Here is a 115,343-nt window from a genome sequence, read left to right on the forward strand (position 1 = left end):
GGCCGTCCCCTCGCTCACCCGCTATCCGGATGTCGCCGCGCTCGCCGCGGCCCTTGACGACGGCGCACCGGTGCCACCGGTCGTCCTGACCAGCTCACCGGAGTCCGACGGCGGGGACGGCGACGCGGTGGTGGCGCGGGTCCTGGCGACGGCACAGGAATGGCTGGCCGAGCCGCGGCTCGACGGGGCCCGGCTGGTGATCGTCACCCGCGAGGCCGCCGCCGTGGACGAGGAGACGGACGTCGACCCGATAGCGGCGGCCGTCTGGGGTCTGATCCGCAGCGCCCAATCGGAGAACCCCGGCCGCTTCACGCTGCTCGACCTCGCCGGACGCGACGCCGGCACGGCACCCGACATCGCGGGAGTGGTGCGCGCGGCCCTCGACGCCGACGAATGGCAGGTGGCGGTGCGCGACGGGAAACCGTTCGTACCGAGGCTGACGGCCGTGGAGGCGACGGCCGGTATCGCCCTGCCCGTCGGCGCGCCCGCCTGGCAGCTGGTCGTGGCGGAGGACGGCGCGGGCACGGTGGACAGCCTGGTGCCCGAGGGCAGTCCGCACGTGCTGGAGCCGTTGGCGCCGGGTCAGGTGCGGATCGCCGTGCGTGCCGCGGGCGTCAACTTCCGCGATGTGATGGTGACCCTCGGCGTCGTGCCCGACCGGCGGGGCCTGGGCGGCGAGGGCGCGGGCGAGGTGCTGGAGGTGGCTGCGGATGTGACGTCGGTGGCCGTCGGCGACCGTGTCATGGGCCTGTTCGAGGGCGCCTTCGGCCCCATCGCCGTCGCCGACGCCCGCGCCCTGGTGCCGATCCCGCCCAGCTGGACCGACCAACAGGGCGCCGCCGTACCCATCGCGTTCCTCACCGCCTGGTACGGGCTGGCGGACCTGGCCGGACTCTCGCCGGGCGAGTCGGTCCTCATCCACGCCGCCACCGGCGGCGTGGGCACGGCGGCCGTGCAGATCGCCCGCCACCTGGGCGCCGAGGTCTACGCCACCGCGAGCCCCGCCAAACACCACGTACTGGAGGCCATGGGCATCGACGAGACCCACCGCGCCTCCTCCCGCGACCTGGACTTCGAGCACGCCTTCCCGAAGGTCGACGTGGTCCTCAACAGCCTGGCAGGCGAGTTCACCGACGCGTCTCTGCGGCTGCTGGGCGACGGCGGCCGGTTCCTGGAGATGGGCAAGACCGACATCCGCGACCCGGATGAGATCGCCGCGACGCACCCCGGCGTCCGCTACCGCGCCTACGACCTCGTCTCCGACGCCGGTTTCGACCGCGTCGCGGAGATGCTGCGTACGCTCGCCGACCTCTTCACCCAGGGGACCCTGACCCCGCCCCCGGTGCAGGCATGGCCACTCGCCAGGGCCCGCCAGGCGCTGCGCCACATGAGCCAGGCCAAACACACCGGCAAACTCGTCCTGGACATCCCCCGCACCCTCGACCCCCACGGCACCGTCCTGATCACCGGCGGCACCGGCACCCTCGGCGCCCTCATCGCCGAACACCTCGTCACCACCCACCACATCACCCACCTCCACCTCCTCAGCCGACGCGGCCCCCAAGCACCCGGCGCCCAACAACTCACCGACAAACTCACCGAACTCGGCGCCACCGTCCACATCACCGCCACCGACACCACCGACCCCCACGCCCTGCGGCAGATCATCGACACCATCGACCCCGCCCACCCCCTCACCGGCGTCATCCACACCGCGGGCATCGTCGAGGACGCCGTCCTCACCTCCCAGACCCCCGACACCCTCCGCCGCGTCTGGGCCGCCAAGGCCACGAGCGCCGCCAACCTCCACCGGGCCACCGAGCACCTCCCCCTCGCCATGTTCGTCGTCTTCTCCTCCGCCGCGGGCACCCTGGGCTCCCCCGGGCAGGCCAACTACGCCGCCGCCAACGCCTACTGCGACGCCCTCGCCACCCGGCGGCGCCACGCCGGTCTCACCGGCGTGTCCATCGCCTGGGGCCTGTGGGCCGCCACCAGTGGGATGACCGGCGGGCTCAGCGAGGCGGACCACGCCAGGATGAGCCGTTCCGGGATGGTGCCGTTGTCCTCGGAGCATGCCCTGGCGCTGTTCGACGCGGCGCGCGGACACGGTGCGGCGCAGCTGCTCGCCGCCCGGCTCGACGCGGCCGCGCTGTCCGCCCAGCCCGCCGAGGCGCTGCCGCCGCTGGTCCGCTCGCTCGCGGGCACCCGCGCCCGGGCCGTCCGACGGAGTGCGGTGGCGCCGGTGGCCGATCTGTCCGGCCGGCTGGCGTCGATGGGCCCCGCCGAGCAGCGGGCGCTCCTGCTGGACCTCGTCAGGGTCCACGCGGCCACCGTGCTGGGGCACACGGACCACGACGCGGTGTCGATGGACACGCCCTTCAAGGATCTCGGGTTCGACTCGCTGACGGCGGTCGAGCTGCGCAACCGGCTCACCATGGTGACGGGGCTGCGGCTGTCCGCGGCGTCGGTGTTCCGCCACCCGACGCCGTCCGCCATGGCCGAGCACCTGCTGGGCGAGCTGCGCCCGGCGGGGGACGGCGCGGCGGCGCCCGTACTGCGGGAGCTGGAGCGGCTCGAGGCGGCGGTGGGCGAGGTGCGGCCGGAGGGCGAGACCGGTGCCCAGCTCGTCAAGCGGTTGCAGAACCTGCTGTGGCGGCTGGGTGACGGTGCCGAGGCGGTCGATCACACCGTCGACGGCGAGGCGTTGGAGTCGGCGTCGGACGACGAGATGTTCGCGCTCATCGACCAGCAACTGGGCTCGTCCTGACGGGGAGTGACGGAGGAATCATGTCCACCACCGAAGACAAGCTGCGCCAGTACCTCAAGCGCGTCACCCTCGACCTCGGCCAGGCCAGACAGCGCCTGCGCGAAGTGGAAGAACGCCACCGGGAACCCATCGCCATCATCGCCATGGCCTGCCGTTACCCGGGCGGGGTCACCTCTCCGGAGGGCCTGTGGGACGTCGTAGCCTCGGGCGCCGACGCCCTCGGCCCCTTTCCCGCCAACCGCGGCTGGGACCTCGACCACCTCTTCCACCCCGACCCGGACCACCCCGGCACCAGCTATGTCCAGGAGGGCGGCTTCCTCCACGACGCCGACGAATTCGACGCCTCCTTCTTCAACATCAGCCCTCGTGAAGCCCTCGCCATGGACCCCCAGCAGCGGCTTCTCCTGGAGGTCGCCTGGGAACTCCTCGAACGCGCCCGCATCGACCCCACCACCCTCAAGGGCACGCCCACCGGCGTCTACGCGGGGGTGTCGAGCCAGGACTACCTGTCGCGGATACCGCGGATTCCCGAGGGCTTCGAGGGCTACACCGCCACGGGAGGGCTCACGAGCGTGGTGTCCGGCCGAGTGGCGTACGCGCTGGGTCTTGAGGGTCCGGCGGTCACGCTGGACACGGCATGCTCGTCGTCGCTGGTGGCCACGCATCTGGCGGTCCGGGCACTGCGCCAGGGCGAGTGCACCCTGGCGCTGGCCGGCGGCGTGACGGTGTTCACCGCGGCCACGGCGTTTGTGGAGTTCTCCAAGCAGCGGGGGTTCGCGCCGGACGCCCGCTGCAAGGCGTTCGCCGCGGCGGCCGACGGCACGGGCTTCTCCGAAGGCGCGGGCCTGGTCCTGCTGGAACGGCTCTCCGACGCCCGCCGCAACGGACACCACGTGCTGGCCGTCATCCGGGGCTCGGCCGTCAACCAGGACGGCGCCAGCAACGGGCTGGCCGCGCCCAACGATGCCGCGCAGGAACGCGTCATCCGGCAGGCGCTGGCCGATGCCCGGCTCCCCGCCGACCAGGTGGACGCGGTCGAGGCGCACGGCACGGGCACCACCCTCGGCGACCCGATCGAGGCCGAGGCGCTGCTGGCCACCTACGGACAGGAACGGCCGGAGGACCGCCCGCTGTGGCTGGGGTCAGTGAAGTCGAACATCGGACACACCCAGGCCGCCGCCGGGATCGCGGGCGTCATCAAGATGGTCATGGCCCTCCGCCACGGCACCCTGCCCGCCACCCTCCACGTCGACGAGCCCACCTCACACGTGGACTGGAGCAGCGGCGCCGTACGTCTGCTCACCGAGCCCGTCGACTGGCCGACCGCCGAACGCCCCCGTGGCGCGGGCGTCTCGGCGTTCGGCATCTCCGGCACCAACGCCCACGTCATCCTCGAAGAGGCCCCACCCTCGGAACCCGACACTCACGCGGACGAGCCGGGCGTGCTGGGCGGTGTCGCGCCCTGGGTGCTCTCGGCCCGTACCCACGAGGCCCTGGCCGAGCAGGCGCGCCGGCTGACCCGGACCATCACCGACAACCCCGGCGTCTCGCCCACCGAGGTGGCCTGGTCCCTGGCCACCACGCGCGCGACCTTCGATCGCCGTGCCGTCGTCACCGGCACCGATCCCGCCGAACTGCTCGCCGCGCTCGACGCCCTGGCCGACGGTGGCGAACACCCGCACCTCACCCGCGGCACCGCCCTCGACCCCCAACAGGGCCCGGTGTTCGTCTTTCCCGGCCAGGGCTCCCAATGGGCCGGCATGGCCGTCGGCCTCCTGGACTCCTCCCCCGCCTTCGCCAGCAGGATCGCCGCCTGCGAACAAGCCCTCGCGCCCTACGTCGACTGGTCACTCACCGCCGTGCTGCGCGGCACGGACACCACCACCGACCCCCAGCGCGTCGATGTCATCCAGCCCACCCTCTGGGCCATGATGGTCTCCCTGGCCGGTATGTGGCAGGACTTCGGTGTCACTCCGGCCGCCGTCATCGGCCACTCCCAGGGTGAGATCGCGGCCGCCTGCGTGGCCGGAGCCCTCACGCTCGACGACGCCGCCAAAGTCGTGGCCCTCCGCAGCCAGGCCCTCCGCGCCCTCGCCGGACACGGCGCCATGGCCTCCCTCACCCTCACCGCCGACGACACCGCACACATCCTGGCCGACCTGGGCGAGACTGCCGAGGGCGTCGCGATCGCCGCCCACAACGGCCCCCGCTCCACCGTCATCTCCGGACCCCCCGACCAGATCGCCACCGTCCTGACCGCCGCCGAGACCCAGGGCGCCCGAACCCGCACCATCGACGTCGACTACGCCTCCCACAGCCCCCACGTCGACCGCATCCGCGACACCATCCTCGACCAACTCGCCGACCTCACCCCCACCACACCCACCATCCCCTTCTACTCCACCGTCACCACCGAGCGCCTCACCACCACCCCACTCGACGCGGACTACTGGTTCACCAACCTCCGCCACCCCGTCCGCTTCACCGACACCCTCACCACCCTCCTGGACCGCGGACACCGCCACTTCATCGAAGCCAGCCCCCACCCCGTCCTCACCCCCGGCATCCAGGACACCATCGACGACGCCGACATCCCCGCCACCACCATCCCCACCCTCCGCCGCGACCACGGCACCCCCCACGACCTCGCCGACGCCCTCGCCCACGCCCACACCACCGGCCTCACCGTCAACTGGCGACCCTGGTACCCGGCCACCAAACCCACCACCACCGACCTGCCCACCTACCCCTTCCAACGCGAGCGTTTCTGGCTGCCGGACGAGCTGGCGGATGCGCCGCCGCCGGAGGCGGACGAGGAGGAGGTCCGGTTCTGGGGCGCGGTCGACGGGCTGGATCTCCCTGCTCTGTCCGAGACGCTGGGCCTCGGTGAGGAGGACGGGCGGCGCTCGTCGCTCGGTGCGGTGCTGCCGACGCTGTCGCGCTGGCACCGGGAACGCCACGAGCGGACGACCGTGAACTCCTGGCGCTACCGGATCGGCTGGCGCCCCCTGCCCGGCCCCGGCCCCGCGGCCGTGGCGGGTTCGTGGCTGCTGGTGGTGGGGCCGGAAGGCGCCGGGGCATGGGCCGACGCCTGTGAGCGGGCCCTCACAGCGGGCGGCGGCGAGGTGCGGCGGCTGGTGACGGACGGGCGGGCCGATCCGGCCGAGCTGGCCGCTTCGCTGCGGGCGCTGTGCGCCGCGGGCCCGTCCCCGGCCGGGGTGCTGTCCCTCCTGCCGCTCGACGAACGCCCGCACGAGACGTTCCCCGCGGTGATCGGCGGCGTGACGGGCACCCTCGTCCTGCTGCGAGCCCTGCTGGAGGCGGAGCTCGACGCACCCCTGTGGTGCGCCACGCAAGGCGCGGTGGCCGTCGCCGACGACGAACGCCCGCAGGCCCCGGCGCAGGCCCAGGTATGGGGGCTCGGCCGGGTGGCCGCGCTGGAGCATCCGACGGCGTGGGGCGGGCTGGTGGACCTGCCCGACTCAGTCGAGGACCTCGCCCCCGGCCTCCTGTGCGCCACGCTGGCGGGGCGGGACGGCGAGGACCAGGTGGCGCTGCGGCCGGCCGGGGCCTTCGCGCGCCGGCTGCTGCCCGCGCCGCTGGACGCGGAGGCGCCGACGCGTGAGTGGACGCCGCGGGAGGGCGTCCTGGTCACCGGCGGCGTCGCCGGGGCCGCCGCCCATGTGGCCCGGTGGCTGGCCACGGGCGGCACGAAGCGCATCGTGCTGCTGGCGCCGGGCGGCCAGGCCGCGCCCGGTGGCGCGGAGCTGGTGGCCGAGCTGGCGGAGCTGGGCGCGGAGGCGACGGTGGTGGACGGTGTGCCGTCCGAGCCGTCGGGCCGGCACGAACTGGCGGACCGGCTCGCGGCCTCGGGGCTGCGGGTCCGCACGATCATCCACACCGGGGCGCCGGGTGACCGGACACCGCTGGCCGAACTCACCCCGGACCGGCTGGCCGAGTCCTTGTCGGCCGCCGTGGGCGGCGCCGATCGGCTCCCGGAGCTGTGCGGCCTGGAGCCCGACGATCCCGTGGTGGTCTTCTCGTCCGTCGTCGCGGTCTGGGGGGCCGGCGAGCACGGCGCCCGGGCCGCGGCCGACGCATACCTGGACGCGGTGGCGCGGCAGCGCGAGGCGGCCGGTGGGCCCGTCGTCCGGGTGGCGTGGGGCGTGTGGGACGACATGGCGGAGCGGGCGGCGGTCGAACGCTCCGGGCGCCATGGCCTCCCGGCCCTCGACCCCGCGCTGGCGCTGACCGCGCTGCGGCGGACGCTCGATCAGGCCGGCCACGACGAGGCCCACGCGGTGTTCGCGGACGTGGACTGGGAGCGCTTCGCCCCGCTGTTCACCCTGGGGCGGGCCAGCCGCCTCTTCGACGAGATCCCGGCGGCCCGGCGGGCGGGCCGGGCGGCGCCGGGCTCCCCCGAGTCCGACGACTCCGGGAGCCTGACGGCCCTGCGGGACCGCCTCGCGGCCCAGAAGCCCGAGGCGCGCACCGGCACGCTGCTGGCGCTGGTCCGCGCCCACGCGGCGAGCGCGCTGCGCTACTCGGCGGCGGAGCTGGTCGAACCGGACCAGCCCTTCAACGAGTTGGGGTTCGACTCCCTCACGGCCGTCGAGTTCCGTAACCGGCTCCGGGACGCCACCGGCCTGACCCTGTCGCCCACGCTGGTCTTCGACTACCCGACGCCGACCGCGCTGGCGGGCCATCTGGTGTCGCGGGTGCTGCCGGCCGAGCCGGCGGAGGTACCGGCCGCGGCGCATCTCGACGGGATCGAGGCGGCGCTCGCGGCGCTGGCCGCGGACGACCCGCGGCGTTCCGGGCTGACGCACCGGCTACAGGTGCTGCTGTGGCGTTACACGGACGGGGAGAGCGCGTCCGAACCTGGCGAGGAGACGGGCGGGGACGACCTGGAAACGGCTTCCGCTGATGAGGTGTTCGCCCTTATCGACCGGGAATTCGGGGAGTCCTGACCACGGCACCCGGAAGTGTTAGCCCGCCATTAGACACGGGAGACAGACTTCGTACCGCGTGATGTGACCATCGCCGATGGAGTAGGAGGGCGGGATGGCGAAGGGTTTTCAGGCCAGCCGACAGTGGGAGCGCATCAACGAGCTCTGGGTCACTGAGGACGCGGCCGCCGACTTGACCGGATTCAAGTCGGACCGACGGAATTTCAATATCGCTCTTTGGGACCCGACGGCCAACGGGGTCAGGTATCTGAGGGCCCTCGTCTACGAGCTGGCCACACGGCTGAGTGACGACGAATGGTCGAAAATCGAGAATGTCCACAACCGTGACGTGGGAGATCCGGTCACGGTTCGCTACGAGGGCAAGAGCATCTGCCTGGACTATCTCCAGGCGGCGCTCGAACTCGGATTCATCGAGAGGGAACTGGCCCTGGACGGCGCCCGCGTGCTGGAGATCGGCGCGGGATACGGCCGTACCTGCCACGCGATGCTCTCCAACTACGACCTCGACTCCTACACCATTGTCGATCTGAAGAACACCCTCTCCCTGAGCAGGGCGTATCTTCGCGAGGTCCTGGACGACAAGCAGTTCGCCAAGATGAGGTTCATCCAGGTCGAGGACGAGGACATCGACGCCGCCCTGGGGTCGGACCGCTTCGAGCTGTGCGTCAATGTGCACTCCTTCACGGAGATGACCCCCGACACCGTGCAGGCCTATCTGCGTCTGATCGACGACAGGTGCGAGGCGTTCTTCGTCAAGAATCCGGTCGGGAAGTTCCGGGACAAGGCAATGGACGGCCATCAGAAGGGCGAGGAGGCCGTGCGGCTGGCCATGGAGACCGGGCCGCTGCGGCAGGTGCTCGACATCCACGACAGCGAGGCCGTGGACGCGGCCGTGCCCGCCTTCATCGAGGCCTATCGGCCCGGTGCGGGATGGGCGTGTACCGCCGACGCGCGGGGCGTTCCCTGGAGCTACTTCCGGCAGGCGGTCTTCAGGAAAACAAGCAGCAGAAAAGCGGCATGACGACGCCGGTCCTGGTCCTGGGCGGGTCCGGGTATCTGGGACGGCACATCTGCTCGGCGTTCGGCGCCGCGGGCGCGCGGGTGGTGCGGGTCTCCCGCAGCGGCGTGGACGGCGGCGTGGACGACGACGGCTGCCGCTCGGTGCGTCTCGACCTGACCGAGGCCGAGCCGGCCGAGCTGGCCAGGCTCTGCGCCGACACCCGGGCGCGGGTCCTGGTGAACGCCTCGGGCGCGGTGTGGGGCGGTGGCGAACGGCGGATGGCCGAGGCCAACACCGAACTGGTCGGCCGGCTGGCCGGGGCCGTCGCCGGGCTGCCCGACCGGCCGCGTCTGATCCATCTGGGCAGCGCCTACGAGTACGGCCCGGCCGACCCGGGCACGTCGATCGGCGAGGACTGGCCGACCGCCCCGACCACCGTGTACGGCCGCACCAAGCTGCGCGGGTCGCAGGCGGTGCTGCGGGCCGCCGCCGAGCTGGGGGTGGACGGGATCGTGCTGCGGGTCGGCGTGGCCTGCGGCCCGGGCGCCCCGGGCAACAGCCTCGCCGGGGTGGTGGCCGCGCACCTGGCGGCCGGGCGCGACGAGTTGCGGCTCGCGCCCCTGCACGACCACCGCGACCTGGTGGACGTCCGGGACGTGGCCGACGCGGTGGTCGCGGCGGCCCTGGCACCGTCCCACGCGGTGGCCGGCCGCGTCGTGAACATCGGCAGCGGCCGGGCGGTGCCGGTGCGTGCGCTGGTCGACCTGATGATCTCCCTCAGCGGGCTGCCGGTGCGCGTCGTCGAGGACCCGGCCCTGCACCGGACACGTTCGGACGCGGCCTGGCAACGACTGGACATCGGCCGGGCGCGCCGCCTGCTGGGCTGGTCGCCGCGGCGAGCCCTGCGGGAGTCGGTGCGCGATCTGCTCGCGGCCGCCGGCGTGCCGCCGCCCGCGCCGGTGCGGGCGGCGACGGCCTGCGGACCCCCGAACAGCCATGGGAAGGACAGCAGATGAGCGAACGGGTCGCGCGCATCCTCGACGAGGTGCGCAAGTATCACCAGGACAGCCAGGAGGGGCGGGGCTTCATCCCCGGGGTCACCGAGATCTGGCCCTCGGGCGCGGTGCTGGACGAGGACGACCGGGTCGCGCTGGTGGAGGCCGCGCTGGAGATGCGGATCGCCGCGGGCAAGGCCTCGCGGAAGTTCGAGTCGGCCTTCGCGCGCCGGATGAAGCGGCGCAAGGCGCATCTGACGAACTCCGGGTCGTCCGCGAATCTCCTGGCGCTCTCGGCGCTGACCTCCCATCTGCTGGGCGACCGCCGGCTGCGCCCGGGCGACGAGGTCATCACGGTGGCGGCGTCCTTCCCGACCACCGTCAACCCGATCCTCCAGAACGGCATGGTCCCGGTCTATGTGGACGTCGAGCTGGGGACGTACAACGCCACGGCCGAGCGGGTGGCGGAGGCGATCGGCCCGCGCACCCGGGCGATCATGATGGCGCACACGCTGGGCAACCCCTTCGAGGCCACCGAGATGGCGCGGCTCGCGCAGGACCACGACCTGGTGCTGATCGAGGACACCTGCGACGCCGTGGGGTCCACCTACGACGGGCGGCTGGCGGGGACGTTCGGCGATCTGACGACCGTCAGCTTCTATCCCGCGCACCATCTGACCACGGGAGAGGGCGGTTGCGTGCTGACCTCGAACCTGGTGCTGGCGCGGATCGTGGAGTCGCTCCGGGACTGGGGCCGGGACTGCTGGTGCGAGCCGGGCGAGAGCGACACCTGCCGCAAGCGGTTCGGCTACCAGATGGGCACGCTGCCGGCCGGCTACGACCACAAGTACATCTTCTCCCACATCGGCTACAACCTGAAGTCGACCGACCTCCAGGCGGCGCTGGGGCTGACCCAGCTCGACAAGCTCGACGCGTTCTGCTCGGCCCGGCGGCGCAACTGGCGGCGGCTGCGCGAGGGTCTTGACGGGCTGCCGTGGCTGATCCTGCCGGAGGCGACGCCGCGCTCCGATCCGAGCTGGTTCGGTTTCGTCCTGACCGTCGACCCGCGGGCCCCGTTCAGCCGCGCCCAGCTCGTCGACTTCCTGGAGTCCCGCAAGATCGGCACCCGCCGGCTGTTCGCCGGGAATCTGACGCGCCATCCCGCGCACGCCGAGGCGCCGCACCGGGTGTGCGGCGAGCTGGCCAACAGCGACATCATCACCGACCACACGTTCTGGGTCGGGGTCTATCCGGGGCTGACCGACGAGATGATCGACTATGTCGTGGCCTCCGTCGCCGAGTTCGTCGGAGCCCACCGCTGAGCGTCGCCACCGCACACCGATGACCGCGCGGGGTCCGCGCGGTCATCGGTGTGTCGGTTGAGGTCAGCGGTGTGTCGGCTGGGCGGAGCGCTTGAGCGGCTCCCACCACGTGCGGTGCTGCCGGTACCAGGCGACCGTCTCGGCCAGCCCGGCCACGAAGTCGTGGCGCGGGCGGTAGCCGAGCTCGTTCCTTGCCTTGTCGTCGTCGACCGCGTAGCGCCGGTCGTGCCCCTTGCGGTCCGCGACGTGGCGTACGCGGCTCCAGTCGGCTCCGCAGGCGTCCAGCAGGCGCCCGGTCAGCTCCCGGTTGGTCAGCGCGGTGCCACCGCCGATGTTGTAGATCTCGCCGGGACGCCCCTTCGTACGCACCAGTTCCACCCCGCCACAGTGGTCTTCCACATGCAGCCAGTCGCGCACGTTCAGCCCGTCGCCGTACAGCGGCACGTCCTCGCCGTCGAGCAGATGGGTGATGAACAGCGGGATGATCTTCTCGGGGAACTGATGGGGGCCGTAGTTGTTGCTGCACCGGGTGATGCGCACATCAAGGCCGTGGGTGCGGTGGTAGGCGAGGGCGATCAGGTCGGAGGCGGCCTTGGACGCGGCGTAGGGAGAGTTGGGGTCCAGGGGCGCGGTCTCGGGGCTGGTGCCGGTCTCGACCGAGCCGTAGACCTCGTCGGTGGACACATGGACGAAGCGCTCCACCCGGTGGCGCAGGGCGGCCTGAAGCAGCGTGTGGGTGCCCTCGACGTTGGTGCGTACGAACGGGTCGGCGCCGTCGATGGAGCGGTCCACATGCGATTCGGCGGCGAAGTGGACCACCTGGCCGGCCCGTGCCATCAGCGTGTCGACCAGATCGGCGTCGCAGATGTCGCCGTGGACGAACGTCAGCCGGGGATCGGCGAGTTCGAGGTTGCTCAGCGTCCCGGCGTAGGTGAGCTTGTCCAGCACGGTGACGCTGGACACGTCGGGGTCCGGCTCCGCGCCGCCCCGCGCGAGGAGACCGCGCACATAGGTGGAGCCGATGAACCCCGCGGCCCCGGTGACGAGGAGGTTCACAGCTCCTCCAGGAAACGCGCGGGCGGCAGCCCCTGCCGGTATGCGAGCGCACGGTCCATGACGTACTGGCCGTAGGGCGATGTGCTCATCCTGGCGCCGAGCGCGTGGCACTCGTCGGCCCCGATGAATCCCATGTACATGGCGATCTCCTCGACGCAGCCGAGCCGTGTGCCCTGACGGTGCTGAAGGTCGCGTACGAAGCGCCCGGCGTCCAGGAGGGTCTCGTGCGAGCCGGTGTCCAGCCAGGTGACGCCCCTGCCGAGCCACACCAGGTCGGCCAGGCCGTCCTCCAGATAGGCGCGCAGGACGTCCGTGATCTCCAGCTCGCCCCGGGCCGAGGGCACCAGGCGCTTGGCGACGTCGACGACGCCGCCGTCGAAGAAGTACAGGCCGGGGATGGCCAGGTTCGACCGGGGCCGCTCCGGCTTCTCCTCGATGGACACCAGCCGGCCCCGGTCGTCGACCTCGGCGACGCCGAAGTGGCGGGGGTCGGCGACCTCGTGCCCGAACATCACACACCCGCGCAGCCGCTCCGCGCTGCGGCGGAGCAGCGTGGGCAGTTTCGCGCCGTGGAAGAGGTTGTCGCCCAGAATCAGCGCGCAGTCCTCACCGCGAATGTGGTCCGCGCCGACCCGGAAGGCGTCGGCGATCCCCCTCGGTTTCTCCTGGGAGGCATAGCTGATGCTCAGTCCCAGATGCTCACCGTCTCCGAGGAGTTCCTGGAACAGCGGCATTTCGGTGGGGCGGGTGATGACGAGGATCTCCCGGATGTCCGCGAACATGAGAACGGACAGCGGATAGTAGATCATGGGCTTGTCGTAAACGGGAACCAACTGCTTCGACCCCACCAGGGTAAGAGGGTGCAGCCGTGTCCCATTTCCTCCCGCGAGAACAATACCCTTCATCATGGAATCCTGACGACGCCGACATATCACCACCTCATTGTGGTTCCGTCATATCCTCACTCACCTGCCTAAAGTTCGGCTAACAGCGGACCGTAAGATCCGCCTAAGGGGCGGCGATAGCATATTGGGATCAGGCGAGCGAGATCGGTTGCCCACGGCGACTGGTGAGGAGAGACGGTAGCCATGCGCGTCCTGTTCGTCACATTCCCCTGGAAAACCCACCTCTATCTCACCGTGCCCATGGCCTGGGCGCTGCGCACCGCCGGCCATGACGTCCATGTCGCGAGCAGCCCCGAATTCACCGACATCATCACCGGAACAGGGCTGACGGCGGTAGCCGCGGGATCGGGTCCGTCCCTCCAGGAAAAAGGGGACTTGATCATCCAGCGGGCAGCGCGGAGCGGCATGGTGCTGCCCAAGGTCGACTACGCCCGCGAGGAGCAGCTCACCTGGGAGAACCTGAAGGCGTTCCACACCGTCTTCGCCATGATCATGGAGGCCGCGAACGACTCGATGGTCGACGACCTGGTGGCGTACTGCCGCTCGTGGAAGCCCGATCTGGTGGTCTGGGAATCGATGAGCTACGCCGGTTCGGTCGCCGCCGCCGCGGCGGGAGTGCCGCATGCGCGGATGCACCTCGCCATCGATGTGGGAACGCCTTTGCGCCAGCGCTTTCTGACGGTGCGGGCGCAACAGCCGCCGGGGGACCGCGAGGACCCGGTGGAAGAATGGATGAGCAAGTGGGCGTCGAAATACGGCTTTGATGCCTCGGAAGAACTGCTGACCGGCCAGTTCACGATCGATCAGATGCCGGACTCGATAAGGTCGGAAAGCGATGTGCGGAACGTTTCCGTTCGCTACGTCCCGCACAACGGCCCCTCCGTCATACCGAACTGGATTCACGAGAAGCCGCCGGCGCCGCGCGTCCTTGCCACCTTCGGAGTGAGCATGTGGAGCGTGGCCGGGAGCCAGCCCGTTCCCGTCGGCCAGATCCAGGAGATGCTGGACTCGGTGGCCGACCTGGACATCGAGCTGATGCTGACGCTCTCCGAAAGTATTCAGCGGAAACTCAAGCGGGTGCCCGAGAACACGAGAATCGTCAATTTCGTGCCCCTGCACGCCGTGATCTCCTCATGTTCCGCTGTGATGCACCACGGTGGGGTCCCGGCGTTCTGCGGCGCACTGGCGCACGGAGTCCCGCAGCTCATGGTCAGCCTCACCGCTCAGGACGCCCAGATACGGGGCCAACGTCTTGAGGAGGCCCGGGCCGGGCTGTGGATTCCGCCCCAGGACATGACCGGGCCGAGGATCCGGGAGGACCTGGTCCGGCTGCTGGAGGACCCGTCGTTCCGGTCCGGGGCCGAGCAGCTCCGTCAGGAGATGGCGGCTCAGCCGTCCCCCAATGACGTGGTCCCCGAGCTGGAGAAGCTGGCGGCCGAGTACGGCTCCCGCTGAGGCCCTGGGCCCAAAGCCTCGGGAGGGGTTCGTCAGTCCGCTGACGAACCCCTCCCTTCTTCCGCGCCCCGCTCAGGACTTCCCGAACTCCTGGGTGATCAGGTCGAAGATCTCTTCCGCCGTCGCCGTCTCCAGGTCGTCGTGGGTCCCGGTGGCGCGGCCCGGGTCGGCCCACTTGTCGGCCAGCAGCCGCAGCCGTGCGGCGACCCGGGAGCGGGCGGCCTCGTCCACGGCGTCCGGTGCGTGGGCGACGTCCCAGCCGTCGAGTTCCGACATGACCCGCTGTTCGCCCGAGGCCCCGTCGGTGACGAGCAGGCCGTGCAGATGGCGGGCGAGTTCGTCGGCCGACGGGTAGTCGAACAGCACGGTCGTGGGCAGGTGCAGCGCGGTGCTGGCGTTGAGCCGGTCGCGCAGCTGGACGGCGTTGAGCGAGTCGAAGCCCAGCTCCTGGAAGGGCTTGGTGGGCGGGACGTCGTCCGCGGCGGCGTGGCCGAGGACACCGGCGGCATGTGCCTGTACGTGCCGCACCAGGATGTGGTGCTGCTCGGCCGGCGCGCTGCCGGCGAGCTTCCGCTTGAGCTGGTCCGTCTCCTCGGCCGCCGGTCGCGGTTCCTCCGTGCGCGCCTCGGCGGCCTCGGGGAGATCGCCCAGCAGCGGGCTGGGGCGCAGCGCGGTGAAACTCTCCAGGAAGCGCCGCCAGTCGACGGCGGCGACCACGACACTGGTCTCCCTGCCTCCGGCCACCTGCTCCAGGGCGGCGACGGCCAGCCGGGGGTCGAGGGGGTGGAGGCCGCGGCGGCGGAAGTAGTCGACGTCGTCGGACGCGGTGGCCATGCCCACCTCGCCCCAGAGCCCCCAGGCCACCGAGGTGGCGGGCAGGCCGAGTCCGCGGCGGTGGTCGGCGAGCGCGTCCAGGTAGGCGTTGGCGGCGGCGTAGCCGCTCTGCCCCCCGCTGCCCCAGGCCGCGGAGACCGAGGAGAACAGGATGAACGCGGAGAGGTCCAGGTCCTGGGTCAGTTCGTGGAGGTGCCGGGCCGCGAGCGCCTTCGGTTCGAGCAGCCGGTTCAGGTGTCCGGTGTCCGCGTCGGCGACGGCGTCGTGCTCGCTGACGCCCGCGGCGTGGATGACGGTGGACAGCGGGTGCTCGGCGGGGATCGCGTCCAGGACGGCGCGCAGGGCTTCGCGGTCGGCCGCGTCGCATGCGGCCAGGGTCACCGTGGCGCCCAGGCCGCTGAGTTCGGCGGCGAGTTCCCCGGCGCCGGGCGCGTCGGGGCCGCGGCGGCTGATGAGGACCAGGTGGGCGGCCCCGTGTTCGGCCGCCCAGCGGGCCAGCAGTGCGCCGATGCCACCGGTGCCGCCGGTGATCAGCACGGTGCCCCGGGGCCGCCAGTCCGGGCCGGGCCCGGCGTGCCCGGTGGTGCTGTGGACGAGGCGGCGCGCCAGCACCCCGGTGGTGCGGATCGCCGCCTGGTCCTCGGGCTCGGCGCCCGCCGGCGCGCCGGCCAGCACGGCCGCCAGCCGGGCCGGGGTCCGCTGGTCGAGGTCGACCGGCAGGTCCACCAGGCCACCCCAGCGCTGGGAGTGTTCGAGCGCGGCGACCCGGCCCAGGCCCCAGCTCTGCGCCTGGAGGGGATGGGGCAGTGGGTCGTCCTGCCCGGTCGACACCGCCCCCTGGGTGAGGCACCACAGCGGCGCGGTGATGTCCGAGTCACCGAGCGCCTGGAGGGCGGTCAGGGTGGCGGCGAGCCCGGCGGGCACGGCCGGATGATCGGGGTGCGGGGCTTCGTCGAGGGCCAGCAGGCTGAGCACGCCGGCGGGGGCGGTCGACGGCGTGGCTTCGGAGCGCAGGGCGGTGAGGCGTTCGGCGAGCGCCTGACGGCTGGTGGCGGTATCGACGGGACAGGTGGTGGCGTCGGCGCCGTGTTCGGTCAGGGCCTGGAGCGCCGTCCGTACGGCCGGGTGGTTCTCGTGGCCGGCGGGGACGAGCAGCAGCCAGGTGCCGCTCAGCGCCGGCGCGTCGGGCTCGGGCAGCCGCGTCCACCGGATCCGGTGGAGCCACGACGCCAGGGTGGCGCGCTCGCGGTGGCGGCGGCGCCAGGCGGACAGCACGGGCAGGGCCGGCCGCAGCGCCTCGATGTCTTCGGCTTCGCCGTCGGGCTCCAGCACCTGCGCGAGAGTCTCGACGTCGTGGTCCTCGATGGCTTCCCACAGCTCGGCCTCGGCCGGATCCTGCACGCCGTGGCCACCGGTCGGACGGGCCGGGGCCAGCCAGTAGCGGTCGCGCTGGAAGGAGTAGGTGGGCAGGTCGACGGTGGGCGGCGGGGCCGGGTGGGTGAACCAGGGGCTCCAGTCGACGGGGGTGTGGGTGTGGAGCCGGGCCAGGGCTTGGGCCAGGGCCTGGGTGTCGGGCTGGGTGCGGGTGAGCGTCGGGATCAGCAGCGGCGCGGTGGCCCCAGGGGCGTCCCGCAGGGTGTCGAGGGTGTCCTGGGCGGGAGGGATGAGGACAGGGTCGGGGCCGATTTCGAGGTAGACGGCGGTCTGCGGGGCGGCGTGGGCGACGGCGGGGTGGAAGTGGACGGGCTGGCGGATGTGGCGCACCCAGTAGTCGGGGGTGGCGATGTCCTCGCCGGCCGGCTGCCCGGTCAGATTGCTGATCAGGGGGATGAGCGGTGGGTGGAAGGCCAGGTCGGCGATGGCGTCGCGGAAGCCGTCGAGGGCCGGTTCCATGAGGGAGGAGTGGAAGGCGTGGCTGACGGTGAGCGCCTTGGCCTTCCGGCCGCGCTTCTTCCAGGCCGCGCCGACCTCGGCCACCAGCTGCGCCGGCCCCGAGATGACCGTGCTGGTGGGGGCGTTGAGGGCGGCGATGCCGACCTGGCCGTCGTAGCCGGCGAGGGCTTCGGCGGCCTCCTCGGCGGTGGCTTCCAGGGCGGTCATGGCGCCGCCGGGCGGCAGGGCGCCGAGCGCGGTCGCGCGGGCGGCGACCAGACGGCAGGCGTCCTCCAGGGAGAACACTCCGGCCACGTGTGCGGCGGCGATCTCGCCGATGGAGTGGCCGAGCACGGCGTCGGGCCGCACACCGCAGTCGTGCAGCAGCCGTGCCAGCGCCACCTGCACCGCGAACAGCCCGGTCTGCGTATAGGTGGTGTGGTGGACGAGGCCGGCGGTTTCCTCGTCGGTGGCGAGGACGATGTCGCGCAGCGGATGGTCCAGGTGCGGATCGAGCAGCGCGCACACCTCGTCGAAGGCGGCGGCGAACACCGGGAAACGCTCGTACAGTCCGGCCCCCATACCCGGCCGCTGGCTTCCCTGCCCGGAGAAGAGGAACACCCGCCACCCGGGGGCGGGCGCCGCGGCGGTGGTCCGTATCAGGGCCGGATGGTCCTCCCCGGCCGCCAGCGCGGCCAGGCCCGCCCGCAGGGTGTCGGCGTCCCGGCCCGTGATCACCGCCCGGTCGGCGAGCGTCGCGCGCGTGGTGGCCAGCGACCAGCCGACCGCCTCCGGCTCGCCGCCGACGACGGCCGTCGCGTCGAGCAGCCGCCGGGCCTGGCCGCGCAGCGCCTTCGCGCCGCGTGCCGACACCACCCACGGCGTGACCCGGCCCTCGGGCCGATCGGCGGCCTCGCCGGGCTCGCCGGGCTCGCCGGGGTCCCCGGGGGGAGGTTCGGGCGCCTCCTCCAGGATCAGGTGCGCGTTGGTCCCCGAGAATCCGAAGGAGGACACGCCGGCCCTCCGGGGCCGCGCGTCACGCGGCCACGCGACGGCCTCCCGCAGCAGGCTCAGCGCGCCGTCGCCCCAGTCCACATGGGGGTTGGGCGCACCGATGTGCAGGGAGCGCGGAAGCAGTTCGTGGCGCAGCGCCATGACCATCTTGATCACGCCCGCGGCACCGGCGGCCATCTGGGTGTGGCCGATGTTGGACTTGATCGACCCCAGCCGCAGCGGCCGCCCCTCCGGCCGGTCGTGCCCATAGGTGGCCAGCAGCGCCTGGGCCTCGATGGGGTCGCCGAGGCTGGTGCCCGTCCCGTGCGCCTCGACCGCGTCCACATCCGCCGCCGCGAGGCGGGCGTTGGCCAGCGCCTGCTGGATGACGCGCTGCTGCGACGGGCCGTTCGGCGCCGTCAGACCGTTGCTGGCGCCGTCCTCGTTGACGGCGGTGCCGCGGACGACCGCCAGCACCCGGTGCCCGTTGCGGCGGGCGTCCGACAGGCGCTCCAGCAGGACGACCCCGGCCCCCTCCGCGAGGGTCATGCCGTCGGCGTCCGCCGAGAAGGGCTTCGAGCGCCCGTCCGGCGCCACGGCGCGCATCTCGCTGAAGCCGACCAGCGGTGCCGGTGAGGACATCACGCACACCCCGCCGGCCAGCGCCAGCGTCACCTCCCCCTGCCGAAGCGCCTGGCACGCCAGGTGGATCGCGACCAGGGACGAGGAACATGCCGTGTCCAGCGTGACCGCGGCGCCTTCCAGACCGAGGGTGTACGCGACCCGACCGGCCACCACGCTCGGCGAGTTGCCGGTCGTCAGATGGGCCGCCGAGCCCTCGGGCACCTGGAGGGAGTTGAGGAAGTAGTCGAGGCCGTCGCAGCCGAGGTAGGTACCGGTGGCGCTGGACTGCAAGGTGTGCGGGTCGATGCGGGCGTGCTCGATGGCCTCCCAGGCCACCTCCAGCGCCAGCCGCTGCTGCGGGGCCATCGTGACCGCCTCGCGCGGACCGATCCCGAAGAATCCGGCGTCGAACCGGTCGGCGCCGTAGAGAAATCCGCCCCCGCGCACATAGCTGGTGCCCGGGTGGTCGGGGTCGGGATCGTAGAGCGCTTCGAGATCCCAGCCGCGGTCGGTGGGCAGGCCCCCGATGCCCTCGCGGCCGGCCGCGACCAGGTCCCACAGGTCGTCGGGGGAGCTCACCCCGCCGGGGAACCGGCAGCCGATGCCGATGATCGCGACGGGCTCGTGCTGGGCGTACTCGACGTCCTTGAGCCGGCGCTGGGCCTCGCGCAGGTCGGCCGTCACGCGCTTGAGGTAGCCGAGGAGCTTCGTCTCGTCATTCGCCATGTCAGGGCCTTTCCGATGCCGGCTTGTCCACGGCGGCCGCCAGGTCGAGCAGGTCGCCGGCCACCCGCGCGGGGTGATCCGCGTGCACGTTGTGGTCGGCGCCCACGTACCAGCGGGGGTCCGCCTGCGGGAGGGCCGCCTCGACCTCCGCCACCCACTTCCGCGCCAGGTCGCTCAGCATGGGGACCTGCACGGGCAGGGTGCTGCACAGCATCACGGGCACCGTGATGGCGGGATACCAGCGGGCGGGCGGGTCCTCCCACATGCTCTCCAGGATCGACAGCAGCTTCTCCAGCGGCAGCCGCGGGACGAGCAGCCCGTCCGGCCCTTCGGCCAGGTCGGCGAGGGTCGCCTCGACGGCGGCAGCTGACCAGGTCGGGTGGAGGCCGCGCAGGGCTTCCCGCAGGGTCTGGGCGGTCATCCCGGAAACCTGGGAGTGTGCCCGCCCGACCATCTCCACGACCTTCTCCCGGGCGGGGCCGCCCTGAAAGGTGTCCACCATGCTGATCCAGCCGCCGTCCACCAGCGCGAGACCGGCGGCCACCTCGGGGTGTTCGGCCACAAGCCGCACCGCGAGGTTCCCGCCCCAGGAGTGACCGGCGAGCAGCGCCCCGGTCAGCCGCAGCTCGCGGCAGACGGCGACCAGATCCGCCGTGGCGGTCGCGTTGTCGTATCCGTGTTCCGGCAGGTCGGAGTCACCATGCCCGCGCATGTCGAGCGCGTAGACGGGATGGCCGGCGGCCACCAGCCGGTCGGCTACGTCGTCCCACATCCGGGCGTTGGACCTCAGCCCGTGGAGCAGCAGAAACGGCCGGCCGTCGCCGCCCGGCCGGTGCCGCACCCGCAACGTCACTCCGTGGTCCACGGCAACGGACAGCTTCATGGCGGAAATCCCATGCCTCCTGGAGAAAGGACAAGACGGGTGCCCTGACGAGCGCCAGATCTAGGGGTGTCCGGCGGATCTTGACGCCTGCGGCGGGCCCTCCCCCTCCCCGCCCCTTCCCGCAGTGTCGATGTGCGGCTCCGCCGCGTGGCAGGGGCTTTGCCCCTGGACCCCGAGGTCTGGGGCGGAGCCCCCCACGCGACGGAGTCGCACATCGACGGGGCCGGGAAGGGGCGGGGAGGGGAACAGCACCGATACGCCGCTCCGCCGCGTGGCCGCCGGACGCCCCTAGGTCGCGTCCGCTTCGTAGGTCTCCGACAGGAACTTGCCGAGCAGGGTGGGCGTGGGGTGCTCGACGATCGCGACGAGGGGGGCTTCGAGCCCGGTGTCGTTCATCAGGGCCTTGGACAGCTGGAGGGCCCGCAGCGAGGTCAGGCCGTTCTCCACGAAGTTGCTCTCCTCGTCAAGTTCCGGAGCTTCGAGGATCTCGGCGGCGTGGCGGAGCACCAGCCCGCGCAGGAGCTGCTCGCGCTCCTCCGGCGTCGCGGTCGCGAGCCGCTCGGCCAGTCGGCTGTCGCCGGTCGGCTCTTCGATGGGTTCCATGGCTGTACCTCTCTCGATGTGGGGCCTGCGGGGTGGGTTATCCGAGCACGCCGTTCGCGGCGTTGCCGGGCGGCTTGAGCCCCACCATCTCCAGCTCGTCCGGGTGGAACGGCGGTTCGACGAGCTCCGGGTACTTGGTGTCGGTCCGCAGCAGCGACAGGAAGTGGGAGTCCCCCAGGGCCTTCTGCGGCGTGTTCAGGCTGAGCACGCTGGTGGCGACCTCGCTGACCTTCGGCGAGCGGATCGACCGGTCGGCGACGTAGTCGGAGAACCTCAGCCGCTCGGGGGTGTCCGGGTCGGTCAGGCGCGGGTCGTCGGTGCGGATGCGGCAGTTGACGTACTGGATGTCCTTGAGCCCGGCCATGATCCACGGGTCGTCGACCACCTCGCTCAGCGCCCGTTGGACCCGCTGGGTGCCGCCCTCGCCGAAGGCGTCGCCCGCCAGCTGCGTGTCCAGGGCCTCGGCGGCGCGCGCGGCCGTGCTCATGCCGTGGCCGTAGACGGGGTTGAACGCCGCCAGCGAGTCGCCGATGACCAGCAGGCCCTGCGGCCACTGCGCCATGCGCTCGGGGTAGAGGCGCTGGTTGGCTCCCGAGTGCGAGGGGAAGATCGGGCTGATGGGCTCGGCCACGCCGATGAGGTCGCTGACGATCGGGTGCCGCAGCATCTTGGCGAAGCCCGTGAACTCGTCCTCGTGGGTGGGCAGCGGGGCGCCACGCGTGCTGGTGAGGGTGACCAGCCAGCGGCCGCCCTCCTGGGGGTAGACCACGCCGAAGCGGCCGGGGCTGCGGGTGCGGTGGTCGGCGGCGACCATGACCGCGGGGAAGGTGCCGCTCACGCCTTCGGGTGCCTTGAACATGCGGGTCGCGTAGCCGACGCCGGCGTCGACCACGTCCTGCTCGACGGCCGACAGGCCGAGCCCCGCCAGCCAGCGGCCCAGGCGCGAGGCCCGCCCGGTGGCGTCCACCACCAGGTCCGCCTCCAGCGGCCGGGGCTCGCCGCCGGCCACGTCACGCACCAGCACTCCGGAGACCTTGGAGCGGTCTCCGACCAGGCCGACGACCTCGGTGCCCTGCTTCACCTCGATGCGGCCACTTGAGAGGATCGCGTCACGCACCACCCAGTCGAGCAGGGGACGCGTGCACATCATGGCGTAGGTGGTGGCCGGGAAGCGGTACTGCCAGCCCGAGGCGGTCAGGGTCACCAGGTCGCGGTTCCAGCCGATCTGGCGGGCGCCGGCCGCCAGCAGCCGTTCGATGGTGCCCGGCAGCAGGTTCTCGACGATGCCCGCGCCGCTGGACCAGAGTATGTGGACGTGGCGGGCCTGTGGTTGACCCTTGCGGTGGAGGGGTCCGTCGGGGAGGAGGTCACGCTCCACCACGGTCACGGATTCCAGATGGCGGGCCAGCACATGGGCGGTCAGCATGCCGGCCCATCCGCCGCCCAGGACGACGGCACGTGTCGGTGTGGTCATGGCGCGGAAGTCCCTCCGAAACGGGCTCGCCTGATGTGGCATTCGTCTTTCGCCTCGGACACCGTCACGAGGGTGTCCCAAGCGGCTTAAGTGCGTCTTGCCGTTTCCGGCCGCTCCTCGGCGCCGGGCATCGGGCGCCGGTCAGCGGTCGGTGTCCGTGTCCGTGTCCGGCCCCATGTCCCCGAAGGTGGTGTCCGTGATCCCCCAGAAGCCCTGGATGTGCACGCCCAGGCCGTCCTTGTTCAGTTCACAGACGGTGATCATGCGCATGCGCATCTTCTCCGGCACAAAGATCCGGGCGTCCCCCCGGATCACCACGAACCGTCCGTCCATCGAGGACACGGGCCGTCCCAGGATCTCGTTCACCTTGCCCGCCGAGCCGTGGGCCACGTGCTTGGCCAGGGCTTCCTTGCCGCACAGCTTCATGCGCCCCACCGGGTCCTCGAAGACGACATCGTCCGAGAACAGGGCGACGGTCCCGGACACATCACCCGACTCCAGCCGCCGGGCGTAGGTGTACGGCAGCTGCCGCAGAGCCGCCTCGTCGGGGGTGATGGACTCGGGACCGCGGAAGGACTCCGCCGCGCCGTCGGCCGATGTCTCGATGTCGGGCCGGCCCCAGAACGCCCGCATGTCCTCGATCAGGCCGGACTCGCCGACGCGGAGCAGCAGCGCGTAGTGGCAGCGCAGTCCGGTCGGCTCCGCGGCCTGCGGCGCGGGCAGCCAGCCGCGGTCGGCGTACACCGGGCCGCGCGGCCGGTAGTCCATGACCGCGGTGATCCGGGACAGCACATGCGCGCCGTCCTGCCCGACCACCGTATCCTCGACGGTCTCGGCGACGTTCCCGGCCACCGCGCTCTCGAAGTGCGCGCGCAGCGCCTCGTGTCCGGCCCGGCCGCCGGCCCCCACGGGGTCCTCGAACGTGGCGTCCTTCGCGTACAGCTCCAGGAGCGCGTCGACATCGCCCGCACTCAGGCGCCGGCTGTGTTCGCGTGCGATCGACTTGCGGTTGCGCTCGTTGATCACCGTGTTCTCCCTGCTTCCCCGCATCGCTGAGACCAACGGAGCGGTGATTTCGGAACGGGAATGGCAAGGGCTCATGCTCGCCGAGCGCTCTTAAGCGGACCTACCGAACCGGCCCGCGCCCCGCCTCGGGTCCCGCCCCGGGTCCCGCCCCGGTGACAGGACTGCTTAAGCGGGATGGGCGATCATCACCCGCAGGGATGGCCGACGACGGAAGGCCCGAAGATGACACCAGCAGGTGACGCCGAGACGCCCGGTGAGCCGGACCGCTGCCCGTTCGCCATCAACGCGGCCGAGCTGACCGCCGATCCATACGGCGGCTTCGGGCGGATCAGGGAGGAGACGCCGGTCGCCCTGGCGCGCGTGGCGGACGGCCGGAACGCGTGGGTGATCACCCGCTACGAGGACGTGGTCTCCGTGCTCACCGACGAGCGCTTCGTCAGCAACTCGCGGTCGATTCCGGGATGTACGACGGATCACCACGCCGAGTCGCTGCGCTGGCTGGGGTTGTCCAAGGACCTGGTTCCCCATCTCGCCGAGGCCATCACACAGCTCGATCCGCCGCATCACACGCGGCTGCGCACGCTCGTCGCGCGGGCGTTCTCGGCGCGGCGGGTAGCCGACTTGAAGCCGCGGATACGGGCGTTGACGGACGAGCTGGTCGACGGGCTGCCGGGCCGCGCCGTGGACGGCACGGTCGACCTGATGGAGCACTTCGCCCACCGTCTGCCCATCGCGGTCATCTGCGAGCTGATCGGCGTGCCGGCCGAGGACAGGGCGATGTGGCGCGAGTGGAGCCACGGTTACACCGACGCCCTCTCGCTGAGCCGCGTGCTCTCGGAGTCGACCGCCTACCTCCGCTCGCTGGTCGAGCGGCGCGGCGCCGAGCCGGCCGACGACCTGATCACCGCGCTCATTCAGGCGCGGAGCGAGGACAGCGGGCGGCTGTCGGACACGGAACTGGTCACCATGCTGTTCCACCTGGTGGTCGCCGGGCACGAGACGACCGCCGGTCTCATCGGCAACGGCGTCCTCGCGCTGCTGACCCACCCCGACCAGCGGGCGCTGCTGCGGAGCCGGCCGGAGCTGCTGCCCGGAGCCGTGCAGGAACTGCTGCGCCGGTGCAGTCCGATCGTCTTCGGCAAGCCGCGGTACGCCACGGAGGACGTCGTGGTCGCGGGCGCGCCGATCGGCAAGGGCGAGGTCGTCCTGCCCGTGCAGGGCGCCGCCAACCACGATCCGCGGCGCTTCCCCGACCCCGAGCGGCTGGACATCACCCGCTGCTCCGGCGGTGGGGGCGCGCAGCACGTCGCCTATTCACGCGGACCGCACTACTGCCTGGGAGCCATGCTGGCCAACCAGGAGGCGGAGCTGGCGCTGGAGACGCTCTTCGGCCGCTTCCCGGAGCTGACCCTGGCCGTGCCGGAGAAGGAGCTGACGTGGCGCCCCGTTCCGGGCACTCGCCAGCTCGGCCGGCTGCCGGTGAAGCTGGGCGCCGAAGCCTGAGAGCCGCCCGGAGCGGGGTGAGGGGCCGTACCGGTCGGTGCGGCCGCTCACCCCGCTCCGGGCGGTCTCACCGCGCCCCGTTGACCCGGCTCAGGTCGAACGCCGCGCGCCAGTAGCGTGCGCGCCGGAAGGCGTACGTGGGCAGGTCGACCCGGCGGGCGTCGGCGCCCGCGAACACCGCCTGCCAGTCCACGGCGGTGCCGTGGGCGTGCACATGGGCGAGGGCGGCGGCCGCGGCGGCCACCTCCCACGCTCCGGGCCGCAGCGCGGCCACCGCGGGCAGCCCCTCGCCGTCGAGGAGTTCGGCCACCTCATGGCCGCCCAGTTCGAGATAGGCCGTGCCCTCCCGGGCCAGGGTGCGGGCCGCGGCGGCGAAGTCCCGCGGGGTGTCCGCCGGGTGAGGCGAGCCGGTCAGCGCCGCGCACGCCTCGGGCAGTGTCAGCCGCCCGCCGAGGTGGTCGGCGGCCGGCCCGCCGACGCCGTGGCCTCGTACGACGCCGGGCCGTACCCCCCACGACTCGACCAGCCGGAACAGCGCCACCTGGATCGCGAAGTCCCTGGCCGGGCCGGTGAGCATCGCGTCACGGGCCTCGGCTCCCACCGGGGCGTCCAGCTCCGCACACACCGCGTCGAACGCGTCGGCGAACGCCGGGAAGGCGTCGTACAGCTGCTTGCCGGTGCCGGGCGCGAGGGCGTGGCCGGTGAGCAGGACGACGAGCCGGTGGCGGCGTCCGGCCGAGCCCTGGACGACGCGGGGCGAGCCCCTTCCCCCGGCCAGCGCCCGCAGGCCGTCCAGCAGCTCCTGGCGGCTCTCGCCGACGACCACACCGCGGTGTGTCAGCGCGGCCCGGGACGTCGCGAGCGACAGGCCGACGTCGGCCGGCCGGAGTTCGGGCCGCCGGTCGAGGTGGGCCAGCAGCCGGGTCGCCTGCCCGCGCAGCGCGTCGGGGTCGCAGCCGGAGACCGGCCAGAGCACCACACCGGCGGCCGCCGTCCCGCGTCCCGCCTCCGGCAGCGGGGGCGGGGGATCGTCCGGAGGTGGTGCCTGTTCCAGGATCACGTGTGCGTCCGTGCCGCCGAATCCGAACGCGGACACCCCGGCCCGCCGCGGCCGGTCCGTCGCGGGCCAGGGGGTGGCCTCGGTGAGCAGCCGGATCCGGCCCTCTTCCCAGGAGATGTGCGGTGACGGCACCTCGGTGTGCAGGGTGCGCGGCAGCACGCCATGGCGCATGGCCTGGACCATTTTGATCACCCCGGCCACACCGCTGGCCCCCTGCGTGTGCCCGAGGTTGGACTTCACCGACCCCAGCGGCAACGGCCGGTCGGCGGGGCGGCCCTCGCCGTAGACGGACGCCAGCGCCCGCGCCTCGACCGCGTCGCTGAGCAGGCCGCCGGTGCCCTGGCCCTCGACCGCGTCGACCTCGTGCGGCTCGAGCTCCGAGTCGGCCAGCGCCTGCCTGATCAGCCTTCGCTGGGCGGGGCCGTTGGAGGCGCTCGCGCCGTTGGTGGCGCCCTCCTGGCCGATCGCGCTGCCACGGACGACGGCGAGCACCGGGTGGCCGTGCGCGCGGGCGGCGGAGAGCCGCTCCAGGAGCACCACGCCCGCCCCCTCGGCGAACGCGATCCCGTCGGCCCCGTCGGCGAACGAGCGGCAGCGGGCCGCGACGGGCAGCCCTATCCCCCGGCCGCTGCCGATGAACGCATCGGGGCTGGACATCACGGTGACACCGCCGGCCAGGGCCATGGAACACTCGCCGCCGCGCAGCGCCCGGCAGGCCAGGTGCAGCGCCACCAGGGAACCGGAGCAGGCGGTGTCGAGGGTGGCCGTGGGCCCTTCGAGGCCGAAGACGGAGGCGATACGGCCGGAGAGCACGGCGCTCGAACCGCCGGAGGCGAGGTGGCCGAGCAGCTCGTCGGGGACGTCCTTCAGGTGGGGGGTGTAGTCCTGTCCGGTGGTGCCCACGAAGACGCCGTAGCGCCGGCCGCCGGCCGACCGCGGGTCGATCCCGGCCCGTTCGAACACCTCCCACGCGAGCTCCAGCAGCAGCCGCTGCTGGGGGTCCATCACCGACGCCTCGTCCGGCGAGATCCCGAAGGGCCCGGGGTCGAACTCGGCGGCGCCGCCGAGGAATCCCCCCTCCGCGACCGCGCTGCGCACCGCCGGGTGGGCGTCGGGACCGCACAGGCCGTCCAGGTCCCAGCCCCGGTCGCGCGGGAAGGCGCTGATCGCGTCCCGCTCCTCCGTCAGCAGGGTCCACAGGTCGTCCGGGGACTCGACGCCACCGGGATAGCGGCAGGCCATCCCGATGATCGCGACGGGTTCCCGGGCTGCCGCGCGCAGTCGGTCGTTCTCCTTGCGCAGCCGCTCGGCCTCCCGCAGCGAGGCGCGCAGGGCCTCGACGATCTTGTCGTTGGCCACCGTCATGACATTCCTCCGAGGGGACGGCACACGTCAGGAATCGCCGTTGCGCAGGGCCATGTCCACCAGTTCTTCCAGCTCCATCGAGGCGAAATCGGCGCTGTCCGCACTGTCTGCGCTTTCGGTGGTGTCCGCGCTGTCGGTGGTGTCGGCTTCCTCGCCCAGTCGCAGCAGCGCGTCGAGCAGGCCGGACTCCTCCAGCCGCCGCAGCGGGACGGCGGCCAGCACCTCGCGCACCCGGCTCTCACGCGGGTCCGGAGGCGGGCTCCCGGCCGGGTCGGTGGGTGCGCTCCCGGCCGGGTCGGCGGGCGCGGCGATCCGCTCGCGCAGGTGCTGGGCGAGGGCCAGTGGGTGGGCGAAGTCGAAGATGAGCGTGGCGGGCAGGCGCAGGCCGGTCGCGGCCGAGAGCCGGTTGCGCAGTTCGACCGCGGTCAGCGAGTCGAAGCCCAGCTCCTTGAACGTGCGGTCGTGGGCGATCTCGTCGGCCGAGCCGTGGCCGAGGACGGCCGCCATGTGCGCGCACACCGCCTCCAGGACGCAGTCCTCGCGTTCCGCCTCCGGCAGTGCGGCGACGCGCTCCGCCAGCGACGGGCCGCCGGTGCCCGCCGCCCCGCTGTCGGCCACGCGCCGCGCCCTGGTGCGGCCGGCGGCCGGGCGGCTCCCGGAGGCCGCCGTGGCCTGCCGGATCGGAACCAGCAGCGCGTCACCCGCGGCGTACGACCGGTCGAACAGCGCCAGGGCCTGCTCGGTGGGCAGCGGGTCCATGCCGGCCTGGCGGATGCGTTCCAGGTCCCCGTCGTCCAGCCGGCCGGTGAGCCGGCTGGTCTCCTCCCACATGCCCCAGGCCAGGGACTGACCGGGCAGGCCGTGGGCCCGGCGGTGGTGGGCCAGGGCGTCCAGGAAGGCGCTCGCGGCGGCGTAGTTGGCCTGCGAGGGGTTGCCGTTCACCCCGACGATGGAGGAGAACATGACGAACATCGCCAGATCGGCGTCCTTGGTGAGCTCGTGCAGGTGCGCCGCTCCGTCGGCCTTCGGCCGCAGGACCCGGGCCAGCCGCTCGGGGGTCAGCGAGTCGACCATGCCGTCGTCGAGGACTCCGGCGCAGTGCACCACACCGGTCAGCGGGTGTGCGTCGGGCACGCCGGCCAGCAGCCCGGCGACGGCGTCGCGGTCGCCGATGTCGCAGACCTCGATGGTCACGGTGGCGCCCAGCGCGGTGAGCTCCTCGCGCAGTTCGGCGGCGCCGGGCGCCTGCGGCCCCTGGCGGCCGGTCAGCAGCAGGTGGCGTACCCCGTGTCGGGTGACCAGATGGCGGGCGATCAGGCCGCCCAGGGTGCCGGTGCCACCGGTGACCAGGACCGTGCCGTCCGGTGAGAGGGGCCGTGGCAGGGTCAGCACGATCTTCCCGATGTGTGCGGCCCGGCTCATCAGGCGGAACGCGTCGCGCGCCCGGCGGATGTCGAAGACGCGCACCGGCGGGTGGGTCAGCTCGTCGCGTGCGAACCGGGCGAGGACCTCGGTCAGGATCCGGCCGAGTCCTTCCTCTCCCGGCGCCCCGAGGTCGAGGACGCGGTAGCGGGCGCCGCGGTGCGTTTCGGCAAGCTGCTCGGGGTCGCGGACGTCGGTCAGGCCCAGCTCCACGAACCGGCCGCCGTCGGCCAGCAGGCGCAGCGAGGCGTCGGTGAACTCGCCGGCCAGGCTGTTGAGGACCACGTCGACCTTCGGGAAGGCGTTCTCGAAGTCCAGGTCGCGGGAGGAGGCGCGGTGGGCGGCGTCGATGCCCATGGCCTCCAGGACGTGGTGCTTGGCGGGGCTGGCCGTGGCGTACACCTCGGCGCCCAGGTGGCGGGCGATCTGCACGGCGGCCATGCCCACGCCGCCCGCCGCCGCGTGGACGAGGACCGACTCGCCCGCCTTCAGACCGGCCAGGTCCACCAGCCCGTGCCAGGCGGTCAGGAACGCGATGGGCACGGCCGCCGCCTGCTCGTCGGTCCAGCCGGGCGGGACGGGCACGGCGGAGCGGGCGTCCGCCAGGGCGGTCGAGCCGAACGCCCCCTGGAACATGCCCATCACGCGATCGCCGACGGCCACCGACGTCACGTCCGGGGCCACCTCGACCACCACGCCCGCGCCCTCGCTGCCCCGGATCACCGCGTCGCCCGGGTACATCCCGAGCGCGATCAGCACGTCCCGGAAGTTGACGCCCGCGGCGCGGACCCGGACCCGGATCCGGCCCGGGGCGAGCGGCGGGGGCTCCTCCGCCGCCACCAGGGCCAGGTTGTCCAGGGTGGCGGGGCCGGTGATGTCCAGCCGCCAGTGGGGGTCCTCCGGCAGGGGCAGGGCGGCGCCGGACGCCGCGGGGACCAGGGCGGAGACCCGTACCGTCCCGTTCCGGACGACGATCCGCTGCTCGCCCGCGGCGACCGCCGGGGCGAGGGCCCCGGGCAGCGTGGGTCCGTCCAGGTCCACCAGGACCAGCCGGTCCGGGTGTTCGGACTGCGCGGACCGGATCAGCCCCCACACCGGGGCGTGCGCGAGGTCGGTCACGTCCTCGCCGTCGGAGGCGGCGACCGCGCCCCGGGTGACCACCACCAGCCGGGAGTCGGCGAACCGCTCGTCGGCCAGCCACCGCTGCACGGAGTGCAGCACCTCGCCCAGCCGGTGGCGCACCGCGCCGGGGAGGTCGGTGTCGTCCGGCCGCGGCTCGCAGGGCAGCAGTGTCACCGGTGGGACGCGCAGGCCGCCGTCCACCGCGGCGGCGAGCGCGTCCAGGTCGTCGTAGCGGGGCGCTCCGTAGCAGGTGGGTGTGGTGCCGGTGGCGACGGCGGCCCAGCCGTCGATGGCGCCGCCCGCCGGGGCACCGGTCAGGGGGGTGTACGTCACGCGGAAGAGCGCGTCGCCGATGTCCTCGCCGCGGCCCTGGAGTTGCTCGGGGGTGAACGGCCGGGTCACCAGGGCGTCGATCGAGATCACCGGGCGGCCCGAGGCGTCGGTGGCGTGGACGGACATGCCGTCGTCGCCGACGGGCGCGAGCCTGACGCGCAGCAGCTCGGCGCCGGTGGCGGCCAGGGACACTCCGTTCCAGGCGAACGGCAGCGCCATCCGGCCCTGGCCACCGCGTACTTCGGGCAACCCACTGGCCTGGAGCGCGCCGTCAAGCAGCGCGGGGTGGACACCGAACGCGGCGGCCTGCCCGCGCTGCTCCTCCGGGAGGACGACCTCGGCGAAGACCTCCGTCCCGCGGCGGTACACGGCGCGCAGGCAGCGGAAGGCGGGGCCGTAGCGGTAGCCGGCCACGGCCAGCTGGTCGTAACACCCGTCCACGGGCACGGGCTCGGTGCCTTCCGGCGGCCACTGGGCGAGGTCGTACGGCTCGGCGTCCGGGCCGGGCGCCAGGGTGCCGGTGGCGTGGCGCAGCCATGGCGAGCCGGACTCGTCGGCCGGGCGTGCGTACACGTTCAGGGTGCGGCGGCCTTCACCGTCGGGGCGGCCCACCACGAGCTGAAGGTGGGTGCCGCCCTGGTCGGGCAGGACCAGCGGGCTCGCCAGCACCAGCTCCTCGAGCCAGTCGCAGCCCACCTCGTCACCGGCCCTGACGGCCAGCTCCACGAACAGGGCGCCGGGCACGAGCACCGCGCCGGCCACCGCGTGGTCGGCCAGCCACGGATGGGTGTCCAGGCCGAGCCGGCCGGTCAGCACCACCTCGTCGCCTTCGGCGAGGACGGTGACGGCCCCCAGCAGCGGATGGCCGGCCGCGGCGAGGCCGAGCCGGTCGGGGTCACCGGCTCCGCCGTCGGTGGCGTCCAGCCAGTAGCGCCGCCGCTGGAAGGCGTAGGTGGGCAGGTCGGCGGGGCCGGTGCCGGCCGGGAACACCCGGCCCCAGTCCGCCTCGACGCCATGGACATGGGCCTGGGCCAGCGCGAGGAGGAAGCGGTCCCAGCCGCCCTCGTCCCGGCGCAGGGTGCCGAGGGCCGTGGCGTTGACGCCCGCCTCGTCCACGGTCTCCTGCGCGCCCATGACGAGGACCGGGTGCGGGCTGCACTCGATGAACACGCTGTGTCCGTCGTCGAGGAGCGCCCGGGTGGCCTCTTCGAACCTCACCTGCTGACGGAGGTTGGTGAACCAGTACGCGGCGTCCATGGCGGTGCCGTCGATGCGCTGCCCGGTGACGGTCGAGTACAGCGGGACGGAGCCCGGCTTGGGCGCGATGCCCGCGAGGTCCTCGGCCAGCCGGTCGCGCAGCGCGTCGACGTGGGCGCAGTGCGACGCGTAGTCCACGGGGACGCGCCGGGCGCGCACCCCGTCGGCTTCACAGGTCTCCAGCAGCTCCTCCAGGGCGTCGGCGTCTCCCGAGACCACGGTCGAGGAGGGGCCGTTGACGGCGGCCACGCTCAGCCGACCGTCCCAGCGCTCCAGGTGTTTCCCGACCTGCTGGACGGGGAGCGCCACCGAGGCCATGCCGCCGCGGCCGGACAGCTCGGGCAGCGCCTGGGAGCGCAGCGCCACGACGCGGGCCGCGTCCTCGACGGACAGCACGCCGGCGACGCAGGCCGCCGCGATCTCGCCCTGGGAGTGGCCCACCACGGCCGCGGGCTCCACGCCGTAGGACCGCCACAGCTCGGCCAGCGCCACCATCACCACCCACAGCACGGGCTGGACCACGTCCACCCGCTCCAGGGAGGGGGCTCCCGGCTCGCCTCTGAGCACCGACTCCACGGTGTACTCGGTGTGCCGCTCCACGGCCTGCGCGCAGCGACGGAAGTGTTCGGCGAACACCGGGGAGGCGTCGGTCAGGTCGAGGGCCATGCCGGCCCACTGTGAACCCTGGCCGGGGAAGACGAACACCGTCTCGCCGGGGCTGGGCGCACCCGTGACCACATGGCCGGCGGGGACCCCGTCGGCCAGGGAGGCCAGCCCGGCCAGCAGGGCGTCGCGGTCGGCGGCGACCACGGCGGCCCGGTGCGACTGGGCGGCGCGCGAACCGGCCAGGGCGAGCCCGACACGGGTCGGGCCGGCTTCCGGCCGCTCGGTGAGGAAGTCGCGCAGCCGGGCGGCCTGGGCGCGCAGCGCCGCCTCGCCGCGCCCGGACACCAGCCACGGGACCACCGGCAGCTCGGTGGCGGGGGCGGGCTCCGCCGCGTTGGAGGCCTCGGGGGCTTCTTCGAGGATGACATGCGCGTTGGTGCCGCTCATGCCGAAGGAGGAGACCCCGGCCCGGCGCGGGCCGCCGGTCCCGGGCCACGGCCGCGCCTCGGTCAGCACCTTCACGGTGCCCTCGGACCAGTCCACCTGATGGGTGGGTTCGTCCACGTGCAGGGTGCTCGGCAGGACGCCGTGCCGCAGCGCCTGCACCATCTTGATCACCCCGGCCATGCCGGCGGCGGCCTGGGTGTGCCCGATGTTGGACTTGACCGAGCCGAGCCACAGCGGGACGCCTTCGCCGCGCCTTCTGCCGTACGCGGCGATCAGCGCCTGTGCCTCGATGGGGTCGCCCAGCGAGGTGCCGGTGCCGTGCGCCTCCACCACGTCGATGTCCCGGGCGGACAGCTGGGCGTCGGCCAGCGCGGCGCGGATGACGCGTTCCTGGGCGGGGCCGTGGGGCGCGGTCAGGCCGTTGGATGCGCCGTCCTGGTTGATCGCGGAGCCGCGGATCACGGCGAGCACCGGGTGTCCGAGGCGCTGGGCGTCCGCCAGCCGCTCCACCAGCAGGACGCCCACGCCCTCGCCGGGCCCGAAGCCGTCGGCCGCCGCCGCGAACGCCTTGCACCGGCCGTCGGCGGCCAGCCCGTTCAACTTGCTGAACTCCAGGAAGGTGCCGGGTGTTGCCATCACACACACCCCGCCGGCCAGCGCCAGCGAGCTCTCGCCCTTGCGCAGCGACTGCACCGCCAGATGCAGGGCCACCCCGGACGACGAGCAGGCGGTGTCCACCGTGAAGGAGGGGCCCTCGAAGCCGAAGGTGTAGGAGATGCGGCCCGACATCGAGCTCGCGGCCAGCCCGGTGGCCATGTACCCGGCGACGTCCTGCGGCGCGCCGGCGCCGGTGCCGGCGTAGTAGATGGTGGATCCGCCGATGAAGACGCCGGTCTTTGTGGCGCGCAGGGAGGTCACGTCGATACGGGCGCGCTCGATGGCTTCCCAGGCGGTCTCCAGCAGCAGGCGCTGCTGCGGGTCCATCGCGAGCGCCTCGCGCGGCGAGATGTCGAAGAAGTCGGCGTCGAAGTCTGCCATGCCGCGGACGAATCCGCCCTCGCGCACATAGCTGGTGCCCGTCTCGCCCGAGTCGTTGAACATGCCAGGGTCCCAGCCCCGGTCGTCCGGCATGGCGGAGACCGCGTCACGGCCCGCGGACACCAGCTCCCACAGGGCCTCCGGAGTGTCCGCTCCACCAGGGAACCGGCAGGCCATGCCGACGATCGCGATCGGCTGGCGGTCCCGGGCCTCCACCTCGCGGAGGCGCTGCTGAGTGTCATGCAGATCGGTCGCCACTCGTTTGAGGTAGTCGACGAGCTGTTCCTGGTTCGCCATGGCGGTCCTCTTTCAGGCCCTTCCCAGGTGGGAGTCGATGAATTGCAGGACTTCGTCGGCCGAGGCGTCCTGGAGCCGCTCCGCGACGCCGTTGCTCTCCGCCGCGGGTTTCTGGCGGCACCGTGTCAGCAGCGCCTCGAGCCGGGCTGTCACGGTGTCCCGTTCCGTGTCGTCCGCGAGCAGGTCGACGTGTTCCTCCAGCCGGTCCAGTTCCTGAACAAGGGCCTCCGCCCCGCTCAGCCCCTCGGAGACGAGCTGTTCGCGCAGGTGCTCGGCGAGCAGCGCCGGGGTGGGGATGTCGAAGACGAGAGTGGAGGGCAGCTTGGTGTCGGTGGCCTGGCTGAGCCGGTTGCGCAGCTCGACGGCGGTCAGCGAATCGAAGCCGATCTCCTTGAAGGGCCGCGCCGGGTCGACGGCGAGGACGTCGCCGAGCCCGAGCACCGCCGCCACGTTGCGGCGCACCAGTTCCAGCAGGGTGCGGCCCTGCTCGGCGGCGGACATGCCCGCCAGGCGCTCCGCCATCGGCTGGGCGTCCCCGGCCGCGTACTGCGCCGCCGCGGTGGCGCGCCGGACGGGTGCCGCCCGCACCAGGCCGCTGAGGACGCGGGGCAGGACCTGGGCGCCGGCGAGGTCCCGCAGTACCTCCGGGTCGAGGCGGGCGGGCATCAGCAGGCTCTCGGGCCGGCGCCCGGCCGCGTCGAACAGGGCGAGACCCTGGTCGGAGGAGAGCGCGCGCACACCGGAGCGCTCCATGCGGGCGATGTCGCGCTCGCCCAGGGTGCCGGTGATGCCGCTGCTCTGCTCCCAGTGGCCCCAGGCCAGCGACTGACCGGGCAGCCCGGCGGCCCGGCGGTCCTGGGCGAGGGCGTCGAGGAAGGCGTTCGACGCCGCGTAGTTGCCCTGGCCCGCGGCGCCCCCCGGGCCGCCCGTCGAGGAGAACATCACGAACGCCGCGAGATCGTCTTCACGGATCAGCTGGTGCAGGTTGACCGCCGCGTCCACCTTGGGCCGCAGCACGGTGTGCAGTTGCTCGGGCGTGAGGGAGGGGACGGTGCCGTCGTCCACCACACCGGCGGCGTGGATCACGCCGGTCAGCGGGTGCTCGGCGGGGATGTCCGCGAGCAGCGCCGCCAGCGCGTCGCGGTCGGCGGCATCGCAGGCGGCGATGGTCACCTCCGCCCCCAGAGCGGACAGTTCCTCGCGCAGCGCGTCCGCGCCGGGCGCCTCGGCACCCCGCCGGCCGGTCACCAGGAGGTGGCGAACGCCGTGGGTGGTGACCAGGTGGCGGGCGAGCATGCCGCCGATCGTGCCGGTGCCGCCGACGATCAGCACGGTGCCCTCGGGGTCGAGGGGCGCCGGGAGTGTGAGCACGGCCTTGCCGGTGTGCCGGGCCCGGCTCAGATACCGGAACGCGTCGGGGGCGAGGCGCAGATCCCAGGTCCGTAGGGGCAGATGACGCAGCACGCCCCGCTCCATGAGGCCCACGACCTCGGTGAGGAGCGCGCGGACCCGTCGCGGATCGGCCCCCGTGAACACCCGGTAGCCGATGCCCGGGTGGGCGGCGCCTGGTTCGTGGAGCTGTGCGGCATCGCGGACCTCGGTCCGGCCCGGCTCCACGAACCGGCCGCCGTCGCGCAGCAGGCGCAGCGAGGCGTCCCTGAACTCCTGGGCGAGGGAGTTCAGCACCACGTCCACGCCCCGGCCGCCGGTGGCGGCGCGCACCCGGTCCTCGAAGTCGAGGGTCCGGGAGGAGGCCAGGTGGTCGTCGTCCAGGCCGAGGGCGCGCAGGGCGTCCCACTCGCTCTCATCGGCGGTGGCATAGACCTCGGCGCCGAGATGCCGGGCCAGTTGCACGGCGGCCATGCCGACGCCACCGGCGGCCCCGTGGACGAGCACCACGTCGCCCTCACGGACCTCGGCGGGCTCGGCGAGGCAGCAGTAGGCGGTGAGGAACGCCAGGGGCACGGCGGCGGCCCGGGCGTAGGACCAGCCGGCGGGGACGGGTACGAGGCTCCCCTGGTCGGCGACGGCCAGCGGGCCGAACGCACGAGGGAAGACGCCCATCACACGGTCGCCGGGGGCGAGTCCGATGACACCGGGCCCCGTCTCGACGACGACCCCGGCCCCCTCACCGCCCATGGGCTGCTGGTCGGGAAGCGGGTCCGGGCCCGCGACGACGTCGTGGGGGTTGAGGCCCGCGGCCCGCACAGCGATGCGGACCTGGCCCTCCCCCAGCGGCCCGGCCGCCTCGGGGTGCGGCACCAGGGCCAACTGGTCCGGAGCGACGGGAGTGCCGGGAGTGCCGGGACAGGCTGTGTCGAGGCGCCAGCCGGGCACGTCCGGCGGGGTGAGGGCGGTGTCCTTGCCGATACGGGCCAGGCGCGGGACGACCAGACGGCCGCGGCGCACCGCCACCTGGGGCTCGCCCGCCCCGAGCGCCACGGCGAGGGCGCGGGGCAGCAGGCCGGCCGCGTCCTGGTCGCCGTCCTCCAGGTCCACCAGCACGAGCCGGTCGTAGCTCTCGATCTGCGCCGAGCGCACCAGGCCCCACAGCGGTGCGTGCACCAGGTCGGCGACGCGCTCGTCGCCGCTGGTCGACTGGGCGCCGTGGGTCACCAGCGCCAGCCGGGAGTCGCCGAACCGCTCGTCCCCGAGCCAGCGTTGGACGACGCCGAGCAGCCGTTCGGTCTCGTCGTGGACCGCGTCGGCGAGTCCGGGGTCGGCTTCGGTTCCGCCACCGGCGAGCGGGGCGCAGTCCAGTACCACCAGGTCGGCCAGGGGTGTCCCGTCGTCGACGGACCGCGCCAGCTCCGCGAGGTCCCGGGTGGTGCGGACGGTGTGTCCTGCGCGTTCCAGTGCGTCCTCGATGCCGAGGCCGCCGGCACCCACCACGTCCCACGTACGGCCGGCGAACACCCCGGGCTCGGGCTCGTACTCGGTGGAGACCCACTCGACGCGGTACAGCGAGTCGAGCTCGGCACCGCCGCGGCGCAACTGCCGGATGGAGACCGGGCGGGAGACCACCGCCTCGGCGGACGCGACCGGGCGGCCCGAGGGGTCCGCAACGCTCAGGGCCACCCCGTCGCCGCCTGGAACCATCCGGACCCGCAGCGCGGCGGCGCCGGTGGCGTACAGCGACACTCCGGTCCAGGTGAACGGCAGCAGCAGCTGCCCGTCGAGCGCACCGCCCTTCCCGATGCCGCCGGCCTGGAGCGCTGCGTCCAGCAGGGCGGGGTGCAGACCGAACCGCCCCGCGTCGCCGCGCAGTTCCTCGGCGAGCGCGGCCTCGGCGAACACCTCGTCACCGCGGCGCCAGGCCGCCTTCAGGCCGCGGAACGCCGGGCCGTAGCCGTAGCCCGCCTCGGCCAGGCCCGCGTAGAGACCGTCCAGCGGCACCGGCTCGGCACCGGTCGGCGGCCACTGGGCGAAGTCGAAGTCGTCCGGCCGGGCGCCTGTGGTGAGGGTGCCGCTCGCGTGCCGGGTCCAGGGCCGGTCGGCGGCGTCGTCGCCCTCGGCGCGCGCGTGGACGGTGAAGGCTCGACCGCCGTCCTGGCCTGGCGCGGAGACGACGAGCTGGAGCTGGAGCGCCCCCTCTTCGGGGAGGATCAGGGGGGTTTCCAGGACCAGTTCCTCGACGCGGTCGCAGCCTGCCTCGTCCCCCGCGCGCACGGCGAGGTCGACGAACGCCGTGCCGGGCAGGAACACCGAACCGGCCACGGCGTGGTCGGCCACCCAGGGGTGTCCGGCGGTGGAGATCCGGCCCGTCAGCACGATCTCCTCGCTCTCGGCGACCCGCACGGCGGCGCCGAGCAGCGGGTGGTCGGCGGAGGTCAGGCCGAGGCTGTGGGGATCGCCCTGGCCGCCGATGGTGGCGGGGTCGATCCAGTAGTGCTGGTGTCGGAAGGGGTAGGTGGGCAGGTCGAGGACGGGTGGCGCGGCTGCGGTCACGCCGTACCAGGTCTTCCAGTCCACGGGCAGCCCGGCGGCGAAGGCCTGGGCCAGGGCCCGGGCCAGCTGCGCCGGGCCACCCTGGTCACGCTGGAGAGTGGGCACCGTGGCCACGGGAAGGTCCAGCGTCTGGGCGGTCTCCTGGATGCCCACGCTCAGCACCGGATGCGGACCGGCCTCCACCAGCACCCGGTATCCGTCGGCCAGCACCGCCTCCACCGCGGTGCCGAACCGGACCTGACGGCGCAGGTTCTCCACCCAGTACGCCGCGTCCAGCACCGTGCTCTCCACCCGGCCACCGGTCACCGTCGAATAGAACGCCACCCCGGTGCCGGCGGGCTTGACGTCTCCCAGCGACGCCACCAGCTCCTCGGCGATCTCGTCGACCTGCGGGCCGTGCGAGGCGTAGTCCACATCGACCAGCCGCGCCCGCCCACCGGCCGACTCCACCGCCGCCACCACCTCGGCCACCGCCCCGGGCGGACCCGAGATCACCGTGGACCCGGGCCCGTTCACCGCCGCCACGACCACACCCTCACGCCCGCCGATCGCCTCCTCGGCCTCCTCCGCGCCCACCGCGAGCGAGGCCATCGCACCCCGGCCCGACAACACCCGCAACGCCTGCGAGCGCACAGCGACAACCCGCGCCCCGTCCTCCAGCGACAGCGCCCCGGCCACCACGGCCGCCGCGATCTCGCCCTGCGAATGCCCCACCACCGCCGCGGGCGCCACGCCATGGGAGCGCCACACCTCCGCCAGCGAGACCATCACCGCCCACAACGCGGGCTGCACCACGTCCACCCGGTCGATGTCCGCCGTCTCGTCGACGCCCCGCAGCACCGCCGTGAGCGACCAGTCCACGAAGGGCGACAGCGCGGCCTCGCACTCGGCGATCCGCGCCGCGAACACCGGCGAGGCGTCGAGCAGTTGCACGCCCATCCCCCGCCACTGACCGCCCTGGCCCGGGAACACCAGCACCGGACCGGCGCCCCCGGCCACCGGCTCGGCGGTCACCACACCGCCGGACGGCTCGCCCTCGGCCAGCGCCGTCAACCCGGCCAGCAGCTCCTTCCGGTCCTGGCCGACGACCACCGCGCGGTGTTCCAGCGTGGCTCGGCCGGCCACCAGCGACCAGCCGACCTCCGCCTCATCGGCGGCGGTCCGCTCGGCGAACTCCGCCAGCCGCGCGGCCTGGGCCCGCAGCCCCGCCGCCGACCGTCCCGAGACCACCCACGGCACCACACCACCGACCGGCACCGCGCCGGACTCGGTCGGAACCTCCGGCTCCTTGGGAGCCTCTTCCACGATCACGTGCGCGTTCGTCCCGGAGATACCGAACGCCGACACGCCCGCCTGCCGGGGGCGCTCCACCTCCGGCCAGGCCGTCGCCTCCCTGAGCAGTTCGACCGCCCCGCCGCCCCAGTCCACATGCGGTGTCGCCTCGTCCACGTGCAGCGTCTTGGGCACCACCCCGTGCCGCATCGCCATGACCATCTTGATGATGCCCGCCACTCCGGCAGCCGCCTGGGTGTGACCGATGTTGGACTTGACCGACCCCAGCAGCAACGGCCGCTCGGCCGCCCGCCCCTGACCGTAGGTGGCCAGCAACGCCTGCGCCTCGATCGGATCGCCAAGCGTGGTGCCCGTCCCATGCGCCTCGACGACATCCACGTCCGCCGTCGACAACCCCGCGTTCGCGAGCGCCTGCCGGATCACCCGCTGCTGCGACGGGCCGTTCGGCGCCGTCAGGCCGTTACTCGCACCGTCCTGGTTGATCGCCGAACCCCGCACCACCCCCCACACCTTGTGGCCGTTCCGCCGCGCGTCCGACAGCCGCTCCAGCAGCAACAGCCCGACACCCTCGCCCCACCCCGTACCATCCGCCGCCGCCGCGAACGACTTGCACCGCCCGTCCGCCGCCAACCCCCGCTGCCGCGAAAACTCCACAAACGCACCCGGCGTCGCCATCACCGTCACACCGCCCGCCAACGCCAGCGAACACTCACCGCCGCGCAACCCCTGCACCGCCGAGTGCAGCGCCACCAACGACGACGAACACCCCGTGTCCACCGTCACCGCCGGCCCCTCGAGCCCCAGCACATAGGACACCCGCCCCGACAGCACACAGCCGAGGTTGCCCGTGCCGGTGTAGCCCTCCATGTCCATGCTGGAGATCCCGATGATCGACAGATAGTCGAAGAGGGTCGCGCCGACATAGACACCAGTGTCGCTGCCGCGCAGCGAGCCGTGGTCGATCCCGGCGCGCTCGAACGTCTCCCAGGCGGTCTCCAGCAACAGCCGCTGCTGAGGGTCCATCCCCACCGCCTCACGCGGCGAGATCCCGAAGAACTCCGCGTCGAAACCCCCCGCGTCGTGGAGGAATCCCCCCTCGCGCACATAGCTGGTGCCGGGGCGGTCCGGGTCCAGGTCGTACAGCGTGTCGAGACGCCAGCCTCGGTCGGCCGGGAAGGGCGACATCGCGTCCCGGCCCGTGGCCACGAGGTCCCAGAGCTGTTCGGGGCTGCTCACCCCGCCCGGGAACCGGCAGGCCATACCGACGATCGCGATCGGCTCGTCCGATTCCCCGACCGGCGTGACCGTGCCGGTCACGGCCGTCTGGAGGCCGGAGATTTCCGCGAGGACGTAACGGGCCAGGTCGTCCGCGGTGGGGTAGTCGAAGATCAGTGTGGTGGGCAGCGGCATCCCGGCGCTGGCGCTGAGCCGGTTGCGCAGCTCGACAGCGGTCAGCGAGTCAAAGCCCATCTCGAAGAACGGCTTGGTCGCGGAGATCGCGTCCGGGCCCGAGTGGCCCAGCACCCCGGCCGCCAGGGCGCGGATGTGCTGCGTGAGCATCTGGTGCCGCTGCTCCGCGACGGCCGCGGCCAGTTGCTTGCGCAGCGGGCTGTCCTCGGACGGCGTCTCCTTCTCCAGCAGTTCGACGGCCTGGGGAATCTCGGCGAGCAGCCTGCTGACGCGCTGCCCGGCGAACGCCGCGGCGAAGCGCCGCCAGTCGAAGTCGGCCACCGTCAACGCCGTCTCGCCGCGGCCCAGGGCATCGCCCAGTACCCGCAGCGCCAACTCGGGAGCCATGGCGGTCAGCCCCCGCTCGCGGAAGAAGGCCGCCACCGCGTCGCCGGCGGTCATGCCGACCTCGCCCCACGGGCCCCATGCCACCGACAGACCCGGCAGGCCCTCGGCGCGGCGGCGTTCGGCCAGCGCGTCCAGGTACGCGTTGGCCGCCGCGTACGCACCCTGCTGCCCGCTGCCCCAACTGGCCGCGCCGGAGGAGAACAGCACAAAGGCCGACACGTCCATGTCGCGCGTCAGCTCATCGAGCCATCGCGCACCCCCCGCCTTCGCCGCCGCCACCTGCGCCACCCGGTCCGGGTCCAGGTCGCTGACCGGGGTGTAGTCGCCGACCCCCGCGGCGTGGAAGACCCCACGGAGCGGATGCTCTTCCGGCGCCCGCGCCAGCAGCGCGGCCACCTCGTCGCGGTCCGCGACATCGCAGGCCACCACGTCCACCGAGGCGCCCAGCGCCTCCAGCTCCGCCGTCAGCGCCTCGGTCCCCGGCGCGGCGGAGCCCCGGCGGCCTGCCAGGATCACATGGCGCGCGCCCCGCTCCACGACCCACCGGGCGACCCGGCCGCCCACCCCGCCCGTCCCGCCGGTCACCACAACGGAGCCGTCGATGCGCCACTCCGCACCCGGCGCACCCGCCGACGCCGCACGCAGGCGACGCCCCAGCACGCCCTCCGCACGCAGCGCGACCTGGTCCTCCGCGCCCTCGGCCACCACCGCGGCCAGCCGGCCCGCCGTGCCCTCCTCCGCCACCGCCGGAAGATCGATCAGGCCGCCCCACCGCTTCGGATACTCCAGCGCCACCACGCGGCCCAGACCCCACACCTGGGCCTGCACCGGGCTTACGGCGCCGTCCCCGGCGGCGGACACACCGCCGCGCGTCACACACCACAGGCGCCCGCCGAAGTCCACCTCGTCCAGCGCCTGCACCAGGGCGAGCGTCCCGGCCAGTCCCATCGGCAGATGCGGGTGCTCCGGGTGTACGGCCTCGTCGAGGCTCAAGGCGCTGATCACACCGGCGATCTCGGGCCGGCCCTCCAGTTGCCGCAGCCGCTCGGCGAGGGGGCCGCGCGCCTGGTCCCCCGGGGCCAGCGGGAGGAGCACGCACTCCGCCCCATGGCCTTCGAGCGCCTGGGTGACCGTCTCGACCGCGGCGTCCCCGGCCCACTTCTCGGGGACGACCAGCAACCATGTGCCGCTCAGCCGGGGAGCCGCGTCCAGGCCGGTGACGGCGGACCAGGCGGTCCGGTAGTGCCATGCGTCGATCCGGGCCTGATCCCGGGTACGCCGACGCCACTCCGCCAGCACCGGCAGCGCGGGAGCCAGCACGTGTCGCGCGGCGTCCTCCCCCACGCGCAGCGATGCCTCGAGCCCGGCGAGATCGCCGCTCTCAACGGCGCTCCAGAAGCGCTCGTCCTCTGCGGAGCCCTTTCCCTCGGCCCCCGCCCAGGTACCCGGCTTCAGCCAGTAGTGCTGGTGTTGGAAGCGGTAGGTGGGCAGGTCGAGGACGGGTGGCGCGGCTGCGGTCACGCCGTACCAGGTCTTCCAGTCCACGGGCAGCCCGGCTGCGAAGGCCTGGGCCAGGGCCCGGGCCAGCTGCGCCGGGCCGCCCTGGTCACGCTGGAGGGTGGGCACCGTGGCCACCGCGATATCGCATGCCTGGGCGGTCTCCTGGATGCCCACGCTCAGTACCGGATGCGGGCCGGCCTCCACCAGCACCCGGTACCCCTCGCCCAGGACCGCCTCCACCGCGGTGCCGAACCGGACCTGACGGCGCAGGTTCTCCACCCAGTACGCCGCGTCCAGCGCCGTGGTCTCCACCCGGCCACCGGTCACCGTCGAGTAGAACGCCGTGGCCGTTTCCACCGGAGTAATCTCCCCCAGCAGCGCCACGAGATCCTCGGCGATCTCGTCGACCTGCGGGCCGTGCGAGGCGTAATCGACATCGATGAGCCGCGCCCGCCCACCGGCCGACTCCACCGCCGCCACCACCTCGGCCACCGGCTGGGGCGGACCCGAGATCACGGTCGACCCCGGCCCGTTCACCGCCGCCACGACCACACCCTCACGCCCGCCGATCGCCTCCTCGGCCTCCCCCGCACCCACCGCGAGCGAAGCCATCGCGCCCCGCCCCGACAACACCCGCAACGCCTGCGAACGCACCGCCACGACACGCGCCCCGGCCTCCAGCGACAGCGCCCCGGCCACCACGGCCGCCGCGATCTCGCCCTGCGAATGCCCCACCACCGCCGCAGGCACCACACCATGGGAGCGCCACACCTCAGCCAACGAGACCATCACCGCCCACAACGCCGGCTGCACCACATCCACCCGCGACGCGTCCACCCCGCCCTCGCCCCGCAGCACCGCCGTCAGCGACCAGTCCACAAACGGCGACAGCGCCGCCTCGCACTCCGCGATCCGCGCCGCGAACACCGGGGAGAAGTCCAGCAACTCCACCCCCATCCCCCGCCACTGACCGCCCTGGCCCGGGAACACCAGCACCGGCCCGGCACCCCCGGCCACCGGCTCCGCGGTCACCACACCACCGAACGGCGCCCCCACGGCCAGCGCCCTCAGACCGGCCAGCAACTCCTCCCGGTCGTCGCTGACGACCACCGCCCGGTGGTCGAGCATCGCCCGGCCCGCCGCCAGCGACCAGCCCACCTCGGGCGGGTCGGCGAAGGTCTGCTCGGCGAACTCCGCCAACCGCTCCGCCTGGGCCCGCAGCGCCGCCGCCGACCGCCCCGAGACCACCCACGGCACCACGCCACCGGGGACCGTCGGCTCGGTGGTCGCCACGTCCGCCGCCGGTGCTGTGGCCTCTTCCAGAATCACATGGGCGTTGGTGCCGGAGATGCCGAACGACGAGACAGCCGCCCGCCGGGGGCGCTCCGCGTCCGGCCAGGCCGTCGCCTCCCTGAGCAGTTCGACCGCTCCGCCGCTCCAGTCCACATGCGGCGTCGGCTCGTCCACGTGCAGGGTCTTGGGCAACAGCCCGTGCCGCATCGCCATGACCATCTTGATGATGCCCGCCACTCCGGCGGCCGCCTGGGTGTGACCGATGTTGGACTTGACCGACCCCAGCAGCAACGGCCGCTCGGCCGCCCGCCCCTGACCGTAGGTGGCCAGCAACGCCTGCGCCTCGATCGGATCGCCAAGCGTGGTGCCCGTCCCATGCGCCTCGACCGCGTCCACATCGGCGGGCGACAGCCGCGCGTTCGCGAGCGCCTGCCGGATCACCCGCTGCTGCGACGGACCGTTCGGCGCCGTCAGCCCATTGCTGGCACCGTCCTGGTTGATCGCCGAGCCCCGCACCACCCCCCACACCTTGTGGCCGTTGCGCCGCGCGTCCGACAGCCGCTCCAGCAGCAACAGCCCGACACCCTCGCCCCACCCCGTACCATCCGCCGCCGCCGCGAACGACTTGCACCGCCCGTCCGCCGCCAACCCCCGCTGCCGCGAAAACTCCACAAACGCACCCGGCGTCGCCATCACCGTCACGCCACCCGCCAGCGCCAGCGAGCACTCGCCACCGCGCAGCGCCTGCACGGCGGAATGCAGCGCCACCAATGACGACGAACACCCCGTGTCCACCGTCACCGCCGGCCCCTCGAGCCCCAACTCATAGGACACCCGCCCGGACAGGACACAGGCGAGGTTTCCGGTGGCGGCGTATCCCTCCACGTCATTGGCGGCCATGGCGGTGAGCACCATGTAGTCCTGTGAGGTCACCCCGGCGTAGACGCCCGTGCTGCTGCCCGCGAGGCCGTGCGGGTCGATGCCGGCGTGTTCGAAGGTCTCCCAGGCGACCTCCAGCAACACGCGCTGCTGGGGGTCCATCACCACCGCTTCACGCGGCGATATCCCGAAGAATTCGGCGTCAAAGCCTCCGGCGCCGCGCAGAAAGGTGCCCTGGCGCGCATAACTCGTCCCCGGCCGGTCCGGGTCGGGATCGAACAGGTTCTCCAGATCCCAGCCGCGGTCCTCCGGGAAATCGACCAGCCCTTCGCCTCCGGCCGCCACCAGATTCCACAAGTCGTCCGGGTTCTCAACCCCGCCGGGAAACCGGCAGGCCATTCCGACGATCGCGATCGGCTCGGGTTCGGCGGACTCCGCTTCGCGCAGACGCTGCCGAGTGTCACGCAGTTCTGCCGTCACCCACTTGAGGTGGTCGAGAAGCTTCGCCTCGTCCTTCGCCATCGCTGGCGCCTCCTCTCTTTTAGCGTCAGAACGTGCAGTTCAGACCTTTGAAGCCCTCGACGAAGCTGGAATCCAGGCGGATGGGCTCGCCCTCCGAGCGGATGTCCGGGAGTGAGGCCAGGAGTTCTCGGTACATGGCGATGATCTCGATCCGGGCGAGATGGGCGCCGAGACAGAAGTGCGGCCCCACCGCGCCGAATGACAGATGCGGATTGGGGTCCCGGGTGATGTCGAAGCGGTACGGATCCTCGAAGACGTGTCCGTCGTGGTTCGCGGACCAGTAGAGGAGGAAAACCTGGTCGCCCTTGCGGAACCGATGGCCGTTCATCTCGATGTCGCCGGTGGCGGTCCGGCGCATCCAGTTGATGGGGGTACCCACCCGGAGGATCTCCTCGACGGCGCCCTTCGCATGGCGTTCGAAGTCCGACAGCAGAAGTTGCCGCTGGTCCGGGTGGGCGGTGAGCAGCACCAGGGCCTGGGCGATGGAGTTGCGGGTGGTCTCCATGCCGGCGTTGACGAGGAGGATGAAGAAGGAGACCAGTTCCTGGCGGGTGAGTTGTTCTCCGTCGTCCTGTACCTGGACCAGCTTGGTGATGACATCGTTGCTGGGGCGGGCGAGCCGGTCCTCGCGGAGCCGTCCGATGTAGTCCCCGAGGTCCCGCAGGGCGCCCAGCACGGCGGCCGCCGCGTCCTCGGGGCTGGCCGCGACCTCGGGGTCGAGCCCGCCCATGATGATGTTCGTCCGCTCGAAGAGGAATTCGTAGTCCTCACTGGGAATGCCCATCATGGTGCTGAGCACGGCGATGGGCATCTCCGCCGCCGGGCGGACGAAGTCGCCGGGCCCGCGCTCGATGAGCTCGTCCACGATCCGCCGGGCCACCTGACGGGCAATGGCATCGAACCTGGGCGCCATGTTGCGGCCGAACGACCGCGCCACGATGCGCCGTAACCTGGCGTGCTCCGGATTGTCCATGGTGATCATGGAGCCGTAGAACTCTTCCATCTCCGGCGTCAGCATCGTGGTGGCGCCCTCGGACGAAAAGTCCTGAGGGCGCCGGCTCACCTCGGCGATGTCCGCGTGTTTCGCCAGCGCGTAATAGCCGGATGCCATCGGCCCCCAGGGCAGCCGCGGCGACACCAATTCGGGGTGCGGCAGCCCACGCAGCCTCTCGAACACCGCCGCACGCTCATCGAGCGGCCGGGCCCAGAAGGACGGATCGAGGAAGTCGGGAGACGCGGCTGCGGTGGATGAAGTGGACGTGGCTTCCGAAGGAGACACGGTGCCTCGATTCAAGCGTGGACAGGTACGAAAACCGGTCCGCGCAAGTCTCACAAGGGCGTCTTAAGAGTTCCTAACACCGTGAAGCCGGTGGTGGCCTGGGGGGACGATGTTTGACGCGGGTGGAACGGGGTGTCAACCTCGGGGCGTGCAGGTGACGATTCGGGACGTCGCGAAGGCGTCGGGGGTGTCCCCGTCCACCGTGTCGCGGGCCCTGACGCCCGGCGGGACGGTGAGCCCCGTGACGCGCGAGCGGGTCCGGGCCGCCGCCGACCGGCTCGGCTATCAGCCCAACCAGGCCGCGCGCGGGCTGATCACCGGGCGCACGGGCCACCTGGGCGTGATCGTCCCGGATCTGCTGAACCCCTTCTTCGCGGACATCTGCAAGGGGGTGCAGGCGCGGGCCCGGGGGCTCGGCCACACGGTGTTCTTGAGCGACGCCGAGCGGGACGAGGGCCTGGAGCTGGACGCGATCCGCACCCTGGCCCCGCAGGTGGACGGGATCGTGCTGTGTTCCCCGCATCTGAGCGGCGAGGAGTTGGGGTCGCTGGGCGAGCTCACCGACAAGCCGATCGTGCTGCTGCACCGAAAGGAGCCGGGGTTCGGATGCGTCACGGCCGACCTGGTGGAGGGGATCACCGACGCGCTGACCCATCTGCACGCGCTGGGCCACCGCAGGATCGCCTATGTCGGAGGGCCGCGCAGCTCGTGGGCCGCGCGGGAGCGGGCGGCCGGGGTGGCGGCGGTGGCCGCGTCAGGGTTGGTGGAGATCGTGCAGGTGGGGAGTGTGGCGCCGCACTTCGACGGCGGGGTCACCGGGGCCGCCGATGTGGTGCTGGCCAGCGGGGCGAGCGCGGTGCTGGCGTTCGACGACATCGTCGCGTTCGGTCTGATGAGCAGGTTCGCGGTGCGGGGGGTGCGGGTGCCGGACGAGATGAGCGTGGTGGGCTGCGACGACATCGCCCTGGCCGGGATGGCGGCGCCGCCGCTGACCACGGTCTCGGTGCCCAAGGCGCACGGCGCGCGGGCCGCCGTCGATCTGCTGTTCCGCATGCTGGCCACCCCCGCCGCCGAGGGCGAGCAGCCCCCGCAGCGGGTGTTGCCGACGCATCTGGTGGTACGGGGCTCCACGGCCGCCCTCGAACGGCGGTAGCGGGCGCCATGGATCCACTGGCCGGCCTGCTGGACGGGCCGAGAGCCCGGGGGGCGTTTCTGCTCCGTATGGTCATGGAACCGCCCTGGTCCGTGCGGATCGAGGACCGGGCCCCGCTGTGTGTGATGACCGTGGCGCGCGGCGAGGCATGGGTGGTCCCGGAGGGTGGCGACCCGGAAAAAGGGGTGCGGCTGGTTCCGGGGGACGTCGCGATCGTGCGCGGCCCCGACCCGTACACGGTGGCCGATGATCCGGCCACCAGGCCGCAGGCCTGGATCCTGCCCGGCGAGGTGTGCCGCACCGCCGAGGGCGAGGATCTGGCCGAGCGGATGGCGCTGGGGGTGCGCACCTGGGGCAACAGCGAGCACGGCTCGGCGACGATGCTGGTCGGTACGTACCGGATGGACGGGGAGATCAGCCGGCGGCTGCTGGACGCGCTGCCGCCGCTGCTGGTGCTGCCGGGCGAGGAGTGCGGCTCACCGTTGCTGTCGTGGCTGGGCGAGGAGATCGTCAAGGACGAGGCGGGCCAGACGGCCGTGCTGGACCGGCTGCTCGACCTGGTGCTGATCTCCGTGCTGCGGGCGTGGTTCGCCCGGCCGGAGGCGCGGGCCCCGGCCTGGTATCGGGCGCTGGGCGACCCGGTGGTGGGCCGCGCCCTGCGGCTGCTCCAGAACCATCCGGCCCATCCGTGGACGGTGGCCCTGCTGGCCGAGCGGACCGGGGTCTCCCGGGCGGCGCTGGCCCGGCGCTTCACCGAGCTGGTCGGCGAGCCGCCCATGGCGTATCTGACCGGCTGGCGGCTGGCGCTGGCCGCCGACCTGCTGCGGGAGCCGGACGCGACCCTCGGGGCGGTGGCCCGGCGGGTCGGCTACGGCAGCCCGTACGCGCTCAGCTCGGCCTTCAAGCGGGTGCGCGGGGTCAGCCCGCAGGAGCACCGCTCCGCGGCCAGCGCAGGGTGACGGCGGGGCCGCGGGCGCAGCCGTCGGGCCCGCAGCTGACGGAGCGTTCGTACAGCAGCGCCAGCCGGCGGGCGGTGCGGACGATGTCATAGCGCTCGACGGCGGCGGGCACCGGGAACCGTACGGGGCCGGCGGCGGCGGATTCGCGCAGGGCGCCGGCCAGGGCGGCGGCGCCGGGGCCGATGCGGTGGGCGCCGGGGGCGGCGCCGGGCGGCAGTTCGTCGAGGGCGGGGCAGACGGTGTAGAGCACCGGCAGCCCGGCCGCGAGGGCCTCCACGGCGGCGATGCCGAACGCCTCCTCCGCGGACGGCGCGACGAAGACGTCCATGGCGGCCAGCAGCCCGGGGATGTCGGCGGGCCGGTCCCCCGTCCCGGCCACCGCCCCGTCGCGCTCGCCGAGCAGCCGGACCCGGTCGGCCACCCCGAGCCAGGCGGCCAGGTCGTGCAGCGCGGTGCGCTCGGGACCGTCGCCGACCAGCAGCAGCCGGGCCTCGGGCACCTCGGCGACGGCCCGCAGCGCCACGTCGAAGCGCTTGGCCGCCACCAGCCGGCCCACCCCGCCGACGACGAAGGCATGTGCGGGGATGCCGAGGCGGGCGCGGGCGGCGGCGCGGGCGGCCGGGGTGTAGTGGAAGTGGCGGGCGTCCAGGCCGTTGGGCACCAGGTGGATGCGGTGGTTGGCGACGCCCCAGGCGCGGAGCCGGTCGGCGACGGCGGCCGAGACGGCGACGGTCGCCGAGCCCAGGCGCTCGGCGGCGAGGTAGCGGGCGCGGGTGCCGACGGTGTGCGGGCGGCCGTCGATGTGGCGGTCGCCCAGGCTGTGTTCGGTGGCGATCACGGCGCCGACGCCCGCCAGCCGGGCGGCGATCCGGCCGTATACGCAGGCCCGGTGGAGATGGGTGTGGACCAGGTCGTAGCCGCCGCCGCGGATGAACCGCGCCAGCCGGGCCGGGGCCATCGGGTCGCGGCCGCGCAGGGGCAGGTGGGTGACGGGCACCCCGTCCGCCCGGATGCCGTGGCCGGCGGCCCCGGGGGCGGACAGGGTGAGGACGTCACAGCGGGCGGGCAGGTGGCGCAGCAGCAGCCGCAGTTGCTGCTCGGCGCCACCAGCGCCGAGGCGCGAGATGATGTGCAGCACTCTCATCGGGCGACCGGGCCCCATCTTTCCTATCGCGCCCGCCCCATGGCGCGGGCTTCCTCACACATGCCGAACCCGGCAGCCGAAACGCGCGGCCGAAACGCAGCCCGGATCGCGCGGTCGAAACATGCACGCCGAATCGCATCCGACCATGACAGACGTCGGGATGTAAATCACGTAAGACGCGCGGCTATAGGCCGTCGGAGTGGCGGTCCGCCCAATACGACGGGCAGCGCCGGGAAGCGACGGGGAGCACCGGGGCGCGCCAAGGCGCGCCGAAAATCCGATTTGCACAGTCATTCCCCATGGGATTGTTACCTTCTCATCTCGCGCGATGACCTGACGAATGTAAGCCGTCCGGGTCATCGCCGCGCGATATTTTGTCCCAGGCGACCCGCGGGAGTGCCCAGATGTCTGCACCAACGCCCGTCAGAGACGCTTCCGAGCCGGGTGCCACGCCCCGCGCCGCGCCGCGCCCCGCACGGCCCGCGCACCATGGGACGACCTCCCGCCGCCGGGGCCCCGCGGCGGCGTACGAGTACAAGCGGTACAGCCAACTGGCGGGCCCGCTGACCCAGCCGCCGCCCGGCCGCCCGTACCGGGTGCGCTGCCGCAGCCTGCTGGCGCAGGAGCCGCACCGCGTCCGCGCGGCGCTGCTGCTGTGCGCGGCGCCGGTGTGTTCGGGGCTGCTGCTGCTGTGGCTGCTCCAGCCGCAGCACTGGGTGCACCGCGACTATGTGGCGGCCTGGGAGACGGCGGCGGACACCACGATGCTGCTCTCGATCGCGCTGATCGAGGCGTTCCGCCTGTTCACCGTGGTCTCCAACGCGCACGCCACGCTGGTGGCCCGGGACCCGGTGCCGGTGACCGCCGAGCCGGGGACCCGGGTGGCGTTTCTGACCAGCTTCGTGCCCGGCAAGGAGCCGATCGAGATGGTCCGGGCGACGCTGGAGGGGGCGATGCGGGTCAGGCACGCCGGGTGGCTCGACGTATGGCTGCTGGACGAGGGGAACGACGACGAGGTCAAGGAGCTGTGCGCGCGGCTCGGCGTCCGGCATTTCTCCCGCAAGGGTGTCGAGAAGTGGAATCAGCCGAAGGGGCCCTTTCGTGCGAAGACCAAGCACGGGAATTACAACGCCTGGCTGGACGCCCATGGCGACGACTATGAATTCATGGCCTGCGTGGACACCGATCACGTTCCGCTGCCCAACTTCCTCGAGCGGATGATGGGTTACTTCCGCGACCCGGATATCGCCTTTGTGGTCGGCCCGCAGGTGTACGGCAATTACGACACGGCGGTCACCAAAGCGGCCGAGAGCCAGCAGTTCCTGTTCCACGCGCTGATCCAGCGGGCGGGAAACGCGTATGGCGGCCCCATGTTCGTCGGGACCAACAACGCGGTGCGCATCGCCGCGCTGCGGAGCATCGGCGGGCTGTACGACTCGATCACCGAGGACATGGCCACCGGCTTCGAGCTGCACCGCCGCCGCAACCCGGTCACCAGGAAGAAGTGGCGCTCGGTCTACACCCCGGACGTGCTGGCCGTCGGGGAGGGCCCGAGCACCTGGACGGACTTCTTCACCCAGCAGCTGCGCTGGAGCCGGGGCACCTACGAGACGGTGCTCAAGCAGTTCTGGAAGGCGCCGTTCACACTGTCGCCGGGGAAGCTGCTCAACTACTCGCTGATGATCGCGTACTACCCGATGACCGCGCTCAACTGGATGCTGTCGGCGCTGTCCTGCGCGCTGTTCCTGGTGCTGGGCGCCTCCGGGATCCACATCCCGGCGGAGATGTGGATGATGCTCTACAGCGACGCCGCGGCGCTCCAGATCGGGCTGTACGTGTGGAACCGGCGGCACAACGTCTCCCCTCACGAGCCGGAGGGCTCCGGCGGGGTGGCGGGGATGCTGCTGTCCGCGCTGTCCGCCCCGATCTACGCCAAGTCGCTGTGCGACGCGCTGCTGCGGCGCAGAAGCCGGTTCGTGGTCACGCCGAAGGGCGACTCCTCCAGCGCCGACCAGCTGTCCACCTTCCGTATCCATCTGGTGTGGGCCGCGGTGTTCGGCGGCTCGCTGGTCGCCTCGCTGTTCCTGGGGCACACCCACGCGGCGATGCGCACCTGGGCGCTGCTGGCGGTGGGGCTGTGCCTGGCGCCGATGGCCATCTGGGTGGGCGGGCTGTTGCTGGCGCGGCGCACCCGGCGCACCGCCGCGGCGGTGCCGACGGCCCGCGCCGAGGCGCCCGCGGAGGCGCGCGCCGAGGCCCACGCCGGGGCGGGCTGACGGCCCGTGCCCTCATCCGCGCCCGTCTGCCGTCACCCGCTCCCGCCCGCCGTCACCTGTGGCGCGCCTTGGCGTTGCGGGCCAGGTCGAGGGCGTACTCCGTCCACCAACGGCCGGCCGGGGGGCCGCCGTTGCAGGTCCCGTCGGACTCGCCGGGACGCTTGATCCACAGATAGGCGTCGATGGAGGGGTCGCCGGTGCGGGTGCTCGGGGGCTCGCCCAGCGCCCGGCCCGGGGGGTTGCACCAGTTCTCCTCGCCGCCGACGACGCGATGGCGGGTGCCCGCGCCGGTGCCGGGATGTCCCGCGCTTCCGCCGCCGCCCTTGGCGTCGTCCCGCGCGCCGCCCTTGGCGTCGTCGGCCCCGCCCTCCCCGCCGCGGGTGAGCGGGCCGTTGCCGTTGCGGCTGGTGTCGATGATGAAGTGGGCGCCGCCGAGCTGGGTCGACAGCCGGTGGCCGTAGGCGCGGGTCACCCGCGTCGGCTGGAAGTTGGAGACGTTCAGCGAGAAGCCGTCCGCCTGCTCGATGCCGCTCTCCCAGAGCGGCTCCACCAGCCGCTGGGTGTTCCGGATCCACCCCGGGTTCCCCGCGTCGAGATAGACCTGGGTGCCGGGCGGCGCGGAGAGCATGGCGACGGCGTCGCGCAGCAGGGCCAGCCGCGGGCCCCGCAGCCGCTCGGGGACACAGCCGTCGACCACCTGGGCCACCGCGTCGGGCTCCAATACGACAATCGCCTTTCGATCGCCGATTCCGGAGACGATTTCCCGGATCCAGTCAAGGTATTCCCTGTCGTTCCTCGCCCCTCCCGCGGAGTAATGCCCGCAGTCCCGGTACGGAATGTGATAAGCGACCAGCACCGGCGTACGGTGTTCCCGCGCGGCGGATTCGGTGACGAGCCTGACCCGGTCGCGCGGATTCGGGCCGAGCCATTCGGCCAGCGGCTCGTCGGCGATCCGCCGCATGAGCCGCGCGTCCGCGTACCGGCCGGCGCGCCGCTGGTCACGGGCGTGCCGGGCCGCCGGGTTGTCCGGGTTCACCCACAGCCCGCCCCGCCGTTCCGGCGCGCCGGGCGAGCCGAGACATCCGGTCAGCGCGAGCAGCGCGACGACGCATCCCGCGGTCGGTGCCCCGTATCGTGCGATGGCTTTTCTGAGACCTTTCACGGCCATGCGGGCATTCCTGTTCCCCGGCTTTTCCCGGCCTCGGAATTGACGGTGTGTGTCGCATCATGGCATCGGGGCGGGGCGACGGCTTTCAATTCACGCTTGTGTCCTCGCGGCCCTCGCGGTCCCGGCGGTCCTCCCGGTCCTCGCCGGTGCGCCACAGCGGGTGCTCGCGGGCCGCCCAGGCCCGGTCGACCGTGCCGGTGCGCATCCCGCGCCGGGCCTCCGGGTCGGCGAGCGCCATGGCGATGTGCCCGAGCAGCACGACGCCGACGGCCAGCGCCAGCCAGTCGTGGACGAAGGTGGCGCTGATGCGCCACACCAGCGGGGCCAGACCGGTGAACCACATCAGCAGCCCCGTGCCCGCCATCACCAGCACGGCGCCGCTGAGATAGGCGGCGTACAGCTTCTGCCCGGCGTTGAACTTCCCCGCCGGGCGCGCCCCGTCGCTCCAGTCGCGCCGCAGCACCGAGCGCAGCCAGCGGCGGTCGTGCGGGCCGAAGCGGTTGAGGCGGGAGAGGTCGGCGCGGAAGGCGCGGGAGGCCAGGCCCAGCAGGGTGGGGACCGGGGTCAGGATGCCGGTCCACTCGTGCACCGTGACCACCAGGACCCGGCGGCCGACGAGTTCGGCGAGCTGGGGCAGATACAGGCAGGCCGCGCTCACCACGCAGGCGCCCAGGAGGGCGGCGGTGGTGCGGTGGATCCAGCGCTCGGCCGGGGTGAAGCGGGCCACGCGGGTGCGGGGCCGGGAGCGTGCGGCGCGGGGGGCGGGGGCGGCGCCGCCGGGGCGGGCGTCAGGTGGTGGGGGCATCGTCGCGTCCGTTCGACTTGCCGACCCACGCGTCCACGTCGTAGCCGCGGTGCTCCCAGTAGCCCGGCTGTACGTCGCGGGTGACCTCGATGCCGGAGAGCCATTTCGCCGACTTGTAGAAGTACATGGGGGCGACGTACAGCCGCACCGGGCCGCCGTGGGAGTGGCCCAGCGGCTCGTCCCGCATCCGCAGCGCGACCAGGACGTCGTCCCGGCGGGCCTGTTCGAGGGTGAGGCTCTCGCTGTACGCCCCGTCGAAGCAGGTGAACCGGACGGCCCCGGCGCCCGGGCGGACCCCGGCGGCGTCGAGCAGCGTGGCCAGGCGCACGCCCTCGAAGGAGGTGTGCGGCACGCGCCAGCCGGTGACGCACTGGACGTCGTGGACGATGCGGTGCTGGGGCAGCGCGCGGAGGTCGGCGAGCCGGTAGCCGGCGGGCTTGTCCACGAGCCCGCCGACGGTCAGCCGGTAGCTGTCGGCGTCCTTGTGGGGGACGGAGGAGGTCACCGAGTAGTACCGGAACCCGCCGCCGTTGGGCAGCAGCCCGGTCACCCCGGTGGGGTCGTTGTCGGCCGCCGCGGCCAGGAAGGTCTCCAGGCGGGCCTGGAGCCAGGGGGCGGCGGCCATGCCGCCCGCGCCCAGGGCGAGCATGCCGAGGATGACGCGGCGGCCGACGGGGGCGCCGCGACCGATGGTGTCCGGGTCGGTGGTGTCCGGATCGGCGGCGGGGGGCTCCGCGGCGCCGGGGTTGCGGTCCATGCCATTGATGAGAGCACCCCGGGGGCGACCGGCGCCAGCTTCCGTCGAAGAAGCCCTACGCGGCTCCCCCGCCCCTACCCCACCGCCTTCGCGGCTGCGCGGCCCGCCGTACGGCCGGAGAAGAGACAGCCGCCGAGGAACGTGCCCTCCAGGGAGCGGTAGCCGTGGACGCCGCCGCCGCCGAACCCGGCCGCCTCGCCCGCCGCGTACACGCCGGGCAGCGGCTCCCCGCCCTCGGTCAGCACCCGCGCGGACAGGTCGGTCTCCAGACCGCCCAGCGTCTTGCGGGTCAGGATGTTGAGGCGCACGGCGATCAGCGGGCCCGCCTTGGGGTCGAGGATCCGGTGCGGGGCGGCGGTGCGGATGAGGCGGTCGCCGAGGTATTTACGGGTGCCGCGCAGGGCCGTGATCTGGAGGTCCTTGGTGTAGGGGTTGGTGATCTCCCGGTCGCGGGCGACGATGTCGCGGCGCAGCTCCGCCTCGTCGATCAGCGGCTCCTTGGTGAGCTCGTTCATCCGCCGTACGAGACCCGTGAGCGACCGCTCGACGATGAAGTCCGCGCCATGGTCCATGAACGCCTGGACCGGGCCGGGCACCCCGCCCCGGCCGCGGCCCAGCACATCGCGGACCCTCTTGCCGGTGAGGTCCGGGTTCTGTTCGGAGCCGGAGAGCGCGAACTCCTTCTCGATGATCTTCTGGGTGAGCACGAACCAGGTGTAGTCGTAGCCGGTCCGCATGATGTGTTCGAGCGTGCCGAGGGTGTCGAAGCCGGGGAAGAGCGGCACCGGGAGCCGCTTGCCGCGGGCGTCGAACCACAGCGAGGAGGGGCCGGGCAGGATGCGGATGGCGTGCCGGGGCCAGATGGGGTTCCAGTTCTCGATGCCCTCGGTGTAGTGCCACATCCGGTCGCGGTTGATCAACCGCGCGCCCGCCGCCTCCGCGACCCCCAGCAGCTTGCCGTCCACATGCGCGGGGACGCCGGAGAGCATCCGCTCGGGCGGAGTGCCCAGCCGGGCGGGCCAGTTCCGGCGGACCAGGTCGTGGTTGCCGCCGATCCCGCCGGAGGTGATGATCACGGCTTGGGCGCGCAGCTCGAAGGCGCCGGCGACCTCGCGGCCGCTGGGGGTGCCGCGCTCGGCGTCGCTCGGCTCCAGGATCTCGCCGGTCACGGTGTCGACGGCGCCCGCGCTGCGGGACAGCCCGGTGACCCGGTGCCGGAACCGCAGTTGGACCAGGCCGCGCGCGGCCGCGGCGCGCACCCGCCGCTCGAAGGGCGCGACGACGCCCGGGCCGGTGCCCCAGGTGATGTGGAAGCGGGGGACGGAGTTGCCGTGTCCGGTCGCGTCGTAGCCGCCGCGCTCGGCCCAGCCGACGAGCGGGAACAGCCGCAGCCCCTGGGCGTGCAGCCAGGCCCGCTTCTCACCGGCCGCGAAGTCCACATAGGCCTCCGCCCAGCGGCGCGGCCAGTAGTCCTCCTCGCGGTCGAACCCGGCCGTGCCCAGCCAGTCCTGCCAGGCCAGTTCGCGGCTGTCGCGGATGCGCAGCCGGCGCTGCTCGGGCGAGTCGACGAGGAAGAGGCCGCCGAAGGACCAGTGGGCCTGGCCGCCGAGCGACTGCTCGGGCTCCTGGTCCAGCAGGATCACCTTGCGGCCCGCGTCGGCCAGCTCGGCGGTGGCCGCCAGCCCCGCGAGCCCTGCCCCGACCACGATCACATCCGCGTCGTACGCCATGGTTTCCGGTGTCCCGTCTCGTCAGGAGCGCGCAGGGAACCGGCGGCCGGGCGGCGCCCGGGAACCGGTCGTGTCGGTGATCCTGCCTACCGGTCAGTATGGCGTCAACCCGGGAAGCGGCGGCCCTCCCGGGCACCCGTCCGCAGGTCCCCAGCTCCTGCTCCGCACCACCTTGTACGACATAACGGTCGCAATCGATCGCGAAGATGGACAGGGGGTTCGACGGCCGGGCATCATCAGGCGCCATGGCTGACCACCATCCTTCTCCCTCGCGGCCGCCCAGCACGGACCGGCGCGTGGTGAGTCCTACGCTGGTCACTCCCGGCCCCCAACCCGTCGAACTCGCCGGGTCCGGGGCCGAGGAGGGCCCGCAGGTGCTGCGGGGCGAGGTGATCGGCCCCCGGCACGCCCGCCGCCGCCCGGTCAGCGACCGGCGCAAGGCGGCGGCCGGGGCGATTCTGCTCTCCGCCACCGGCGCCGCCACCGCGCTCTTCCTGATGCTCGGCAAGGACGGCCGGGAGGCCGCCGCCGCGCCCGCGCACGACGCGCCGTCGTCGGCGCCGGACGCGGGCGGCGACGACTTCGTCCCGGTGGCCGACGCGGCGGCCGGCGCCAAGCCGCTGCCGGGCGCCTCGCACACCCCCGAGCCCGCGCCGCCCACCGGCGCCCCGGCCGCACAGCCGGAGACCCAGGCCCCCTCCACGGCCCCGACCAAGCCCCCGGCCCGCACCGAGCCCACGCGCCCCTCCTGGCCGTCCGGCTGGGGGCGGCAGGGGCGGTCCGCCGAGGACTGGCGGCGGGACTCGGAGCAGGCGGCCCGCTGGGCGGAGGAGTGGGCGGACCGCTACGGCTCCGGGTCCGACGGGTCGGGCTACGACGGATCGGGCCGCGGACGCGGAGGGCGCCACCACGGCGGGTCGGGCTACCCGGGCGGAGGGTGGCGCTGACCGCGCCGCCCCTGCTTGGATGACGGCATGCCCGATCAACAGTCGCGGCAGGAGCCGCCCCGCCAGCCGCTCTCGGCCGACGAACTGCTGGACATCGTGGACGAGCGGGACCAGGTGGTGGGGCAGGCCCGGCGCGCCGACGCCATGGCCCGCAGGCTGCGCCACCGGACCGTCTTCGTACTGGCCCGGGACGGCGCGGGCCGGATCTTCGTACACCGCCGTACCGCGGAGAAACTCGTCTTCCCTTCCCTGTACGACATGTTCGTCGGCGGTGTCGTCGGCGCGGGCGAGTCGTACGACACGGCGGCGCTGCGCGAGGCCGAGGAGGAGCTGGGGGTGTCCGGGCTGCCCGCCCCGACGCCGCTGTTCTCCTTCCTCTACGACACGCCGGAGCACACCTGGTGGTCGCGGATCTACGAGGTCCGCTGCGAGCTGCCGGTCGCGCCGCAGGCCGAGGAGGTCGCCTGGCACGCCTTCCTGAGCGAGGAGGAGCTGGCGCGGCGGCTGGACGAGTGGGAGTGGGTGCCGGACGGCGTGGAGGCCTATCGGCGACTACGGGAGTGGCGCGGCTAGGCGCTTTCCCCCACCCCGCCCCTTCCCGCAGTGTCCGATGTGCGGCTCCGCCGCGTGGCGGGCTTTGCCCCTGGACCCTGGGATCTGGGGCGGAGCCACGGCGGGGTTCGGGGCACAGCCTCGGGGGTCTGGGGCACAGCCCCGGGGGTCTGGGGCGCAGCCCGGGGCGGGTCTGGGGCGCAGCCCCGGCAGGGATCGGGGGCGCAACCCCGGCGGGGTCTGGGGCGCAGCCCCGGTTTCGGGAAGGGCGGGGTGGGGGAAGCTCCGCCGGACACCCCCGCCCGTACCCAATGGGCCGATACGTGCCCTAGTAGGCTTGTCCCATGATCGACGCCAACCGCACGCCGACCCGGGGCAGACTCGCCTCCGCCGTCGCGGATGTGCGGCTGTGGTTCGCGCCCGAGCGGCTGCGCGCCGAGGGGGAGACCCCCGACTACCGCTTCTCCCTCGCCAACGAACGCACCTTCCTGGCCTGGCTGCGCACCGCGATGGCGCTGGTCGGCGGGGGCTTCGCGGTCGACCAGTTCCTGCCGGACACGGACGGGACGCTGCGGCTGGCGGCGGCGCTCACGCTGCTGGCGGGGGGCGCGGTGTGCGCGGTGCGGGCGCTCAACCACTGGATCCGCTGTGAGCGGGCGATGCGGCGCGGCGAGGATCTGCCGGTCTCCCGCTTCCCGGTCGTGCTGGGGCTGGCCGTCGGGGTGCTCGCCCTGGTGATGGTGGGCCTCGTCGCGGTCCGCTGGGTCGGCTGAGCCGATGGCCGGGCCGCAGCCGCCTACCGGCCCGCACGGCCCCGGCCCGCACGGCCCCGGGCCGGACGATCCCGACGGGCGCGAACCCGTAGCGCACGAGCCCGTGTCCCGCGACCCCGGGCTCCAGCCGGAGCGGACCCGGCTGGCCTGGCGGCGTACGACGCTGGCCTGCGCCGTCGCGGCGTCGCTGGCCGCCCGGCAGGCCCTGCACAACGGGACCGGGCCGGTCTCCGTGCTCTGCGCGGTGTTCGCCGTGCTGGCCTGGCTGGGGTTCCTGGGTGTGGCGGCCCGCCGCATCCGGGCGATGACCGCGCCGCGACCGCCCGCACTGTCCCCGCGGGCGGCCGCGGCGGCGGCGGGCTGCACGCTGGCGCTGGTCGCCTTCGGCGCCGCGCTGGCACGCTGACGCGCGCGCCGCCGTACCGCCGTGTCGGCACGCTCGCGGTACACCCGCCTTCTCCCGCCACCCACCCGCGCCCGCCGCGGCGCGGCCGGTGCCCTCCTGGGGGCACGCTGGCAGGAGGCAGGAGAGGAGCGACCGTGGCGGCCTCGGATCCGACGATGACCCTCCAGACCGCGTCCGGGATGGACGAGCGCGGCCCGCTGCGCGCGTTTCTGCGGACCGAGACCGGCAGCGCCGCGGTCCTTCTGGTCGCCGCCGTCGCGGCGCTGATCTGGGCCAATGCCGCGCCGGGCAGCTACGAGTCGTGGTGGAGCACACCGCTGTCGCTGCGGTTCGGCACATCGGCCGGGGTGTCGCTGGAGCTGCGCGAGTGGGTGAACAGCGGGCTGATCACGTTGTTCTTCTTCGTGCTCGGCTTGGAGGCCCGCCGCGAATTCGACATGGGCGAGCTGCGCGAACGCAGTCGGGTGACCCTCCCGGTGTTGGCCGGGGTCTTCGGCATGATCGTCCCCGTCGCCGTCTTCCTCGCCCTCAACGCCGGTCACCCCTCGGCGCGGGGCTGGGGAACCGCCATGTCCACCGATACGGCCTTCGCGCTCGGCGGGCTCGCCCTCTTCGGCCGGCGCCTCCCGCGCGGCCTGCGGGTCTTCGTCCTGACCGTCGCGGTCGCCGACGATCTGCTGGCCCTGGTCGTGATCGCCTTCGCCTACACCGAGGTCGTCCATGTGCCCGCGCTGCTGACGGCGGTCGGCGTCTTCGCCGTGCTCCTGGGGCTGCGCGTGGCCGGGGTGCGGCGCTCGGCCGCGTACGCGGTGCCGGCCGTGGCCCTGTGGGCGGCGATGCTCCAGTCCGGTGTGGATCCGGTGGTGAGCGGCCTGGCCATCGGACTGCTGGTACCCGCCCATCCGGCCGAGCGGCACGCCCTGGAACGGGCCAGCAGGCTGTTCCGGCGCTTCCGCGAACAGCCGAGCCCCGAGTCGGAGCAGGTGCTCCGCCGCGGTCTGGTCTCGGCGATCTCGCCGAACGAGCGGCTCCAGCGGATGTTCCACCCCTGGACCAGCTATGTGATCGTGCCGCTGTTCGCGCTGGCCAACGCGGGCATCACCGTCACCCCCGGGGACCTCGCCCACGCCTTCGGCTCGCGCCCCACCCTGGGCATCCTGCTGGGCTATGTGCTGGGCAAGCCGGTCGGCATCCTCGGCGCCACCTGGGTCGCCGTACGGCTGAGCCGCAAGCGGCTGCTCCCCCCGGTCGGCTGGGGCGGCGTCGCCGCGGGCGGGAGTCTGGCCGGGGTGGGTTTCACCGTGTCCCTGCTGATCGCCACCCTCGCCTTCAGCGGGCAGCAGCTGGAACAGGCGAAGATCGGCATCCTCGCCGCCATCATCGGTTCGCTGCTCACCACCGGGCTGGTGACCCGGGCCATCGCCCTCCTGCCCCCGCGCCGCCGCGCGCGGGCGCTGCTGGGCGAGGCACAGACGCTCATCGACCTCAGCGACCCCGTCGACGTGGAGCGCGACCACATCCGCGGCCCCCGGACCGCACCGGTCACGCTCCTCGAGTACGGGGACTTCGAGTGCCCGTACTGCGGCCTGGCGGAGCCCGTGGTCCGCGAGCTGCTCGCCGACTTCGGCGACGACGTGCGCTACGTCTGGCGCCATCTGCCGCTGCGGGATGTCCACCCCAACGCCCAGCTCGCCGCCGAGGCCGCCGAGGCCGCGGCCCACCAGGGCCGGTACTGGGACATGCACGACATGCTGCTGAGCCATCAGGGCGACCTTCAGGTCAGACATCTGTTGGGCTACGCGGAGCAGCTGGGGCTCGACGGCGAGCGGTTCCGCGCGGATGTGCGCGGCCGGGCGGGTGCCGAGCGGATCGCCGAGGACGTCGAATCCGCCGATCTGAGCGGTGTCTCGGGAACGCCGACGTTCTTCGTCAACGGCCGTCGCCACCACGGCGCCTATGACATCGCCACCCTGTCCGCGGCGGTGCGGACCGCCCGCGCGAGGGCGGCCCTCAGGGAGGGCCCCCCGTAGCGCCCCCGGCCGGGGCGCAGGGGTGTCCGGCCCGGAGGTCCAGGGGGCCGCAGGCGCTAGCCGACCGTGACGACGATCTTGCCGCGGGTGTGGCCCTCCTCGTTGAGGCGGTGGGCGTCGGCCGTGTTCTTCAGGGGGAAGACGGCCGAGACCTCGACGCCGAGGGCGCCGCGCTCGGCGATGTCCGTGAGGTCCTGGAGGTCGTTCGCGTCGGGGCGGACGAAGACATAGCGGCCGCCGAGGGCGAGGACCGCCTGGTCGGTGATGGAAGCCAGCCGCCCGCCACCGGACAGCAGCGGCACCGAGTCGGTGAGTGCGTCGCCGCCGACCGTGTCGAAGACGGCGTCCACCCCGCCGGGGGCCAGCGCCCGTACGCGGTCGGCGAGCCCCTCGCCGTAGGTGACCGGCTCGGCGCCCAGGGCGCGCAGATATTCGTGGTTGCGTTCACTGGCGGTGCCGAGCACGCGGGCGCCGAGGTGCTTGGCCAGCTGGACGGCCATGGAACCGACGCCGCCCGCGGCCGCGTGCACCAGAACGGTGTCGCCCTCGGTGACCTTCAGCGCCTTGACCAGCGTCTGGTACGCGGTGAGGCCCGCCAGTGGAATGCCCGCGGCCTGCGTGAAGGTCAGGTTCCGCGGCTTGCGGGCCAGCGTGCGCACCGGCGCGGCGACATACTCGGCGAAGGTGCCCCGGGACAGAAAGTCCTCGCGGACGTAGCCGATCACCTCGTCGCCCGCCGCGAACTCGGTCACCGCGAGGCCGGGCCGCTCGACGACACCCGCGACGTCCCAGCCCGGAATGACCGGGAAGATGGCCTCCAGGACGGGAGCCAGATAGCCCGCCCGCGCCTTCCAGTCGACCGGGTTGACGCCGGCGGCCATGACCTTGACCAGCACCGAGTCGGGGCCGACCTTGGGCTCGCGCACCTCTCCGTACTCCAGGACCTCGGGGCCGCCGTAGCGGTGGTAGGTGATGGCCTTCATGACGGGCTCCTCGCGTTCCTGCGCTGCGCGTGGTGCGGCCCCCGGGGCCGCCGAGCTCCCCTCTTCGACGCTCCTGCTCCCGCGCACCCGGCGCAAACCGGCGGCATGCCCCGGTGGGCTCAGCACTGGACGCCATACCGACTGGTCGGCATCATGATGCGGGACCGTCCGCCGACGCCCCGCGTCCGCCCGTAGCCCCCTTGAACCTTGACGGAGGAAGAGACCCGATGACCTCAGGCAATCCGCCAGGACTCGACCTCGAGCGGCTCCGCGCCCATCTGGACCGCGAGCGGCCGGGGCTGGTGCGCGGCGGGCCGCTGCGCGCCGAGCTGATCCCCGGCGGCCGGTCGAACCTCACCTACGCGGTCACCGACGGCGCCGCCCGCTGGGTCGTACGCCGTCCGCCGCTGGGCCATGTGCTCGCCACCGCCCACGACATGCGGCGCGAGCACCGGGTGATCGGCGCGCTGCACCCGACCAGCGTGCCGGTTCCGGGGCCGGTGCTGCTGTGCGAGGACGAGTCGGTCCTGGGAGCGCCCTTCTACGTCATGGAGTTCGTCGAGGGCACGCCGTACCGCACGGCCGAACAGCTCGCCCCACTCGGCCCGGAGCGCACCCGCCGTGTCGTCCTCGGCCTGGTGGACACCCTGGTCGGGCTGCACGCCGTCGATCCGGCCGCCGTCGGTCTCGCCGACTTCGGGCGGCCGGACGGGTTCCTGGAGCGGCAGCTGCGCCGCTGGGGCAAGCAGCTGGCCGCGTCGCGCAGCCGTGAGCTGCCCGGGATCGACGAGCTGCACGAGGCGCTCGGCAAGGCCCTGCCGGCCTCTCCCGCCCCCGCCGTCGTGCACGGCGACTACCGGCTGGACAACGTGCTCGTGGGCACCGATGACCGGATCAAGGCGATTCTCGACTGGGAGATGTCCACCCTCGGCGATCCGCTGACCGACCTGGGCCTGCTGGTGATGTACAGCGAGCAGCAGGAGACGGCGGACTCGCCGATCACCACGACCAGCGGCGCCCCCGGCCACCCCGCGCCGCGCGAGCTGATCGAGCGGTACGCGGCCGGCTCGGGCCGCGATGTGGGCGGCGTCGCCTGGTACACGGCCTTCGCCTACTTCAAGCTCGCCGTGATCCTCGAAGGCATCCACTACCGGTTCACCCTCGGCCAGACCGTCGGCGCCGGCTTCGACCGCATCGGCGAGGTCGTCCCGGTGTTCGTCGAGAACGGCCTCACCACGCTACGGAAGGGCTGAGACAGCCATGGACTTCGCATTCGACGCCCGCACCGAGGAGCTGCGGGCCGAGCTGCTCGCCTTCATGGCGGACCATGTCCACCCGGCGGAGGCGGTGGCCGAGGAGCAGCGCGCGCGGCAGGACTCCCCCTGGCGCACCCCGCCCGTCGTCGAGGAGCTCAAGGCGAAGGCCCGCGAGCGGGGCCTGTGGAATCTCTTCCTGCCCGATCCCGGGCTGGGCGCGGGGCTGACCAATCTCCAGTACGCCCCGCTCGCCGAGATCACCGGCCACAGCCCCCAACTGGCCCCCACGGCGCTGAACTGCGCCGCCCCGGACACCGGGAACATGGAGGTGCTCGCCCAGTTCGGCAGCGAGCGGCAGCGCAAGCAGTGGCTGGAGCCGCTGCTCGCGGGCGAGATCCGGTCCGCCTTCGCGATGACCGAGCCCGAGGTCGCCTCGTCCGACGCGACCAACATCGAGACCCGGATCGAGCGCGACGGCGACGACTACGTCATCACCGGCCGCAAGTGGTACATCTCCGGGGCGATGAACCCGGACTGCAAGGTCTTCATCGTGATGGGCAAGACTGCCCCTGATGGCCCCGACATCCGCCGTCAGCAGTCGATGGTGCTGGTGGAGCGCGAGGCCGAGGGCGTCGAGGTGCGCCGGGCCATGCGGGTCTACGGCTATGAGGACCACTACCACGGCGGCCATGCCGAGGTGGTCTTCCACGGGGTGCGCGTCCCGGCGGCGAATCTGATCGGGGAGGAGGGCGGCGGCTTCGCCATCGCCCAGGCCCGTCTCGGCCCCGGCCGTATCCACCACTGCATGCGGCTGATCGGCATGGCCGAGCGCGCGATCGAGCTGATGTGCCGCCGCGCGGTGTCCCGTACGGCCTTCGGCAAGCCGCTCGCCCGGCAGGGCCAGGTCCATGAGTGGATCGCGGACGCCCGGGTGGCCGTCGAGCAGCTACGGCTGCTGGTCCTCAAGACGGCCTGGCTGATGGACACGGTCGGCAACCGCGAGGCGCACACCGAGATCCAGGCCATCAAGATCGCCACCCCGCGCACGGTGGTCGACATCCTGGACCGGGCGGTGCAGCTGCACGGGGCGGGCGGGGTCAGCCAGGACTTCCCGCTGGCCGAGCTGTGGGCCGCGGCGCGGACGCTGCGGCTCGCGGACGGGCCTGACGAGGTGCACCAGCGGTCGCTGGCGCGGCGGGAGCTGAAGAAGTACCTGTCAACTACTCGGCCGTGAACGACCGAGTTTGTTGACTCGGTTCGATGCGGCTCTGTTTTTGCTCCCGACTGCCCCCTACGGCAGGGCGGTCACGGGTCACATTTACCGGTCCCTGTCGATGCGGGGACTGGATCGGGCATGTTGACGAATACCCACGCCGTGGCCCCTCGCTGTGCGATGTTGGCCCCGGCGACGTGGTCGGCCGGCCCAGCGAGGCCACACCGACGACAGGAGAAGTGGTCCCGAGTGGGCCGGTTGGCTTTCTCGGTGTGGCCGCAGCGCGGGCAGCGCTGCGAGGTGTAGGCCGGGTCCACCTCGATGAACGGCACGCCGGCACGGCGGGCCTTGTAGGCGATGAACGAGCCGAGCTGGTGGAACGGCCAGGAGGACAGGCGTGCTCGCTGGTCGCGGGGAACCGTGACCCGATCGCGGATGCCCTGGAGCTGTTCCAGGGCAAGGCCGCGTCCGGTGCATTGGGCGACAGCAACGACAGTCTTGGCGATCTTGTGATTGATGTGGGTCGCGTGCCGCGCCTCACGACGGGCACGCTTCTTGAGGAGCTGCTTCGCGCTGCGGGTCTGCCTGGCCTGGAGTTCGGCCTTCTTGCGGGCCTGCCAGCGCCGGTACCGTCCCAGACGGCGGCCGGAGTGGTTGTCGCCGTCGGAGGTGGTGGCGAGGTTGCTGATGCCCCGGTCCACGCCGATGAAGCCCTTCGGCTCGAACCGCGGCGCTTCGGGGATCTCACAGGTGGCGACCAGGAACCACTTCCCGTCGCGGAACACCAGGTCCGATTCGCCCTGACGGTGCTCGGTGAGTTGCTTGAGCGCGCCGGGCGAGCAGGCGAACCGCACATGTCTGATCCGGCCGTCCAGGGTCCAGATGCTCACGGTCCGGGTGCCGTAGTTCCAGCTCAGACACCGGTCGTCAAAAGTGTGCGCGGCGTGCGGGCGGAAGACGATCGGCTTGGACTCCGCCTTTTGCCGCCGCTTGGAGTGCTCGGGGCCGAGGTTCCCGGCCCTGATGTTGGCCCGCAGTGTGGTGTAGGCGTCGGCCACTCGCTTGATGATGTGCTGCGCGGCCTGTGCCCCGAACCCACGGGCCTTCAGCTCGCCGTAACACCGCTTCCGCAACTCACGCACACTTCCCTTGAGCTTGAAGTGCTCGAAGGCCACGGCAGAGACCCAGTTCGCGGCCTCGTTGATCGCAGGCAGGGTGCGCTCAAGCGCCGGTGCCTGCGCGGCGTCCGGGATGAGTTTGACCTGCACGACGATCTTCACAGTGTGAGCGTAACATTACCGTATGTCACCATGATGGCCAGACCCCGATGTCCGCAGGGGAAGAAGCCTCGTCAACACCCTCCATGCAGATCACGTCCTCCTGCTCGTGCGCTACCCGCCGTCCGCTGCCTTCTCCCGGCTCGTCGGCAGCCTCAAAGGCGTCTCCGCACGCCGCCTCTGTCGGGAGTTCCCCACGCACGTCCGCAAGTACCTGTGGGGAGCACTTCTAGTCCCCGTCCTACTTCGCAGGTCCCTACGGTGGCGCACCGCTGGCCGTGGTCAAGAAGTACATCGAGAACCAGAAGCGCCCACACTGAGCGCGGCATCATCGTGAGAGCTTTACGAAGCGATGCGGCGGCGCTTCGCGCCGCCGGCTCAGAATGCAATTCCTCCCAGGTCTGAAGACCCGGGGTTCCTTGCAAGATCAGGCTGAAGCCCCTGTGTCAGGGCCGCAGGGCGCGCAGCAGCAGGTCGGCGAGGTGGTCGGCGACCTGCTGGGGGTTGAGCGGTCCGTCCGGGCGGTACCAGGTGCCCAGGTGGTGGACCGAGCCGAAGTGGTAGTCCACCACCAGGTCGGCTGGGGTGTGCGAGCTGAACACCCCGGCCCGCTGGCCCTCCTCCACCAGGGCGCGGAACCGCTCGTGGTAGCGGCGCCGCTCCGCCCGTACCTGCTTGTGCTTCTCCGGGCTCAGATGGTGCATGGAGCGGAAGAAGATCGTCGCGTCGTCGAGGTTCTCGATGGTGGTGACGACCACGTCGGCGGCCGCGTCGCGCAACCGCTGCTCGACCGGCGCGTCCGCGTCCGCGAAGGCGTCCAGGCGCTCCTGCTGGAGCCGCAGCACCCGCCCGTAGATCTCGTGCAGCAGGTCGTCCTTGGAGCCGAAGTAGTGGTAGAGGGCGCCCTTGGTGACGCCCGCCGCCTCGACGATCTCCTGGACGGAGGTCCGGTCGTAGCCGCGCTCGGCGAAGAGGCGGGTGGCCGCGGCCAGCAAGCGCTGCGGCACGGGTTTCCCGTCACCTTCCCTCGTCCTGGCCATCTCGTCGCCACCTGCCTCTCGTTCGTGCCGGGTGCTACTCCGGGGGGCGCCGCGCGTCCCGCAGTTCCCGTCGGAGGATCTTGCCACTGGCCGTCTTCGGCAGCTCGGGCAGGATCTCTATCCTGCGCGGATACTTGTACGCCGCGAGCCGCTCCGCGCAGTACGCGGTCAGCTCCTCCGGCGCCGCCTCGGTGCCCGGCCGCAGGCTGATGTACGCCTTGACGGTCTCCCCGCGGTACGGGTCGGGGACGCCGACGACGGCCGCCTCGCGCACCGCGGGGTGGGTGTACAGGACGTCCTCGACCTCGCGCGGCCACACCTTGAAGCCGGAGGCGTTGATCATGTCCTTCTTGCGGTCCACGACATACAGCCAGCCGTCCGGGTCCATGAAGCCGATGTCCCCGGTGCGCAGCTCCCCGTCGGGCAGGGCGGCCGCGCCGGCCTCCGGTGCCCGCCAGTAGCCGGGCACCACCATGGGGCCGCGCACCGCGATCTCGCCCGGTTCACCGAACGGCACGTCCCTGCCCTCGTCGTCGATGATGCGCACCACGCTGTCCGGGCCGGGCAGGCCGACCGCCAGGGTGCCCGAGACCGGGTCGACGGGGGCCCGCTTGCCGGGCGGGACGCTGGCGCAGGGGGCGGTGCACTCGGTCAGGCCGTAGCCGTTCTTGAGGTAGAGGCCGAAGGCGGCCTCGAACCGCTCGACCAGCGCGGGCGGCACCGGGGCCCCGCCCGAGGAGGCGAGCAGGAAGGACGTGAAGTGGTCGCGGGTCACCTTCGGGTGGGCCATCAGCGCCATGAAGGCGGTGGAGGGGCCGACGGTGTAGGCGGGGCGGTGCTCGACGAAGGCGTCGAGGACGACGCCCGGCTCGAAGCGGTAGGCCATGGCGAGGGTCCCGCCGTCCGCGATGGAGGCGGACAGCTCGCAGACCATGCCGGTGATGTGGAACAGGGGCGCGAGCACGAAGATGGTGGAGCCGTCGGGCATCTCGTGGGCGACATGCTGCCGCTCGGCGTTGTAGGAGACGTTGCCATGGGTGTTCATGGCGCCCTTGGGGGTGCCGCTGGTCCCCGAGGTGTAGCTGATCAGCGCGATGTCGTCGAGGCCCGGCTCCGGCACGGCGGGCGGCAGCGCACCGCCGCGGGCCACCGCGAGCAGGTCCTCGGTGTCCTCGGGGACGGGGATGCGCCCGTGGTTCAGCACCCGGGGGTCGTCGCGGGTCTGGAAGTCGTACGCGTCGGCGGTGAGCGCGATGCGTACGGGGGAGGCGGCGGCCGCCTCCCGCACCCACCCCTCCCAGGCGTGGTCGGCGCACACCAGGGCGGTCGCCTCGGCGTCGGCCAGGATGTGCCCCAGCTCGCCCGCCTTGTACATGGGGTTGACCGGCACCACCGTGCCGCCCGCCTTCCACGCGCCGAGCAGGGCGAGCACGAAGTGCGGGGTGTTCTGGAGCATGACCGCGAGCCGGTCGCCGGGCCGGAAGCCCCGCGCGGCGAGATGGCCGGCGATGCCGTCGGAGAGCGCGTCGACCTCCCGGTACGTCAGCCGCCCGTCGAAATAGGCGAGCGCCGCGCGGTGAGGCCGCTCCCGCACGGCGTCCCGGAAGGCGTGCAGCACGCTCGGCCGCGGCCGGATCGACCGGCGCTGCACCTCGGTGAGCTGAGCGAGCCATGGCTGGTCCTGATACGAGGTCATGGGGTGCGGCCCTGTCTGCTCGGGGGTGTGGGTGTGGCCTCTTCGAGCTTGCGCTGGAGGTGGTTCATGCCCGCCAGCCAGCGGTCGGTGTCACCGGCGCGGGCCGCGTAGTACTCGGCGACCTCTGGGTGCGGAAGGATCAGGAAGCGCTCCTGCGCGATCCCGTCGAAGAGGGCGTCGGCGACCTGCTCGGGCTCGATCGCGGTCGGCACGAGGACGAGGTCGCCGGTGGCCCCGGTGGCGTGCAGCATATCGGTGCGGACGCCCTGCGGGCAGATCGCGTGGACGCTGACGCCGCGGTGGCGGTAGGTCGCGGACAGCCACTCGGCGAAGGCGAGCGCGGCGTGCTTGGACACGCTGTACGGGGCAGAGCCGACCATGGTCAGCAGGCCGGCGGCGGAGACGGTGGAGACGAAGCGGCCGCTGCCGCGCTCCAGCCAGTCGGGCAGCAGCTCGCGGGCCGCCCGGACATGCGCCATGACGTTGACGTCCCAGGCCGCCTCCCACAGCTCCTCGGCGGCCTCGGGGCCGCCGACGGGGGCGACGCCGGCGTTGGCGCAGTAGATGTCGACGGCGCCGCCGAGCGCCGCCCGCGCCGCGGGGACCACATGGGAGGCATCGCCCGGCACGGCCACGGCGCCGATCTCCTCGGCGACGGCCCTGGCCTTGTCGGCGTCGAGGTCGTTGACCACGACGCGGGCCCCTTCGGCGGCGAAGCGGCGGGCCAGGGCGGCGCCGATGCCGCCCCCTGCCCCGGTGACCACGGTTCGCGCTCCACGCACGGTACCCACGCATGCTCCTTCGGCCGGGGGCGGGGCGGACGGCATCGCTCAGCCTGCCCGGCAGACTAACCAGTCGGTATGTGTCAACGGAAGGGGCACGACGGCGGTAGGGCGGCGCGCGAAAGGACCTGGGGGTTTCCGGGGATCTTGACGCCTGCGGCGGGGCCACGCGGCGGAGCCCGCATATCGGACACCGCCCCTACCCGCCCCTTCCCTCAACTGGGGCTCTGCCCCAGACGGAGCGGTTCTCCACGCACACCAGCCGTCACCTGTGCTTGACGGACCTGGTGCGGACGGGTTGGGAGGCAGCGCGCCATCCTCCTCGCCAGCGACGGCGCTCTCCGCAATCGCGTCGCGCGGGGCCTGCTGCGGGTTGCTGACCACGGGTGTCCCGGGCAGGGATCAGTCCGGGATTGGGGCGTTGCCGCAGTTGTCGCCGGTGCACAGCTGGATGTTGAGGCTGCCGTAGCCGAGGTCGAAATCGTCGGCGGTGGCGGGGCCGGCAGCGGCGATGAAGCCGGCGGCAGTCAGGGCAAGAGCGGTCAGCATGGTGCGGATGCGCACGGGATCTCCCGGAAACGCGAGGATGGGCCGCCTGGTGCGGCCCGTTCGTGGCAGATGGCCCAGCCGCGAAGGCTTCGACATCCCCCTTCAGACGGCTGGGTGAACGCTGTCGCCCCATCGTGCAGGCGCCACACGCGGCTGGTCGGTTCGGAAAGGCACCGACCTGCCGGGGACTGGCCTTGCCGGACACCCGCATCGGGCCCGGCCGCAGCCGTACTCGACAGCCGTGTCAAGGAACGTACGCCCCGCTGACCGGATAATTACCTGACATCATCCGATAAAAGAGGGACGCCCTGGTACAGCCCCTGACGGTGGCGACCGCGCAGGGGAACAATTTCCACATCAGCTGAATCGCGTCAGCGGGCAACGCAAGCTCTGGCACCCCGACGAGTTGGGACCGGCACATCAACTTCATGGGCCGCTACCAGTTCGATGTCGCGGCCAGAGGGCCGGGCGAGGGACTGCGGACCCTGCGCGATCCGGACGCGTCCGAGCCGGACGACGACGCGGAGGACTGGCCAGGATGCCGATGCGGGCCCCCGACCTGTCCTGGCCGGGGGCCCGCACGGGTGGTGGGGCAGGGATCAGCTCGGCTGGTCGCCGGTGTACCGGTAGATCTCGTTGCCGCTGTTGATGTGCCACACGGTGCCGTCGGCGCCGGCGGCGATGTCGGTGGCAGTGCCGGGGATCTTGATCCACGGGTTGACGCCGCTGGCGTCGTTGTTGGTGTACCGGTAGATGCTGCCGGCGGGATCGACGCCCCACACGTTCGTCCGGGAGCCCACCGCGATGCGCTTCAGGCTGCCGGAGACGTTCTTCCACGGGTTCGAGCTGTCCTGGTCCCCGGTGTACCGGAAGATCTGGTTGCCGCCGTTGACGCCCCATACAGTGCCGTCGGCGCCCGCGCCGATGTCGCTCAGCGCCCCGGGGATCTTGATCCACGGGTTGGCGTCGTGGTTCGTGTACCGGTAGATGGCGTTGGCGGAGTCCACCCCCCACACGTTCGTCCTGGAACCCGCGTCGATGCGGACCAGGCTGCCAGAGATGTTCTTCCACGGGTTCGAGCTGTCCTGGTCCCCGGTGTACCGGAAGATCTGGTTGCCGCCGTTGACGCCCCATACAGTGCCGTCGGCGCCCGCCCCGATGTCGCTCAGCGCCCCCGGGATGTTGATCCACGGGTTGGCGTCGTAGTTGGTGTACCGGAAGATGCTGCTCGCCGCGTTCACACCCCACACCGTCGTCCTGGACCCCGCCGAGATGGCAGTGAGACTGCCCGCGACCTTCACCCAATCCGCCATGCCAAAACACCCTTCCCCGAGCTGTCGCTGACCCAGTCATGCTCGGCGAAAAAGTGAGCTGACAAAGATGGTGAATGCTTGTCTTAATACCAAATACGCCAGTGAATCAATGTTTTAACGACCATCGCCTTGTAGGCTGGGGGCGGGGGACGCTCGGCCGGGAGCATTTCGGCTGGAAGTGCTGTCCCACCTGCGGGGGGTCGACACACATGCCGGTGTGTGCCTCCCGCCGGGACGTCCCCGCTGGCCGGAGGTGGACGGGCCGGCGCGAGCGACCTGGAGACGGCAGCGGCAAGCCCCCGCACGGATACGCCTCCCACAAGCGGATCCTTTACTGGAGCAAGATCACTCGTCGGCCGGGGAAGACCCTCCGGGCCCCGGGTCGGCTCGCACAACTCGTTCTCGCTCAAAGGCGGGGGGCACCCCATTCCGGGGGTTGCATTGGGCGAAAATCCGGGCTCATGACGGACCCTCAAACCGCACCCGGGTGCGTGTCCGTCCGCAGTTCGAGGCCGCGCCGGCCGCCGCCCGTGGGATCAGGACCCACGCGCCGCACTGCCGGGTGATCCTCACGGTGTACGAGATGAAGCGGCTGGGCCGCGACGCCGCCGAGTTCACCGCGCTCGCGGACCACCTGTCCGCCCACGGCCTGGTGCGGGAACAGGGCCCAGACCCCGGGGGTCCAGGGGCGGAGCCCCTGTCACGCGGCGGAGCCGCCGGGCACCCCTAAGCGCCGGCCGGGCCCGCGCCTTCGGCGTGCGGCTTTCTCATGACGCTCCGCCAGTGGGCGTTCTCGCCCGCCAGCGCGTCCCACAGGACGTTCAGCGGGTGGGCCGCGTCCCACGCGGCGCGCTCCCCGCCGCGTACGAACACCCCGACCAGCACCGCCAGGTCCGGCCCGAGGTCGTCGGCCAGCTGGAGCGTCCGCAGCCCCGCGCCGCGCTGAAGCCGCCCGTCGGCGACCGCCTCGCCGATCCCCTGGGTCACCAGCACACAGCCGCGCAGCACGCCCGAGGAGAGCAGTTCCAGGCCGTACTGCACGGTGTCGATCTCGGCCGCGATGTTCAGCTCCTGGCGGTAGCGGGCGCCGAACCAGCCGCGCAGAAAGCCGGGGATCAGGCCGTCGGCGGAGACCGCGAGCGGCAGCCCGGGGAGGTCGCGGACCGAGAGCCCGGGGCCGGGCAGCTCGTCCTCGGCGAGATTGGTCACCAGGGACAGACCGCTGCGCCGCCACTCCATCACCTCGAAGCCGTCCAGCCGGCTGTCCCCGTCCCCGGTGGTCAGCACGGAGCCGCAGACCAGGTCGAGCTCCTTGGAGGCGAGCCGGTCCAGCAGGTCGCGGGTGCGCACATGCTCGACCTTGAGCTCGACCCCGCGGCGCTCGAAGTCCTCGGTGACCAGTTCCACGGCGTTGAGGAGGAAGCCGAGGGTGTAGCGGGTGGAGCCCACGTTCAGCCGGCTGCCCAGACGGCGGCGGCAGCCGTGCACGGACTCCAGCCAGTCCTTCAGGGTGCCGCGCGCGAGTTCGGCCAGGGCCTCTCCCGTGGCGGTGAAAAGCACGTTCTGGCTCCGGCCGCGCTTGAGCACAAGCGGCTCGCCGCACAGCGCGCCGAAGTTCCGATTCATGGTGTCGAGTTGTTTCTGGACACTGGACTGCTCCCGCCCCAGCAGCCGGGCGGCGCCCAGCGCGGTACCCGCCTCGTGGACCGCGAGCAGCGTGCGGAGCTGGTCCATCGTGGTGTCCAGCAGCGCCGTGGGGTACTGCCACCGGGGGTTTAAGGGCATGCCGGCCTTCCGTTTCGAGATTACGTACGAATTCCGGCTTGGCAGCATAGTCCAGCGGGCTCCGGCAAGCTGATCCGGAGAACAGCGGCAATTTTCTCGGGATTTGTATTCGGGAATTCGGCGGACCGCATTCCCGGCCCCGGATTTCCCGCCTCGGCGGCGACGCGCGGCCCGGGCGCGGGGCCGCGGCGCCTGCGGCGGGCCGTCCCCTACCCGCCCCTTCCCGCAACTGGGACTCCGCCCCAGACCCCGGTCCTCGAGCTCCTCTCCAGCTACCGCTGGGAGGTGCCCGCATGCGCCCGGAGGGCGTTCGGGGGGCCAGGGGGGCGGAGCCCCCATCGTTCGGGAAGGGGCGGGTAGGGGAGAAATCCGCCGCGGGCGCCGCCGCGCCGCGTTGCCGTCAGCGGTGATTCGGGAATTCCACGACCTGCTGGTAGGTCGGCCGGTTCTGCCAGTGCACCTTGTCGTGGGTGACGCCGCCCAGCGGGCGCTGGATGATGGAGTCGGCGCACCACTGCTCGCCCGCCGAGCAGTTCGCGTCACCCGGGTAGACCTCCGTGGCGGGCTTGGCCGCGGCCTGCTTCAGGCTGGTCAGGAGGGCGTCGCGGCAGGCGGACAGGTCACCGGCGCCGCAGTACTTCTTGGCGAGCGGCCCCTTGACGTCCTCGCCGAGGACGGCGCGCAGATCCTTGTCGACGTAGGACCACCAGCCGTACTGGAAGGAGGATCCGGCGTGCGAGCCGGTGGGCCCGTGACCGGCCGAGGGCGCCTCGTCGACGGTCAGATTGGCGCGCAGCGCATCGTAGAGTTCGCCGCCCAGCTGAGGTTTGAACTCGGCCTCCACCAGAAGCGGCCACCACGCGTCCATGATCCGTACGGCGTCGGGGTGCCCATAGGTGTGCGAGCCGGCGGATGTCTCGCGGCGCTGGGCGCCCGCCGCCTGCCAGGACTCCAGCTGCTGCACGGCCTTGGCCGCCTGCGCGTCGGTGATGGGCGCGCTGCGCAGGACCTTGAGCAACTCGGGAAGCACGTCCTCACCGCGCAGATCGGCGACGGCCGCCTCGGCCATGGCGCGGGTGAGCGCGGCACGGGTCACCCCGCCCTTCTTCACCAACGCCCGCACCCGGTCGTCGAGAAGGTTTCCGCGGTGCACGGAGCCGTTGCCGAAGCCGGCCGCCGTGTATCCCTTGGCCTGCCGGTTGTTCCAGCTGATGTAGTAGTCCTGGTCGATGGACTGGGGGTGCTGGGCGGGCGGAGTGTACGCGGCGGTGTTGACCGCCGGGTCGAAGTCCCGCCACTCGTAAGCCGCCTCGGCCTTGACCGGAAGCGAGGGGTCCACGTCCGCCGCCCGGACCATGTTGAGCCCGCTGTTGTAGTAGGCGGTCTGCCGGGAGTCGGCGTAGAACCAGTTGAAGGTGTAGTTGATGTGCTGCGCCGCGCTCTGGAAGGACGTGGCGTCTTTCACATAGCCGGGGTCGTTGAGCATCTGGAAGCCGACGATCGAGTCGGCCTCGTGGCGGTAGGTGGCGCGCAGCAGGGTGTAGGCGACGGGCTTGCCGTCCACCGTGGCGCGATGGGTGACCAGGCCGTACTTGGTGCGGTAGACCTGCATGCGGTACGAGCCCTCGGCGGTGGAGTCGGCGACCGTCGGCTTCCAGGCGTTGCGGCGCTCGATCTTCTCCATCGGCAGGCAGGAGCCGCGGTAGCGGTAGTACGTGGAGTCCTTGGCCGGGGCGGAGCCGTCGGGGGAGCACAGCTCGACGGCGAAGGTGTCGGTGACGTCCTGGGCGGAGGTGGTCGCGCTCCAGGCGTAGTCCTGGCCGCGGCCCAGCTGGACGTACATCCCCACGCCCGCGAAGGAGGCGCCGCGGGCGCTGATGCCCGGGCCCTGGATCTCCTGGAGCATCAGCAGCTGTGGCGCGAAGTAGCCGGTCTGCGGGCCGAAGACGGCGACCGGGTTGCCACTGGCGGTGTACTTGCCGGAGACCAGGAGCGCGTTGGACATGCCGTGCTTGCGGCTGAACAGATCGCGGGGCAGCACGCCGTCGTCGTAGATGCCGCGCAGCGCCTCCAGCTTCTTCGGGGCCTTCACCCGCTCCGTGGCGCCGGTCCTGGCGCTGCCGGTCTTGTCGTAGACCAGCTGTTCCGGGGTGACGGACCCGGGGTCGAGCAGGGCGGTGCCCTTGGCGTTCGCCGGCTTGCCCGCGTACGGGAAGCTGGTGCCGTCGTGCACGGTCAGCGCGGCCTCGGGGTCGTCGCGCTCGCGGAAGGACTCCCACACCTGGGTGCCCTCGGCCAGGCCGTACTTCTGCTGGGCGGCGAGCAGCGACAGCGCGGACTCCACCTCGCCTCCGCCGCCGTTGCCGAACAGCGCGCCGACGACGGAGGCGAGAGCGATCAGGTCGGTGAGCTTGAAGGGCTCGATCTCGCCCGCGTTGGTGATCGCGTCGATGTGTCCGGTGAGGACGTACTCGCCCGGGAAGTAGCGGCCGTCCTTGGCCTGCTTGCGGTAGGCGTTGATGCCGTCGACATACGCCTGGGCGTCGGCCAGGGCCTGTCTGCCGCGCTCGCCCTGGCTGGCGAGGATGTAGTCGATCTGGGCCTGGTAGTCCTCCTCCTTGTACGGGGCCTGGCCGAAGAAGCTCTGCTCCAGGCCCTGGTTGGACTCGGCGCCGCCGGCGAAGGAGGTGAGCTCGCCGCGGCCGACGTGCCGGAAGAGGTCCATCAGCCAGAGCCGGTCCTGGGCGGCGGCGTATCCGGCGCCGAACTCGGTGCCCTCGCGGGTGGTGCCCTGGATATGGGGCACTCCGGTCTTCTTGTCGCGGGTGATCGTCACGTCGTCGCGGGGCTTGTCCACCTTGGCCACCTGGTCGGCGGGGACCCCGAAGGACGAGTCGTTGAAGAAGTCGGTCAGCTTGTCGTCGGTGAGCGTCGGATACCCGGCGACCAGCTTGTTGTAGGGGCCGAGCTGGTCGGTGCTGTGCTCGGGGTGGGTGCCGAACGCGCGGTTGGCGAGGATGTCGGCGAGCGTGGCGTTGCCGTTCTGGCCGGGCGGCAGGATGTCCGAGCACTGGCCCTGGCAGTAGTCGGTGACGGCCGCTGCGGCCGGCGCCGCCTGCGCGCGCTGCGGGAGTGGCCCCGCGAGCGCGGCGCCCAGTGCCAGCACGGCCGTCGTGGCTATCGCGGTACAGGTGAGCTTGCCGGTTCGTCGTCGCATATACGCTCCTCCCGGGTGCCGTTGGGACGGGAGGTTACCGGCGGTATGACCTGTTCGGAAGATGAGCAACCGTCACCTTCTCCTTTCGGCCCGAGGTCCTTCGCCTTTTTTCAACTTCCTTCCGTTTCCTCGGAATCGAAGGGATCCGGTTCGCGCTCTGTTACGTCCATTCGACAACGAGTCGGGTCCGCACCCGCGGAGGTGGAAAGAGATGGCCGGTTTCAGAGCACTCGCACGAGACGTTCGCAACCCACGCAGGCACATCACCGCGCGCCGCACCTCGCTGCGCAAATGCCTCGAACGGTTCGCACCGTACGGGCACCGGGCGACATGGCACCATCTGTGCTCCCGGGCGGGGATCGCCCTGGAGGACCGTCACCCCGAACCGGCACGGCTGATCACGGCGCTGGAGGAGCTGGAGGAGGCGCGCACCCTGTGGCTCGGGTACGAGGCGCAGTTCGCGGCCCGGCGCCGGCAGGAGAAGCTCCATGGGATCCGCCAGCCGAACGCCCTGGACGACTGGCATCTGCGCACCCGGCGCGGGTGCGACATCATGCCCTGTGAGAGCCCGTCGGCCCACCCCGAGGACCGGCTGGCGGAGGTGCTCGCCCGCTTGATCCTCGCGATGGAGTCGGGGCCCGCCTCGGCCTGCCCGGTCTGCGCACAGAACCGGCTGGCCTGGCACGACGACCTGGACCGCCACCCGTGGGAGGGACCGGTGTGCGGAAACTGCGGCATCGTCGTACCGGTGCCGGTGCTCACGACCGAGGCACTCGCCGCCGCCCGCCACACCAGGCCCGGCCACCCCGCCCGTCCCGCCTCCCACGCCACCCCGTCCGCGCGGCCGCGGAGGCGGTACGCGACCGTGTGAGGGAGCCATGACCGAGAATCGGGGCGCGCCCGCCGGGAATCGGCGGGCGCGCCGCCGCGTCGGGCGCCAGGGCCGTGGCTCGTTGACAGGCAGCGCCCGCCCGTCCATGCTGAGCAGTCGCTTAGTGATCGGACGCCAGGAGGCCGTGAGATGGCAGAGCCAAGGATCTTCACCTCGCCCGAAGAGCTGCGGTCGGCGGTCGGGGAAGACCTCGGCCCCAGCGACTGGCTGGAGATCGACCAGAAGCGGATCGACCTGTTCGCCGAGGCGACCGGCGACCACCAGTGGATCCATGTGGACCCGGAGAAGGCGGCCACGGGCCCCTTCGGCACCACGATCGCCCACGGCTATCTGACGCTGTCCCTGCTGCCCGCGTTCACCCCGCGGCTGCTGGGGGTCGAGGGCGTGCGCATGGGCATCAACTACGGCGTGAACAAGGTGCGCTTCCCCGCCCCCGTCCCGGTCGGCTCACGGCTGCGCGCCACCGGGCGGGTGGCGGAGGTGGCCGAGGTGGCCGACGGCGGCTTCCAGGTGACGCTGGTGGTGACCGTGGAGCGCGAGGGCGGGCAGAAGCCGGTGTGCGTGGCGGAGTCGGTGGCCCGCTACTACGTCTGAGCCGTGGGGCCCTGCCCGGCCAGATAGTCCTGTACGTGCGCCCGGAAGTGCGGGCAGTCGGACAGAAAGGTGTGCGGGCAGTCCAGCGCGCCGTTCAGCCGGGCACTCCTGCGGTCGAGTTCGGCGCGCTGCCGGTCAATGTCGGCCAGCTTGGACCGCACCAGGTCCCGCCACAGATCGGGGCCGGACGAGCGGTGCTCCTCCATGCTCGCGATCTCCTCGAGCGTGAAACCCACCTCCTGGCACAGCCGCAGCCGGGCGATCCGCGCGGCGTCCTGCGGGGCGTAGCGCCGCTGTCCGCCGCTGCGTTCCGGCGCGGGCAGCAGGCCCTTGCGCTCCCAGTAACGGATCTTCGAGGCGGCCACCCCGGTCGCCGCCGCCAACTCGCCGATCGTCCACTCCCCCATCGCCCGCCCCTTCCGGTTGACTTGATCCCGGGTTCAAGTCCCACGGTGATCGTATGACGACGGACATCGCCAATCATGAGCAGTTCGAGACCTGGAACGGTGACGAGGGGCGCCACTGGGCGCGGTGGCAGCCCCGGTACGACGCGATGCTGGAGCCTCTGACGGCCCCGCTGCTCGACGCCGCCTCGCTTGCGCCCGGGGACCGGGTGCTCGACATCGGCTGCGGCTGCGGGGCCACCACGCGGGCGGCGGCGGCGCGGGCCGCCGGGGGTGAGGCGCTGGGGGTGGATCTGTCCGCTCCAATGCTGGAGCGCGCCGCGCTCCTCGCCGCCGAGGAGGGTGTACGGAACGCGAGGTTCCTGCGAGCCGACGCACAGACGTACGCCTTCCCGCCCGCCTCCCACGACGCCCTGGTCAGCCGGCTCGGGATGCATGTCTTCGCCGACCCGCCCGCGGCATTCGGCAATCTGGCCGCCGCCCTGCGCCCCGGCGCGCGGCTGGCCTTTCTGAGCTGGCAGCACCCCCGGCACAGCGAGTTCGCGCGGGTCCCGGCCCGGGCGCTGCGCGGCACGGAGCCCTCGGGCGAGGGGCAGGCGTTCTCGCTGAGCGACCCCCGCCGCGTGCGTGCGCTGCTGGCCGGGGCGGGCTTCACGGGGGTCATGGTGGAGGCGGTGGAGGTGTCGCTGCGGGTCGGAAACACGCCCCTGGACGCGGTGGAGTTCATGACCGGCACGGGCGCCCTGCGCACCGCGCTGGCCTCGGCCGACCGCCCGGCCCGCGAGCGCGCCCGGCAGGTACTCACCGAGGCGCTGGGGCCGTACGCGTCCCCGGACGGCGTCCGGCTGGGGGCCGCGCTCTGGCTCACCACCGCGCGCCGCGCGGGGTAAGGGCATGGGCCTTGAGGTGCCTGCCGGCCCACCCCGTGCGAGGGCCGCCGTGCGACAGCCCCGCCTCGTGCCTCCGCCAACGATCTCGGCATGAATCAGTCACACGGAGGGGCCGGTCAAGTCCTACCGATCGGCCGCGGAGCGGTCGGTGGTGGCGGTCCAGGAGGCGAGGAGGCGCAGGGCGTCGTGGGATGGAGTGCCGGGTTCGGCGGTCCAGACGACGAGCTGCTGCTCGGGGTCGCCGGCGCAGGACAGGGCATCCCAGTCGAGGGTGAGGTCGCCTGCGACCGGGTGGCGCAGCACCTTGTTTCCCCTGGTGCGGCTGGCGACGTGGTGGTCGCCCCACCAGCGGCGGAAGTCGTCGTCCGCCATGGAGAGCTCACCCACGAGACGTGCCATGCGCTGGTCCTGCGGATTGCGTCCGGCTTCCCTGCGGAGCATGGCCACGCAGGCGCGCGCGATGTCTTCCCAGTGCGCGTGGAGGTTTTTCATTGCCGGATCGGAAAAGAGCAGCCATGCGTAATTTCGGTGCTTCTCCGGAATTTTGGAAAAGTCGGTGAGCAGTGCGGCGGCCATCGGATTCCAGGCGAGAATATCCATGCGGCGGCCCAGAATGAGGGCGGGGCTGGTGGTGAGTTCGTCGAGCAGGCGCCGCAGTTGTGGCTGCACTGTCTGTGCTGCCTGGCGGCGGGGCTGCGCGGCGGCCTTGCCGGCCAGCTCCAGCATGTACGCCCGCTCCTCGTCGTCAAGGTGCAAGACCCGGGCGAGGGCGTCCAGCACCGGGGCAGACGCCTGCCTGCGCCCCTGCTCCAGACGGATGTAATAGTCCGTGCTGATGGAAGCGAGTAGCGCCACCTCCTCGCGGCGCAGGCCCTTGACCCGCCGCTTGACGCCGGCGTCGGGCAGCCCGACTGCGCGGGGGCTGAGCTCGGCCCGGCGGGCCTTGAGGAATTCTCCCAGCTCATTGGGGTGCGCATCAGCGTTCATGACACGAGTCTCTCAGAGACCGCAACCGAGAGGGTGGGCCAGTTTTGTCCCTGGACAGCCCTGTCCGGGGACAGAAGTATCCCATTGTGCGGATGCGTGACGCGTATGAACCTGGATGACGTGACCGCAGGAGAGCCCGTGATTCGGCGTCCTGGAATTCAGGATTCTCTTCCTGCGGCAGGCATGTGACATTACCCCCACGATTCAGGCCTCCCTCATGAAAGAAGAGCAAAAGGAAATGAAGACGGACGTCGCCTTCCTCGCCAACAGTCTGAAGCTCGCCGGACACCTCTACACGCCGGATGGCACCGCCGAAGGCGAGCGCCGCCCCGCCGTCGTGGTCGGGCACCCGACCACGGGCGTGAAGGAGCAGACCTCCGCCCTGTACGCCCAGAAGCTGGCCGACGAGGGCTTCGTCACGCTGGCCTTCGACGCCGCCTACCAGGGCGAGAGCGAAGGCACCCCGCACGGCCTGGAGGACCCCTTCCAGCGCGCCGACGACTTCCGGGCCGCTGTGTCGTACCTGGCGACCCGCGACGCTGTCGACCCCGAGCGGATCGGCGTGGTCGGCATCTGTGGCTCGGGCGGCTATGTCCCCTACGCTGCGCAGACCGACCACCGGATGAAGGCCGTGGCCACCGTCAGCGCCGCGGACGTGGCTGCCTTCCTGCGCAGCGGCGACCCGGAAGGCTTCCAGAAGATGGTTGAGCAGTCCGGGAAGCTGCGCGCCGAGGAGGCGGAGGGCAAGCCGGCCGCCCTGGTCGACGTGGTGCCCGAGTCGGTCGACGACTCGACTCCGGCGCTTGTTCGGGAGTTCTACGACTACTACAAAACGCCGCGGGCCCACCACCCGCGCGCGACCAACAAGTACGTGCTGCGCAGTGTCGACCAGCTCGACCAGTTCGACGCCTACGCCGATGTCGACAAGATCGCCCCGCGTCCACTGCTGATGATCGCCGGTACCGAGGCCGCGACGCTTCCCTTCAGCCAGGGTGCCGTTGCCAAGGCCGGCGAGACCGCCGAGCTCTTCCTGATCGAGGGCGCGACCCATGTGGACCTCTATGACAAGGACGAGGCGGTCACCCCCGCAGTCGCCAAGCTCACCGACTTCTTCAGCAAGAACCTGTGAGCGCCTGAGCTCAACCCCACCACCCGGCACCGCTCAGGCGCCGCCCGACGTGCCCCCGCCCCGGCAGGGGGCACAGTCCGTCCCGCGAAGATCCACGACGCAGCCTGCCGACAGGCCCGAGCCGTCGGGGCAGGTGCCTTGACCAACTAACCCGCCGCGCCCACCATGCGCAGCGCCAGCCCGGCGTAGAGCTCGCCGACCTCGTCGGGGGTGCTGCGGCCGCGGGCGTTGAACCAGCGCGCGACGTCGATGCACAGCGACAGGACGGCGACCGTGGTGCCGCGGACGTCGGCGACGTCGAAGTCGCCCGCCTTCACCCCGTCCTCGACGATCGCCCGCACCGCGCCGTCCGAGGCCCGCCGCAGCGCGGTGATCTCGGCATAGTGGTCCTCGGCGAGCGCGTCGAGCTCGTACTGGACCACGCGGGCGGTGGTGTGGTGCTCGGCGTGCCAGCGGACGAAGGCGCGCACGGCCTCGGCGAGCCGCTCGGCGGGGGTGCCGGCGCCGTCCCTGGCCGCTTCGAGGATGTCGAGCGCGAGCCGGTGGCCGACCTTGCTGATCTGGTAGAGCAGCTCTTCCTTGGTCTTGTAGTGGATGTAGAGCGCGGCGGGGCTCATGCCGGCGCGGCCCGCGATGTCGCGGGTGGTGGTGGCGTGGTAGCCGCGCTCGGCGAAGGCGTGCACCGCGGCGGTCATCAGCCGCCGGGCCGCGTCCGGAGTGATGTCGCGCCACGCCTCGGGGGCGCCCTCGGTGTTTTTCGCCTCCGCGTCCATGGCGGACACCCTACATGCCGGTGAGCAAGCGCTTAGGCCCTGTCTTCCTCAGGCCTTTCGCTCGGCCGAGGGCTCCGTACGGCGCCCGGGCGCCTCGGGCCGGGCCGGCGGCGCGGGCGGGGCGCCGCGCCGGGCGGGCCGTATCGCTACGCCCGCGGAGGCGAGCAGCAGCACTCCGAGCATCACGAACGGCGCGGCCGTCCCCGCGATCCCGGCCAGCACGCCCGCGGAGGCGGGCGCGGCGACCTGGCCGAGGCGGTTGCCGGTCAGCCGCAGCGCCAGAGCGGTGGAGCGGGCGCCGTCCGGGGCCGCCTGGACGACGGTGGTCATGGACAGCGGCTGGCCCACCCCGAGGCAGAAGCCGAGCGCGGCCAGCAGAATCCCCAGCCCCCAGGCGGGCACCGGCAGGGCGAGCGCCGCGCACAGCAGCCCGGCCCCCAGGCAGCTGACGGCCATCAGGACGGTGCGGCCCATCAGCCGGATCATCGGGGTCATGACGAGCCGGCAGGCGATGGTGGCCGCGGCGCGCACGCTCAGCAGCAGGCCGATGACCGCGGGCGCGATGGACCGCTGTTCGCCGACGACGGGGAGGTAGGCGGTGAGGATGTCGGTGGCGGAGAGCACGGCGAGGCTGATGAAGATGCCGGAGGCCACGCCCCGGGTGCGCAGGATGCCGACCACGGGGACCCGGCCGGAGCGCGCCCCGCCGCCCTCGGACCGGTCCGATGCCCCGGCCCGCGTACGGTCCGCCGCCGGTGTGCGGTGCTCGATGCGCCACAGGGAGGTGACCGCGAAGGCCGCGACGACGGCGGATACGAAGAGCGCGGCCGCGCTGGTCCGGGCCAGGGCGTCGCCGTGCTCGGAGACCACCTGACCGGCGGCGATGGGGCCGATGAGCTGGCCGAGGGAGGCGCCGATGGTGAAGTGGCCGAAGTTGCGGTCCTGATCCTCCGGGGCGCTCTGGCGGGCCACCAGGGACTGGGCGCCGATCACGAAGGACAGATGGCCCAGGCCCATCACCCCGCTCCACACGGCCATCTCCAGCAGCGAACCGGCCCGGCCGCTGAGCGCGCAGCCGGTCACGATCAGCACCACGCCGATCGGCAGCAGCGGGGCGCAGCGCCCGTGGTCGGTGCGCCGCCCCAGTGGTACGGCGGCGAACAGCGGCAGCAGGGCGTAGACGCCCGCGATCACGCCGACCGCCCGGGCGTCGGCGCCCAGCGCGAGAGCCCGGTAGGAGACGGCGGGCCGCGCCATGCTCACCGCCCCCTGCGCGAACGAGAAGGCGATGACCAGGCGCAGCAGCCAGCCCCTACCGGGCTTCGGAGAATCCACGGGTCAGATGATGCCGAAGAGCAGGCCCGCCCCGAGCACCACCAGCGAGGTGAGCGCCGCCCACTTCACCACGAAGCGGGTGTGGTCGCCGAACTCGACCTTCGCCATGCCGACCAGGACGTAGACGGCCGGGACCAGCGGGCTGGACATGTGCAGGGCCTGCCCGACCAGGGAGGCGCGGGCGATCTCGACCGGGTCGACCCCGTGTGCGGCGCCGGCCTCGGCGAGGATCGGCACGATGCCGAAGTAGAAGCCGTCGTTGGACATGAAGTAGGTGAGCGGGATGGACAGGATGCCGGTGACCAGGCCCATGTGCGGGCCCATTCCGTTCGGGATCCCGTCGACCAGCCAGCGCGCCATGTGCTCGACCATGCCGGTGCCGGTGAGCACGCCGGTGAAGACGGCGGCGGCGAAGACCATGCCGGAGACGTTGACGACGTTCTCGGAGTGGGCGGCGATACGGGCCTTCTGGTCCGCGACGCGCGGGAAGTTGACGGTGAGCGCGATGGCGGCGCCGAGCAGGAAGAGGACCGGGATCGGCAGGTCCTCGCGGATCATCATGGTGAGCAGCCCGATGGTGAGGGCCGCGTTGAACCAGTACAGCTTGGGGCGCAGGGTGGGCCGGTTGGGGTCGAGCCCCTGGTGCTCGTCGGAGTCGTCCTCGGGCGCCTCGGCGTCGGTGCCGCCGCCCGCGCCGCCGATGGCCTGCTTGCCCTTACGGCCCTTGGCGCCCGTGCCGGAGCCGGTGGAGCCGCCCGCGCCGACCAGCACCGTCTCGGGGTCGGCGGTGACGTCCTCGAGGGTCAGCGTGCCCAGGCGCTTGCGCTCGCGCAGACCGAGGCCGTAGGCGAGGGCGAAGACGAAGACCAGGCCGGCCGCGAGGGCCGGGATCATCGGGACGAAGATGTCGCTGGCGTCGAGCTTGAGCGCGGCGGCGGCGCGGGCGGTGGGGCCGCCCCAGGGGAGCGTGTTCATCACGCCGTTGGCCATGGCCGCGACACCGGTCATGACGACCAGGCTCATCTTCAGCCGCCGGTACAGCGGCACCATGGCCGACACGGTGATCATGAAGGTGGTGGAGCCGTCGCCGTCGAGGGAGACGATCGCGGCGAGCACCGCGGTGCCGACGACCACCCGCATCGGGTCCGCTTTGCAGAACCGCAGGATGACCCGGACGATCGGGTCGAAGAGGCCGACGTCGATCATCACCCCGAAGTAGATGATGGCGAACATCAGCATCGCCGCGGTGGGCGCGAGGTCACCGACGCCCTTGAGGACGTAGTCCCCCAGGTGCGCCCCCTTCCCCACGATGACGCAGAAGAGCGCCGGGATGAGCACCAGCGCACCCATCGGAGTCATCTTCTTCATCATGATCAACACCAAGAAGGTGGCAATCATGACGAATCCGAGGATTGTCAGCATATTTGGCTACCTCACGTTCGCCCTTGAACTCCCCCAGAACTGGCGGGTCGAGGTGACGTTAGGTGGCGCAACTTTCTGTTAACAAGGTCTTGACGTGCGAGCAATAAGCGCAAAACCCCAGGTCAGCCGTATGAGCGCGGTTTCAGCCCGCGGGGGTGACCACCGTGAGCTGCACCGGGCAGCCGTTGAGCACCGCGGTGCCGGAGAGCGGATCGAGCCGGGATCCGTCGATGAGCCGGTTGACGTTGACCCCCGGGTGCGCCGCCGCGACCGACATCCGGGTGCCGGGCCGGTCGTGCCCCCAGCCGTGCGGCAGGCTGACCACCCCGGTCCGTACCGCGTCCGTCACCTCCACCGGCACCTCCAGCTCCCCGCCGTCGCCCTTGACCCGCACCAGGCCGCCGTCGGCCACGCCCAGCCGGGCCGCGTCCTCGGGGTGGAGGTGGAGGGTGCAGCGGTTGCTGCCGCCGACCAGCGCCGGGATGTTGTGCATCCAGCTGTTGTTGGAGCGCAGATGGCGGCGGCCGACCAGCAGCAGCCCGTCCGCGCGCCCGCCCAGCGCCCGCCGCAGCCGCGCCACTTCGGCGGCCATCGGCTCCGGGCACAGCTCGACGGTGCCGCTGCGGGTCTTGAGCAGGCCGGGCAGGCGCGGCCGCAGCGGCCCCAGGTCGATGCCGTGCGGGTGGGCCAGGACCCTGGCCAGGGTCAGCCCCTCGGGGTCGGCGCCGAAGCCGTCCCCGTACGGGCCGAGGCGCAGCATCATGTCCAGCCGCCGCTCGGCGCCGCTGACGCCGGTGAGATGGGCGGCGAGCTCTCCCCGATCACGGCCGTGCACCGGCGAGGCGGGGTCGGCCACGGCCTTGCCGAGGGCCGCGTCGATCGCCATGGCGTCCACGGCCGCCGGGTCGGCGCCCGCGTGCCCGCCCGCGCACAGCGTCAGCCGCGCCAGGATCTCGGCCTCGCTCATCCGGTCCGCGTCCAGCGGGAGCGCGGGGCGGGTGTAGCGGACCTGGTTGCGCACCGCGAGGGTGTTGAAGGCGAAGTCGAAGTGGGGGCTCTGGCTGGGCGGGGGCGGCGGCAGGACCACATGCGCGTGGCGCGAGGTCTCGTTCAGATACGGGTCCACGCTCACCATGAAGTCGAGCCCGGCCAGCGCCCGGTCCAGCCGGTCGCCGTCCGGCGCGGACAGCACAGGGTTGCCCGCGATCACGATCAGCGCCCTGACCTGCCCCTCGCCCGGGGTCTCGATCTCCTCGGCCAGCGCCGCCGCGGGCAGTTCGCCCTTCGCCTCGGGGTGTCCGCCGACCCTGCTGCGCCAGCGGCCGAGCGCGAACCCCTTGCCGGGGCGCGGCGGGCGCGGCGCCCCGGCGGTGGCGGAGAGCGGGAACATGACCCCGCCGGGCCGGTCGAGGTTGCCGGTGAGGGCGTTCACCACATCGACCAGCCAGCTGGTGAGCGTGCCGAACTCGACGGTGGTGGAGCCGATCCGCCCGTAGACGGCGGCCCGTGGCGCGGCGGCGAGCTCGCGGGCGAGCGTACGGATCTCCTCGGCGGGCACCTCGCAGACCGCGGCCACCGCCTCGGGCGTGAAGTCCGCCGCCAGCCGCCGCACCTCGTCCACGCCCGTCAGATGCCCGCCGGCCGGCTCCGGGGCCACCAGGCCCTCCTCGAACAGCACCCCGACCACGGCGAACAGCAGCAGCGCGTCCGTGCCGGGCCGGATGGCCAGATGCCGGTCGGCGGCCTCGGCCGTGCGGGTGCGGCGCGGGTCGACCACCGTGAGCCGGCCGCCGCGCCGCCGCAGGGCCTTGAGCCGCCCGGGGAAGTCGGGGGCGGTGCACAGGCTGCCGCCGGAGTCCAGCGGGTTGGCGCCGATCATCAGCAGATGGTCGGTGCGGTCCAGGTCGGGCACCGGGATCGCGTGCGCGTCGCCGTAGAGCAGGCCGCTGGAGACATGCTTGGGCATCTGGTCGAGGGTGCTGGCGGTGAAGATGTTCCGGGTGCCGAGCGCGCCGAGCAGCAGCGGCGGATACAGCCCGCCCGCCATGGTGTGCACGTTCGGGTTGCCGAGGAACACGGCCGCCGCCTGCGGCCCGTACCGCTCCAGCAGCGGCCGCAGCCCGGCGTCCACGGCGGCGAACGCCTCGTCCCAGCTCGCCGGCTCCAGCCGCCCGCCGCGCCGCACCAGGGGCCGCCGCAGCCGGTCGGGGTCCGCGTCCAGCTGGCCGAACGACGCGCCCTTGGGGCAGATGAAGCCCCGGCTGAAGACGTCGTCGCGGTCCCCGCGCGCCCCGGTGACCCGCCCCTCGTCGATGGTCAGGGTCAGCCCGCAGGTGGCCTCGCACAGCGGGCAGATGCGCAGAGCGGTACGGCTCATCGGTCCCTCCTGGGGACGGCGGCGGCAACGGTGACGCGACGACTTCTCACCCTACCGATTGGTACGCAGGTGAGGGAGGGTCGGGCCACGCGGCGGAGCGGAACCGCATGGACAGGCCCGCCGCGGGCGGTCAGTCCAGCACGCCCGCCAGATACGCGCGCAGCAGCTCCTTCGTCTCGGCCACGACCACCGGGTCGCCGTCCGGGTGGACGCGGAAGGCGAGCCGCAGCAGCGCGTCCGCGGTCTCGACGGCGAGCAGAAAGGCCACCCGCACCCGCTCCCCCGCCTCGCCGGACTCCTCCAGGCCCAGCCGCTCGCCGAGCAGCTCGCGCAGCCGGTCCGCGACCAGGTGGTTGGGCTGGTCGGGCCGAGCGGTCACGGGCACCGGCATGCCGAACTCGACCAGCGCGAAGCCCGGCGCCCCGCGCTTCATCGCCAGATACTCGTCGACCACCACGTCCATGGCCTCCCGCCAGCCGCCGCCCGTCCCGGACTCCGCCAGCCGCTCGGTCACCCGCGCGGCGTACTCGTCGAGATTGCGGTGGGCCAGGGCCTCGGCCATCGCGCGCTTGTTGGAGAAGAAGCGGTACACCGAGCCGATGGGGACGCCGGCGCGCTCGGCGACCGCACGGGTACTGAGGTCGTCGTAGCCGGTCTCGTCGAGGAGTTCGGCGCAGGCGTCGAGGATCCGGCCGAGGCGCTCGGCGCTGCGGCGCTGGACGGGGGCGCGGCGGAGGGGCGGTGGCGGTATGGGCACGCCACCATCCTGCCCGATCATTGACGCGCCCCGCTTTCGATTCCTATGGTCCTCCATAGGAATCGCACGCCCAGTGACCAAGTGGCGGGAGCCGGACGATGAGCGGCGGAACGGACATCGAGCGAGCGCGCAAGACGGCCGCGGGGCTGGTGTACTCCCCCGGGTTCGGCAATGAACACAGCAGCGAGGCCGTCGCGGGCGCGCTGCCCGTCGGCCGCAACTCCCCCCAGCGCGCTCCGCTGGGGCTGTACGCGGAGCAGCTGAGCGGCACCGCCTTCACCGAACCGCGCGCCCACAACCGGCGCTCCTGGCTGTACCGCATCCGGCCCTCCGCCGCGCACCCGCCCTTCGTCCGCGCCGACAACGGCGGGCTGCGCGGCGCGCCGTTCACGGAGTGCGCCCCCGACCCCAACCGGCTGCGCTGGGAACCGCTGCCCGCCCCCGCTCCCGGCACCGACTTCCTCGCCGGCCTGTGGACCCTCGGCGGCAACGGCGACGCCTCGCGCCGCTCCGGCATGGCCATCCACCTCTACGCCGCGAACGCGCCCATGACCGACCGGGTGTTCAGCGACGCCGACGGCGAACTGCTGATCGTGCCCGAGCGGGGCGGGCTGCTGCTGTGCACCGAGTTCGGGCGGCTGCGCGCCGAGCCGGGGCAGATGGCGCTGGTGCCGCGCGGCGTGCGCTTCCGCGTCGAGCCGCTCGACCCCGAAGTGCGCGGCTACGTCTGCGAGAACCACGGCCGCCCCTTCACCCTTCCCGACCTCGGCCCGATCGGCGCCAACGGGCTGGCGGGCGCGCGGGACTTCCTGGCCCCGGTGGCCGCGTACGACGATGTCGAGGGCCCGGTGGAGGTGGTCAACAAGTTCTGCGGCAACCTCTGGTCCGCGACCTACGACCACTCCCCGCTGGACGTCGTCGCCTGGCACGGCAACCACGTCCCGTACGTGTACGACCTGCGCCGCTTCAATGTGCTCGGCAGCATCAGCTACGACCACCCGGACCCGTCGATCTTCACGGTCCTCACCTCGCCCTCCGACACCCCCGGCCTGGCGAACGTCGACTTCGTCGTCTTCGCGCCGCGCTGGCTGGTCGGCGAGGACACCTTCCGGCCGCCGTACTTCCACCGCAATGTGATGAGCGAGTACATGGGCCTGATCGAGGGCGCGTACGACGCCAAGACCGCCGGGAAGGGCGGCTTCGTGCCCGGGGGCGGCTCGCTGCACAACATGATGTCCGCGCACGGCCCCGACCGGGAGACCTTCGAGCGGGCGAGCACCGCCGAGCTGACGCCCCGCAAGGTCGACGACGGGCTGGCCTTCATGTTCGAGACCCGCTGGCCCGTGACGGCCACCCGGCAGGCGCGCGAGGCGGACCACCTCCAGCAGGGGTACGACGACGTCTGGCGGGGCCTGGAGCGGCACTTCCAGTGACCACCTTCGCCCCCGACTCCCTCACCCTGAACCGCAAGCTGCCGCTGTGGTACCAGGTCTCGCAGTCGCTGCGGGCCTCGATACTCGGCCGCGGCCCCCACGAGCCGCTGCGGCTGCCCACCGAGGACCGTCTGGCCGAGCACTACGGCGTCAGCGTCCTGACGATGCGGCAGGCGCTCAAGGAGCTGGAGTCGGAGGGGCTCATCAGCCGCCACCGGCGGCGCGGCACCTTCATCGAGCCGAGCGCCCGGCGCGGCGCGCCGGTGCGGCTGCTGGGCTCGGTGGACGCGATCGTGGCCCAGCAGTCCGGCGAGCGGACGACCGTACTCGGCCACGGGCCCGCCCCCGTACCGGCGGAGCTGGCCGAGCACTTCCCGGGCCTGCGCGAGACCACGGCCTACCGGCGGCTGCGGAGCGACGCGGCGGGCGGCGAGCCGACCAACTGGGCCGAGAATTTCGTCCGCCCCGACATCGCCGAGCGCATCGACGTGGCCGACCTCGCGCGCTGGCCGATGACGAAGGTGCTGCGGGACGCGGTAGGGGTCCGGATCAGCCGCATCACGGACACGGTCGAGGCCCGCCTGGCCGACCCGGAGACGTCCCGGCTGCTCCGGGTGCCGCTGCTCAGCCCGATCCTGCACTACACGGGGGTGACCTACGACGACGCGGGGCGGGCGGTGGACGTGGCCCGCATCCACTACCGGGGGGACCGCTTCTCGTTCACGGTCACGGTCGAGGCGCGGTGACCGCCGTCGGCTGAGCGGTTCCCGCGCGCCGCGCGCCGGGCGGCCCGTGGATACGATGCGGGGTGGGAGTGGGAGAACGTGCCGGGGGAAGGGCTGCGGCGTGACGGCGACACGGGCCACAGGGGCCGACCGGGCCGTATGGGCCGACGCACCGCTGCTGGCGGACCTCATGCCCTGGTCCGTGGCGCCGCTGCGGCTGGGCCGGGCGTGGGTGATGGGGCCGGACCCCAAGACGCTCAAGGCGCGCTGGGAGCGGCTGGTCGCCGCCGGTGACGCGGCCGGTCGGGCGGCGCTGTTCCGGCCGAGCCGTGCCCGTACGCTGCACGTCGCCATGCCCCAGCTGCCCGGTCAGCGGACCTCCACCGTCCCGCTGGCGGGCGAGAGCGGGCCGTGCCCCGAGCCCGTACGGGTCGCTCACGGGCCGTACGACCAGCAGTGGCTGATCCCCGACCACCGGCTGATCGACGCCGCCCGGCCGGAGCTGTGGCGGGTGACCGACGACCGGCAGATCCACGCCGTCGAGGGGGCCGGTCCTGACCCGGGGCCGACGCTGACGTTCTCCGCGCTGCTGCCGGACGGCTACTCCCCCGCGGGCCGCCCCGGGCGGATCCGGCCGCTCTACCGCCGCCCCGGCGGCCAGGAGCCCAATCTCGCGCCGGGGCTGCTCGACCGGCTCGCGGCCGAGCTGGCGCGTCCCGTCACGGCCGAGGACTTCCTGGCCTGGGTCGCCGCGGTGGCCGGCCATCGCCCGGAGGGCTGCGCGGTGCCGCTGACCGCCGACCCCGGGATCTGGGAGGCGGGGGTGGAGCTGGGCCGCCGGGCGCTGTGGCTGCATACCCGCGGGGCGCACAGCGGCGAACGCCCGCGCATGCCGGGCGGCCAGCGCCCCTACGTACGCGCCGCGCTCCCCGAGCGCGGGCTGCCCGAGACCCTCGCGTACGACCCGGAGGACGCGACCCTGCACCTCGGCGCGGGGCGGATCTCACCGGTGCCGCGCAGCGCGTGGGAGTTCCACGCGGGCGGGGCGCGGGTACTGGAGACCTGGTTCGAGCGCCGTACGGCCCGGGGCGAGCCCGGCACGCTGGAGGCCGTCGTTCCGGCGGCCTGGCCGCGCGAGTGGACATCGGAGCTGCTGGAGCTGATCACCGTGCTGGCGCTGCTCGCCGAGGATCGCCCGGCGCGGCGGGCGCTGGCCGACCGGCTGGCCGCCGGGCCGCGCCTCGGCCCGGCGGAGCTGGGCGAGGCGGGCGTGCTGCCGGTGCCGGGCGCGGCCCGGCGCCCGGCGTCCGTGCTGGACCATCACGAGGAGGGCCCGGGCGGGCAGTTCGCCCTGATGTGAGCCGGACGGTGCCCGGCTGCTCCGGCGCTACGCGCACGTGCCTCCGGGGCGAGGACGAGTGCGTACGCGCGCCCGGAGGCAGCGGCCATGCCGCGCGCGGGCACGGGGTCACCGGCTGGAGCGGGGCCGGTTCCGCCGTGCCCGGAACGCGGACGGCGATGCGGGCGTCACGGGCGGCGGGCCCTGGGGGCGGGCCCACCGGATCTGCCATGCCTGCCGGGCTGCCCGGGGCGACCTGGCCCGCCGGAACGGGCCGGGCGGGCCGGGTGCGCCGGACGCCTCAGTGGCGGCTGCCGAACAGCGAACGGCGCAGTCGGCGCAGCGGCGCGAACAGCGACACCCTGGCGCCCCTGTTCCGCTCGGTGCGCGCGTGGTCCCGCGCGGTCAGCTCCTGCATCAGCACCGTGGCGCCCTCGGCCTCTCGCTGCGGCACGGCAGGGCCGCCCAGCACCGCGAGATGTCGGTCGAGGCGGGCGCTGGTCGACCCGCTCCCGCAGTTGATGGCAGGCACTCGCGGCCTGCTGCGTACTGTTATCTGCTCCATGTCACTCCCCACCCGTACGAGGGCACCCGCCCCGGGCAGAGTAACCCTACCTTGGCGAGCCGTCACCCACGCACCCCCGGTCGCTGATTTACCTCCGCGTCAAGGGTGTTGACGCGTCCATCGCGAATCATGGATCACGCAGGGCGAGTTGCACGACCGGATTCGTGCTGGGCCGGGTTGACCCCCCGTCCGGTTCCAAGGTGACCGCGAGACGCTCGGTGTGCGCCCCGAAGCCGCCCGTGACCAGCGATGTCCCTTCCCCATTGCCGTCCAGGAGCCCGGCCGAGCGGGGCGTGCCCGAGGCGCCCGAGGGGCCGGCGTCGATCATCCACAGCTGGTACGCCCGCCCGTCGGGCGGCGCCGCCAACCCGGAGACGGTGACCACAGCCGCGCCGAGGCGGCGCGAGGTTACGGCGTTGATGCCGCGGCCCTGGGCGTCGCGCGCGCTGACGCCCCTGGCGTCCGGCGCCGACAGCACCTGCTCGACGGCGCGCGTCGCGCCCCGCTCCCGGTCGAGCGCGTCGCGGGTGCGCACCAGTTCGACCCCGAGCACGACCGCCGCGGCCAGGGACAGCGCGCCGGCGGCCGCGGCGATCCGCAGACCGAGCACGGGGCGCCGGAAGGAGGGGGACAGGCCCCTGCCGCGCGCCCGCCGCCCGCCGGGCCCGGAGCGGCCCGCGTGGGCGGCGCGGGCCTGCTGGCCCGCGTATCCGTATCCGCCGTCCGCCGCGGAGGGCGCCTCCTGGGGGGTGGCGTAGGCGGCCGCCAGCACCCGCTGCCGCATCTCGGGCGGCGCCGGGGCGGCCACCGCCCGCGCCAGCCGCACCGCGCCCTGCGCCAGGTCGCGCACTTCCTGGGCGCACCCCGGGCAGCGGGCCAGATGCCGCTCGTACCGCAGGCGCTCCTTCGGGTCCAGGGCGTCGAGGGCGTACGCGCCCGCCGGCGCATGCGCCTTGCGCCCCCTGCCGCCCCGGTACGCCGGGGTCCGGTCGGTCGGCCGGCTGGTCGGCCGATTGTTGGTCATACCGCCGCTCCCAAGCACTCGCGCAGCCGCGTCAGCCCGTCCCGCATCCGCGTCTTGACCGTTCCCAACGGTACGGCCAGCCGATGCGCCACCTCCCGATAGGAGTACCCCTCGTAGTACGCGAGGGTGACCGACTGCCGCTGAAGCTCGGTGAGCCGGGCCAGACAGCCGCGCACCCACTCCCGCTCAAGACGCCCCTCGACCGCCTCCGCCACCTGGTCGAAGGCCGGGCCCTCCGACTGCCCGCCGACGCGCGCCTCGCGGTCGGCCGCCGAGCGGGCCGAGCGCACGCGGTCCACGGCGCGGCGGTGGGCGAGGGTGAGGATCCAGGCGAGCGCCGAGCCGCGGCGCGGGTCGAAGCGCGCGGCGGTGCGCCAGACCTCAAGCAGCGCCTCCTGCGTGACCTCCTCGGACTGGGCCGGGTCCCGCAGCACGCGCCGCACCAGCCCGTACACGGGCCCCGACACCATGCCGTACAGATCCTCGAACGCACGGTGGTCGCCGCCGGCGACCAGCGGCAGCAGGTCGTCCGGGCCGCGCCCGCGCTCCCCCGCGCGCTCCTGTCCACCCACCCACCCGCGTATCGGCCCTCGTTCTCCCGTCTGCTCCACACTCACGCGGCAAACCCCGCTTCCTGCCATCGGTCTCGCTGCCCCGTCTTCGGTTGCTTCGGTTGCTTCGCGACGTCCGCCGAAAAAAATCCACCGACCCACCAATCCGGTCGGCCGACCGCTCCGAATAGCCGACATCAGCCTGTCCACCACACGTACGAAGGACCGACCCAGATGACCTCAATCACCAAGAGGAGTGTGGCCGCGCTCGTGGGCGGAGCGCTGGCCGCGGGAGGGCTCGCGGTGGCCGGTGTGGCCGCGCTCGGGCCCGAGGCCGCGGAGGCCTCCAGCCACCGGGAGGCGCCGCTGATCTCGGGCCAGCCGGAGTACGACACCACCGACGTCTACGCGTTCGTGAGCCCCGACAAGGCGGACACGACGACGCTGATCGCGAACTTCCTCCCGTTCCAGGACCCGGCGGGCGGCCCGAACTTCTACAAGTTCGCCGAGGACGCCCAGTACGACGTGCGCATCGACAGCGACGGCGACGCCCGGGAAGACCTGATCTACCGCTGGACCTTCAAGGACCACGTCCGCAACGAGGACACGTTCCTCTACAACACCGGTCCGGTGACGTCCCTCGACGACAAGGACCTGAACTTCTTCCAGACGTACGACATCGAGCTCATCAAGCTGCGGCACGGCAAGGCCGTCGAGCGCACCAAGGTGGCGGACGATCTGGTCGTGGCCCCCTCGAACGTGGGCAAGGCGTCCATGCCGGACTACAAGACCCTGCGCGACGAGGCGATACGCAAGGTGTACGGCGGCGTCACGGCCTTCGCCGGCCAGGCCGACGACCCGTTCTTCGCCGATCTGCGGGTGTTCGACCTGCTCTACGGCGGCGACCTGTCGGAGGTCGGCAACGACACCCTCAAGGGCTACAACGTCCAGTCCCTGGCCCTCCAGGTGCCCACCGACCAGCTGCGCGAGTCCCATGAGCAGCCGGTGATCGGGATCTGGTCCACCACCCAGCGCGCGGACGCCTACGGCGACTACGCCCAGGTCTCGCGGCTCGGCATGCCGTTGGTCAACGAGGTTGTCAACCCCCGTAAGGACAAGGACAAGTTCAACGCGTCGAATCCCAAGGACGACGCGCAGTTCCTGGACAACGTGGACGACCCGGAGCTGCCCAAGCTGATCGAGGGGATCTTCAAGATCAAGGCGCCTGACACCCCGCGCAAGGACCTCGAGCAGGTCTTCCTCACCGGCGTGCCCGAGCTCAACCAGGTCGACGGGGGCAAGGCCTCCGAGATGCTGCGGCTCAACACCTCCATCAAGCCGACCCACGAGCCCAAGCGCCTCGGCGTCCTGGACGGCGACCAGGCCGGGTTCCCCAACGGCCGCCGGCTCACCGACGACGTGTTGGACATCGCGCTCCAGGTCGTGGAGGGCGAGCTGCTCGACCAGAAGAACGACCTGGGCGACGCGGTCGACGCGAACGACCAGAAGTTCGAGAGCTACTTCCCCTACGTCGCGCTGCCCAACTCCGGCTCGGACGTCAAGACCGCCACCAAGAGCGCGGCGGCCGCGACGGACGGCCGGACCCTGCTGAACGGCGGCTCCGGCATCGTCACCACCACCACCGAGGACAACAACACGCTGCTGGCCACCTCCGCCGCCGCGGGCGGCGCGGCGGTGCTGCTGCTGGCCGTCGGCCTGACCTGGCGCCGGCGCCGCCGGCGGCTGGTGCGGGTGCACACCCGCAGGCACTGATCCGGCGTGCGCACCGGCCGGGGCGCGCTTCCCTCGTGGAACGCGCCCCGGCCGGGGCCCGGAAGGCCGAGCACCAGGCCGCTTCCGTACGTACACCTCTGTGACACCAGAGCCCGAACCCCCGAACACCCCCGAAAGCCCCTGAATCACTCCCGCAAGCCCCTGCAAGCCCCTCGCAAGCCCCTGAAGCCGCGTCCCTCGTGCACCCGAAAGGCAGCCCGCAATGCCTGTCCGGCACCTAAGCGACCCCGAGGAAGCAGAGGCGGGCCCCCGCGCCGCCTGGCACGGCACCTCGCCGCGTTGTCGGAGTCGCCCGAGTACGCCCAGTACGAGGGCGATCCTCCGCCTTGCGATGCACCGCACCAGACGACGTGGGAACCCACCCCTACTTCCCCGGGGCCGCTTAGTCCGCACCGCCGCCGTCGTCGTCGCCCTCGCGACGGGGATCACGGCCGCCGCGTTCGCCGTCGGCGGGTCCGACGAACGCCCCTCCGGCGTACGGACCGACGCCGTGCAGCCCGCCGGCCGGGCGGCGCTCGACCGGGTCGGCTCCAAGGACCTGGGCAAGAGCATCAGCGCGCTCCAGGCCCAGCTGCGGGCCCGGCCCAAGGACGCGGCCGGCTGGGCCACGCTCGGCGCGGCCTACGTCGAGCAGGCCCGCACCACCGGGGACCCCACCCGCTACCCCCAGGCGCAGAAGGCCCTCGCGCGCTCCCTGACGGCCCAGCCGCGCGACAACGACCTGGCCCTCGCCGGGCGCGCCGCGCTCGCCGCCGCGCGCCACGACTTCCCGGACGCGCTGCGCGACGCCGACCGGGCGCTGAAGGTCAACGCCTACAGCGAGCGGGCACTGGCCGTCCGGGTGGACGCGCTCGTCGAACTCGGCCGGTACGACGACGCGTACGCCGCCGCCAGGCGCGCCGACTCGCTGCGCCCCGGCATCCCCGCCTTCACCCGCCTCGCCTATGTCCTTGAGCTGCGCGGCGATCCGGCCGGCGCCCGCAGCGTGCTGCTGCGCGCCCGCAAGTCGGCGACCGCGCCCGGGGACGTGGCGTATGTGGCCACGGCGCTGGGGCAGCTGGCCTGGAGCCAGGGCCAGTACCCCCGGGCGCGCGGCCACTTCGCCGACGCGCTGCGCGCCGAGCCCGGCCATCTCCCCGCCCTGGAGGGCCGCGGCCGCACCTTCGCCGCGGTCGGCGACCTCGACGCGGCCGTCCGCGACCTGGAAGAGGTCGTACGGCGCTACCCGCTGCCCGCCGAGCTGGCCGCCCTCGGCGAGGTGTACGAGGCGCGCGGCGACCGCGAGCGGGCCCGGGAGCAGTACGCCGTGGCCGCCACCTGGATCGACCTGGCGCGGGCCAACGGTGTGGCGACGGACCTCGACAGCGCGCTGATCGCCGCGGACCACGGCGACCGCGCCGAGGCGCTGCGGGCGGCCCGCGCGGAGTGGGGCCGCCGCCACAGCGTGCACAGCGCCGACGCGCTGGCCTGGGCGCTGCACCGGGCCGGCCGTGACCGCGAGGCGCTCCGCTATGCCAAGTCCGCCGCCGCGCCCGGGTATCGCAACGCCTCGTTCCTCTACCACCGGGGGGTGATCGAGAAGTCCCTCGGCGACACCGCGTCCGCCCGCCGCCATCTCTCCGCGGCCCTCGACCTCAACCCGGCCTTCTCCCCCACGGGCGCCCGCGCCGCGAAGGCGGCGCTGAAGGGGCTGGGCGAGGCGCGATGACCGGCCGGCAGCCCCCGCTCCCGTACCGCACCGTTCGTACCGCAGGAGGTATCCGTCCATGAACCGGCTGATCCGGCGTGTCCGCCGCATCGGCGCCGCCGCGTCCGTGCTCTTCGGGGCGGCCGCCATCGTGGTGCTGCCCGCCGGGGCCGCCGCCGCGCATCCGCTGGGGAACTTCACCGTCAACCGCTACGACGGGCTGGTCGTCACGCCGGACGAGCTGCGGGTCGACCATGTGGAGGACCTCGCCGAGATCCCGGCCGCGCAGGCGAAGCCGCGGATCGACCAGGACGGCGACGACGAGCTCTCGCGCCCCGAACTGGACGCCTGGGCCGACCGCCGCTGCGCCGGCGCGGCGCGGGACGCGCGGCTGACGGTGCGCGGGGAGGCGGTGTCCGTACGGAGCGAGGGCGCGAAGGCGCGCTCGCGGGCGGGGCAGGCCGGTCTGCCGACGCTGCGCGTGGAGTGCCGGCTGACCGCCGCGCTGCCGCACGACGGGCGCGCCTCGCTCTCGTACCGCCCGGCGGACATCGGCACGGGGCCCGGCTGGCGGGAGATCACCGCTCAGGGCGACCGGATGACGCTGGCGGCGTCCGACGTCCCCACGTCCTCCGCCTCCCGGCGGCTGACCAGCTACCCGCAGGACCAGCTCTCCTCGCCGCCCGACGAGCGGACCGCCGCGCTGCGCACCACGCCGGGCGGGCCCGCGCTCGCCGACGCGCGATCCGACCGGGACGAGCAGTCCGAGGCGCCCGGAGGCTCCATACTGCCGCGCGGCGTGGACCGCTGGACGCAGGCGCTGACCGGGCTGGTGGCGCGGCACGACATCACGCCCTTCTTCGCCGTGTCCGCCTTCGGCATCGCCATGCTGCTCGGCGCGATGCACGCGCTGGCCCCGGGCCACGGCAAGACGCTGATGGCGGCGGCCGCGGCGGCGGGCGGGCGCAGCGCGATGCGCGATGTGCTGGCCCTGGGCGCGTCGGTGACGATCACCCACACGCTCGGGGTCTTCGCCCTGGGGCTGTTGGTCACGGCGGGCTCGGCGGCCGCCCCGTCGGTGATCGCGTGGCTGGGCGTCGCGAGCGGGGTGCTCGTGACGCTGGCGGGGGCGGGGCTGCTGCGCAAGGCGCTGCGACAGCGCGGCGCCGCACACCATCACCACCCTCACGGCCACGGGCACGAGCACGGGCATGACCACGGCCATGAGCACGATCACGACCACAAGCACGAGCACGAGCACGTCCACTCGCACGGCGGCTTCACCCACTCCCACCCCCTGCCCTCGGGCCGCCCCACCCTGCGCGGCACCATCCTCCTCGGCTTCGCGGGCGGGCTCGTGCCGAGCCCGTCCGCCGTGGTCGTGCTCGTGGGCGCGGCCGCGCTGGGGCAGGCGTGGTTCGGGTTTCTGCTGGTGCTGGCGTATGGGGCCGGGCTGGCGCTCACGCTCACGCTGGCCGGGATCGCGGTGGTGCGCCTGGGGCAGCGGGCCACGGCGCGGCTTGCGGCCCGGACCGGCGCCGGGGGCCGCGGCCGGCGCGTGCTGCGGCTGGTGCACCGCGCCTCGCCGGTCGGCACCGCGGCCGTGGTGCTGGCACTCGGCTGCGGGCTGGTGCTCAGAGGGGCGGCGTCCACCCTCGGCTGACGCACCTGGGCTGACGCCGCGGGAGGCCACGGACGACAACCGTCCGGGGCCTCCCGCTGTCGCGTGGTGGCGCGAAGTATGGTCGAACGGCCGATCAGATTCCGTCAGCCGTGTTCAGGACGGGCAGGTAGCCGCCGGACTGCCCCGCGGCGGTCGGGTGGTACGACTCGTCGATGGGCCAGGTGACGCTGTGCAGCCACTCGCTCCCGGAGCAGATCTCGTGCCCGGAGAACGGGGTGGCCACATCGCCGAAGGCGAAGCCGTAGGCGGAGGCGCGTCCCTTGGTGACGGAGTTCAGGTAGTCGGAGGCGTTGTTGATCGCGGTGCGCTCGGCCTCGGTGAGCCCCGCGATGCAGTCACCGTTGAGCTTGTAGAAGCGCGGGTAGCCGAGGACGACGACCTTGGCGGACGGCGCCTTGGAGCGGATGGAGCTGTAAACCTGGTCCAGCTTGCCGGGCAGGGTGTTCTGCACGTAGGTGCGGGCGTTGGCGACCGCGGTGAGGCAGTTACTCTCGCCGGGCAGCACACAGGTGGTCATGACGTCGGCGAAGCCGGCGTCGTTGCCGCCGATGCTGATGCTCACCAGGCCGGTGCTGGAGCTCAGCGGGCCGAGCTGGTTGTTGAGAACGTCGCCGGTCTTGGCGCCGGAGCAGGCCGTGAAGTTGAAGCTTGAGGGGGCGTGCGCGGCGGCCCAGAGCGCGGGGTAGGCCTTGGTGCTGCGCTTGCAGCTGCCGCTGGCGGAGTCGTAGCTGCCGGAGCCGACGCCGGATGAGTAGGAGTCACCGAGCGCCACGTAGGCGGGCCCTGCGGCGCTCTCCGCGGCCTGGGCCGCGCCCGCGCCGGTGAAGGCGAGCACGACACCGACGGCGAAGGCACAGGCGGTGGCCGTGAGTCTGGACAGTTTCATTCAGTCTCCCTTAGCAGGATTGCTGCCGATGCTGGTGCGGCACGACGGCCCCGAAAGGGGCAATCATGTTCGAAACCGTCTGTCACGCCGCTCCGTTCACTGCCCTCGGCGTGACATGGCTATGTCATCCCGCCGAAACACGGGGTCTATGCGTGTAGTTAGGAAAATATTCCGGTCGAGGCGATGAACTTCGCGCACAGCGGCGCCGCACGCCGGTCGCACACCACCGCGCACGCCGTTGAACAAACCAACCCGAAGTGTCAACCCACGCCCATAAACGCCCCGTTCGCACAACTGCCGCATCTTGACGGGCCTCCTCCGCCTGCGCCAGATTGAGGCCCGGCATCCGGCGCATCAGGGGGCAAAGTCGCCAATGCAGACCATCAGTGACAAGAGCCCGGCGGGCGCCCGGTTCCCACTCGTGCTCATGGGGGTCGCAGTCGGCGCCGGCGGAGTCGGTGCCGCGCTCACGCTCGCGGGTGTCGACGCGCCGCCGCGCGCACCGCTCACACTCTTCTTCCTGGTCATGGCGCCCGCATCGGCCCTGGCCCACGCGCTGCGCGGCCTGGACGGGGCGGCCCGGGCGGTGCTGGCGGGCGCGGGCGCGCTCGCGCTCGACCTGTTGGTCGCGCAGACGATGCTCGCCCTGCACCTGTGGTCGGTACGCGTGGGCGTGTCGGCGGTCGGCGCGACAAGCCTTCTGCTCTTCCTGTCGGCGCGACTGGCTCACGCGCGGCGCCGCCGCCGTCGCCTGCGCACGACGAGTAGTCAGGGATGACACGTGGACATAGGTGACATCGGCGTGTACCGCCCCGGCGAGCTGACGGCCGCCGACCGGGCGGCCTGGACGGCCATGCAGGCGCAGGCGCATCTCCTGGGCGCGCCCGAACTGGCGAACCCCTTTCTCTCTGCGGAGTTCACGCTGGCCGTCGGCCGCTGTAGACGCGGGGTACGGATCGCGGTGGTGCGCGAAGAAGGCGAGCCCGTGGCCTTCTTCCCCTTCCAGCGGACCCGGCTCGGCGTGGGGCGGGCGATCGGCCTGGGCCTGTCCGACTCACAGGGCCTGATGCACCGGCCCGGGTTCCAGTGGGACGCGCGCGAGCTGCTCCAGGCCTGCGGGCTCGCGGTCTGGGAGTTCGATCACCTGGTGGAGGGGCAGAAGCCCTTCGAGGTGGGGGCCCGGGGCTCCTTCCCCTCCCCGGTGATCGACGTGGAGCAGGGCTTCGAGGCGTATCTGGCCCAGCTCCGCGCGCGCTCGCCGAAGTTCACCCGCACCACGCTCGCCAAGGAGCGCAAGCTGGGCCGGGACGTCGGCGACGTGCGGTACGTCCACGACGAGCGCGACCCGGCGGTGCTCCGCACGCTGATCGGCTGGAAGTCGGCGCAGTACCGCCGGACGGGGCGCAGCGACCGCTTCGCCCACGCCCGGATCACCCGCCTGGTGGAGCAGCTGTTCCATACCCGCGGCTCCTCGTGCGCCGGGCTGCTCTCGGTGCTCTACTGCGGCGGGCGGCCGGTGGCCGGGCACTTCGGGCTCCGCTCGGAGCGGGTGCTGGCCTGCTGGTTCCCGGCGTACGACACGGCGTTCGCGAAATTCTCGCCCGGTCTGGTGCTGCATCTGCGGATGGCCGAGGGGGCGGCCGCGCAGGGGCTGGCCTATCTGGATCTCGGGCGCGGCGAGAAGGAATACAAGGACTCCCTCAAAACACGCGATCTCAGTGTGTCCGAGGGGTGGGTGACGCGCCGCCACCCGGTGGCGCTCGGGCATCGCGTGCGGCGTGCTCCGATTCGGGCGCTGCGCAATAAGGTGCTTTCGAGGCCGGAGCTCTACGGGCCGGCCGACCGACTGCTCAGGCGTTTGGGCAGTATACGGGCAAAGAATTGACGAACAGACTTCCAAGAGGGGGTGTCGGGTGATTTCCCTTGCCATAGAGTAATCGGTGTCAATACCGTCGTCACCGTCGTCATAACACCCGCATCGGATCCATCACCATGGCGGCTCCAGGGGAGGGCTCGAACGTCGCGATGGATTCCGGAGCGGGATCGCGGTAGGGGGGTGCCGCGCCCGGCCGTCCTGTGCAATTGCGCTCTTGCGCTGCTCAGACATGCCGCGACGCGGGCCGCGAGGCAAGTAACGCCAGCCAGCTCGCTCGGCCTTGTTCGGTGGTCAATACCGTCATGGGCGGGTGAGAACCCCCCTTTCGAACCGGATAACCCTACGGACCGCCCGGGGGCGGACGGTCCACCGGACGAGAGGGAAACAATTCCATGAGCTCCTCTGTGCGCCCGGACGCGCCGGAAAGCGAATCCATTTCAGCGGGATCGACGACCTCCGGGCCGCACCGGTATCGCCCGGTGTCCTCTCATCTCGCGATCGCGCCGCCCGTGAGCGTCGTGATCCCGGCCATGAACGAGGCCGAGAATCTCCCGTACGTTTTCAGGACAATGCCCTCCTGGATCCATGAAGTCGTGCTTGTGGACGGGAATTCCACGGACGACACGGTCCGGGTGGCGCACGAGCTGTGGCCGGGGGTGAAGGTCGTACCGCAGCGCGGCAAGGGCAAGGGCGACGCGCTCATCACCGGATTCGCCGCCTGCACCGGCGACATCGTGGTGATGGTCGACGCGGACGGCTCGGCCGACGGCGGCGAGATCGTCAGCTATGTGTCCGCACTGGTCTCCGGAGCCGACTTCGCGAAGGGGTCGCGATTCGCCAACGGCGGCGGCACGGACGACATGACGCCCATCCGCAAGCTCGGCAACCGCGCGCTGACCTCGCTGGTCAACCGCAAGTTCGGCGCCCGCTACACCGATCTGTGCTACGGCTACAACGCCTTCTGGCGCCGCTGCCTGGACGAGATCGCGCTCGACTGCGCCGGGTTCGAGGTCGAGACGCTGATGAACATCCGGGTGGTCAAGGCCGGCCTGCGGGTCCAGGAGATCCCCAGCCACGAGTACCGGCGCATCCACGGCGTCAGCAATCTGCGGGCCGTCCGCGACGGGCTGCGCGTGCTGCGGGTGATCCTGCGCGAGCGGGGCGCCAAGCGGCACCGCCGCCACCCCGCGCTGGCGCCCGCGGCGGTCAGGGGAGAGCTGTCGTGACGGATCTCCCCGCTCGCCCCTCGCCGCTGCCGCGGCCCCGGATGTCCGTGGTGATCTGCGCATACACCGAGGACCGCTGGGACGACATCCTCGCGGCGGTGGACTCGGTGCGCGGCCAGTCGCTGCCCGCCCACGAGACGCTTCTCGTGGTCGACCACAACCCGGCCCTGCTGCGCCGCCTGACCGCCCATTACGGCGACGGCCCGGGTGCGGCGGGCCGGGAGGACGTGCGGGTGCTCGCCAACGCGGGCCCCCGTGGCCTGTCCGCGGGCCGCAACACCGGCGTCGCGGCCTCCACCGGCGAGGTCATCGCGTTTCTCGACGACGACGCGGTCGCCGAGCGCGACTGGCTGCACCACTTCGCCGCCGCGTACGCCGACCCACGGGTGCTCGCGGTCGGCGGGCGGACCGTCCCGGTGTGGGCCTCCCGCCGCCGCCCGCCCTGGTTCCCCGAGGAGTTCGACTGGGTCGTCGGCTGTACGTACCGGGGGCTCCCGCCCGGCCGGGTCCGGGTGCGCAATGTCCTCGGCGGCAACGCGTCCTTCCGCCGCGAGGCCTTCGAGGTGACCGGCGGCTTCGCGACCGGCATCGGGCGGGACGGCGACAGGCGGCCGCTGGGCTGCGAGGAGACCGAGCTGTGCATCCGGCTGAGCCGCGCCCGGCCCGACGCGGTGCTGCTCATCGACGACCGGGCCGTCATCCACCACAAGGTGCCGCCCGCCCGCGAGCGGTTCGCCTACTTCCGCGCCCGCGCCTACGCCGAGGGCCTCTCCAAGGCCCTCGTCGCCCGCAGCGTGGGCGCCCAGGCGGGCCTGTCCGCCGAGCGCCGCTACGCCGCCCGCGTGCTGCCGGCCGGCATCGCGCGCGGCCTGCGCGACGCCCTCCTCGGCCGGCCGGGCGGCGCGGGCCGGGCCGGCGCGATCGTGGCCGGCGTCGCGGCCGCGGCGAGCGGCTACGCCGTGGGTACCTCCCGCGCCCGCGGAACCGGCGGCGCGCGGTGTGCGGTGGCGGCGCTCCCCGAGGCGGCGCGGCCGCCGGAGCCGCCGCGGGAGAAGACGGCCGGAGGGCCGCCCACCCGGACACCCGAGGGGGCGGCATGACCGGCAGATCCGACGCCCTCGCGCAGCGCCGCACGGTCCACGTGACCGCACCGGCACACCCGCGCGCGACCCGCGCCCGCGCGGGAGGCCGGGCATGAGTGGGCGGGTGCCGATACTGATGTACCACGCCGTGGCATACGCACCCGCGCGCGCGACACGCGCGCTGTCCGTCTCGCCGCCCGCGTTCGCCGCGCAGATGGATCTGCTCGGCGCGCGCGGGTTCACGCCGGTCACCTGTGAGCGGCTGGCCGCAGCCTGGCGGGGCGGGGCGGCGCTGCCGGAGCGGCCCGTGCTGATCACGTTCGACGACGGCTATGAGGGCGTGCACCGGTACGCCCTCCCCTCGCTGGCCTCGCACGGCTTCCCGGCCACGCTGTTCGCCACGACCGGCTGGCTGCGCGGCCCGTACGACACGGGCCGCGCGCTCGACCTGATGCTCGACTGGGACCAGCTGCACGCCCTCGCGGCCGCCGGTCTCGAGATCGGCGGGCACAGCCACACCCACCCCCAGCTCGACCAGCTGGACGACGAGCGGCTGTGGTTCGAGGTGCTGCGCTGCCGGGAGATCCTCACCGACGAGCTCGGCCGCCCGCCGGTGTCCTTCGCCTATCCGTACGGCTATTCCAGCCGCCGGGTGCGCCGCACGGTGCGCGCGGCCGGGTTCGGCGTGGGGCTCGCGGTGGGGAACGATCTCGCCGCGCGCGGTCAGGGCCCGTACGCCCTGCGGCGGGTGACGATCGGCCGCGCCACGCGCATCGCGGAATTCGAGCGGCTGGTCACCGGGCAGGCGGTCGGCCGGCACTTCGCCCGGGACCGGGCGCTCACCAAGGGGTACGCCCTGATCCGCAGATCACGCCGGCTGTCACGACAGCTGTCACGACAGGCATGGGGGAAGGTGCGCTGAGCCCGTGTCCGACACGACCACCCGGGCCGAGATGTCCACCGATCGCCACAGCGACGACCGCGGCCGGCTGTTCCGCAACGCCTACGCGCTGATGCTGAACACCGGCATCTCGGCGGTCCTCGGCCTCGGCTTCTGGCTGGCCGCGGCCCGCTACTACTCGGGGGACGCGGTCGGCCAGGGCTCGGCGGCCATCGCCGCGATGAAGCTCCTCGCGGGGCTCGCGGCGGTGACCCTCACCGGGGCGCTGGCCCGCTTCGTCCCGGTCGCCGGGCGGACGACCGGGCGGCTGGTGTTCCGTACGTACGCGGGCAGCTCGGTGGTCGTAGCAATAGCCGCGGGGGTCTTCCTGCTCACCCTCGATACGTGGGGTCCCTCGTACCGCTTTCTGCACGGGCCCCTCCACGGCCTCGGCTTCATCGCGGCGGTGGTCGCCTGGTCGCTGCTGACCTTGCAGGACGGGGTGCTGACCGGGCTGCGCAGCGCGCTCTGGGTGCCGGTGGGCAACACGGTGTTCTCGGCGGCGAAGCTGCTGCTGCTCGTCGCTCTGGCCGCGGCGATCCCGACCACCGGGGTGTTCGTGTCCTGGGTCGCCTCGATCGCGGTGTCCGTGGTGCCGCTGGGCTGGCTGGTGTTCCGGCGGCTCGTACCGCGCCACGTCGAGGCGACGCGGGGGACGGCACGGCCCGCGGCCTACCGGGAGATGGGGCGCTTCCTCGCCGGGGACTGCACGGGGTCGCTGTTCTCGCTGGCCGTGGTCTACGCGGTGCCGGTGATCGTCGCCTCGCAGGTGAGCGCGGCCGACAACGCGTACTTCTACGTCGCCACCACCATCGGCGGCACCACGAACCTGCTCGCCGTCAACATGGGCGCGTCACTGACCGTCGAGGGCTCGCACGACCCGGCCAGGCTGGCGGAGAACTGCCGCGCGGCGCTGCGCCGGATGGCGCGCATCATGATCCCGGTCTGTCTCGTCCTCTTCGTCTTCGCCCCGCGGATCCTCGGAGTGTTCGGGGACGGATACGCGCAGGAGGCGGCGCCGCTGCTGCGGTGGTTCGCGGTGGGGGCGGCGCTGCGGGTCGTCATCGAGGTGTACTTCGCGGTGCTGCGCGCGCAGAGCCGCACCGCGGGGCTCGCCTATCTCCAGGGCCTGCTGTGTGTGCTGGTGCTGGGACTGACCCTGGTGCTGCTGCCGCGCATGGGGCTGACGGGGGCGGGGGTCGCCGAGATCTCCAGCCTGTCGGTGATCGCGGCCATCGCCGCGGTCAAGCTGCGCGGGGTGCTCAGGGCGCGGCCCGCGGCGGGCCACACCGCTTCCGCCCCGGAACGACCAGACGGGGCGGGACGCGGGCGCGGACGCGGGCGCGGGGTGACCCTGGCGCTGTGGCTGACGCTGGCCGTGGCGCTCGCGCTGTACTGGCTGCCGGTGAGCCGAATGAGCGAGGCCGATCTGGACGGCATGGGCGGCCTCGGGCTCATCTCCGTGCTGCCGCCCGCCACGCTGCTCGGGGCGGCGCTGCTGGTGGTCGCGTTCGTCGCCGCGCTGTGCCCGGCGCGGCCGCGGCGCGCGGTGCTGGCGGTGGCGCTGGTGGCCACGGTGGTGTCGCTGCACGCCGTGCCCGCCGTGGTCGAGGGCGAGCCGCGGTTCGCGACCGCGTGGCAGCACCTCGGGTTCCTGGACTACATCGGCCGGACCGGCGAGGCGGTACCCGACCTGGACGCGCGGTGGAGCTGGCCCGGGTTCTTCGCGGGGGTGGAGTTCCTCGCGCGGGCCGGTGGCGTCGAGGACTTCATGGAGGTGCTGCGCTGGTGGCCGACGGCCGTTCAGCTCCTCTACCTCGCGCCGATGATGCTGCTGGTGCGGTCCCTGCGCGCGACCTGGCGCGCCAAGTGGACGGCGGCCTGGCTGTTCGCGCTGTGCGGGTGGGTGGGCCAGGACTACTTCTCGCCACAGGGCTTCACCTACCTCTTCTACCTGGTCTTCGTCGCCGTCCTGCTGGTGTGGTTCCGGGAGCCGCGCGTGCTGCGCGGCAGACGGTGGCCGGGCGAGGCCGAGGTGGCCGACGCCTCGCGCGGACAGCGCACGGCGCTGCTCGGCCTGCTGCTCGCGCTGTTCACGGCGTCCGTGGCGGCCCATCAGCTGACGCCGTTCATGATGCTGGGCGTGGTGACGGCGCTGGTGCTGGTGCGGCGCTCCGATCTCTACGGGCTGCCGCTGCTGGGCGGGGTGATGGTCGCGGTGTGGGTCGGGTTCCTGGCCGAGCCGTACTGGTCGGGCCACTTCGACGAGCTGTTCGGCGGGGTCGGCGGGGTGGGCGGCAATGTGTCCTCGTCCGTCTCGGGCCGTATCGAGGGCGGCAGCAGCGTGCACAAGCTGGTGCTCTACACCCGGGTGGCGCTGGCCGGCGGGGTGCTGGCCTTCGCCTGCTGGGGGGTGCTGCGGCGGCGCTCGGCCGGGTTCGCGGAGCGGTCGCTGCCGGTGCTGACCTTCGTGCCGTTCCTCGGCTTTGGCATGCAGTCGTACGGCGGCGAGATGGCGCTGCGCGTGTTCATGTTCGCGCTGCCGGGCGCGTGCGCGCTCGGGGCGCTGTCGCTGTTCCCGCGCGTCGTGTCGGCCCGCCGGGGCCTGGGCCCGGTCGCCGCCCTGATGGCGGGGCTCGTGCTGATGTTCGGCTTCCTGGTGGCCCGCTGGGGCAATGAGCCCTTCGAGCGGGTGCGGCCGGGCGAGGTCGCGGCGATGGAGTACGTCTACGGCCACGACCGGCCGACCGCGCGGGTGCTGTGGCTGAGCGACGACACCGTCAACAACGTCACCCCGGCCATGCCGTGGGGGTACCGCGACATGGAGCGGGTCGGCTACCAGCCGACGCTCGCGCCGCGCGACCCCGTCCTCGTCGACGGCCTGGTCGAGGGGTTGCGCGAGGCGGGGCCGAACTCGTACCTCATGGTGGGCCGGGGCCAGTCCGTCTATCTGCGGCTGGACTCGGGCTACTCGGCCACCTGGGAGCGGCGCCTGCTGCGCTCCCTGAACCTGCGGCCCGAACTGCGCCGGGTGGTGTCGAACGACGACGCGGTGCTGTACGAGCTGAAGCGCCGGCCGCCGGGCCCGGTCCCGCGCCCCGCACCGGGCCCAGCCGGACCGCTCATCACCTGGACCCCGTGGTCCGTGCTCGGCGCGCTCTCGGCCGCCGCGCTGATCGCCCTGCTGACGGCGCGCGAGGTGGTGCGGGTCGCGGTCCGGCCGAGTGTGCGGCGGCTGCGGTGGCTCCAGGGCTCGTTCTGGTTCTCGCTGCCGCTGCTCGCCGTGCTGCTGGCGTCGCTCGGGCAGCGCTTCTGGACGATGTCCTAGCCGTCTTGGCCGCCCCGGCCGGCGCCGCGGCTGCCGAGTCAGCCGTTCGGATACATCCGGGCGACCAGCTCCGTCCGCTTCATCTGCCACTGCGCGTTCATGTCGTGCACCAGGTACAGATCGCGGCGCCGGGTCCACGGCTGCCCCGACTCGGGGTCGTAGGTGTCCGGCATGGTGAAGCCCTCCGGCGCGAACGCCTTCATGCCGCGGCCTTCGGTCGTCAGCACACAGCGCTTGATGTGGTCGCGCCATCCGACGACGCCCGCCGTCCCCACGCCGCCCGGGGTGGACTTCCGCTTCTCCGCGATCTGCGCCGCGACGCCGTCCGTGCTCAGATAGGTGATCGTGCCATCGGCGGCGATCACCGGGTTGATGGCGATGACCTGCGACATGTTGTACTTCTCCGTCAGGAAGTGCGCGATCTCCCACTGCGCGTACACCGGCAGCGTGCGCTTGGCCCTGACCTGGGCCACCGTGTCGGCGAGCAGTTCGTTCATCGGGCCGGGCTCGGCGAGCACCTTCGTCGGGTCCCCGCCGTTCGCGGGCGGCCGGTTGCCGAAGGCGTAGGCGATGAGGAAGTCGAACGCGCCGATCGGCGCGGTGGCGGGGGTCCAGTCGAAGCCGATGTCGTAGATCCAGGCGGCCACGGCCCGCGCCGTGTCCCGGTCCTGGAGCTCTGCTTCCAGGGAGGCCACCATGTCCCGCTTGAGGCGCTTGTCGGCCGCCGCGCTCGCCGGGGTGTCGCCGCCGCTCGGCGCCGCCCCCATCAGGAACGGCGCGGCCGCGGCCGCGGAGACAGCGGAGGCAAAGGAACGTCGCTGCATTGCGTTGATCTCTCTCGCTCGTGTCATCGCGAGGCAGGCACGGATGTGCGGTCACGTGGTCGCCCGCGTCGAACGGCCTCAGCATGGGCGGGCGGCATGGCCCTGCGGTGAATGGCCCGGGAAGTGCTCCGTAACCACAGCCGCGCTGGTCTCAGCGCTTGAACCAGCGCACGTCGTACCCGTCCATGTCGAACGACCGCCCGTCGATCCTCGCCCGGATCGGCCGCTTCAGGGTGTTCACGACCAGCAGCGCGTCGTCGTCGGCGAGGACGACCACATTCGGCCGGTCGTCGGCGGCGATGTCCACGGACCGGAAGCGGGTGCCGGGCGGGAACTCGCGGGCGAAGCGCCCGAGCAGTTTCATCATCGGCAGCGCGCCGCCGCCGTCCGCCAGCTCGGTGCTGCGCCACAGGCAGCCGGGGCAGGTGGCGCCGGTCTCCTGCGGGTTCCAGTAGAGCGCCGCGGCCGCACCGCCCTGGGCCAGCCGGGTCATGGCCGTGGCCTGTACGGCGAGGCGGTGCGGCTCGCTCCAGCCGTCGCGGTCGTCGTTCGCGTCGGGCGGCTCGACGTACCACTCGGCCCACCACACCGGCAGCCGCGTCGTCTCGCGCACCCAGCGCGTCACGTCCGTGAACTTGGCGGTGGCGCCGAACTCGTCCGGCAGCAGTTGGTCGCCCTCGCGGGTGTAGCTGGAGCCGTCGACCACGACGAAGTCCGCGCCCGCCTTGTGCTCGTTCCAGTACGTGATCACATCCGCGGACCGCTGGTCGAGCGAGCCCCAGTCCCCGCCGACCTCCGCGGTGCCACCCGCTCCGCCCGGCGGGTCGCTGTCCGCGACCACGTACGGCCCGCCGACCAGATTGTGCTCGTTCTGCCTCTTCAGCTCCGCGAAGACCAGGTTGTAGAGCTTGGTGTAGCCCTCGTAGTTCCAGCGCTTCTTGTCCTCGTCGTAGAAGCCCTTGAGCTCGTTCCAGACGATGAAGCGGCGCACGTCCGGATAGCGCTGGGCGACCTTGCCCGCGAGCTTCGCGAAGTCCGCGTAGTGCTCGGGGGTGGGCGCGGTCTCCAGGGCCTGCTGCGACCAGTCGGTGTCCCCCGGTCGGCCGCCCTTCATCCAGTCGGGGGCGCAGCACAGGGTGAGCACGGGCGTGGCGCCGGTCCTGCGCATGAGGGCGACGCGGCGGTCGAGGTCGGCGAAGTCGTAACGGCCGGGCGAGGGCTCGGGGTTGCTCGCGCCCCAGCCCATGATGTGCTGGTTCTGCGTCAGCGGACGCGCCGAGAGCGTCTCCTCCGCGGCCCGTCTGCCCTGCTCGGTGCCGTGGTCGGCGCTGTACTGGGTGTGGGTGAAGCCCCAGCCGGGCGCCGCCGTGGCCGCCCGCTCGCGCGTCTCGGCCGCGCCCCGCCGCCCGGAGCCCTCGCCGGGCAGGCCCGCGCAGGTGGTCAGCAGCAGGGCCAGGGCCGCCACGCCGATGCCGAGCAGTGCGGTGAGCCGCCACCGCCCGCCGCGCGATAACACCATCCGTCCCCCTGTATGACGTCCCGCAATACGACGCCCCATATCGGGTAAGAGTATCCACGAACGCCCCCATTCGGCGGGCTTCTTCGAGAACAGCTCGGTAAACGACCGTAAACCCGGGTGCGCGACGGCCGCCGGTGCTGAATCATGGCTCGGGTGTGCGCGGACCGACGCACCGTCCCGCTCTTCCAGGAGGCAGGCCCTGCCCACCACACCCCCGGAGCAGTCGCTCCCGGTCCGGCTGACCGTCGACGACAACGACTCCCCGTCCGACATCGTGGACGCGCTCTTCCTCGGGCGGTTCGCCACCGGCGAGCAGCCGTACGCCCGCAGCCACTCCGTCGACCGGGTCAAGTCCGGCCTGACGCTGCTGCCGCCCGCCGCGAAGGTGCTGCGCGCCGCCCGGGACGACGACCGCAGCGCGACCCTCGCCGAGGGCGACGGCTGGACACTGCTGGTGTCCCGGTGGAGCCGGGGCGCGGACGTGACCGTGACGGCCGTCTCCGACGACCTCGCGGAGAAGGTGCTGCGGCAGTCGGTCGACGGCGCGGAGGACGAGCCGGAGCCCCAGCCGGAGAACGTGACGATGGGCTTCTGGTACGTCTCCCCGCGGCGCGGCCCGCACCGCACCACGCGGCAGATCTCCGCCGGGACATGGGAGGAGATCCGGGGCAACTACACCGCCCCGGTCGCCGAGGCCATGGACGGGCTGATGAAGATCACCCCGGACGACATCGCGGGCCGGCTCCTGCTGCTGCACGGCCCGCCCGGCACCGGCAAGACCTCCGCGCTGCGCACGCTGGCCCGCTCGTGGCGGGACTGGTGCCAGGTGGACTGCGTGCTCGACCCGGAGCGGCTGTTCTCGGACGTCGGCTATCTGATGGACATCGCGATCGGCGAGGACGACGGCTCGGCCAAGGGCCGATGGCGGCTTCTGCTGCTGGAGGACTGCGACGAACTGATCCGCGGCGAGGCCAAGCACACGGCCGGTCAGGCCCTGTCCCGGCTGCTGAACCTGACGGACGGGCTGCTCGGCCAGGGGCGGAACGTACTGGTCGGGGTCACCACCAACGAGGACCTGGAGCGGCTGCACCCCGCGGTGGTCCGCCCCGGCCGCTGTCTGGCCAGGATCGAGGTGGGGCGGCTCACCCGCAGGGAGGCCGTCGACTGGCTGGGCAGGGAGTCCTGCGGCCGGGAGGACGCGGTCGCGCGGGACGGGGCGACGCTGGCCGAGCTGTTCGCGCTGCGCCGGGGCACCCGGCCGACGTCGGTGCCCGCGCAGCCGGCGGACACGGACGCGGGGCTGTATCTGTAGGGCGGGGTCGGCTCGAGGTCTCAGGTGTACAGGTCCCGCAGGCGCACCGACAGACAGGTCACACAGCCCTCCATCTTCTCGAACTCGCTGATGTCCACGGGCACCGGCTCGTACCCGAGGTCCGCGAACAGCTCGGCGCTCTTCGGCGCGCTGGCCGCCATCAGCAGCTTGCCGCCGCCGAGCAGCACGACATGCGCGCCGGACTCCTCGGGGACGGAGAGAAAGCGCGGGAACGCCCGTAGGTCGTCGACCAGCGGCGGATAGCCGATGACCGTGCCGTCGGGGAGAGCGGTGACCGCAGACTTGAGATGGAGCACCTTGCTCACCGGGACGGCCACCACCCGGGCGCCCAGCGGCTCGAAGACGGCGCGCAGCTGCCGTACGCCGCCGGCGTCGGTGCGGCCGCCGCGGCCCACGTACAGGGTGTCGCCGATCTTGAGGACGTCCCCGCCGTCCAGGGTGCCCGGCTCCCGGATCCGGTTCACCGAACACCCGAGCGCGGTCACCGCCTCCTCCACGGTGGCGGTCTCGGCGCGGCGGGAGGCGGCTCCGGGGCGGGCGATCAACGCGACGTTCTTGTGGACGACCACGGTGTCCTCGACGAAGACGCCGTCCGGGCAGTCGTCCGCCGGCGGCACCTCCACCGGCTCCCAGCCGTGCGCGCGCAGCGCGACGACGTAGACCTCCCACTGCCGCAGCGCCAGCGCGGCGTCGACCGGCGTGCGGTCGATGTGGGTGACGAGCCCTTCGGCGAGGCGGGGGCTGGGCCGCCGGACGATGGCTTTGGCGCTGGGCATGGGGACTCCATCCTGGTCCTGGTCCTGGTCGGCTGCGGGCCTCCGGCCTCCATGGTGCGGCACACGCCCGGCGGTTCGAGGCTTTGGCTGTCCGCCAGGCGCACGCCGTCACGCGTCCGCGGCGTACACCGCCCGCAGCGCCTCGTCCACGGCGGTCTCCGCGGCCGCCCGGTCCAGGCCGAGCCGCCGCACCCGCTGGGCGTAGGCCGCCGCCGCGCTCGCCGCTTCCCGTGCGGCCGCGTCGCCCGCGGCGGCGACGAAGCTGCCGTGGCGGCCGCGGGTCTCGATCACCCCGTCGGACTCCAGCGCCCGGTAGGCCTTGGCGACGGTGTTCGCCGCGAGCCCCAGCTCCTCGGCGAAGCCGCGTACGGTGGGCAGCTTGTAGCCGACCGGGAGGGCCCCCGAGCGGACTTGGTCGGCGATCTGGGCGCGGATCTGTTCGAACGGGGCCGTCGCCGAATCCGGGTCGACGGTGATCTTCAAGGCCACGGGCTGGGCTCCAGGGCGTGCGGGCGGGTTTGTCGCACCTATTGTGTGCCACGGTCGGCCGGGCCGGGCGCAGCCCGACGCGAATCCTCTTTCCGGACGCCCGGAAATGGGGAGGCGGCGCGGGGCGGCGGGGCCGTACTCTGCGGCACCATGACGCTGATCGTGCGCGATTTCCGTGCCGCGGACGCCGAGGCCGTCGCCGAGGCGCGGCGCTCCGCCTTCCCGTATCTCGTGACGACGCCGGAGACGGTGGCCTGGGAGGCCGCGAGCGCGCCGCCCGGGCGGCATTACCGGCTGCTGGTCGCGGAGGCCGACGGGCAGGTCGTCGGCGCCTGTGAGACCGGTGTGTTCCGCGACAGCGATCAGCCGGGGCAGGCGTTCGCCAACACCATGGTGCGCCCCGACGCGCAGGGCGCGGGGGCCGGGTCCGCGCTGGTGTCGGCCGCCGAGGAGCACCTGGCGGGGCTGGGGGTCGCCCAGGTGCTCTCCTGGACGCTGGACGAGCCGCACTCCGTGGCCTTCGCCGAGCGGCGCGGCTACCGGCGCGGCCGCAGCTCCCGCGTCCAGCGGCTGGACCTGGCCACGGCCCCGCTGCCCCCGCTGGACCTCCCGGGCGGCGTCGAGCTGCGCACCGCGGCCGACTTCGCGGACGGCCCCCTGCCGCTGTACGAGGCGGACGCGGAGTGCTCCGAGGACGAGCCGGATGACGTCGCGTTCGCCCGCCCGCCGTACGCCGAGTGGCTGGCCCTCGCCTGGGAACACCCGGCCCTGGACCGCGAGCTGACCTCGGTGGCCGTCGTCGACGGCGCCGTCGCCGCGTACAGCGTGGCCCACACCGACCGGCGCGGCCGCTACTGGTCGGGTATGACGGGCACGCTGCGCGCCTTCCGCGGCCGGGGCCTGGCCAAGCTCGCCAAGAACGACTCGCTGCACCGCGCCCGCGCGGCGGGCTGCGCGGTGGCGTTCACCGGCAACGACGGAGAGAACCAGCCGATGCTCGCGATCAACAAGTGGTTCGGGTACGAGCCGGCGCAGACGGAGTGGCGGTACGTGCGGGAGCTCGCCGCGTAGGGGTTGTTTGCCCCACCCCGCCCCTTCCCGGCCCCTGTCGATATGCGGCTCCGCCGCGTGGCAGGGGCTCCGCCCCTGGAACCCCTGGGGGCTGTGGCGGAGCCCCTAGTATGGCCGCCGCGGGCGTCACCGTCCGCCGGCCGCTCCGGGTCATTCCGCGATGAGGACATAGCGCTCGTCGGACACCGGGCGGCCCCATAGGGAGCTGTCGGCGGCAAGCTGCTCGACGCGCGTACGGGTCGTCAGCGGCTCGGCCAGCCGCGCGAGTTCCGCGGCGGGCAGGCCCACCGGGTCCGACTCGCCCCAGCGCCCCTCGATCAGCACCAGCCGCCCGCCCGGGCGCAGCAGCCCGGTCCAGCGGCGCAGCACCCGCTCCGGGCCGGGCAGCGCCCACAGCAGATGGCGCGCCAGGACGACGTCGAACCTCCGCTCCCCCACCGGCGGCTCGGCCGCGTCCCCGACGAGGACCGTGGCGCCCGTGCCCGCGAGCTTGGCCCGCGCGAGCTCCGCCATGCGCGGGGCCATGTCGACGCCGGTGACCTGGTGGCCCTGCTCGGCCGCGAGCAAAGCGAGGCTGCCCGTGCCGCACCCGAGGTCGAGCACCTCGCAGGGGCGGCCGGGCAGCCAGGCGCGCAGCCGGGCGGCCCACGCGGCCCGGGTGACCGGGTCGCGCAGGCCGTGGTCCGGCTCGTCGTCGAAGTCGGCCGCGAGGGCGTCCCAGTAGGCGACGGTCGGCTGCTCGGGAATCCGGCTTTCAGAGCTCATACCCCGAGCGTGCCATCGACCACTGACAACGCCCCGGCCTCAGGACGTCAGAGCGTCAGGACGCCTTCGTCTTCGCGCGCCCGCGCAGCACCAGCCCCTTCGCCAACGGCCAGCACAGGATCAGCGCGATGACCACGTACACGGTCACCGAGAAGGGCGTGTTGACCAGCCCCGACATGCTCCCGTCGCTGATCTGGAGGGCTCGCCGAAGCTGCTGCTCGGCCGCGGGCCCGAGGATGACGCCGATCACCGCGGGCAGCACCGGCAGGCCGTAGCGCCGCATCAGCAGCCCCAGCAGACCGATGATCAACAGGATCACCAGGTCCAGCGGCTCGCCGCCCACCGCGTACGCGCCGACCGCCGCGAAGAAGAGGATGCCCGCGTACAGATACGGCCTCGGGACGCGCAGCAGCTTGGCCCATACGGGCGCCAGCGGGAGGTTGAGCACCAGCAGCATCACCATGGCGATGAACAGCGAGGCGATCAGGCCCCACACCAGGTCGGGTTCGCGCTCGAAGAGCAGCGGGCCGGGCTGGATGCCGTACTGCTGGAAGGCGGCCAGCATCACCGCGGCGACCGCGGTGGTGGG

78 protein-coding genes and 2 pseudogenes (2 of these 80 only partly in view) are annotated in these 115,343 nt (G+C 72.9%); 37 read left to right on the forward strand and 43 right to left on the reverse strand.

The genetic code is table 11. From position 1 onward, the window contains the following. From ACZ4WQ_RS15215 to rfbH, 5 genes are all read left to right on the forward strand, one after another. On the forward strand, positions 1 to 2,767 hold the 3' end of the coding sequence (locus ACZ4WQ_RS15215) for an SDR family NAD(P)-dependent oxidoreductase (RefSeq protein WP_468022221.1). The gene continues 9,107 nt to the left of window position 1, outside the view; the window shows 2,767 of its 11,874 coding nt (coding positions 9,108-11,874); its start codon lies off the left edge, out of view; the stop codon is at positions 2,765 to 2,767. A 20-nt stretch (positions 2,768 to 2,787) separates the two neighbouring features. Further along, positions 2,788 to 7,737, forward strand: a complete 4,950-nt coding sequence (locus ACZ4WQ_RS15220; protein WP_468022222.1) for a type I polyketide synthase — start codon at positions 2,788 to 2,790, stop codon at positions 7,735 to 7,737. 94 nt (positions 7,738 to 7,831) lie between these two features. Beyond that, positions 7,832 to 8,758, forward strand: coding sequence for a putative sugar O-methyltransferase (locus tag ACZ4WQ_RS15225; protein WP_398376821.1), 927 nt, complete (start codon positions 7,832 to 7,834; stop codon positions 8,756 to 8,758). Continuing rightward, complete coding sequence (locus ACZ4WQ_RS15230) at positions 8,755 to 9,753, forward strand: NAD-dependent epimerase/dehydratase family protein (protein WP_468022223.1); 999 nt, start codon at positions 8,755 to 8,757, stop codon at positions 9,751 to 9,753. The genes ACZ4WQ_RS15225 and ACZ4WQ_RS15230 overlap by 4 nt, the downstream gene beginning before the upstream one ends. Then, the gene (rfbH, locus tag ACZ4WQ_RS15235; RefSeq protein WP_468022224.1) at positions 9,750 to 11,054 is read left to right on the forward strand and encodes a lipopolysaccharide biosynthesis protein RfbH; all 1,305 of its coding nucleotides are present in this window, start codon (positions 9,750 to 9,752) and stop codon (positions 11,052 to 11,054) included. The genes ACZ4WQ_RS15230 and rfbH overlap by 4 nt, the downstream gene beginning before the upstream one ends. Before the next feature lie 63 nt (positions 11,055 to 11,117). Here rfbH and rfbB read toward each other — a convergent pair whose 3' ends face one another. Then, positions 11,118 to 12,110, reverse strand: coding sequence for a dTDP-glucose 4,6-dehydratase (gene rfbB, locus ACZ4WQ_RS15240; protein WP_468022225.1), 993 nt, complete (start codon positions 12,108 to 12,110; stop codon positions 11,118 to 11,120). Next, entirely contained in the window at positions 12,107 to 13,015 is a 909-nt protein-coding gene (gene rfbA, locus ACZ4WQ_RS15245) for a glucose-1-phosphate thymidylyltransferase RfbA (RefSeq protein WP_398376816.1), read from the reverse strand. Before rfbA ends, rfbB begins: the two co-directional genes overlap by 4 nt. A gap of 183 nt (positions 13,016 to 13,198) precedes the next feature. Between rfbA and ACZ4WQ_RS15250 the strand changes: the two genes are divergently transcribed. Beyond that, on the forward strand, positions 13,199 to 14,470 hold the full coding sequence (locus tag ACZ4WQ_RS15250) for an activator-dependent family glycosyltransferase (RefSeq protein ID WP_468022226.1): 1,272 nt from the start codon (positions 13,199 to 13,201) through the stop codon (positions 14,468 to 14,470). 72 nt (positions 14,471 to 14,542) lie between these two features. On the opposite strand, the gene ACZ4WQ_RS15255 is transcribed toward ACZ4WQ_RS15250, so the two are convergent. The 5 genes from ACZ4WQ_RS15255 to ACZ4WQ_RS15275 form a co-directional block, all read right to left on the reverse strand. Then, positions 14,543 to 19,519, reverse strand: a complete 4,977-nt coding sequence (locus ACZ4WQ_RS15255; protein WP_398376814.1) for a type I polyketide synthase — start codon at positions 19,517 to 19,519, stop codon at positions 14,543 to 14,545. Position 19,520: 1 nt separating this feature from the next. Next, positions 19,521 to 20,402, reverse strand: coding sequence for an alpha/beta fold hydrolase (locus ACZ4WQ_RS15260; RefSeq protein ID WP_398376813.1), 882 nt, complete (start codon positions 20,400 to 20,402; stop codon positions 19,521 to 19,523). Between the two features lie 288 nt (positions 20,403 to 20,690). After that, entirely contained in the window at positions 20,691 to 21,005 is a 315-nt protein-coding gene (locus ACZ4WQ_RS15265; protein WP_398376812.1) for an acyl carrier protein, read from the reverse strand. Positions 21,006 to 21,042: 37 nt separating this feature from the next. Next, a complete protein-coding gene (locus ACZ4WQ_RS15270; protein WP_398376811.1) occupies positions 21,043 to 22,479 on the reverse strand; it encodes an NAD(P)/FAD-dependent oxidoreductase in 1,437 nt (478 codons plus the stop codon). A 141-nt stretch (positions 22,480 to 22,620) separates the two neighbouring features. Beyond that, entirely contained in the window at positions 22,621 to 23,505 is an 885-nt protein-coding gene (locus ACZ4WQ_RS15275; protein WP_311725220.1) for a nuclear transport factor 2 family protein, read from the reverse strand. A 222-nt stretch (positions 23,506 to 23,727) separates the two neighbouring features. On the opposite strand from ACZ4WQ_RS15275, the gene ACZ4WQ_RS15280 reads away from it, so the two are divergent. Continuing rightward, on the forward strand, positions 23,728 to 25,008 hold the full coding sequence (locus tag ACZ4WQ_RS15280) for a cytochrome P450 family protein (RefSeq protein ID WP_385350203.1): 1,281 nt from the start codon (positions 23,728 to 23,730) through the stop codon (positions 25,006 to 25,008). 67 nt (positions 25,009 to 25,075) lie between these two features. On the opposite strand, the gene ACZ4WQ_RS15285 is transcribed toward ACZ4WQ_RS15280, so the two are convergent. The 5 genes and pseudogenes from ACZ4WQ_RS15285 to ACZ4WQ_RS15305 form a co-directional block, all read right to left on the reverse strand. Continuing rightward, positions 25,076 to 27,433 (reverse strand): type I polyketide synthase, encoded by a 2,358-nt coding sequence (locus tag ACZ4WQ_RS15285; RefSeq protein ID WP_468022227.1) that lies wholly within the window; start codon positions 27,431 to 27,433, stop codon positions 25,076 to 25,078. Positions 27,434 to 27,460: 27 nt separating this feature from the next. After that, a complete protein-coding gene (locus ACZ4WQ_RS15290) occupies positions 27,461 to 33,916 on the reverse strand; it encodes a type I polyketide synthase (protein WP_468022236.1) in 6,456 nt (2,151 codons plus the stop codon). A 51-nt stretch (positions 33,917 to 33,967) separates the two neighbouring features. After that, on the reverse strand, positions 33,968 to 45,133 hold the full coding sequence (locus ACZ4WQ_RS15295; RefSeq protein ID WP_468022237.1) for a type I polyketide synthase: 11,166 nt from the start codon (positions 45,131 to 45,133) through the stop codon (positions 33,968 to 33,970). Further along, a pseudogene (locus ACZ4WQ_RS15300) lies at positions 45,107 to 45,187 on the reverse strand (polyketide synthase docking domain-containing protein); the annotation flags it as partial. The pseudogene ACZ4WQ_RS15300 and the gene ACZ4WQ_RS15295, both read right to left, overlap by 27 nt. 25 nt (positions 45,188 to 45,212) lie before the next feature. Beyond that, positions 45,213 to 46,364 carry a cytochrome P450 gene (locus ACZ4WQ_RS15305; protein ID WP_398376805.1) on the reverse strand — a complete coding sequence of 384 codons (1,152 nt, stop codon included), beginning with the start codon at positions 46,362 to 46,364 and terminating at the stop codon, positions 45,213 to 45,215. 250 nt (positions 46,365 to 46,614) lie between these two features. On the opposite strand from ACZ4WQ_RS15305, the gene ACZ4WQ_RS15310 reads away from it, so the two are divergent. Continuing rightward, on the forward strand, positions 46,615 to 47,619 hold the full coding sequence (locus ACZ4WQ_RS15310) for a LacI family DNA-binding transcriptional regulator (protein ID WP_398376804.1): 1,005 nt from the start codon (positions 46,615 to 46,617) through the stop codon (positions 47,617 to 47,619). A gap of 8 nt (positions 47,620 to 47,627) precedes the next feature. Then, positions 47,628 to 48,578: an AraC family transcriptional regulator gene (locus ACZ4WQ_RS15315; RefSeq protein WP_398376802.1), complete on the forward strand. Its 951-nt coding sequence runs from the start codon at positions 47,628 to 47,630 to the stop codon at positions 48,576 to 48,578. Here ACZ4WQ_RS15315 and ACZ4WQ_RS15320 read toward each other — a convergent pair. After that, positions 48,538 to 49,722 carry a glycosyltransferase gene (locus tag ACZ4WQ_RS15320; RefSeq protein ID WP_398376801.1) on the reverse strand — a complete coding sequence of 395 codons (1,185 nt, stop codon included), beginning with the start codon at positions 49,720 to 49,722 and terminating at the stop codon, positions 48,538 to 48,540. The two genes, ACZ4WQ_RS15315 and ACZ4WQ_RS15320, sit on opposite strands and share 41 nt — an antisense overlap. Before the next feature lie 404 nt (positions 49,723 to 50,126). Here ACZ4WQ_RS15320 and ACZ4WQ_RS15325 point away from each other — a divergent pair, with 404 nt between their 5' ends. Beyond that, complete coding sequence (locus tag ACZ4WQ_RS15325; protein WP_361185061.1) at positions 50,127 to 51,998, forward strand: glycosyltransferase family 2 protein; 1,872 nt, start codon at positions 50,127 to 50,129, stop codon at positions 51,996 to 51,998. A 52-nt stretch (positions 51,999 to 52,050) separates the two neighbouring features. On the opposite strand, the gene ACZ4WQ_RS15330 is transcribed toward ACZ4WQ_RS15325, so the two are convergent. From ACZ4WQ_RS15330 to ACZ4WQ_RS15345, 4 genes are all read right to left on the reverse strand, one after another. Further along, on the reverse strand, positions 52,051 to 53,166 hold the full coding sequence (locus ACZ4WQ_RS15330; protein WP_398376799.1) for a glycoside hydrolase family 6 protein: 1,116 nt from the start codon (positions 53,164 to 53,166) through the stop codon (positions 52,051 to 52,053). An 85-nt stretch (positions 53,167 to 53,251) separates the two neighbouring features. Beyond that, on the reverse strand, positions 53,252 to 53,971 hold the full coding sequence (locus tag ACZ4WQ_RS15335) for a cytochrome b/b6 domain-containing protein (protein ID WP_311725209.1): 720 nt from the start codon (positions 53,969 to 53,971) through the stop codon (positions 53,252 to 53,254). Then, positions 53,955 to 54,728: a molybdopterin-dependent oxidoreductase gene (locus ACZ4WQ_RS15340; RefSeq protein WP_398376797.1), complete on the reverse strand. Its 774-nt coding sequence runs from the start codon at positions 54,726 to 54,728 to the stop codon at positions 53,955 to 53,957. Before ACZ4WQ_RS15340 ends, ACZ4WQ_RS15335 begins: the two co-directional genes overlap by 17 nt. A 74-nt stretch (positions 54,729 to 54,802) precedes the next feature. Then, positions 54,803 to 56,458 (reverse strand): FAD-binding dehydrogenase, encoded by a 1,656-nt coding sequence (locus ACZ4WQ_RS15345; RefSeq protein WP_398376796.1) that lies wholly within the window; start codon positions 56,456 to 56,458, stop codon positions 54,803 to 54,805. 245 nt (positions 56,459 to 56,703) lie between these two features. Between ACZ4WQ_RS15345 and ACZ4WQ_RS15350 the strand changes: the two genes are divergently transcribed. The 5 genes from ACZ4WQ_RS15350 (at position 56,704) to nhaA (ending at position 61,166) form a co-directional block, all read left to right on the forward strand. After that, the gene (locus ACZ4WQ_RS15350) at positions 56,704 to 57,405 is read left to right on the forward strand and encodes a hypothetical protein (protein ID WP_398376795.1); all 702 of its coding nucleotides are present in this window, start codon (positions 56,704 to 56,706) and stop codon (positions 57,403 to 57,405) included. Between the two features lie 27 nt (positions 57,406 to 57,432). Continuing rightward, positions 57,433 to 57,978, forward strand: a complete 546-nt coding sequence (locus tag ACZ4WQ_RS15355) for an NUDIX hydrolase (protein WP_311725205.1) — start codon at positions 57,433 to 57,435, stop codon at positions 57,976 to 57,978. A 323-nt stretch (positions 57,979 to 58,301) separates the two neighbouring features. After that, positions 58,302 to 58,730 carry a YidH family protein gene (locus ACZ4WQ_RS15360; protein ID WP_358846350.1) on the forward strand — a complete coding sequence of 143 codons (429 nt, stop codon included), beginning with the start codon at positions 58,302 to 58,304 and terminating at the stop codon, positions 58,728 to 58,730. Positions 58,731 to 58,734: 4 nt separating this feature from the next. After that, positions 58,735 to 59,136, forward strand: coding sequence for a DUF202 domain-containing protein (locus ACZ4WQ_RS15365; RefSeq protein ID WP_398376794.1), 402 nt, complete (start codon positions 58,735 to 58,737; stop codon positions 59,134 to 59,136). Between the two features lie 155 nt (positions 59,137 to 59,291). After that, positions 59,292 to 61,166 (forward strand): Na+/H+ antiporter NhaA, encoded by a 1,875-nt coding sequence (nhaA, locus tag ACZ4WQ_RS15370; protein WP_361185122.1) that lies wholly within the window; start codon positions 59,292 to 59,294, stop codon positions 61,164 to 61,166. Between the two features lie 56 nt (positions 61,167 to 61,222). Here the strand turns inward: nhaA and ACZ4WQ_RS15375 are convergent, their stop codons facing one another. Continuing rightward, a complete protein-coding gene (locus ACZ4WQ_RS15375) occupies positions 61,223 to 62,149 on the reverse strand; it encodes an NADP-dependent oxidoreductase (protein ID WP_398376793.1) in 927 nt (308 codons plus the stop codon). 227 nt (positions 62,150 to 62,376) lie between these two features. Between ACZ4WQ_RS15375 and ACZ4WQ_RS15380 the strand changes: the two genes are divergently transcribed. Both ACZ4WQ_RS15380 and ACZ4WQ_RS15385 read left to right on the forward strand, forming a co-directional pair. After that, positions 62,377 to 63,402, forward strand: a complete 1,026-nt coding sequence (locus ACZ4WQ_RS15380; RefSeq protein ID WP_398376792.1) for a phosphotransferase family protein — start codon at positions 62,377 to 62,379, stop codon at positions 63,400 to 63,402. A gap of 7 nt (positions 63,403 to 63,409) precedes the next feature. Further along, entirely contained in the window at positions 63,410 to 64,639 is a 1,230-nt protein-coding gene (locus ACZ4WQ_RS15385; protein ID WP_398376791.1) for an acyl-CoA dehydrogenase family protein, read from the forward strand. 71 nt (positions 64,640 to 64,710) lie between these two features. On the opposite strand, the gene ACZ4WQ_RS15390 is transcribed toward ACZ4WQ_RS15385, so the two are convergent. Beyond that, positions 64,711 to 65,898: an RNA-guided endonuclease InsQ/TnpB family protein gene (locus tag ACZ4WQ_RS15390; RefSeq protein WP_398376790.1), complete on the reverse strand. Its 1,188-nt coding sequence runs from the start codon at positions 65,896 to 65,898 to the stop codon at positions 64,711 to 64,713. Between the two features lie 37 nt (positions 65,899 to 65,935). On the opposite strand from ACZ4WQ_RS15390, the pseudogene tnpA reads away from it, so the two are divergent. Further along, a pseudogene (gene tnpA / locus ACZ4WQ_RS15395) lies at positions 65,936 to 66,215 on the forward strand (IS200/IS605 family transposase); the annotation flags it as partial. 126 nt (positions 66,216 to 66,341) lie between these two features. On the opposite strand, the gene ACZ4WQ_RS15400 reads toward tnpA, so the two are convergent. The 5 genes from ACZ4WQ_RS15400 to ACZ4WQ_RS15420 all read right to left on the reverse strand — a co-directional run bounded on the left by ACZ4WQ_RS15400 (position 66,342) and on the right by ACZ4WQ_RS15420 (position 71,275). Continuing rightward, a complete protein-coding gene (locus ACZ4WQ_RS15400; protein WP_311725198.1) occupies positions 66,342 to 66,935 on the reverse strand; it encodes a TetR/AcrR family transcriptional regulator in 594 nt (197 codons plus the stop codon). 34 nt (positions 66,936 to 66,969) lie between these two features. Continuing rightward, the gene (locus ACZ4WQ_RS15405) at positions 66,970 to 68,631 is read right to left on the reverse strand and encodes an AMP-binding protein (protein WP_398376788.1); all 1,662 of its coding nucleotides are present in this window, start codon (positions 68,629 to 68,631) and stop codon (positions 66,970 to 66,972) included. Then, positions 68,628 to 69,422 (reverse strand): SDR family oxidoreductase, encoded by a 795-nt coding sequence (locus ACZ4WQ_RS15410; protein ID WP_398376787.1) that lies wholly within the window; start codon positions 69,420 to 69,422, stop codon positions 68,628 to 68,630. The genes ACZ4WQ_RS15405 and ACZ4WQ_RS15410 overlap by 4 nt, the downstream gene beginning before the upstream one ends. Before the next feature lie 393 nt (positions 69,423 to 69,815). Next, positions 69,816 to 69,977 carry a hypothetical protein gene (locus ACZ4WQ_RS15415; protein ID WP_385350517.1) on the reverse strand — a complete coding sequence of 54 codons (162 nt, stop codon included), beginning with the start codon at positions 69,975 to 69,977 and terminating at the stop codon, positions 69,816 to 69,818. A gap of 584 nt (positions 69,978 to 70,561) precedes the next feature. Beyond that, positions 70,562 to 71,275, reverse strand: a complete 714-nt coding sequence (locus tag ACZ4WQ_RS15420) for a tectonin domain-containing protein (protein ID WP_398376786.1) — start codon at positions 71,273 to 71,275, stop codon at positions 70,562 to 70,564. Between the two features lie 487 nt (positions 71,276 to 71,762). Between ACZ4WQ_RS15420 and ACZ4WQ_RS15425 the strand changes: the two genes are divergently transcribed. After that, positions 71,763 to 72,005 carry a hypothetical protein gene (locus tag ACZ4WQ_RS15425; protein ID WP_398376784.1) on the forward strand — a complete coding sequence of 81 codons (243 nt, stop codon included), beginning with the start codon at positions 71,763 to 71,765 and terminating at the stop codon, positions 72,003 to 72,005. On the opposite strand, the gene ACZ4WQ_RS15430 is transcribed toward ACZ4WQ_RS15425, so the two are convergent. Continuing rightward, on the reverse strand, positions 72,002 to 73,060 hold the full coding sequence (locus tag ACZ4WQ_RS15430) for a LysR family transcriptional regulator (RefSeq protein ID WP_398376782.1): 1,059 nt from the start codon (positions 73,058 to 73,060) through the stop codon (positions 72,002 to 72,004). The two genes, ACZ4WQ_RS15425 and ACZ4WQ_RS15430, sit on opposite strands and share 4 nt — an antisense overlap. A 400-nt stretch (positions 73,061 to 73,460) precedes the next feature. Beyond that, positions 73,461 to 76,277, reverse strand: coding sequence for a penicillin acylase family protein (locus tag ACZ4WQ_RS15435; protein ID WP_398376781.1), 2,817 nt, complete (start codon positions 76,275 to 76,277; stop codon positions 73,461 to 73,463). 211 nt (positions 76,278 to 76,488) lie between these two features. Between ACZ4WQ_RS15435 and ACZ4WQ_RS15440 the strand changes: the two genes are divergently transcribed. Continuing rightward, entirely contained in the window at positions 76,489 to 77,148 is a 660-nt protein-coding gene (locus ACZ4WQ_RS15440) for a hypothetical protein (protein WP_311725193.1), read from the forward strand. A 150-nt stretch (positions 77,149 to 77,298) separates the two neighbouring features. Next, complete coding sequence (locus ACZ4WQ_RS15445) at positions 77,299 to 77,763, forward strand: MaoC family dehydratase (protein ID WP_385349208.1); 465 nt, start codon at positions 77,299 to 77,301, stop codon at positions 77,761 to 77,763. On the opposite strand, the gene ACZ4WQ_RS15450 is transcribed toward ACZ4WQ_RS15445, so the two are convergent. Continuing rightward, positions 77,754 to 78,170 carry a MerR family transcriptional regulator gene (locus ACZ4WQ_RS15450; RefSeq protein ID WP_398376779.1) on the reverse strand — a complete coding sequence of 139 codons (417 nt, stop codon included), beginning with the start codon at positions 78,168 to 78,170 and terminating at the stop codon, positions 77,754 to 77,756. The two genes, ACZ4WQ_RS15445 and ACZ4WQ_RS15450, sit on opposite strands and share 10 nt — an antisense overlap. A 53-nt stretch (positions 78,171 to 78,223) precedes the next feature. Between ACZ4WQ_RS15450 and ACZ4WQ_RS15455 the strand changes: the two genes are divergently transcribed. Further along, positions 78,224 to 79,057: a class I SAM-dependent methyltransferase gene (locus ACZ4WQ_RS15455; protein WP_398376778.1), complete on the forward strand. Its 834-nt coding sequence runs from the start codon at positions 78,224 to 78,226 to the stop codon at positions 79,055 to 79,057. Between the two features lie 123 nt (positions 79,058 to 79,180). Here ACZ4WQ_RS15455 and ACZ4WQ_RS15460 read toward each other — a convergent pair whose 3' ends face one another. After that, positions 79,181 to 80,044 (reverse strand): helix-turn-helix domain-containing protein, encoded by an 864-nt coding sequence (locus ACZ4WQ_RS15460; protein WP_361185033.1) that lies wholly within the window; start codon positions 80,042 to 80,044, stop codon positions 79,181 to 79,183. A gap of 238 nt (positions 80,045 to 80,282) precedes the next feature. Between ACZ4WQ_RS15460 and ACZ4WQ_RS15465 the strand changes: the two genes are divergently transcribed. After that, positions 80,283 to 81,173 carry an alpha/beta hydrolase gene (locus tag ACZ4WQ_RS15465; RefSeq protein ID WP_398376777.1) on the forward strand — a complete coding sequence of 297 codons (891 nt, stop codon included), beginning with the start codon at positions 80,283 to 80,285 and terminating at the stop codon, positions 81,171 to 81,173. Positions 81,174 to 81,319: 146 nt separating this feature from the next. Here the strand turns inward: ACZ4WQ_RS15465 and ACZ4WQ_RS15470 are convergent, their stop codons facing one another. From ACZ4WQ_RS15470 to ACZ4WQ_RS15490, 5 genes are all read right to left on the reverse strand, one after another. Continuing rightward, positions 81,320 to 81,946 (reverse strand): TetR/AcrR family transcriptional regulator, encoded by a 627-nt coding sequence (locus ACZ4WQ_RS15470; protein WP_311725185.1) that lies wholly within the window; start codon positions 81,944 to 81,946, stop codon positions 81,320 to 81,322. Positions 81,947 to 81,994: 48 nt separating this feature from the next. Then, on the reverse strand, positions 81,995 to 83,281 hold the full coding sequence (locus ACZ4WQ_RS15475) for an MFS transporter (RefSeq protein WP_398376775.1): 1,287 nt from the start codon (positions 83,279 to 83,281) through the stop codon (positions 81,995 to 81,997). Positions 83,282 to 83,284: 3 nt separating this feature from the next. After that, positions 83,285 to 84,703: a CitMHS family transporter gene (locus tag ACZ4WQ_RS15480; RefSeq protein WP_398376773.1), complete on the reverse strand. Its 1,419-nt coding sequence runs from the start codon at positions 84,701 to 84,703 to the stop codon at positions 83,285 to 83,287. A gap of 142 nt (positions 84,704 to 84,845) precedes the next feature. After that, positions 84,846 to 87,080 carry a molybdopterin oxidoreductase family protein gene (locus ACZ4WQ_RS15485; protein WP_398376772.1) on the reverse strand — a complete coding sequence of 745 codons (2,235 nt, stop codon included), beginning with the start codon at positions 87,078 to 87,080 and terminating at the stop codon, positions 84,846 to 84,848. A 130-nt stretch (positions 87,081 to 87,210) separates the two neighbouring features. Then, positions 87,211 to 87,858, reverse strand: a complete 648-nt coding sequence (locus tag ACZ4WQ_RS15490; protein ID WP_311725181.1) for a TetR/AcrR family transcriptional regulator — start codon at positions 87,856 to 87,858, stop codon at positions 87,211 to 87,213. Between the two features lie 77 nt (positions 87,859 to 87,935). Here ACZ4WQ_RS15490 and hmgA point away from each other — a divergent pair, with 77 nt between their 5' ends. From hmgA to ACZ4WQ_RS15505, 3 genes are read left to right on the forward strand one after another with little or no spacing between them, the layout of a single operon-like run. Then, positions 87,936 to 89,270 (forward strand): homogentisate 1,2-dioxygenase, encoded by a 1,335-nt coding sequence (gene hmgA / locus ACZ4WQ_RS15495; protein ID WP_385349231.1) that lies wholly within the window; start codon positions 87,936 to 87,938, stop codon positions 89,268 to 89,270. Then, complete coding sequence (locus ACZ4WQ_RS15500) at positions 89,267 to 90,016, forward strand: GntR family transcriptional regulator (RefSeq protein ID WP_358846367.1); 750 nt, start codon at positions 89,267 to 89,269, stop codon at positions 90,014 to 90,016. Before hmgA ends, ACZ4WQ_RS15500 begins: the two co-directional genes overlap by 4 nt. A gap of 55 nt (positions 90,017 to 90,071) precedes the next feature. Beyond that, entirely contained in the window at positions 90,072 to 91,355 is a 1,284-nt protein-coding gene (locus tag ACZ4WQ_RS15505) for a type ISP restriction/modification enzyme (RefSeq protein WP_398376770.1), read from the forward strand. Between the two features lie 280 nt (positions 91,356 to 91,635). Here ACZ4WQ_RS15505 and ACZ4WQ_RS15510 read toward each other — a convergent pair whose 3' ends face one another. The 3 genes from ACZ4WQ_RS15510 to ACZ4WQ_RS15520 form a co-directional block, all read right to left on the reverse strand. After that, positions 91,636 to 91,899 (reverse strand): hypothetical protein, encoded by a 264-nt coding sequence (locus ACZ4WQ_RS15510; RefSeq protein ID WP_043487934.1) that lies wholly within the window; start codon positions 91,897 to 91,899, stop codon positions 91,636 to 91,638. 127 nt (positions 91,900 to 92,026) lie between these two features. After that, positions 92,027 to 92,923, reverse strand: a complete 897-nt coding sequence (locus tag ACZ4WQ_RS15515) for an anti-sigma factor (protein ID WP_398376768.1) — start codon at positions 92,921 to 92,923, stop codon at positions 92,027 to 92,029. Further along, positions 92,920 to 93,534 (reverse strand): sigma-70 family RNA polymerase sigma factor, encoded by a 615-nt coding sequence (locus ACZ4WQ_RS15520; protein WP_311725335.1) that lies wholly within the window; start codon positions 93,532 to 93,534, stop codon positions 92,920 to 92,922. Before ACZ4WQ_RS15520 ends, ACZ4WQ_RS15515 begins: the two co-directional genes overlap by 4 nt. Positions 93,535 to 93,708: 174 nt before the next feature. Here ACZ4WQ_RS15520 and ACZ4WQ_RS15525 point away from each other — a divergent pair, with 174 nt between their 5' ends. From ACZ4WQ_RS15525 to ACZ4WQ_RS15535, 3 genes are all read left to right on the forward strand, one after another. Next, positions 93,709 to 95,247, forward strand: coding sequence for a DUF4331 domain-containing protein (locus ACZ4WQ_RS15525; protein ID WP_398376765.1), 1,539 nt, complete (start codon positions 93,709 to 93,711; stop codon positions 95,245 to 95,247). A gap of 352 nt (positions 95,248 to 95,599) precedes the next feature. Continuing rightward, positions 95,600 to 96,976 carry a tetratricopeptide repeat protein gene (locus ACZ4WQ_RS15530; protein ID WP_311725176.1) on the forward strand — a complete coding sequence of 459 codons (1,377 nt, stop codon included), beginning with the start codon at positions 95,600 to 95,602 and terminating at the stop codon, positions 96,974 to 96,976. A gap of 58 nt (positions 96,977 to 97,034) precedes the next feature. Then, positions 97,035 to 98,618 carry an urease accessory protein UreH domain-containing protein gene (locus ACZ4WQ_RS15535; protein WP_398376763.1) on the forward strand — a complete coding sequence of 528 codons (1,584 nt, stop codon included), beginning with the start codon at positions 97,035 to 97,037 and terminating at the stop codon, positions 98,616 to 98,618. 94 nt (positions 98,619 to 98,712) lie between these two features. Here ACZ4WQ_RS15535 and ACZ4WQ_RS15540 read toward each other — a convergent pair whose 3' ends face one another. Further along, on the reverse strand, positions 98,713 to 99,525 hold the full coding sequence (locus tag ACZ4WQ_RS15540) for an SGNH/GDSL hydrolase family protein (RefSeq protein ID WP_311725174.1): 813 nt from the start codon (positions 99,523 to 99,525) through the stop codon (positions 98,713 to 98,715). A 427-nt stretch (positions 99,526 to 99,952) separates the two neighbouring features. Here ACZ4WQ_RS15540 and ACZ4WQ_RS15545 point away from each other — a divergent pair, with 427 nt between their 5' ends. The 6 genes from ACZ4WQ_RS15545 (at position 99,953) to ACZ4WQ_RS15570 (ending at position 107,977) form a co-directional block, all read left to right on the forward strand. Beyond that, positions 99,953 to 100,303: a hypothetical protein gene (locus tag ACZ4WQ_RS15545; protein WP_398376761.1), complete on the forward strand. Its 351-nt coding sequence runs from the start codon at positions 99,953 to 99,955 to the stop codon at positions 100,301 to 100,303. Between the two features lie 75 nt (positions 100,304 to 100,378). Next, on the forward strand, positions 100,379 to 101,410 hold the full coding sequence (locus ACZ4WQ_RS15550; RefSeq protein WP_398376833.1) for a GNAT family N-acetyltransferase: 1,032 nt from the start codon (positions 100,379 to 100,381) through the stop codon (positions 101,408 to 101,410). Positions 101,411 to 101,793: 383 nt separating this feature from the next. Continuing rightward, positions 101,794 to 102,627 carry a glycosyltransferase family 2 protein gene (locus ACZ4WQ_RS15555; protein ID WP_385349251.1) on the forward strand — a complete coding sequence of 278 codons (834 nt, stop codon included), beginning with the start codon at positions 101,794 to 101,796 and terminating at the stop codon, positions 102,625 to 102,627. Positions 102,628 to 102,668: 41 nt separating this feature from the next. After that, complete coding sequence (locus tag ACZ4WQ_RS15560) at positions 102,669 to 103,727, forward strand: glycosyltransferase family 2 protein (protein ID WP_398376832.1); 1,059 nt, start codon at positions 102,669 to 102,671, stop codon at positions 103,725 to 103,727. Between the two features lie 106 nt (positions 103,728 to 103,833). Next, positions 103,834 to 104,631 (forward strand): polysaccharide deacetylase family protein, encoded by a 798-nt coding sequence (locus tag ACZ4WQ_RS15565; RefSeq protein ID WP_398376760.1) that lies wholly within the window; start codon positions 103,834 to 103,836, stop codon positions 104,629 to 104,631. Positions 104,632 to 104,635: 4 nt separating this feature from the next. Next, positions 104,636 to 107,977 carry a lipopolysaccharide biosynthesis protein gene (locus ACZ4WQ_RS15570; RefSeq protein ID WP_468022228.1) on the forward strand — a complete coding sequence of 1,114 codons (3,342 nt, stop codon included), beginning with the start codon at positions 104,636 to 104,638 and terminating at the stop codon, positions 107,975 to 107,977. 38 nt (positions 107,978 to 108,015) lie between these two features. Here the strand turns inward: ACZ4WQ_RS15570 and ACZ4WQ_RS15575 are convergent, their stop codons facing one another. Together ACZ4WQ_RS15575 and ACZ4WQ_RS15580 are read right to left on the reverse strand one after the other, a co-directional pair. Then, a complete protein-coding gene (locus ACZ4WQ_RS15575) occupies positions 108,016 to 108,801 on the reverse strand; it encodes a hypothetical protein (protein ID WP_311725170.1) in 786 nt (261 codons plus the stop codon). 151 nt (positions 108,802 to 108,952) lie between these two features. After that, the gene (locus ACZ4WQ_RS15580) at positions 108,953 to 110,320 is read right to left on the reverse strand and encodes a xylan 1,4-beta-xylosidase (RefSeq protein ID WP_398376758.1); all 1,368 of its coding nucleotides are present in this window, start codon (positions 110,318 to 110,320) and stop codon (positions 108,953 to 108,955) included. Between the two features lie 199 nt (positions 110,321 to 110,519). Between ACZ4WQ_RS15580 and ACZ4WQ_RS15585 the strand changes: the two genes are divergently transcribed. Then, positions 110,520 to 111,632: a DUF5925 domain-containing protein gene (locus ACZ4WQ_RS15585; RefSeq protein WP_352134096.1), complete on the forward strand. Its 1,113-nt coding sequence runs from the start codon at positions 110,520 to 110,522 to the stop codon at positions 111,630 to 111,632. A gap of 20 nt (positions 111,633 to 111,652) precedes the next feature. Here ACZ4WQ_RS15585 and ddaH read toward each other — a convergent pair whose 3' ends face one another. Both ddaH and ACZ4WQ_RS15595 read right to left on the reverse strand, forming a co-directional pair. After that, complete coding sequence (gene ddaH / locus ACZ4WQ_RS15590; RefSeq protein ID WP_311725168.1) at positions 111,653 to 112,429, reverse strand: dimethylargininase; 777 nt, start codon at positions 112,427 to 112,429, stop codon at positions 111,653 to 111,655. 108 nt (positions 112,430 to 112,537) lie between these two features. Further along, positions 112,538 to 112,918, reverse strand: a complete 381-nt coding sequence (locus tag ACZ4WQ_RS15595; protein WP_311725167.1) for a GntR family transcriptional regulator — start codon at positions 112,916 to 112,918, stop codon at positions 112,538 to 112,540. A gap of 150 nt (positions 112,919 to 113,068) precedes the next feature. Here ACZ4WQ_RS15595 and ACZ4WQ_RS15600 point away from each other — a divergent pair, with 150 nt between their 5' ends. Further along, positions 113,069 to 113,989 carry a GNAT family N-acetyltransferase gene (locus ACZ4WQ_RS15600; RefSeq protein ID WP_398376756.1) on the forward strand — a complete coding sequence of 307 codons (921 nt, stop codon included), beginning with the start codon at positions 113,069 to 113,071 and terminating at the stop codon, positions 113,987 to 113,989. 150 nt (positions 113,990 to 114,139) lie between these two features. On the opposite strand, the gene ACZ4WQ_RS15605 is transcribed toward ACZ4WQ_RS15600, so the two are convergent. Both ACZ4WQ_RS15605 and ACZ4WQ_RS15610 read right to left on the reverse strand, forming a co-directional pair. Then, the gene (locus tag ACZ4WQ_RS15605) at positions 114,140 to 114,754 is read right to left on the reverse strand and encodes a class I SAM-dependent methyltransferase (RefSeq protein ID WP_311725164.1); all 615 of its coding nucleotides are present in this window, start codon (positions 114,752 to 114,754) and stop codon (positions 114,140 to 114,142) included. A 55-nt stretch (positions 114,755 to 114,809) separates the two neighbouring features. Beyond that, a protein-coding gene (locus ACZ4WQ_RS15610; protein ID WP_398376754.1) for a tripartite tricarboxylate transporter permease crosses the window boundary here: on the reverse strand, positions 114,810 to 115,343 show its end. Its footprint extends 969 nt past the window's final position; the window shows 534 of its 1,503 coding nt (coding positions 970-1,503); its start codon lies off the right edge, out of view; it ends in the stop codon at positions 114,810 to 114,812.

The sequence above is a fragment of the Streptomyces sp. NPDC028305 genome (genome assembly GCF_055569495.1).

Excerpts from the sequence above, each read along its gene's own strand:
- ACZ4WQ_RS15420 (WP_398376786.1), bottom strand. The coding sequence starts at position 71,275 with ATGGCGGATTGGGTGAAGGTCGCGGGCAGTCTCACTGCCATCTCGGCG.
- ACZ4WQ_RS15525 (WP_398376765.1), top strand. The coding sequence starts at position 93,709 with ATGACCTCAATCACCAAGAGGAGTGTGGCCGCGCTCGTGGGCGGAGCG.
- ACZ4WQ_RS15535 (WP_398376763.1), top strand. The coding sequence starts at position 97,035 with ATGAACCGGCTGATCCGGCGTGTCCGCCGCATCGGCGCCGCCGCGTCC.
- ACZ4WQ_RS15435 (WP_398376781.1), bottom strand. The coding sequence starts at position 76,277 with ATGCGACGACGAACCGGCAAGCTCACCTGTACCGCGATAGCCACGACG.
- ACZ4WQ_RS15330 (WP_398376799.1), bottom strand. The coding sequence starts at position 53,166 with ATGGCCGTGAAAGGTCTCAGAAAAGCCATCGCACGATACGGGGCACCG.
- ACZ4WQ_RS15480 (WP_398376773.1), bottom strand. The coding sequence starts at position 84,703 with ATGCTGACAATCCTCGGATTCGTCATGATTGCCACCTTCTTGGTGTTG.
- ACZ4WQ_RS15340 (WP_398376797.1), bottom strand. The coding sequence starts at position 54,728 with ATGGACCGCAACCCCGGCGCCGCGGAGCCCCCCGCCGCCGATCCGGAC.
- ACZ4WQ_RS15320 (WP_398376801.1), bottom strand. The coding sequence starts at position 49,722 with ATGAGAGTGCTGCACATCATCTCGCGCCTCGGCGCTGGTGGCGCCGAG.
- ACZ4WQ_RS15575 (WP_311725170.1), bottom strand. The coding sequence starts at position 108,801 with ATGCAGCGACGTTCCTTTGCCTCCGCTGTCTCCGCGGCCGCGGCCGCG.
- ACZ4WQ_RS15335 (WP_311725209.1), bottom strand. The coding sequence starts at position 53,971 with ATGCCCCCACCACCTGACGCCCGCCCCGGCGGCGCCGCCCCCGCCCCC.
- ACZ4WQ_RS15490 (WP_311725181.1), bottom strand. The coding sequence starts at position 87,858 with ATGATCGGGCAGGATGGTGGCGTGCCCATACCGCCACCGCCCCTCCGC.
- ACZ4WQ_RS15405 (WP_398376788.1), bottom strand. The coding sequence starts at position 68,631 with ATGACCTCGTATCAGGACCAGCCATGGCTCGCTCAGCTCACCGAGGTG.
- ACZ4WQ_RS15365 (WP_398376794.1), top strand. The coding sequence starts at position 58,735 with ATGGCCGGGCCGCAGCCGCCTACCGGCCCGCACGGCCCCGGCCCGCAC.
- ACZ4WQ_RS15515 (WP_398376768.1), bottom strand. The coding sequence starts at position 92,923 with ATGACCAACAATCGGCCGACCAGCCGGCCGACCGACCGGACCCCGGCG.
- ACZ4WQ_RS15505 (WP_398376770.1), top strand. The coding sequence starts at position 90,072 with ATGCGGGGTGGGAGTGGGAGAACGTGCCGGGGGAAGGGCTGCGGCGTG.
- ACZ4WQ_RS15605 (WP_311725164.1), bottom strand. The coding sequence starts at position 114,754 with ATGAGCTCTGAAAGCCGGATTCCCGAGCAGCCGACCGTCGCCTACTGG.
- ACZ4WQ_RS15580 (WP_398376758.1), bottom strand. The coding sequence starts at position 110,320 with ATGGTGTTATCGCGCGGCGGGCGGTGGCGGCTCACCGCACTGCTCGGC.
- ACZ4WQ_RS15360 (WP_358846350.1), top strand. The coding sequence starts at position 58,302 with ATGATCGACGCCAACCGCACGCCGACCCGGGGCAGACTCGCCTCCGCC.
- ACZ4WQ_RS15315 (WP_398376802.1), top strand. The coding sequence starts at position 47,628 with ATGGATCCACTGGCCGGCCTGCTGGACGGGCCGAGAGCCCGGGGGGCG.
- ACZ4WQ_RS15540 (WP_311725174.1), bottom strand. The coding sequence starts at position 99,525 with ATGAAACTGTCCAGACTCACGGCCACCGCCTGTGCCTTCGCCGTCGGT.
- ACZ4WQ_RS15355 (WP_311725205.1), top strand. The coding sequence starts at position 57,433 with ATGCCCGATCAACAGTCGCGGCAGGAGCCGCCCCGCCAGCCGCTCTCG.
- rfbH (WP_468022224.1), top strand. The coding sequence starts at position 9,750 with ATGAGCGAACGGGTCGCGCGCATCCTCGACGAGGTGCGCAAGTATCAC.
- ACZ4WQ_RS15440 (WP_311725193.1), top strand. The coding sequence starts at position 76,489 with ATGGCCGGTTTCAGAGCACTCGCACGAGACGTTCGCAACCCACGCAGG.
- ACZ4WQ_RS15375 (WP_398376793.1), bottom strand. The coding sequence starts at position 62,149 with ATGAAGGCCATCACCTACCACCGCTACGGCGGCCCCGAGGTCCTGGAG.
- ACZ4WQ_RS15450 (WP_398376779.1), bottom strand. The coding sequence starts at position 78,170 with ATGGGGGAGTGGACGATCGGCGAGTTGGCGGCGGCGACCGGGGTGGCC.
- ACZ4WQ_RS15485 (WP_398376772.1), bottom strand. The coding sequence starts at position 87,080 with ATGAGCCGTACCGCTCTGCGCATCTGCCCGCTGTGCGAGGCCACCTGC.
- ACZ4WQ_RS15280 (WP_385350203.1), top strand. The coding sequence starts at position 23,728 with ATGACACCAGCAGGTGACGCCGAGACGCCCGGTGAGCCGGACCGCTGC.
- ACZ4WQ_RS15400 (WP_311725198.1), bottom strand. The coding sequence starts at position 66,935 with ATGGCCAGGACGAGGGAAGGTGACGGGAAACCCGTGCCGCAGCGCTTG.
- ACZ4WQ_RS15260 (WP_398376813.1), bottom strand. The coding sequence starts at position 20,402 with ATGAAGCTGTCCGTTGCCGTGGACCACGGAGTGACGTTGCGGGTGCGG.
- rfbA (WP_398376816.1), bottom strand. The coding sequence starts at position 13,015 with ATGAAGGGTATTGTTCTCGCGGGAGGAAATGGGACACGGCTGCACCCT.
- nhaA (WP_361185122.1), top strand. The coding sequence starts at position 59,292 with ATGACCCTCCAGACCGCGTCCGGGATGGACGAGCGCGGCCCGCTGCGC.
- ACZ4WQ_RS15455 (WP_398376778.1), top strand. The coding sequence starts at position 78,224 with ATGACGACGGACATCGCCAATCATGAGCAGTTCGAGACCTGGAACGGT.
- ACZ4WQ_RS15600 (WP_398376756.1), top strand. The coding sequence starts at position 113,069 with ATGACGCTGATCGTGCGCGATTTCCGTGCCGCGGACGCCGAGGCCGTC.
- ACZ4WQ_RS15460 (WP_361185033.1), bottom strand. The coding sequence starts at position 80,044 with ATGAACGCTGATGCGCACCCCAATGAGCTGGGAGAATTCCTCAAGGCC.
- ACZ4WQ_RS15470 (WP_311725185.1), bottom strand. The coding sequence starts at position 81,946 with ATGGACGCGGAGGCGAAAAACACCGAGGGCGCCCCCGAGGCGTGGCGC.
- ACZ4WQ_RS15230 (WP_468022223.1), top strand. The coding sequence starts at position 8,755 with ATGACGACGCCGGTCCTGGTCCTGGGCGGGTCCGGGTATCTGGGACGG.
- ACZ4WQ_RS15345 (WP_398376796.1), bottom strand. The coding sequence starts at position 56,458 with ATGGCGTACGACGCGGATGTGATCGTGGTCGGGGCAGGGCTCGCGGGG.
- ACZ4WQ_RS15350 (WP_398376795.1), top strand. The coding sequence starts at position 56,704 with ATGGCTGACCACCATCCTTCTCCCTCGCGGCCGCCCAGCACGGACCGG.
- ACZ4WQ_RS15465 (WP_398376777.1), top strand. The coding sequence starts at position 80,283 with ATGAAGACGGACGTCGCCTTCCTCGCCAACAGTCTGAAGCTCGCCGGA.
- ACZ4WQ_RS15545 (WP_398376761.1), top strand. The coding sequence starts at position 99,953 with ATGGGGGTCGCAGTCGGCGCCGGCGGAGTCGGTGCCGCGCTCACGCTC.
- ACZ4WQ_RS15220 (WP_468022222.1), top strand. The coding sequence starts at position 2,788 with ATGTCCACCACCGAAGACAAGCTGCGCCAGTACCTCAAGCGCGTCACC.
- ACZ4WQ_RS15325 (WP_361185061.1), top strand. The coding sequence starts at position 50,127 with ATGTCTGCACCAACGCCCGTCAGAGACGCTTCCGAGCCGGGTGCCACG.
- ACZ4WQ_RS15430 (WP_398376782.1), bottom strand. The coding sequence starts at position 73,060 with ATGCCCTTAAACCCCCGGTGGCAGTACCCCACGGCGCTGCTGGACACC.
- ACZ4WQ_RS15250 (WP_468022226.1), top strand. The coding sequence starts at position 13,199 with ATGCGCGTCCTGTTCGTCACATTCCCCTGGAAAACCCACCTCTATCTC.
- ACZ4WQ_RS15555 (WP_385349251.1), top strand. The coding sequence starts at position 101,794 with ATGAGCTCCTCTGTGCGCCCGGACGCGCCGGAAAGCGAATCCATTTCA.
- ACZ4WQ_RS15270 (WP_398376811.1), bottom strand. The coding sequence starts at position 22,479 with ATGACCACACCGACACGTGCCGTCGTCCTGGGCGGCGGATGGGCCGGC.
- ACZ4WQ_RS15510 (WP_043487934.1), bottom strand. The coding sequence starts at position 91,899 with ATGGAGCAGATAACAGTACGCAGCAGGCCGCGAGTGCCTGCCATCAAC.
- ACZ4WQ_RS15550 (WP_398376833.1), top strand. The coding sequence starts at position 100,379 with ATGCAGGCGCAGGCGCATCTCCTGGGCGCGCCCGAACTGGCGAACCCC.
- ACZ4WQ_RS15265 (WP_398376812.1), bottom strand. The coding sequence starts at position 21,005 with ATGGAACCCATCGAAGAGCCGACCGGCGACAGCCGACTGGCCGAGCGG.
- hmgA (WP_385349231.1), top strand. The coding sequence starts at position 87,936 with ATGAGCGGCGGAACGGACATCGAGCGAGCGCGCAAGACGGCCGCGGGG.
- ACZ4WQ_RS15385 (WP_398376791.1), top strand. The coding sequence starts at position 63,410 with ATGGACTTCGCATTCGACGCCCGCACCGAGGAGCTGCGGGCCGAGCTG.
- ACZ4WQ_RS15225 (WP_398376821.1), top strand. The coding sequence starts at position 7,832 with ATGGCGAAGGGTTTTCAGGCCAGCCGACAGTGGGAGCGCATCAACGAG.
- ddaH (WP_311725168.1), bottom strand. The coding sequence starts at position 112,429 with ATGCCCAGCGCCAAAGCCATCGTCCGGCGGCCCAGCCCCCGCCTCGCC.
- ACZ4WQ_RS15445 (WP_385349208.1), top strand. The coding sequence starts at position 77,299 with ATGGCAGAGCCAAGGATCTTCACCTCGCCCGAAGAGCTGCGGTCGGCG.
- ACZ4WQ_RS15530 (WP_311725176.1), top strand. The coding sequence starts at position 95,600 with ATGCACCGCACCAGACGACGTGGGAACCCACCCCTACTTCCCCGGGGC.
- ACZ4WQ_RS15285 (WP_468022227.1), bottom strand. The coding sequence starts at position 27,433 with ATGACGGTGGCCAACGACAAGATCGTCGAGGCCCTGCGCGCCTCGCTG.
- ACZ4WQ_RS15380 (WP_398376792.1), top strand. The coding sequence starts at position 62,377 with ATGACCTCAGGCAATCCGCCAGGACTCGACCTCGAGCGGCTCCGCGCC.
- ACZ4WQ_RS15560 (WP_398376832.1), top strand. The coding sequence starts at position 102,669 with ATGTCCGTGGTGATCTGCGCATACACCGAGGACCGCTGGGACGACATC.
- ACZ4WQ_RS15255 (WP_398376814.1), bottom strand. The coding sequence starts at position 19,519 with ATGGCGAATGACGAGACGAAGCTCCTCGGCTACCTCAAGCGCGTGACG.